The organism is Calidifontibacillus erzurumensis (genome assembly GCF_013303125.1).
GTDB classification, from domain to species: Bacteria; Bacillota; Bacilli; order Bacillales; family Bacillaceae_J; genus Calidifontibacillus; species Calidifontibacillus erzurumensis.
This window is the reverse complement of sequence record NZ_JABTTE010000008.1, coordinates 1-115,086: the sequence shown is the minus strand read 5'-3', so window position 1 is coordinate 115,086 and position 115,086 is coordinate 1. Positions and strand designations below refer to the sequence as shown.

Genomic DNA, 115,086 nt, shown 5'->3' with positions numbered 1-115,086 from the left:
TTCCGTCAAGCCCGATTCCTCCAAAAAAATGAATGGACTTTGGGTTCGTATCATTTATGTTTGGATTAAGCGGGCCCACCCATTGCCTCGGAGAATAATAAATGCTGATTAGCCCATTTTCTTTTGGAAGATCTCGCCGAGCTCTGCGAACGCTCCGTTCAAATTGGTCAATACCTGCCAAATAATACCATGGAATTTGAGTGACTGCTTCCACTTTACGATACAGAGCCATTCTTTCATCATTAATTGATGGAGTTTTAGTATTGGCGGAAGCTTCGTTAAGTCCAAAAATCTCTGTAAATAATAATAAGATCAGCGCAAGGACGGTTGCTGACTGCTTCACAACGTGACATTCCCCTTTCGAAAATAATTCGTATTTTTATTTTGCTAAGAAATTGAAAATTCATGTTGGAAAATGCCGTAAAAAATAGGAATTTGCATTAACAAATCACTCTGATCATAGTTGGAACAGTAGAAATAACAGCTATTAGTATGGTACATTGAAAGTACAGTTTAATTTTGTTTGGAGTGAATAACATGGCGACAAGAGAGCATCAATTTAAAAGAAAACCTGAATGGCTAAAAATAAAGTTAAATACAAATGAAAACTATACAGACATAAAAAAATTAATGCGCTCGAAAGAATTACATACGGTCTGTGAAGAAGCAAGATGTCCGAATATTCATGAATGTTGGGGACATAGAAGAACAGCAACTTTTATGATCTTAGGGGATGTTTGTACGAGGGCTTGCCGATTTTGTGCAGTAAAAACAGGCTTGCCGACTGAAACAGACTTAGAAGAACCAAAACGGGTTGCTGATTCAGTAAGGGCGATGAATTTAAAGCATGTTGTCATCACTGCGGTTGCCCGCGATGATTTGCTCGATGGTGGTGCATCCATCTTTGCCGCAACGATTAAAGAAATTCGGAAAGTATCTCCTTTCACGACGATCGAAGTGTTGCCGTCTGATTTAGGTGGCAATGAAGAAAGTTTAAAAATATTAATGGATGCAAAACCAGATATATTAAACCATAATATTGAAACGGTCCGTCGTTTGTCAGACCGTGTTCGTTCAAAAGCAAAATATGACCGTTCTTTGCAATTTCTAGCCAACGCGAAAAAATTTCAGCCTCAAATCCCGACGAAATCAAGCATGATGATTGGGTTAGGGGAAACCATTGATGAAATTATCGAGACGATGGATGATTTGCGTGCACATGATGTGGATATTTTAACAATCGGCCAATATTTACAGCCAACGAAAAAACATTTGCCAGTAGAAAAATATTATCATCCTGATGAATTTAAAGAATTAAAGAGAATTGCTATGGAAAAAGGCTTCAAGCATTGCGAATCAGGACCGCTCGTCCGATCCTCTTATCATGCGGATGAACAAGTAGAGGCTGCTAGTAACAGTGCTCAAAAAGAAGCATGATTGTGCTATCGAACTTGTGCTATAATTTGGGTAAAGAGGTGAAAGAATGATCATAAATGGCAATAAATATGAGTTAGTTGAAAATTACCGCAACGGCTTTAATGAAGAAGCATTTAAAGCGAGATACAGCGATATTTTAAATAAATATGATTTTATTGTAGGCGATTGGGGCTATAACCAATTAAGGCTTAAAGGTTTTTTTGATGATTCCAATCAAAAGGCTGCACCGGACGCCAAAATAAGCTCTTTAGCCGAATATTTATACGAGTATTGCAACTTCGGTTGTGCTTATTTCGTCTTGAAAAAAGTTAAGCGTTAACAAAAATCCCGAAAAAAAACAGCGAATTGAGATTACAGTTGGTTCTCCAATTCGCTGTTTTTCTTTATCTTAAAATTCGTGTGGAATTGCATTGCCACAATACTTTTTCCTTAAAGACTAAAAAGGATCAAAGAAAAGGGAATTGCCTAATTTTCCGCTAAACGTGGATAGATGCCAAGACTTACATCCACTAGGGTAGGGACAAAATTACATCCCAACGAGATCCTTTACATTCCTTTCATCCATCATGTTTCCTCAATCCCATCAAAAAGCAAGGCGTCCGTTCAACTTGATGGCATCAAGAGCAATCTGTCCAAAAATCAAAGCTACCTTTATTTGTGTAAAGGAAAGGCATTGTTACAAAAGTAATTTGAATGATGAGAGGCAAAAAGCGCAAGCTGAATCCTTCCAACGTAGTTTCAAATTTATGGCGACGTATATGGAAGTTCATGATTTGTATTTGGATCATCATGTGTAGGGTGTGCCCCTGGATACTTACGAGGTAAATCTTGATGCATGGACTTAAATTCATAGTTAAAATTGCTATATGTCCGCTGACCTTCTTCCCACGGTGTGCTTTTCAATTCGACTGGATCCTCTTTTCGAATAGGCGACCCGTAAGGTCCTTCAGGAAACTCTTCAAAAGTTAAAAAGTTCTTCATCGTTTCAACGGTTGAAAAATCTACATATTCTTCATTATTTTTCCTCTTGGCCAAAAAACCACCTCCTATAGATTAGGATGATCTATAAAAGGCGGTTTCATGTAGACAACTTCTATTCAAAAATATTTTACACAGAAGTAATTCCTCTAAGGAACGTACGAAGATCTTCTGCATCCTCTTCATCAAGCTGAAAAATATGTTCAAGATAACCAGGTTCGTCTAAATCATCATGGCCGATAATTGAAAAACGGTGGCTTTGCACATCAAGAATAATGTTTTTCCCATAATAGCGATCGGTTTTAATAATCGCTAAATCAAACCGTTGTTTTGTTCCCATAAAACTAATATACCGAATTTTTGTTTCTTCAGTGTCATCATAAAGATAAAAAAAGTCCGAAATAAAAATCCCTCCTAAAACTAGATCCTAATGTTCATGTTGTTTATTTTACACGAAGATTAAGACAAAAAACAAAAAATTAACGTTTGTGTTGAAAATACGAAAAAACTGTCGTATTTTTGGAAAAAAAATATGAGAAAAATGGCGCCTGTGCTAAAATATAATTACAATTTAATCAACTAGGTGCTACTACAATGAAAAAACCGTTTATATACTTTTACAATAAAGCAAAAAAAGTTCCAAAATTAGTCTATCCAGAAAAAAAATTGCGTTTCTTCCCATCGTCTTTTACTGTTCGCGACCCAAAAGCATCTCTTGTAAAAAAGGCATTTGAGGAAGGGCAAGAAGTCGTTTTCGTTTTATTTTATTTAAAAACGGCATATCCATATAATCGCTTTTTAAAACAAAAGGTTGTCAAAATTGTTCAGGAAAAAATCCCTGATGATATGATCATTTCTCTGTTTCACTATAATAGTGATGAAATTGCTTTACTCGTTAAAATTGGTAAAGAAATTCAAGCGCTAATTAAATTTGAACAATACATAGATGAAATTGCTTTATCATTAAATCAAGCAGCCGCTTTACAGTTTTCTGATTTTCAAATTGGTTATATGGTTGTTGAAAAAGATTGCGACAACGAAAATGACATAAAGGAAGCCATTCATCGCGCCTACTTGCAAATTTACGCTGAGGCTGAAAAGCATTTGCAGTCGACTTACAATGAGTTTCTTTATGACATACAAAATATTTTAATAAATAAAAATATAAAATTGCTTGCGCAGCCCATTATAGATCTTACAAGCGGAAATATTTATGCCTATGAGATGCTGACGAGGGGACCGGAACATACCGCCTATGAAAATCCGATTCATTTGTTTACTATTGCAAGGCAAACCGATATGTTGTACGATCTTGAACTATTAGTGATGGAAAAAGCGTTTAAACAAGTGCATGATTTAGGAGGCAGGCATCGAGTGTTTATCAACTTGACGCCGATTTCGCTCGGCAATTTGCAGTTTGTAGAAGATATTTCCAGCCTTCTTGAAAAATATCCGCTTGTGAACCCTGAACAAATTGTCATTGAACTGACCGAAAGAGAATCGATCGATGATGTTCAAGATATTTGTACACCAATCCGCTTGCTTAGGGAAAAAGGGTTTCGTATAGCCGTGGATGATACTGGCGCCGGTTATGCGAGTTTGCATACTATTTCAAAAGTCATGCCGGACATTATAAAAATTGACCGCTCTGTCATTCAAAATATCGATTCAGATCGAGTAAAAGAATCGATGCTAAAAGGGTTATTGCTCATTGCAAAGGAAACACGATCGCTCGTTGTTGCCGAAGGAATTGAAACGGAAGAAGAGGCGTCAGTGTTGTTGAAAAATAAAGTAGATCTTGCTCAAGGGTTTTTTTATGCTAAACCTTCAGATATGCAAATAAATGAGTTCCGATTATGACTTAAATTTTTTTTTGATAATTGTCAAAAGTGTGAGGAGGTTAACACATGTATTTTGTAGATCGTGATAAAATAGAGCAAACATTAAATATGATTGAAAATAATATAAAAAATATTAAAAAGCAAAAAAGTTGGAATGAACCAATTGAAAAGCTGGCTTTGGAACGAATCGCCCATCTTTTTATTGATTCGATTTTAGATGTTGGTAATGCTCTCATTGATGGTTTTATTATGAGGGATCCAGGCAGCTATGAGGATATTATCGATATTTTATTGGACGAAAAAGTAGTCGATGAAAAAGATGCACAATCATTGAAAGAAATCGTTGCCTTTCGAAAAGTGCTCGTCCAAAATTACTTGGAGATCAATCATGAAGAGTTACTGAAAGCACTAACTGAGCATTTGCCATCGCTCGAACTGTATCCAACAAAGGTTCGAACTTATTTAGAAAATGAGTTAGGACCAGTTAATGCTTTTAAATCATAAAATTGTAAAAAAATATTCAATATTTATTAATCACAGAAGTTTAGAAATGTCGAAATATGAAGTATAATGGGAGTCGGAAGGATGGTGATTTTAATGACTGGAAACGGTTCATCTACAAGAGATGAAATCTTAACAATGTTAAAATTGAATAAACGGATGACTGTTACCGAAATGGCCAATCAATTGCAAATTACTGAAATGGCTGTTCGGCGGCATTTAAATACGTTAGAAAAAGACCGCTATGTTGAAACAGTTCTAGTACGTCAAGCAATGGGAAGGCCTTTAAACATTTATCAACTTTCTGAGGCTGGAGAAGAGCTATTCCCACGCAACTATAAAAAGTTTGTTCTCGATTTCATTGCTGATATTGAAGAACTGTGCGGCAAAGAAATGGTGGAAACGCTTTTCGAAAGACGCAAAAACCGGATGAAAGAAGCGCTGCAGAAAAAGCTGAACGATAAGCCTTTTGAAGAAAGGGTTGAAGAGTTAGCCCGTATTCAAAAAGAGAACGGCTATATGGCTGAAATCGAAAAAAATGAAGATGGAAGCTTTCAGCTTTCTGAGCATAACTGTCCAATTGCCCTTGTAGCTAATAAATATAAAGCTGCCTGTCATCAAGAACTAGAATTATTTAAAGAAGTACTTGGCACTGACAATATTGAAAGATTTGCTTGTTTAAGCGATGGCGATGCAGCATGCCAATATCGTATTAAAAAGTAGTTTGTGAAAGGCTGTCTAAACGTGCAAAAGTATCGTGCATATTTAATTGATTTAGATGGGACGATGTACCGCGGTACAGAGCGAATCGAAGAGGCAGTAGATTTTGTAAAGGCTTTACATGAAAAAAAACTACCTTATTTGTTTGTTACAAATAATTCGTCTAGAACACCTGAACAAATTGCTGACAAATTACTGTCTTTCGATATTCCCGCAAAACCGGAACAAGTATTTACTTCTAGTCAAGCAGCTTCTAATTATATTGCTAGTGAAAATAAAGAAGCGCGTATTTATATGATTGGCGAAGAAGGCTTATATCATGCTTTACAAGAAAAGCAATTTACGTTTGTTGACGAAAATCCTGACTATGTCATCATCGGGATTGATCGGAATATCACGTACGAGAAATTGGCAAAAGGCTGTTTGGGAATTCGAAATGGCGCCAAATTCATTTCAACGAATGCTGATATTGCCATTCCAACGGAAAGAGGACTGTTGCCAGGCAATGGTGCGTTGACGTCTGTTTTATCAGTTTCTACCGGTGTGAAGCCAATTTTTATCGGCAAGCCGGAATCCATCATAATGGAGCAAGCTTTAAAGGTGATTGGAGCCAAAAAAGAAGAAACATTAATGATTGGCGATAATTATGAAACAGATATTACAGCAGGGATCCGTGCTGGAATTGATACTTTGCTTGTTCATACAGGGATAACAACGAAGGAAATGCTTGTCCGCTATAAAGTTCAACCGACATATTCTGTCCATTCATTGCTAGAATGGATAGACCGCATATAAAGATTCCCCAAAGTCAGATGAAAATTATTAAAAAAGAGGGTGCGGTTAGTTACAAGCTATCGCACCCTTCTCCAATTCATTTTCCATCTTGTTAAAAGTTATTCTACATTTTTGGCACGGTGGGCTAATCGGCTTGATGCTGCTGCAGCAATCGCCCCAACGATATCATCTAAAAACGTATTGCAAACGCCTTTTTTCTTTTCATTAATTTTTTCTAAAATACCAGGTTTTTGCTTATCGATATAGCCATAGTTCGTGAAACCGATCGATCCGTACACATTAATGATCGAAAGGGCAATAATTTCATCGACTCCATATAACCCTTCATCATTTAATAACGTTGTTAAAAGCGGTTCGGATAACAGACCTTTTTCAGCTAATATATCTAATTCAATACCTGTTATAATGGCATTTTGAACTTCCCGCTTCGATAAGACGCGGTTCACATTTTCAAGGCAATCTTCCATTCTTAAATTTTCATGATATTTGTTTTGTAAATAATAAACTAAATCAGCGATATCCTCTAATTCTACTCCTCGTTCTTTTAAAAGTTGTCTTGCTCTTTTTTCAATTGCATCCATATATTTTTCATCCTTCATATCTTATTTCACCTTTATTTATTATTTTATGTTCAACAATTATTAATGTTCTCCATAATTGTTACTTTTTCCGATAATAGGTAATTTATACTTTATGATTCTTAAACATACATATATGAATACAAAGATATCAGGGCTATTATTATATTCAGAAAGGGGACCGCCGATGATTGAAAGAGATTTATATGAACAGTACCGATTTACTCCGCAGCAATACACCACATATCGTACGTTTCACGCTTTTGTTGAAAATGGAGAATTTTATTGTATTGTTCCCGTACCTCATCAAGAAGATCTTGAAATATTAGAAATCAAACAAATGAGCGATTATATGAAATTTCACCAGGGTGAACAGTTTGCACAGATTATTCCAACGAATTCAAATAAGTTAGTCGGGAGTGTTGCAGGAGAACGAGTTGTTCTTTTAAAACTTCCAAGACGTTGGAACATTCGGCAGCACCTTAAGGTTCGTGAAGGCGAATTTTTAGCCCGTTTTCATAAACATGGTCTTTATTATCCATATCCTCCTCAACAAGCAACACGTTTAGGAATGTGGAGAGAGCTTTGGCAAAACCGCTTAGACCAGATGGAAATGTGGTGGAAAGAGAAAACAGAAGAACGGCCTGCGAATCGGTTTGAGGAGCTTTTTTTTGAAACTTTTCCATATTATCTAGGATTAACGGAAAATGCAATCCAATATTATGTCGATTGTATGTGGGATGACAAGCAGAATGAAGTTGCCCTGGGCACTATTTGTTTTTTGAAATATGGTGAAAACAGTTTAAACGATTTGAACAGCTCAGTGATTTTACCAACTGAACTTATTTACGATCACCCGTCACGTGATATTGCTGAATCGATTCGAACGAAATATTTGAAAAGCAAGATGATGGAAGAGATCACAGGTTTCCTACAAGATTATGAAAATATCATGCCTATTTCTTTTACCACTTGGAAGCTCATGTTTGCACGCCTTCTATTTCCACTACCATTTTTCGAAAATGTAGAAGGGTATTATTATGCAAATTCCGATGAAATGAGAACTATATATTCTAGCCAATTTATAGAATTTATAAAAAGGGCAGACGATTATGAACAGTTTTTGCAATCGTTTTTCCAATATTTAAGGATGAAAAGAGAGATAAAATTGCCGGAAATCGATTGGCTTTGTGTGGTGTGAAATAAGCTTTCATGCTAAAATGAAAAAATAATTATTGTTTTGTATTTTTTGTATTCTTTAATAAATCAGTGAAAATTACTTGTATAAAAAGCAATTTCCAACTATAATGTCCGTATGGTAAATACAATTGTACTTGTATTGTAGACATGTAGGAAGGGTGAATGGAATGGTTAAATCAATTTCTATCGGATTATTAGGACTAGGAACAGTTGGAAGCGGCGTTGTTCAAATTGTTGAGCGCCACCAAGATAAATTAATGCATCAAATTGGATGCCCAGTTGAAGTTACAAAAATCGTTGTCAAAAATTTAGATAAGAAGCGGGATATTGACATAGACCCTGCCAAATTAACAACTGATCCGAATGAGGTCATTGAAAATCCAAATATCGATATCGTTGTTGAAGTCATGGGCGGAATTGAAGAAACAAGAAACTATGTCATTAAAGCTTTACGTAATAAAAAGCATGTGGTTACGGCAAACAAAGATTTAATGGCCGTTTATGGTGCGGAGCTTTTACAGATCGCAGCAGAAAATGGCTGTGACTTGTTTTTTGAAGCGAGCGTCGCTGGTGGGATTCCTATTATTCGCAGTTTAGTAGAAGGACTTGCATCGGACCGAATCTTGAAATTAATGGGTATTGTCAACGGTACGACAAATTATATTTTGACAAAAATGACAGAAGAAGGCCGCGCTTATGAAGAAGTATTAAAAGAAGCGCAAGCTTTAGGGTATGCGGAAGCAGATCCAACTTCAGACGTAGAAGGTTTAGATGCTGCTAGAAAAATGGCTATTTTAGCGACATTAGGATTTTCAATGTTGATCGATTTGGACGATGTGAAAGTAACCGGCATTTCCAACATCACAGAAGAAGACTTAGAATATTGCAAACGCCTTGGTTATACGATGAAATTGATCGGTATTGCCAGCCGTGATGAACAAGATAAAGTTGAAGTAAGTGTTCAGCCAACATTGTTGCCGAATTCACATCCACTGGCATCTGTAAATGATGTTTTCAATGCTGTTTATGTATATGGGGAAGCTGTAGGCGAAACGATGTTTTATGGACCAGGTGCTGGACGGTTGCCAACTGCCACAGCTGTTGTTTCTGATGTCGTTGAAGTTATGAAAAATATGAGATTAGGTGTCAATGGCAATCGATTTGCTGCACCACAATTTACGAAGCAGTTAAAATCAGATGAAGAAATCTATTCTAAATATTTCTTGCGTATTCATGTGAAAGATCAAGCAGGTGCATTTGCTGCGATTACATCTTTATTTGCTGACTATAATGTTAGCTTTGAGAAAATTTTACAACTTCCATTAAAAGATAGTGATTTAGCAGAAATTGTAATTATCACTCACCAAGCTAGCAAAAAAGCTTATGATGAAATTATGAAAAAATTAAATTCTTTAGATGTTGTTTATGAAGTAAAAAGCAGCTACCGAGTCGAAGGAGAGGAAGTTTTATAATGTCAAAAAAATCTTTTCGAATAACTGTACCGGGCTCAACGGCCAATTTAGGGCCCGGATTCGACTCGGTAGGCATGGCTATTAATCGCTATTTAATTTTGGACGTTACTCCAAGTAATGAATGGTTGTTCGTACCAAAGGTGAGCGAACTTGCCGGCCTTCCGAAAGGAAAAGACAATTTAATTTACAAAGTAGCATCATCCGTTGCGAAGGATTATGGTATGGACTTGCTTCCGCATAGGGTGGAAGTATCAAGCGACATTCCTTTATCAAGAGGTCTTGGCAGCAGTGCTGCAGCAATTGTTGCCGGCATTGAACTTGCTAATCAATTGCTTGAGCTTCATTTATCATCAGAAGAAAAATTGAGGCGGGCAAGCAATATTGAAGGTCATTTAGATAATGTTGCTGCTTCTTTATATGGCGGCTTGATCATTGGAAGCCATCGTGAAGATGGTACAGATATGGTGCACGGTGGTTATCCTGACATTGACATCATTGTTTATATTCCAAATTATGAACTTGAAACGAAAGTCGCCCGCAGCGTGTTACCGGAACAAATGGAGTATAAACAAGCGGTTCTTGCTAGCGGCATTAGCAATGTCCTTGTTGCCGCCTTATTAACAGACAATTGGGAATTAGCGGGGAAAATGATGGCGAAAGATTTATTCCACCAGCCATACCGTGGAAAACTCGTGCCGGAATTGGAAATGGTGTATGCATTGGCAGATGAACTTGGAGCCTATGGTGTGGCATTGAGCGGTGCAGGACCTACAATTATTTGTTTTGCCCCGAAAGGAAAAGGTACAACCATTCAGAAAAAGCTTCAAGAAAGGTTTACGGAAGCGAGGATCGAAATATTAAAAGTTGATCATGAAGGCCTAGCTATCGAATCGAAATGTATGGTTGATATGTAAAAAAGCAGCCAGAAGGGACCTGTAAGGCTGGAAAGAATAACACGTCCCCTATCTAAAGGATTTCTTACAATGACCAAAAGTAATAAGATTGCCTATATTTAGCTATTGCTAAATATATGGCAATTTTTTTTTATGTTTTGGCAGCATGCAAATATCACTTCCTTAATTTTGTTATCCTCGGCACCGAAAGAAGTGAAATCTATGCAGCTCTTTTTTTTGTCTAAAAAACTATGTCATATTTTCTTACAAGGTATTTAACATTTTTTGAAAACACTGTTAGGATAGTGTTAAATCAATTGACAGAATATTTATTTTTTTTAGGGGGATTGGATCATGGCAACAAAAATTGAGGAAATCAAATCAAATGCAAGCTTTGAGGAAATATGGAAGAAAATAAAACATTACGGACGTGAAGGTTTGGGGGAAATTCCTGATGAAGATCTTCATTTATTGAGATTCTATGGTGTATTTTATAGAAAACCTACTCCAGGTTATTTTATGATTCGTGTCCGTGTTCCGGGAGGTATATTAGAAAGCGGCAAGTTTACCACTTCACAGTTAGAAGCACTTGCGAATATAACAGAAAAATATGGGCGAGATATTATAGACATTACTACCCGGCAACAAGTGCAATTGCGTTGGATTAAGATAGAAGATGTTCCACCCATCATTGAACAGTTAAATCGAGTGGGGTTAACAACGCTGCAAACAGGCCATGATAATATCCGCGGCGTAACGACTTGCCCAGTTGCTGGTTTAAGTGCTGATGAGGTAATGGATACACGTGAATTGGTTAAAGAAGTTAATGATGCGTTTGTTGGAAATTGGAAGTATACAAATCTCCCGCGGAAGTTAAACATTACAATTATCGGCTGCCATGATGATTGTACACATGCAGAAATTAATGATATTGCTTTTACACCTGCTGAAAGAAAGGGTGAAATTGGTTTCCATGTTTGGGTCGGTGGCGGATTAGGTCCATGGGGTACACAGCGTTCGTTATTTTTAGATGCCTTCGTTAGAAAAGAAGAAGTGAAAGAAGTTTGTTTACGTATTTTAGATCTATATACCGAATATGGAAATCGTGAAAAGAGAAATAGAGCCCGCTTAAAATTTATAATTGATGAATGGGGATTAGATAAATTCCGTGAAAAACTACAAAGTGTTCTTTCATTCAAATTGAAAAGAGGTGGCCTGGCACGTACTCATCCACATCGTCATAACGACCATATTGGGATCCATCCACAACATAATCCAAAATATGTGTATGCCGGATTAAATGTATTAACAGGTCGTCTATATTTATCACAAGTACGTGAACTAATAAGAATCGCAAAAGAGTATGGAACAGGTGAGATACGTTTAACAACGGATCAAAATGTGATTATCCCAAATATCCCTAAAGAGAGATTGCTAGAATTTAAGAGCGAACCATTGTTATCAGAACTATCCATCAATCCTAGTCCATTTACTAGAGGATTGATTGCTTGTACAGGAAAAACTTTTTGCCCGAATGCATTAATAGAAACGAAAGATCGTTCAAAGGAGTTGGCTGCTTATTTAGATGAACATGTTGGGGCTGAGGTAATGAAAGCAACAGGCGGTTTAACGATTCATGCTTCCGGTTGTCCAAATTCTTGCGGAAATCCTCATACTGGCCAAATTGGCATTATCGGTAAAAAAATTAAAGTTGACGGCAAATTTGTTGAGGCGGCAGATATTTACTTAGGAGCTGAATTCGGCTTATATGGTGGTTTTAATGAATTATGGAAGTCGCGTGTTCCATTCGAGGAAGCGGGTCCACTACTTGCGGAAGTTATTAAACGCTTTGTTTCACAAAAATATAAGTATGAGACATTTCGTGAATGGTGTATTCGTGTAGGAGAAATTAAAGGTTCTTTAAATGAATTTGCACCTATGATTCACGAACGATAGGTCAGACGATGGTAGGGAGATTATTATATTTTAAAATCATAGTAAACAGGGAGTGATCGTATGGATTATGTAAATCCGTCCGACGTTGTTGAAAGTATGGTTGAAGCAGGTGCGAAAAAAGCAAAATTACCTGTTCATCAATTATTGGTAAGAGGATTTTTAGGAGCTGCTTTATTAGGTTTTGCGACAACATTAGCTTTTACATTCGAGTTGCAAACGAAAATTGGAATGCTTGGGGCTATCATATTCCCTGTTGGTTTTGTAATGATTATTCTTCTTGGATTAGAATTGGTCACAGGCAGTTTTGCATTAATCCCACTTGCGGTTATGGAGAAAAAAGCAACCGTTTCAGAAATGTTACGCAACTTTTTTTGGGTTATTATTGGCCATATCATTGGTGGCATCATCTACGGTTTGATGATATACGTATCAATAACAAATTTTGGTCAAACATTTGAAAATCCTTTAACACAAAAAATTATAGCTGTTGCAGACGTTAAAACGAATGGGTATGCTACCATGGGGGCTGATGGTTTATTAATAGTATTTATTAAAGCGATGCTTTGTAACTGGATGGTAACATTGGGGGCCGTACTTGCAATGGTATCTAAAAGCACTGCTGGAAAAATCATTGCGATGTGGTTGCCTATAACGACTTTCTTCGGACAAGGTTTTGAACACGCTGTTGTTAATATGTTTGTAATTCCAACAGGAATCTTATTAGGTGCAGATGTAACGATCATCGATTGGTGGTTATGGAATCAGATCCCCGTAACTATCGGAAATTTAGTCAGCGGATTTTTATTTACAGGTTTAGCTCTATACTTCATTCATAAAATTTCAGCTAAGAAAAAAGAACAACCACAAGAGGTGCATGAAAGATTAAAGAAAGTGTCCTTCTAAGATTTAAATTAAGTAGAAAATGCTCGGCTGGGCATTTTTTTGTTTAAAAATCATTTTAGGAGGAATTATAGTGAACCATGTGAAGGAGAAAAGCATTAAAGAGATGGTTGCCCCAATGATCAACAATCCAGAGATTCCTTGTCAATATTTTGAATTAGGAAGCTTGTTAGTCAATGTTTTCAAAAGTTCCGATGGGTTGATGGAGTATAGTATTTTCAAAAAATGCGGTGCATATCAAATGTACAGCCGTGTTGAGTTATTAACGGTTGGCTTAATGAGTAAAGAAAAATTAACAAAATTTTTGCTTACATATCATTATTCTAAAATGGAGGAAATGGATTGAATTCATTGCTGTAAACCGAATTCGAAAAATCTAAAAGTTATAAAAAAAGAGCGAAATTAGAAAACGATCAGTTTTCCAATTCGCCCTTTTTTGGGATTTTGTAGCAAATTGCCACAATTCCGAATTTTAATTGGAACTTTTAAAGTTCACGAAAAAAATCAAGTGAATGTCAAATTTACATTAACATGATCGAACGTAATTTCTGCATCTATTTCACATATCCGATAAAGAGCTCCTTTTGTCATAAGATTTTTTGCGTAAATGAAGCGATGCAAAAGGGCTCTTTTGCTTTTCATTAAAATACTTGTTCTACTTCTACGATACCTGGTACTTCTTCGATAAGAGCACGTTCGATTCCTGCTTTTAACGTAATAGTCGAACTAGGGCAGCTGCCGCATGCTCCCATTAAACGCAACTTGACTACGCCGTCTTCAACATCTACAAGTTCACAATCGCCGCCGTCACGTTGCAAGAATGGACGAAGCTTATTAATTACTTCCTCAACTTGTTGAAATATATCTTTATTGCTCATTAATATCGCTCCTTTCTTACCTCCCTATTATAATTGGTAGCTTCATAAAAATCTATTCAAACAACTTGGATTTCAAATAATTTTCCAGTGAGCGAAAAATTTTTTTAAAATGACGTTCATGGTGTACAATTGTAACAAGCCTCCTAATTTAATTTGCTTATAAGGCGAAAATCAGTAAGGAGAGAAAAAAAAATGGATCAAAAAAAAGCCAACATCGTTGTTTATGGAAGCGATTATCCGTGCCCTAGCTGTGTACATTCTCCGTCATCGAAGGAAACTTATGAATGGCTAAAAGCAGCTTTGGAAAGAAAATATCCGAATCAGCCATTTACTATTGAATATATCGATATCGAAAAATGTTCTCATACAGATTCTTACATTGAATCCATTCGGGAAGGAAAGATTTTCTATCCGGCTGTCGTCATAAACGGTGATCTTGTCGGGGAAGGAAATCCACAGCTAAAAACAATTTTTAAGAGCATGGAAGAGCTCGGATATACACCAAGTTAAATGTAGAAAAGGAATGATGTAACATATATGATTAACCCACTTATTGAATTTTGTATTAGCAATTTAGCAAATGGTGCTCAAAAAGCAAGAGAAAAACTGGAAAAAGATCCGAATCTAGATATTATTGAATATGGCTGTTTAAGCTATTGTGGAAAATGTGCCCATACATTATTTGCTTTAGTTAATGGTGAATTTGTTTCAGGAAAAACACCTGATGAATTAGTAGAAAATATTTATAAATACTTGGATGAAAACCCAATGTTTTAAAAATTGCCGGCAATTATTGCCGGCTGTTTTATGCTTGCTTCATAGCATTCCTTGTTGCGTACCATTGCTCACGGGCAAAATTAATAATTTTTGTATCAAGCACCCTATTTTTCATGTCAACGACTTTTGCGAAAGTAGAGATTGCCTCTTCGTAATGCCCCAATCGTTTATGATATTCACCAATTAAATATAAAACGTGGATTTCAGTCAAATTAGAATTGCCATAATTAGCATCCGCATATGCGGCATTTAAATAATCCAATGCCAACATCATAAAACGTTTTTCTTCTTCACCATTGTTTATTTTTCGGTAAAGCCATGTAAGTCTAAGCAGTAAATTTGCGATGACAATAGCTCTCTCTTTCTTTAAGCTAGCACAGTATAGTGCTAGTTTATAGGTTTGAATCGCTTTGGGAATCGTTCTTTCTTCTCCGAAATTTTGTGGAACCCATTTTGCAGATACAGATTGTAGGAGAGTTTCTTTTGTACCTTCAGCAAAATAGGGAGAAAAATGATCTGTATAAGAGTATCCGCATGATGGACAAACTTTTACAAAGTAAAGGAGCGGGCTGATTGTTTCATCTTTATATGTAGGACAAAAGTCAGTATCTGTATGTTCAAGCTTTATAAAACGGGTGCGGATTTTTTTAGTAGTAAAAGCAGTTTGGCAAAGCGGGCATGTTTCCTTTTTATCATATAAAGGTGGTATTTTGACCTCCGTCATGTTGTTTCTCCCCTATTGATTAAAGTGAAATTGAGACTTATGTCTTAGTAATATTTTAATGGACGTTCAGCAAATAAAAAAGAGGGTATAAATGAAAAACATGGTAACTTTCTTAAATTTATTTTCATTTTTAATTCTTTAAAAAATGAGGAGAAATGAAAAACACTGCAAAAGACCGAATGAATGCCTTTGCAGTGTTTTCCAGTTAAAGAGAAACGGGGGATAAATATATTATCGGCAATCGTCCTGCTTTTTAAACATGTACGTTATTTTCTCATACATCATATAATCATATAAATTGAGATGATGATTAAGCAACTTATTTTGTAGTCATTGTTAAAAATTAGTATACTTAAAGCAAGCCAATACGATTAAGGAGGCAATACGATGAATTTGACGATTACGGAAGCTTGTGCTCAGCAAATTTTTCATATGATGAAAGAAGAAGGGAAAGAAAACAGTTATTTACGTATTGGGGTTACTGGCGGAGGTTGCAGCGGTTTATCTTATAGAATGGGTTTTGAAGAAGAAAAATCTGATAATGATTTGCTTATTGAAGAGCATCAAATAAAAATTTTAGTCAATAAAGATGACGCACCTCTATTAGATGGGGTAAAAATTGATTATATACAAAACATGATGGGCGGCGGTTTCACCATTGATAACCCGAATGCGATTGCCACTTGTGGCTGCGGATCTTCTTTCCGAACAGCTAAAAATGCGGGAACTCCTGAGGAATGCTGACCGATATATCAACGTTTTTAGCGATATTTTGACCGTGATATTATTTTCTGTTATCTAATCGTTAACTGGATGCGAGGGTTGCGGATAACGTGTAAAAATAGGGGCGGCCACAAGTACTGACGTGTATAATAACAACCTTAATTTTCGCTTATATGGATTGTTAATTACGACCTTTTTAGCGGTAAAAGTAAAATTTTATCGTTAAGGAGGTCGTTTTTGTTTTGGCCTTAAAAAAGCGAGTAAAACGAATAAGTCATCCAAAAAGTATTTACCCGAAGTTAACACTTAAACAGGCACTTGATTTAGTTATTGCCGGTAAAAAAGCAGAGGGAGTACGTGAAAGAACGTTAAAAGACTACGTTAAAATGTTTGGTTATTTTACGAAATGGCTAGAGGAAAATTACGAAGATATTGAAACTGTTGACCAACTAACAGCAGATGTATTTCGAAATTATATCCATTACATGAAATACGATAAGCGTAAATACGACGGTCATAAATACATCAAATACGAACAACAACCGATAGGTCTATCTGATACAACGATTAATATTAATCTTCGCTGCCTGCGGTCTATGTTTAATTACCTAGAACGCGAGGAATTCATTGAAGTAAACCCAATGGCGAAAATTAAACTAATACGCCAGGATATCGACTTGACAAATTGTTTAACGGACGACGAGATCAAAGAGATATTAAGACAACCCGATCAAAAGGATTATGTAGGGTATCGTGATTTTGTCGCTATAAATTTAATGTTAGATTCCGGCCTTCGAATTAATGAACTACTAAATTTACGTGTCGGAGATATAGACTTTCAAACGAGATTTATTACATTATCTGGGGAAGTAAATAAGAATCGTAAGCCTAGATTAGTGCCTATTTCTGCTTATGTAGTTAAATTGTTATTGCAATTAATCAACGAGAACCAGACACACTTTAAAACCGATCGAATATTCTTATCGTCTTACGGGGAACCTTTAGGCGCAAATCATTTTAATAAACGATTGAAATATTACGCAGAAAAAGCAGGGATTACCGGTAAGAAGGTAACTGCCCATGTATATAGGCATACATGGGCAAAAAATATGATACTTAACGGCTGCGATCCGTTCACGCTTCAAAAAATCGGAGGATGGGCGGATATACGCACTATGAGGCGGTATATACAAATGGATTTAAAAGAAATGCGAGAAAGTCACGATAATTATTCACCATTATTGAAATTGAGAAATAAACGTAGATAAAAAAGAAAAGGACGCCGACCGCGCCAATGGTCAAACGCCCACAAATCCCATAAGTAACTTTATAATATCGAAAAAAAGACGATTCGTCAATTTGTATTCGTCTATACATAAAATAGAACATATATTCGATATTATAACGGGCAACGGCGTTCTTCTAATCGGAGGAGAACGAAATGGCAAGGAGAAAAATCGAAATAATCGCAAGTGAGGAAACGTATCGCAATCTAGCGACATTCACCGATATTAATCAATTAAATAACGCCGTGCGTCATTATAAGCGCCAATATGCCGATCAATTAACGAATACAGCAGTAAAGGTATTAGACGTATTACATCGTTATTCAGCGAAGTATACCGGCGTGTCATTCCTAGCTAAGAATACAATAGCGGAAATAGTAGGAGTAAGCCGCCGTACTGTAATACGAGTATGTCAATTATTAGAATCGTTAGGTATCGTTAAGCAGTACGAAATGAAACGAAGCAGCGATATGAAACAAACGAGTAATGCTATCGTTATCCAGCCGATAGAAGAATTGCAGACGACGGAAACTGTCACACAAGAGGCCACCGATAATAGCGCAAATATGTCACACGAAAACAAATTCAATTCTATTAAAACAAATAATATAAATAAACGTATAGAGCGTGTGGATAACGATAATATCGAATCTATCAAGCTAGATAAATCGTTTACTAGCGATTATGTACCGGAGCCGTTTAAACAATTAGTAGGAGCGTTCTTTAACGATGCAGCTACAATCGAAGAATACTGGCGAATGGTTCGGATAAGTGCATATCATATTCGTGATATATACGAATTAACGGATAATGACGTATTAAATCTCGGTATGGAATCGTTTAGGCAAACTGTCGCCAAATGGAGGAAGAAACGTATAAAAACGAAACCAATCGCATATTTTTGGGGTGTTATCAATCGAAAAATAGACTATATGTTTTTCGAGTTTTTACGAGATAACGGCGGTCATTATTACGTCAGTTAATGTCGGTTATGACCGAGTATTAGCGGTTATTATCGGTTATTACGATATACTAACGTTATAAAGGCTAACGCCTTGTAGTCGGCATAGCCGCCTACTATCTTTATTATCAGTAAGTATCGTATAGAACGGTAGAAACGTTTGAGTATCGTCTAATAGCTGGAAATAACTGTATAACGATAGTTTACAATTAACGGTATTTCCAACGTTTAAAGACGTTATAACGGTATGTATCGAGTATTTATCGCATTGGTATCGTAATAGTATCGATTACATCTGCTGCAACGTCCAAGCGGACAGACGGCTTAAAAACTCTAGGGTTGGGCGTTAAATACGAATATAACTTTATGCAATTTTATTAACGAGGTAGTGATCGCATATAGCCGATAAACCGCGTCATATCAACGATGTATAAAAACGTGTATATTGACATTATTTTCGAACTAAATAAACCGCGGTATATCAACGTTTTTATTTTATATTAATTCGTAATAATAATATTTTACGTAATAATCTAGAATATTTATGCAAGGTGTATACAATCGGTTTTATAGAGAACGGCATACCCCCAAGCCGACCTTTAATACTCCCTCAACAGGTGTATTTAAAATTCGCGAATTGTTTTTCATACTCGGGGGTAAAAAATATACGCAATATTTTTTAACACTGGAGGGTTAGATTAGAACGGACTACATTTCGGAAACCAAGCTAAATCGTGATGATTTAACGAAAGGTCAAAAAGGTTGTATCGTCCTTAATCGCTATGAAGTAAGTGAGAGAATAAAAGCTAAAGAAAGGCAAGGTCAAAGAAATGACATTGTACCAAACTTGGTACAAAGTGATTCGGGTAGAATTAACGAGATATTAGCTAAAAACGAAGGTATTTCCGTTGGAACAGTACACAATGACCTAAAAGTTATTAAAAAGTTAGAAGAGCAAGAAGAAAAATAAGAACGTAATAAATACCGGTAGAAATAAAAAAGCGCTGGGAACGTATCCAAGCGCTTATTCCTCGTTATTTTCTTCAATAATAAATAAATCCTCGATACTTAATCCTAACGCACGACTAATGATTACTAAAGTTTCAATATCATATCTATTTTGTCGGTCAAATCTACTTATCGTTGCTTCTGTTGTACCTGCTTTAGCTGCAAGGTCTTTCTGTTTCCAACCGCGTTCTTCCAATATTTTATTAAGTCTAGGCGTTACTTTATAACGTGCCATTTCTCCAATCCCCTTCGTATTCCTTTTTCTTACATATTACACATTCGAAATTTTTTCGTCAAACTATATTGACTTACGAATTACAGTTATGTAATATGTAATTAAATAAATTACACATATGTAATTTGTAAGGAGGCATTAAAAATGAAAATCCACGTAAAACGTGACAACCTAAAAGGATATCAAAAAGCCTATATCGAGTTAGCAGACATCGAAGAATGGGCGACTATTCGAATGGCGTTACGACATTACAAGGAATGGATGGAAGAGCATAACTGGCATAAGGACGACAACGAAGGTATCCGCGACATGTACGAAAAAACGAAAATAGCGCTCGAAGAATTAGACCCGATCAATGAAGTCGCGTGGAATGGAGGTTGTTTGAAATGATTTACGGACGTTATATTCGCGGCCGTGCTTACGTTAAGATTCGCGGCAGCTATTATCCATTATCGATGTTTTTACGAAAGGAAGGTCGTAAATGAGTAAACCGCGCATAGTCACAATTATAAATAATTGTCGGAGTGATGATACAGGTAAACCGTTCGGCATCGAAGAAAAAGGGATATTATACGGCGACAATCGTTTATTATTAGCGGATGATAGCGGATTATCTGTGTGGGAATTAACACTAGGCAAATTGGAAGTGACGGACGAGACGCCTTGCATCGCTCAAATAAATTTACCGTGGTTAGACGACCCGTATACTAGCGTTGATTTATCGAAACTAATCGATATGTCGCTATTCGACTTCCTAGATTACGTTAGTTCGTTAGAATATCGAAATAAAAAGCGCTGGTAACGGCAATTACCAACGCAAAATAAAATACACATTTCGGAGGTATTATACAATGTTTGGCACGTTAAGTAAAGGTAGTTTAGTCGTTTATGATACGGATTTTGAAGGTTCTTATTTTGAATGGTACTTCGATATTTACTTTATTACCGATGAATTGGCGCTTGTAATCGATGAAGAATCGAAAACAGTATTTATGGATATCGTAGAGCCTAGCTGGTTATTTCCGGGATATTACGAAACAATAGAAGGCATGGCGGAGTTTTGTTACGACCGTTCACCGCAGGAAACATACAAAGAGATTAGCGCTTATTTAAACGAAATGGCGGAAGGATTACGTTTAGTTATCGATAGTATGTCGTTAGAAATCAGACAAGCTAGATGATCGGAATACCAACGGCGGCAAACGTTGGCGCGTATAATCGACCCGTGGCGGCAAACGCGGGTATGTAATCGGCTTCTTACTCTATAGGCGGGAGTGAGAGGCCAAAAATTTTTTAAAGGCGTAAAAGTCGCATGGTTCAAGGCGTCGGGGCACTTTTTACTGATGCGAACAAATGTTTTTGTACCAATTTGACCTTTTTATTTGGGTATTAAATATAGAACGGTAATTTTTCGGGATTTACGCACACTTGATTGTAATTAATACGCATAGAGTCGTATAGGCGAAAAAAGTTTCGTACAAAGTGTGTAGTTCGATGAAGAAAATTGTAATTAGTAGTAGAGGGTAAATTTACGTCAGATTGACGCTTGGCGATTAATAAAACAAATTTAACTAAGGGAGAGATTGAGAAAGTAACTCAAAAAACGGCAAGTTACATGGAAAAATTCCAGTTGAAATATTTGCCATCTTAATATTGGACAAGCCCGGCTATTCACGTTAGAGCAGTCGGGCGCTCCATTATATCAATTATTAATTTATCGAAAGGGTGATGGAATGAAAGGAAGCAGAATTGTATTTAACAAGTCGGAAAAGTTGGAGGATAGTTTCTTTATAAAATTACCATCGAATTTAAAATGGTATATCTATATCGATGGCTATAAGGCGGAAATGAATTATTTGTATGCGTTAATCGTCGATTACTACAACGCTGATGAAGGTTGTGCCTATCCGTCGATGTTACGGTTATCGCGTGAATACGGTAAAACAGAACCTACGACTAGAGCGCACTTACAAACGTTAAAAGACGTCGGGTTAATCGATTTTACCGATATTCGAGGAAAGAAGTATTATGTACCGTTTATTCCGCTAGATCAGGAAGAACTATTTCGCCAATTTCCGGAAGCCGAGGAAAAATATAAAATAGCGTTACAAAAGGAAGAACAGGAACGGAAGCGCAGCCTCCGTAATTGGGTTAGTAAATTCCATACCGTAAATAATTAACGGTATAATCGTAAAGTTTTAACGTTATGAATAGTGACGAATTTACGGTTAACTAGATTTAACTAACGAGATTTAAAGAACTAGATTTAAAAAGATTGTGGCGGTTATTAGCGATATAAAAGTTATACGGATATATTCGCTAACACTCATATATCCGGTAAGTCATTTTTCTTTGAAAAATAACTTACTACTATTAATAAGAATATATTTTCGATATTAAATACGTTAGTAATAAAGAACGGTATTAGACGTTATATTATACGAAGTATTAAACGGAGAATGTAAAACATTCAAACGTAATACTAAGGTAATATATTAATTCTTCGGCGTTCTTTTTAAATAAAAGAATAAATAATAGAAAAAGGACAAGATAAACGGCGCAGCCGGCGTCGTATTTTAGGAGGGAGTTAATGCTCGCATTATTAATGACTAAAAATATCGATAATTCTATCAAGGAATTAACCATAGAAGTTAATCGCAGGTTCAAAGAACACGCCGAAAGTTTACCGTTTAATGTATTAGTCAGTACGGTAAAGACTGATTTTCCTAATATGAAAAACTCCGATTATTTGATGCATAGTAACACGCCATTAGTCGAACGTATGCGAATAGCAGAAGAATTAGCGACTATTATTCGTGGACAAGCCTACAACGATAAAGCTGTGTCAGCTATCGATTTACTAACCGACTTTATTTTAGCGGAGGATCACGCAAGAGGGTTGATGTTGAAACGTTCGCCAAATAACGAGGAATCAGCGTTAGAGGAATTGCGGAAGGAATATCCACCATTAGGCGAAGGGGCGCAGGAATATATGAGGAATTATATCGAGCGACAATATATCGGAGTGCCGTTATCAATCGGAGAAAAGCGACAGTTAGCAAAGTTAACGGTTAAACGTTGTGAAATATGTGAATCGGAATTTATCGATAGAACAAAGAATGGAATCGCAAAAGTATGCGGTGATAGTTGTCGAAAGGAAAAAGAACGTCGACGTCAAAAACGATTGTACAACAATAACGTTTATAATATCGACGAGGCGCGTTATAAACGAGATTGGCAACGACAGCAATATGAATATCCGTTCTTCAGTCCGAAGGAACTATATGAATTACTTGTTTACGGTGAGATTGTGCTAAATGCTGATTCGTTTAACCGCGGTAAATTGTCAAAAAAAGCATATACAACAATCGATGGGGAAAGGTCGCCGCACGATTACGGCGGAAGAAAGAAACCAGTATTTAAAAGTTTAAACGAAATTGAAAACGATAAAAATTACGAAAAATTAAGTCAACGTTACGACCCACGTGGTAATGACCGCAGGGAATTAAATTGGAAGAATTTAAAAGACGAATACGATAGGAATTGTGGTGAGGTTATATCGTATCATATTACAGAATTAGACCGATCTAAAGACTTCTCGGTATCTAGGAAAATACACGAACGTTTACTCGAAATTTACGAAAATAGGGTAGTAGAAAAATGTATATAAGTGGGAAGAAAACTTCCCGTCATTCAACGTTTCCTTTGTTTTTCGTATTCATGCCGACTGCTACTCCTTTTTTCGTAGTTGGCTTAGTAATTTTTTGAAGTAATATTGAAGTTAATTGAAAGGAGTTGAAACAATATGAAACCTGAAACATTTAAAGCGATTAGATATGAAAAAAATAAAACGCAAGCAGAGTTCGCTAAAGAGTTAGGCATTAGTAAAAGTATGGTTGAGAAAATAGAATCGGGGTTTGTAAAGGTCACTCCTCGCGTTCGTATGAAAATTGCAAAAGTATTCGATATTACAGATGAATTTATCGAGAACTTAGAAAAAGCTGATAAACTATCTAAACTTTAATTTTTTTGGGCAAATTTTTAAAACAACAAAAAACCACAATTATATTATATAAGTCAATGTATATTCTGTCAACAGAAAAGGAGTTTGAAAAAATGTGTACCACAAATAACGAAGAAACACGTCAATGCCGCATATGTGGCCAAATTAAACCGTTAGATCAATTCGAGAAGGATAAGCGTCAACCTGGAGGAATAACAAATCGTTGCGCTGCCTGTAAATACAGTTATTACGAAACATTACGAGGTCGAGCGAATCGGGCGTACCATAACGCGAAAGAAAGAGCGGAAAAATTCGGCGTGAAAAACGATTTATCTTTTGAGCAAGTTATTAAGCTATTTGAGGTATTCGACGGTTGTTCGTATTGTGGCTGCCTAGAATCGGACGGAGAGCCAATTGAACTCGAACATATTGTAAGTATGAGCAGGGGCGGTGCTAATAGCCTTGATAACGTACTACGAGCATGTAGAAGGTGTAATACTCGAAAGTCCGATAAACCGTTAGTTACTTTCTTTTTGGAAAACGAAGAATTTACAGACGATCATATGGCTGGGATTATTTATTACCTGTCCATGATGCGAGGTGTTCCAAAGGAACAAGTAATCGCAGAATTAGTTGATGCACATGCTCATTATACAGCAGAGATGATGTTTAAACAGCTTGATAGAGAAATGAAGATCGCAAATGAGCAAGTCGGTTAGAAAAGTAGTTCAAATAATTACCGGCCAAGTGCTATCGGAGGTAATCGAATGTTAAGAGATTTTCATGTAATGATATGTTCTCCTGGTCTGTTATATCCGTCAGGTGACAAAAAACAGATCGCCCGTGTTACTTACGAAGGTAAAACCGTTGAGTATAAGTTTGGGGTGTGGGTATCGGTAGAGCGAATAATTGATTTAATATCTCAAACGTTGCTCGATAGAGATTTTCCGCAACGTAAGAAAAAGAAACAGCGATTACTAGAAAAAATGATAAGGGAGTTGGAAGAATGACTGAATTTAAAGTCGTAAAAGTACATCATTGGTATGGAAATGATAGCGCCTGCGATGATTACGAAGCGATTATTTGCGATGATGGAACGATAATTCCTTTAGAAGAATACGAGGATATGGAGTTGTTAGAACGTGGGTCGACGGAACTCAAATAAACAACACAGAAGAGATAAGCGAAATACAGAATCCTTACTGGTAGAAAAAGGTATAAAAGATGATTACTACCCCTATTATTTAAAGAAATTCATTAATGAAAATCCGGAGTTTGAACATTTGAAATTTCCTAAGCGTAAGAAACGGGGTGATAAATATAAACGAGATAAAAATCGTAGTTTTAACGAAAGCACTAGATCGCAAAGCAACGGAAATAATGGCTTGGGCAATCGTGGAAGAAACAGGAGAGGTAATAACAACTAAAGCAAAGATTACGGCAAGTATAGACCTACATCGAGAAATTGAAAAAATAGTGGAACAGGTTAAAGATGAGGTGATGCGGACACATGACGGATTACTCGTTTGATGAAGTCGTCTATATAGACCTTTGCGTCACGAAATTACCTGATAATAAATTTATTGCCGGCGCCGATTTTAAAAAGCGTGATGAAAACGGCAAACATCACACGTTTAAAGTGGCAAGTCTTTATATCGATAATGACGATATTGATAGTAATAATAAAGCGATTGTCCACGTGTTATTTATTCTGCTTGATGAAATACCACCAGGAACAAAACTTGTGAAAATAAAAGGAAATAATAGTGCATTTTATAAACGTAGGCAATTAGAAGGGAAAATTGTTAGAAAAATGGCTGAAAATGATTTCAAAGTAACTGTATGGCACAAACGTGATTTACTAAATAAAAATCATAACATTGCATTATTGGTCAATGACGCACTAAAACGCAAAAGTTCGGTAATAGCAGATGTTTAACGGAGGTGTAAATGATGATAACAAGCCATTATCTATTTCCGCGTGATATACCGTTAAATAATAAACCAATGCCACAGTCAGAAATAGTACAAAAACCAACGGTTACAGTAAGGCATAAAATTAATACGTCGTTTGGCTCGATCAATAGCGATTTAATACTAGAGGCTATTGATGTAAATACCGGTGAAGTAGTAAAAACGAAAACACATCGTATATGTAGTTTCGATGTGCGTAAGTCAAAAATAATTGTCTATAAGCATGAATTTGCAGAAGAACTAAGAAAAGATGGGTTGATAGTGGATGAATGAATTAGCAATCGCAAATATTGAATACATCGAATCGCAACCGTTTTTAGTCGTCATTTTGTACGGTAAAGACGGTTATTTTATCGATAACATTATCGTACCTTATGAAAATACGAAAATAGCGATTAGATGGTTAAAAGCGTTAAGAAATCGGCACGGAATAAAATCGCTCAATGTATGGACAAGTAACCAGGAGTTATACGGTGCAATGCTTGAAACGGTCGGAATCGCTGGCGAAATAAAGCATACAGACAATACGAGCGAGACAAAACGAATGATTGACGAGTATAAGAAGTTATTAGCGGAATTACACGAAATTAAACCGACTAAGCCGATACCGAAATTACCTAAATGGCGTTATCGGTTATTTATTATGCTTACAAAACTAACGAATTTAATCGGAGGGAACGGAAAATATGACATTGAAATTTGACTTATTAGAGAAATATCTCGAGCAAAAGCAGGCAATAGCAGACGCTATGCAGGAATTAATTGAACGAGAGGAAAAGGCAAAGGCAGAAGTTGAATTGCTAAAAGCAAAATACGAGGAAACATTAAAAGAATCAGTAACAAGTGGTAAGGATAAAACGGCCGAATTAGACAAACTAGCTGAACAAATCGAGGAAGCGAAGAAAATAGCACAACATCGAAGAGAAGAACGTTATATGTATTCGGCATTACGGCCGTTAGAAAAGATAAAAGGAGAGGATTTAGTCCATGCCTGGAATAATGAATTTATACCGTTGTTTAAGGAAAAACGCTTTAATGCCGTATTGGATAGGTTGTTAAAAGCTAAACGGGAATATGCCGAGGCGGAACTCGATTATTATAAAGCGGTAGATGAGTTTGAAAGTATATTAAGTGATGTTAGAAGTGAGGTTGGAAATGAATATTATTATAAATTTAAAAATGTTAAATTTAGTTCAACAACGCAAAGAGATAAATATTTGTTAACAAGTAGTGATCTTTATGATTTAGGGAAAAAAGAAATGCCGCGAAGTATTAGCTATGGAGGTAATGAATAATGGGTTTTATAAGTTTGAGTAAACTAGCAGAAATGAAATTAATGGCGAGAGGTAATCCACGAAAAATAGCGGAATATAATCTCAAAGAAAGAGAATATTACGATTTTATTAAACAGTATTTTGACGATGAACATAAATTCGTGGATTCTCCGAATGAGTTTTACATTAAGGAAGTAGAAGAAAAAGCAAAATCCGGCGATGAAATGGATGTAATGCGTTATAAAATACTAAAAGATCGTTTTGATTATTATCAATCTTTTAAAGGGAGTAAACGCATTGATAATGCAAGGGAAATTCGTAGCAAATTACAGGCTAAACTGCAAAACGGCGATAAAATTACTAAAGATGATTTAACAGCAGCCGAGAAGTTAGCGCGGACATATCCAGGGCCAGACAGTTTAGTCTTATATTCACGGATTAAACGTGAAATTGATAGTGCAGACGCTGAATAATTATCGGCGTCTTTTTTTAATTCAAATAGAAACTAGGAGGCTATTAAAAATGAAAATTTATAAAGATGAAAAAGGATTAATTGAGATTACTGGCGATGAGACAGTCGTTGTAAGAACGGAAGGGAAAGACGTATCAAGCGTTGATATTAGTAATGTAAGGATAACCGCCGATAATTTAGCGGATTTTTACAACGTTGCAGCGCAAAGAAAAGACGAGGAATCAGCGTTGAAATGCGTTGCATTAAAACAGAAATACCTAGAGACATTCGGAACGAACGTCGAGTAATCGGCGTTCTTTTTATTTTAATTTAGGAGGTGAAATGTATGAGTAACAAAGTAAACGACGCTAGAATTATGCGAATTCAGCGTGTGCTGAACGATATTCAAAAAGCCGTCAATCAAATACCACGTGGTAATATATCGCAAAGTGCTGTACGCAGAATTGACGATAACAAACTAGTTTTGCAGGTAATCGCAAGTAATGACGCAGAACTAGCGCCAGTCGCTAATAAAGTAAGTCAAGCAGTCGATGTATTTAAGTCGTTTGCTCGCAAATTCAACGCTGGTAATAATGCAGACGTTGAAGCGCGAGATTTTGAACGATTAATGAATGAAATTGCAGAAATGACCGTATAGAAAGGAGGTGTTACGTAATGGCTTATAACTTAACGGCAGTCTTACAATTAAAGGATAAATACAGTAAACCAATGCGCCAAGCTATTAAAGTTACTGAACAACTAAATAAAGCAACAAAGATTGCTCAAAAATCTACAGATACATGGCGTAATGCAAACGGTCGTCTCCGTGACAGTATGGGGCGTTTTATTAAAGACGGGAACTTAGCGACAAAAGTTTTTAGTGGTATAACCAAAGGTGCAGGCGGTGCATTATCTTCCGTTACGAAGTTGACTGGTGCGTTTGTTGCGTTAAGTGCTGCAATCGGAGGGTATAAACTATCAAAAGGCATTTTCGACAAAACAATCGGAGAAGCAGCGAAATACGAACAATCGTCAGTTACCGTTAAAACAATGTTTCAAGATGACGCCAAGTATCGTGAATTTGTTAAAATGGCGGAAAGAGTGGCGATTGAATCACCGTTACTTAATTCGCAAGATTTATTCGCTAATGCAAAATCGTTTGTAACGAAAACTTCCGATATTAAACAGCTCGAACGTATCTTTAAGATTATAGAGAAGTTAAACGTTATCGACCCTGTACAAGGTGTGCAAGGTGCTGCGTTATCGCTAAAGGAATTACTTTCAGGCGACATCGTATCGATGTATGAACGCTTTGAAATCTTTACACGCGATGAGTTAAACGCAATCAAAGACTTACCGTTAGGTAAACAGTTAGATGCGTTCGAAAAATTGCTCAAAAAGAAACGTATTACAGACGAAGTAGTAACGGAATTAGGTAATACAACGCTCGGTATTTGGAATCAAATAAAAGAGCAAACCGACGTAGTATTACGTACAATGGGCCAGCCTGCGCTAATGCGTATCCGCGACTTCTTGGCGAGAGTAAATAACGAAATGCAGAAGGGTGATAAAAGAGGTATTGAATCGTGGGGCGCTAAGGTACTTGATGGCATAGCAAAGACGTTCGTAACCGCAGCAGATAACGCCGGCAAGTGGATTAAAGGAATTATGGATAATCCAGAATTTAATAAACAAAAGACGCTAACCGCGAAAATTGAGTTTATTTTTGACGACTTGTATGCAAAATTTAAAAACTGGTACGATAGCGGTGGTCGCGATCAGTTTGTTAAGACAACTACAAAAATTACCGAGGTATTGGCGGAAGGTATTCACGGTGCTAGTACGACATTAACACCTATTGCTGCACAGTTAGGGGCATCTATCGGTAAAGGTATTGCTGACGGTCTTAAAAGTTATATGGAGAATCATCCGATAACAAAGGTTGTTTCACCTTATGCGAGTGACAGGGTGGATATGCTTAAAGGTAAAGTGCTTAATTGGGGAATTAGTAAGACGTTTGAAATACTAGGAGCAGAAAAGGTTCCTAAAGGCAGGTCTCATGCAAGCGGTTTATCGTATGTGCCTTATAACGGTTACACAGCGATTTTACACAAGGGCGAACGAGTATTAACACCGGAGGAAAACCGAGAGTATTCAAAAGGTGGCGGTGGTATTCATATCGCCAAACTAGCCGAACATATCGTAGTTCGGGAAGAAGCGGATATCGATAAAATCGCTTGGAAAATAACGAAGAATTTACAAAGGGCGGTAGAAGCAGGGGCTTAATTTTTCTTTGTGTCGAAGATAACGGCGCTCATTCCGTTATCTGAGCAAACCTCCTTAATGTCAGGTATTAATTTGGCCTAATTCTCGTTTTATTTAACGGCGTTCCTTCGGGAGCGCCTATTTTGCGAGGTGATGTAATGATTGACATTAACAAAATAAAAGAGGAAATCGACAAGTATGAACATTTAATTAGAGAAGATAGAATCGCACGAGGATTACCTCCAGAGCGACCAGAGAAATTCTTACCGGTTACAATATCGGTAATACTATGCGAAAAACTTGCGCATTTATATCCAATATTCGTAAAGTACACGAAATTAACGTATGATTCCCAGACGTTAATTCCATTCGATGTGTCTTATTTCGATAAGTATCGCGATATTATCGATTTATTATCGTTAACTGTGAATACGGAATGTTTGATTTATAACGCTGGAATAAAAGGCGCAATCAATACAATCGAAGAAGTAAACGAGGCACTATCAAAAGGTGACCTCGATAAAGACCCTATAAAAGTCGCGACAAAGTTATACCTATGTTTATCGATAATAGGTAGTAACCCGCCAACTATCGATTGTGCTTATGACTATAAGAGCGATATGAGTTTCTATGAACAGATTAAACCGTATAAGGAAGAATATGAACGATTAAAAACCGATGAAGCGTTGTTTAACGCTGAGGTTGAGAAGTACCGTAAAAGGTACGATGAAATAAAGCATTTATTATAAGGAGGTGTAACGTATGGCAACATTAGACGAATTAAAGATGAGGCTAAACGATTTACAAATTAGAGCTGCTCATTTATTAGTCGCAAATAGTTTCGCAAATAGAGAAGATCGCAAAACAAAACAGGAAATAGCGGATGAGTTAGGAATCTCGCGTCAATATTTATGGCGATGGGAAAATAATGACCGTGACTTTATCGCTTATAAAGCGGCTTTAAGTGATATGTTTCTCGAAAGTTACCGTGACCTAGCCGATGCTCAATTAATCAAACTGATTAAAGGAACGTCTAATAACGGTATTCCGTCAATTAAAGCGCTTGAACTGTATTATAAACTAAACGGTCGATTAGTTAATCGTAGTGAAGTCGATATTAATGAGAACATTAATCGACCGCGTTTAACGCAAGCGGAAATTCAACGTGGATTACAAGAGTTAGAAGAAATGTTAAAGCATTAATTTATCGATAATTACACCTCAATAATAGTCCTCCTAGTAATTAAAAATAATACCGTCCTTCATAGCGAGGGGCGGCCTCTTTTTTATGCCTTCATATGTTTTAAACGTGTTTGAGAATCGCCTTATAACGAAATTATCTTTAATATAACGAGTAATAGGTCGTCTAATTCACTTATAATTGCGAATATGTCACTTTACAATGTTTATCCGTTTGGGTAATATTATGTTAACGATATTTACCGCTATAAAGCGTGAATATTAACAATCATCAAAGCGAAAAACAATCCTCGTTAACTACATAAAACGTTGATATTATCGCATTTTATCTAACGGATAACTGACCGTATAATTCACCATTGATAACCCGAATGCGATTGCCACTTGTGGCTGCGGATCTTCTTTCCGAACAGCTAAAAATGCGGGAACTCCTGAGGAATGTTGATAGAAAAATTTGAAAAAAGTTTTATATTAAGAGCCAATTTACGGTGGCTCTTATTTTTTTGAAGAAAATTGCGATCCGGCTGCTTATTTGAATCAGTTGTATGTGAGCGGAGTAAGTGTTGGAGTGGGAAAAAGATTGCAGGCTAGACTTACTAAGTTTTGGTAGTTATCAATGTGTTGTTTTTTTCTAATTTTCAATAGACGGATCTCGATTTTTTGGTCTGAAAATTTAGAAATATCTTTTTTTAAACAAAGTAGTTGCTAAATGTTGAAAAAAAGAATATGATGTGACTATAAAATATAAATTTTTTGTTACAAAATAACGAAATTTTTGTGAACGAAACTCCTCTTTATTTTAAAAATTCTTTAGCTTTCTATACGTTGGTTTGTGAAATTTTTAACAAATGATTTGTGAAATGTGTAACAAATTATAAATTTATTACAGTTTACAAAACATAATGAACAAAAGGAAAAGGTGGATGTGATACTTTGAATACTTTGAAAAGACCAAATGTTGTCATCTTAGGTGCTGGATACGGTGGATTAATGACTGCTGTGAATTTGCAAAGGACATTAGGTGTTAACGAAGCGAACATTACGCTTGTGAATAAGCACGATTACCATTATCAATCTACATGGCTGCATGAAGGAGCTGCTGGAACGATCCATCATGATCAAATCCGCATTCCTATTAAAGATGTCATTCAGTCAAACAAAATAGATTTTGTTAAAGATACTGTCGTGGAAATTAACCCGAAAGAAAAAAAGGTTAAGTTGGAAAATGGTGAACTTTCATATGATTATCTAGTAATTGGACTAGGTTTTGAAGCTGAAACTTTCGGGATCAAAGGTTTAAAAGAGTATGCTTTTTCAATTGCTAACATTAATTCAGCGAGATTAATTCGTGAACATATTGATTATTGCTTTGCAAGATATAATAATGAACCTGAGGAAAAGCGGGATGAATTACTAACATTTGTTGTCGGTGGCGCAGGCTTTACTGGTATTGAATTTTTAGGAGAACTTGTCAATCGTATTCCGCAATTATGCCAAGAATTCGATATTGACCGTAAAAAAGTACGCCTCATTTGTGTGGAAGCAGCTCCAACTCCATTGCCTGGCTTTAATCAGCAGCTCGTTGAATATGCGATGGATTATTTGGAGCAAAGAGGTGTTGAATTTAAGTTAGGCACGATTATTAAAGAGTGCTCACCGGAAGGTATTATTGTTTCAAAAGATGATGAAGTAGAAGAAATTAAAGCTAAGACTGTCGTATGGGCAGCTGGTGTGCGCGGCAACTCAATCGTTGAAAAGAGTGGTTTTGAGACGATGCGTGGCCGTGTGAAAGTAGAGCCGGATTTAAGAGCTCCTGGTTATGAAGATGTATTTGTCGTCGGTGATTGTGCCCTATTAATTAACGAGGAAATTAATCGTCCTTATCCGCCGACAGCACAAATTGCAATCCAAATGGCAGACACATGCGCTGCGAATATTGCTGCGCTTGTTAGAGGAAAAGAAGAAGAAATACAGAAATTTGTTCCAAATATTCGGGGAACCGTCTGCTCTTTAGGACATGATGATGCAATGGGCATTATTTTTGGCAACCGTAAACTATACGGTACGCAAGCAGCAATTATGAAAAAAATCATTGATAACCGCTATTTATGGAAACTTGGCGGCTTGTCATTAGTATTGAAAAAAGGCAAGTTGAAATTCTTCTAATAACATTTTGAATAAAAGATTGCAAAAAGCTGTCTCAAAGAGGGGCAGCTTTTTCAATTGACTGGTCTTCTCCCTTCCAGTAAACTAACTATAGAAATTAGGGGAGGTATTTTCCGTGGGAATTCCACAATTGCTCGTTTCTATACTATTATTTATGGTACTTTTTCTTGGCATCGGTTTTATTTTGAATATGCTGCTCCGCAAAACTTGGGTGATGGCAGTCATTTACCCGATCATTGTTATTTTAATTGTCGATAAAATCAGTTTTTTTAAATATTTTACAGAACCAAGCGCTTCCTTTCAGTCATTGGCTAAACATCTCACATCATTGGGGAGTGCGGATGTTATCATTTTATCGAGTGGATTTGTCGGAGCCATTTTATCGGGAATCATTATAAAATTTTTACGGAAAAATGGTTATCAAATGTTTTAAATTGAATATGCAGTGGCAAAATATGAAAAGGGCTGACATTTGTCGGCCCTTTTTTCACTTTTCTCTGTATATTTATTTCTCATTTTGGAAATAAATAGTGCGAGAGAGGAGTGTATAAAGTGAAAATTTTGAAAAAAACAATGAAAAGAATGTTGATGACGTGTATGTTTATAGCCGCTTTGTTGACAACTTTTCAATCTATATCAGGAGTCGAAGCAAAAGATTTTTCTATATGGTCTTGGTATTACAACAAATTTCATAAACCTCAAGCTATTGAAAAAAACTATGATCATAAAATTAAAAAAATAGCATTGGGGAAAAAAGCATTGTCCCGCTATACAACTGGCCAAAAAGCAATTTCTAGCGAATCGGTTGAAATGCCTTTAAAACTTGAGGATGCTTTTGATTGGTCAAAATATCCTTCAAGAAAAGTCATTGCAACCGGCTATACAGCTGGGTATGAATCCACCGGAAAACATGAAGGTCATCCTGAATATGGAATCACTTATTCTGGTGTTCGCGTAAAGAGAGATTTATATTCAACTGTAGCAGCCGATTTGAGCGTTTTTCCGATTGGCACGATTTTGTTTATTCCTGACTACGGCTATGGAGTCGTTGCCGATAAGGGCGGGGCCATTAAAGGAAACAAAATTGATCTTTATTATGAAACAGTAGAAGACGTATACCGAGAATGGGGCAAAAGGGAAGTTGTCGTGTACGTTGTCAAAAAAGGCGATGGCTCTTTAACTGAAGAGGAATTAAAACGTCTGAATGAAGACAAGTCGATGCAAGTGTTTAGACAACAAATCATTAAAGGTTAAGAAAAAGAGCAGCTCTCCGATGATTGGGAGGGCTGCTTTTTTTCGATAATGAGCTAGTTTATTATATTTGTCAATCAATAAACAAAATAGTATAACAAAAGTGTAAGCACAATACCGGTAAGAGCACCAAAAAATACTTCTATTGGCTTATGGCCTAGCAATTCTTTCAGCTCTTTTCGTCTTTCAAACTGTTCTTTTTTCGGCAATGATTTTGCTTCGCTAATAAATTGCTGGAATTCAGCAACAAGCCAATTGAGTACGGTTGCTTGTTCGCCAGCGTGATAACGGATTCCCGTTGCATCGAACATGACGATCAATCCAAACACAACAGATATAGCAAATAACGGTGATTGTAAACCTTCTTCAAGGGCGATCGCTGTCGCAAGTGCAGTGACAGCACCGGAATGGGAACTAGGCATGCCGCCCGTACTCGTTAAAAGCGACCAATCAATTTTTTTGGTGGCAATTAATGAAATCGGTACTTTTATAAATTGTGCGAAAAATATAGATATAATTGAAGCCCAAAGTGGGAAATTATAGAAAATTTCCATAATATAGAACGTCCTTTCAATCAAAATAATAGTTGCAACAGTTATTTTCCATTATTTTATGTCAATTCCCCATTACTAAATACTTTTTCATCCCATTTGAAATGGGTGTTGAGTTTTTGTAGTAAAAGAAAACAACTATTTGTTTGTTTTGGAAAAGAATTCTCATAATTGTGTGGCGGTTTTACGGAGGGATGATTTCCTCTTCTGTAAACTGGAACCATTTAGACGGTTTTGTAAAAGGGCCTTCTCTTCTATAGCTTTATCGTCAAATAGTAGAACAGTTTTCTGTTTTTATGGTTAGGTTTATCATAACAGATAGAAGGGGCAACGTGGAAGTTTCAAACCTTTTTATTATAAAAATTTAAAAATTTTTTGAACAATTGATCGTATTCGGCAAATTCCTCTCCGCTGATCGTCAAGGTAACACTTTTCACCAGAAAAAAGGTGGGACTGGAATGTCGGGTGTGGCTTCTAGTAGACACATTGAGTAACAACCTACAGACGATTTTTGTTGTCCTATCAAATTATTAATGGAAGGTTCATACGTTTGTTTTTAGTGTATATTTTATTATGACCACTTATTACAAATTAATCTAAAAGATGGAGATGTTTTGTATGTTAAAAGTTATTGAAAACTTTTCTTTAAACGACAAAGGTGAAGCTTTCGTCATCGGTTTATTTGATGAACATAAACAAAATGATCTTTTTCAACAATTGGATGAAATTTTTGAGGGAGAGCTTGGTGAACTGCTACGTGATGGAGAGATCAAAGGGAAAGAAAAAGCGATAAGCAAAATACATACTTTAGGAAAAATCGGTTTTAAAAAAATTTATTTCGTAGGGCTTGGTAAACAAGATCAATATAAATTTTCACGTTTGCGGGAAGCCTTTGGACGCCTCGTTAAACAAGTGAAGAAAGATCGTTTAACTGAGCTTACCATTGCGCTAGATACATTTGTTTGTGGCGATATCACAACTATTGATGCAACCCATGCTCTTGGGGAAGCTGTTTCTTTGGCAGGCTATAGTTTTTCGGGTTTTAAGAAAAAGCCAAATATTCCTGATAAGGATATTGAAACTGTTATCGTTTATACAACAGAGGAAAAAAGAGAAATTCAAGCAGCCTTTACCGTTGGCTATATTTATGGGAAAGGGACAAATACAGCCCGCCATTTAGTAAATATGCCGCCGAATTTGATGAAAGCATCGGATTTAGCTGAATTTGCCGTTGATCTTGCAGAAAAATATAATTTGTCTTACGAAGTACTTGAAAAAGAAGATATGGAAAAACTCGGCATGGGGGCGTTATTAGCGGTTAATAAAGGATCAGCGGAGCCTCCAAAAATGATTGTATTGAAATACGAAGGCGATGAAAAATGGGAAAATGTTTTAGCCTTTGTTGGAAAAGGAATTACCTATGATACAGGTGGGTATAGCCTGAAACCTAGAGAAAGCATGGTCGGCATGAAAACGGATATGGCAGGAGCAGCGGCTGTCTTAGGAGCGATGGAGATTATCGGTGAATTAAAGCCGAATGTAAATGTTATAGCGGTTATCCCAGCCACTGATAATATGATTAGTTCTACAGCATATAAACCTGATGAAGTGATTACATCCATGAGCGGAAAAACGATTGAAGTCTTTAATACAGATGCGGAAGGACGATTGGCTCTTTGTGATGCCATTACATATGCAAAGTTCTATGGGGCAAATTATATTGTAGACGTTGCTACACTAACCGGCGGTGTGATTGTTGCCTTAGGTGATCAAGTGACCGGGGCAATGACGAATAATGAACAATTTTTTCAAGAAGTGTTAGAGTCTTCTAATGAAACGGGAGAACTGATTTGGCAATTGCCTTATTTCGATCTATATAAAGAAAAAGTCCGGAATCACAGTAAAATCGCCGATTTAAGCAATTCTCCAGGGAGAGAAGCGCATGCCATTATGGCAGGGGCGTTTTTAGGAGAATTTGCCGAGGAAACACCATGGGTTCATTTAGATATAGCAGGAACAGCTACAACAAAGGAAGAGCATGATCTCGGTCCTGCAGGAGCAACTGGTGTTATGGTGCGCACGTTGGCGACATTGGCTGAGAGAATGGCAGAACAATAAACATTAAGGGGCCGACATAAATAGGCCCCTTTTCTATACCACATTTTTAATTGAAAAATTCTTTATATCCATGTTGTTCTTTTTGCGCTTTTGAAAAATCGCTTGTAAATTCCGTTGTATCTACATTTGTTTTTAATCCATCATTCATCGGTTTTTCTGGTGTTTTTGATTTTACTCCCTTTCCGCGATGTTTGGACATATTAATCACCTCAAATGTGTAATATTTTTTAAATAATTGTTGTTCTTTTATTTTGTGAATTTGGATCAAGTTTATACTTTATAAAAGTTTAAGGGAATGTGTGTTACTAGCCTAAACGATTGTTTTTTTAGCACATACATTAGGAGTATACGATAAAAAATAAGGAGGTACTCTGATGGTTGGTGGAGTTAACGGGATTGATCACCGTTATGGAAGAAGGCCGTTTATAGGTCGCCCATATTGGGGTCGTCCACATTGGGGCAGGCCATTTTTTGGCGGTCCATTCCTGGGAGGATTTTTAGGTGGAGTTTTAGGAAGTGCATTGTTCAATCCGTTATTCTATGGCGGTAATTATGGCTACCCATTCTATGGTTATCCATTCTATGGTTATCCATTCTATGGCTATCCGTATTATGGAGGTTATTGGTGGTAGAATTCTTTTTCCACAATTGAGAGTAAAAAAGTGCCTGGTTCTTTCAAAGGAACCAGACACTTTATTGATCCTTTCAAGCAGATTGTATATGGTAAAGGTTTTGGTCTAAACGATTTAAAAGCAAATCAAGTTCTTGACTGCATTTAATCGTTAATTGGCTGTTAATTCCGTAATTTGCGGCATATTCGAACAATTGTTTTCTTTTTATCTCTATTTGTTGCCGCAGAATTTTGTTTACATTTCTTGTCCCATTTTGCATTTCGTTCTTCTCCCCACTATCATCTATATACTTATATATTATGAAATGTAAAGAATATTGAATGTTTGTTAAACTTTCATGAAATCTATTATGGCATATTTTAAAAAAATATTGTATAGCTTCGACAAAACTAGTCATAATCTCTCATAAATATATACATAGTAGCAATTCGATTTAAAAGCTTTTATAATAATCATAGCATTTGTTGTAAAACTTGTTAGTTTTTAGGGCAAAGTGGACAAGTATTAAAATAAGGAGGGACTATAGAATGAATAAATATGCAACAAAAGAACGGAATTATACACCGATCATAGTATTGTTAACGATTATCATTAATGCACTTGTCGCAATTTTGTATTTTATGCCGAAATATGAAACGGTGAGCGATGTCGATTTAACAATTCTTCCATTTTTAAATGCTGTATTTAATAGTTTTACATTCATATTTTTACTAGCAGCGTTGATTACTGTTAAGCAGAAAAAAGTGAATCTACATAAAAAGTTTATTTTCGCTGCATTTACGACAACGGCTTTATTTTTAATATCTTATGTCATTTATCATTCAATGGCAGAATCTACTCCGTTTGGCGGTGAAGGTCCAATCCGCTATATCTATTATTTTATTTTGTTAACTCATATCGTTTTTTCAGCACTGATTGTTCCGCTTGCTTTAGTAACCCTAGCTAGAGGGATGACTGGGAAAGTAGAAAAACATCGCAAAATTGCGCGGTGGACCATGCCGCTATGGCTTTATGTCAGCTTAACCGGTGTTCTTGTATATATTATGATTTCCCCTTATTATTAATCATTTATAGTAAAAAGCTGTAAGACGATCATCTTACAGCTTTTACAATGTTTCAGTATTTTTTTGAGCAAGAAAAAATAAAAGCAGCATGTTCGAGCTGCTAGATTCTACCGGCGCGTGACATTTCAACAATGGCAAATACGATGTTAATCATTAAAATCGCAATTAAAACTGGAATAAAATTAAGTAAGTTTGTTTTGCTGAATTTGGCAGATATATATCCAACCGCATATCCGCAAACAAGCAAAGCGATCAAAGTTGCAAACATCATGATTGTGTAAGTTGCAGTCATTTTACACTCCCCTTTTAAGCCTTCATAAAAATACCCTGTTAAGTACATTATAAAGGAAAAAACCAAAAAGAAATTTGTCAAAATTGTGAACGGTTATCATTAATGGTCCTCTTTTCCCCGATATAATAAGTTTTCAACAAAGATAATAAAAAATTTAAAAATGTTTCAAAAGGGGAGTTCTAAGTATAAAAAAATAATAAAAGTTTGTATCAAATGAAGATAAAAGGCATATAACTATAAATTTATTATTTTATTAATTTATAAAGAAATTTGGGAATCACTTCAGACAATTTGGAAAATCATAATTAGGATATAAAAATAAAAGTTTCCATGTCATCTAAATAATTTGCTAGGAAAATGGGAGTATAAATCTGAAATGAAAAAACTGATCCCACTAAAAGAATGGATGAACTTATATTTATGTATGAACTGAATGATTCGACAAATACTCCTCAGCAACGTCTAGGAAATTTAGAACAGGTTTTGATTTCTCATTCTTCCTCCAAACTAAGCAAGTCTTAAGCTCTGTTTCGGGTACAAGTTCTTTAAAGACGATCCTCTTGTTAGGGGATTGTTTTGCCGTTAATTTTGAAACAATCGAGATCCCCATTTCTGCAGCTACACATGAGATAATAGTTGGCAACCCTAGTGCTTCGTGGGATACTTTTGGCTCAAACCCTGCCTGGTTACAAATTGCTTTTATATGGTAAAAATAAATAGAGTTTTGGGGAGAGGTAATGAAATTTTCTTCCTCAAGCTCTTTAATATGTATGGGAGTTGTCCTGTCTGCAAAGCGATGTGTGATCGGTAAAATTACTCCATAAGGTGAGCTTGAAATTGTTTTAAAATTTAAGGAATCATTTTTAAAAGGGGCCAACACTCCAATGTGAATTTTCTCTTTTTCTAATTCCTTTATTATTTTTGTAGAAATAGAATGGTGCAAAGAAATCTTAACTTCAGGGTATTTGTTATGGAACAAGGTGACAATTTTCATTAACGTTTCATTTGTTGCACTGGCATAGCTGATGAAAATAGACCCCAACTTTCCTTCTGCTACTTTAACGGTATCTTTGCAAGCTCGATCAATTTTATCGAGTATTTCATAAGCATGTTCTAAGAAAACTTTTCCCGCTTCCGTTAACTCCATTTTTTGCTTCGTTCTATTAATAAGTTGGGCACCGATTTCATCTTCTAATTGTTTAATCTGACGGCTAAGAGGGGGCTGTGAAATATTTAACCGCTGAGCTGCTCTGCCAAAATTTAATTCTTCCGCAACAGCAATAAAGTATTTTATATGACGTATTTCCATCAAAATCATCTCCATAAATTGATGAAAAATTATAGAAAATTTAAAATATTCTTACCTAAAAGGTATTAAACCAAATGAAACAGGTATTGGAAAATTCTTTCCTTACGCTTTACTATTATATCATAAGATTTTAAAAAATCTGAATAATGAAACCGCTTGCATTTAACTTGCTTATTACCTAGTTAGAAACTGTTATAGATTAAATCACTGAGGTTTTGGTTATCTAAATTTTATTATCATATGCTTAGAATGGAGGTTGGCACTATTTGAATCATGTAAAAAACAGACCATGGCTTCAATATTACCAAGATACAAAGCCACTTGAAATTCCAAAGATATCTATCTATCACTTATTAGAAAATACTGCCGAGAAATATGGGAATAAAATAGCAATCATTTATGAAAATGAGTTGATTACTTATCGTCAACTTAAGAGTCATGTAGATCGGCTAGCTGGTGCATGGAAGCAAATGGGGTTTCAAAAAGGAGCTCGAATTGGTTTAATGCTAGCTAACCATCCACATTACATCATTTGCTATTATGCAGCCATGGCACTTGGTCTTACTGTTGTTCAAATAAACCCAATGTATACACCAAGAGAACTTTATCAGATTGCTATTCATTCACAATTATCTTGTATTGTTGGAGATCCAATAGCAGTCAATACCATTATGAAAGTACATGAACTATACAGCTTTAAGTCGATCATATTATCCAACGCCTGCACCAGTCAGAGAGAATTTCAAATATTAGAAGAATTGCTAAACTATCCTTCACCTCTTGAAAGTCCGGTTGAAGTGGATGTACATGAAGATGTAGCAGTCATTCAGTATACTGGGGGAACGACTGGAGATATCAAAGGAGCCATGTTAACCCATTTTAATATTATCGCAAATGTGATTCAAAGTTATTTGTTGTATGGTGAAAAAATGGAATTTGGCAAAGAAGTCATGTTAACCGCTATCCCTTTGTATCATGTTTACGGGATGACGAGCGCTATGAATCTTCCAGTTTATATAGGTGGAACGATCCTATTGATTAGGAAATTCGAAGTAAATGATGTACTTTCTATGATTCAAAAATACAGGCCGACTTTTTTTCCAGGTGTACCGAAAATGTATTTGGCATTTGTAAATCATCCGGATATCTCACAATATGATTTGACATGTTTCAAATTCTGTTCATGCGGTTCAGCGCCCCTTCCAGTAAAAGTCTTGAAACGTTTTGAGGAATTAACAGGTGCTGTGATTGGAGAAGGATTCGGTTTAACGGAAGCTTCGCCTTCCACCCATCGTAATCCGCCATTTGCAAAGCGGAAAACGGGCAGTGTGGGCATCCCATTACCGGGAACTGATTGTAAGATAGTGGATGATCATGGAATGGAACTTCCACCGCATGCTATAGGAGAATTGTTAATTAAAGGACCTCAGGTGATGAAAGGCTATTGGAGGAACAAGGAAGCAACAAATGCCGCGCTTGTCAATGGGTGGCTGCATACAGGGGATTTGGCGACCATGGATGAAGAAGGCTATTTTTACATTGTCGGTCGAAAGAAGGAAATGATTATCGTTGGTGGATTTAACATTTATCCAAAGGAAATTGAAGAGGTTCTTTATGAACATCCTGATATTTTAGAAGCAGCTGTAGTAGGGATCCCACATGAAAATGAAGGGGAAATTGTAAAGGCATATATCGTTGAGAAAGAGGGCAGAAAGGTTAATCTAGCAGAGTTGAAGAATTATTGCCAAACAAAGTTAACCCGATACAAAGTTCCAAAATGTTTTGAAGTTCGTGATGCTTTACCAAGAAATACGGTTGGTAAATTGTTAAAAAGGCTACTAGTTGAAGAAGAACTCAAGAAAGCCGATGCTAGAAAAAACCACAATAAAAGTTGATTAAATATATATGTTTAATCAGAAAAAATTATTTTATAAATTAGGAGGTACCAGAATGAATCGATTTAAAGGAAGAACAGCACTTGTTACAGGAGGAAGCAGAGGAATTGGGAAAGCAATTGTTGAACGCTTTGCTGAGGAGGGAGCAAAAGTTGCCATCATTGATATTAATGAACAGGCTTTGAGTGAAACAGCAGCAGAACTGCGGGAAAAAGGGTATACCATTTATACGAAAGTTGCAAGCGTGACAGACAGAGAACAAGTTGAACAAGCAGTAAAGGAAATTGTTGAGACTTTTGGTTCGCTTGATATCTTAGTGAATAATGCTGGTGTGATCCGTGATAATTTGCTGTTTAAAATGACGGATGATGATTGGATAACTGTAATGGATGTTCATTTAAAAGGGGCCTTTTATGCCACACGTGCTGCTCAGCAATATATGGTAAAAAATCAATATGGGAGAATTATTAATATCTCATCCACATCTGCCTTAGGAAATAGAGGCCAGGCCAATTATTCAGCAGCTAAAGCGGGTCTACAAGGCTTCACCAAAACACTTGCTATTGAACTTGGAAAATTTGGGATTACAGCGAATGTCGTGGCACCCGGTTTTATCGAGACAGAAATGACAAAAGCCACTGCAGAAAGAATGGGTATACCTTTTGAGAACTTCGTAAAAGATCGTATTAACAAAATTCCTGTTGGAAGAAGCGGTAAACCGGAGGATATTGCTAATGCCGTTGCCTTTTTTGCAGATGAACGTTCAGGTTTTGTGAGTGGTCAAGTCATATACGTAGCTGGTGGTCCAAAAAATTAATTAAACGTGAGTATTAGTAAGTGATAAATAATAATCGCATATAAAAATGAAAAGGCTTACATTTTAAGGTTCACCATAACTCTCAACATATTATTTAATTGACAGGTGGGGAAAAGATATGCACGTAAAGGAATTGTTTGATTTAAAGGATCAAGTTGCCCTCATAACAGGTGGAGGACGAGGGCTAGGGAAACAGATCGCTGAAGCCTATGCCGAAATGGGGTGTCATCTGGCTTTATGTTCTAGGAAAAAAGAAGTTTGTGAAGAAACAGCTGAAATATTTAGAAACAAATATAATGTGATAGCCAAAAGTTATGAATTGGATGTAACAAATGAGTCAATGGTTGAAGACGTAGTGAACCAAGTTCTAGAGGATTTCGGGAAAATAGACATTTTAGTTAATAACAGTGGTGCCACATGGGGGGCTCCTGTTGAAGAAATGCCTCTAGAGGCGTGGAATAAAGTTCTGAATGTAAATGTAACTGGAACCTTTTTAATGAGCCGAGCTGTTGGACGGCATATGATTGAAAGAAAATCCGGGAAAATTATTAACATTGCATCTGCTGCAGGGTTGACTGTTAGACCACCGGAAATAACAAACACGATTGGTTATACGACAAGTAAGGCGGCAGTCATCCATTTTACAAAGGATTTAGCTATCAAATGGGCTAGGCATAATATTCATGTAAATGCTATTGCGCCAGGCATGTTTCGAACCAAAATGACAAAAGGCACCCTTGAGCAGAAGGAAAAGGAAATTCTCGAAAGGATTCCATTGAGAAAGATTGGTGATGAAAATATGTTGAAAGGTGCTGCCTTATATTTAGCAACGAAAGCTAGTGATTTTGTGACTGGGACCGTGTTAAGTGTAGACGGCGGCAGCACCCTATAGGGTAATAAAAAACGGTTTAGAGCAAAACATAGATTATTAGATTTTTTAATAGGGAAAAATATAACTTGAAAAAGGAGAGATCATTTATGTTTTTACGTTTAACAGATGAACAAAAAATGGTACAAAAAACAATCCGTAAGTTTGTAGAACAAGAATTAATGCCATTAGAAAGTGAAGTTCTACGCAATGAAAGAGAAGGTAAGCCAGGTATATCAGCGGAAAAACTGCGGGAATTACAATTAAAGGCCAAAAAGGCAGGATTTTGGGGAATTAATACACCGGCAGAGTATGGGGGAGCTGATTTGGGTCATCTGATGCAGGCTATTGTGACGATCGAAGTGTCTAAAACATTCGTTCCTTTTAAATTTGGCGGATCAGCCGATAATATTCTCTATTATGCAAATGAGGAACAAAAGAAAAGATATTTAATTCCTACCATTAATGGAGAGAAAAAATCGTGCTTTGCGATGACAGAGCCGGGAGCAGGTTCTGATACTAGAAATATCAAAATGACAGCAGTAAAGGATGGTAATGAATGGGTATTAAATGGAGAAAAGACTTTCATTACCGGTGGGAATGAAGCTGATTTTGTCATGGTCATTGCGATTACGGATAAGGAAATGCACCAACGATCAAAAGGAAGAGAAGGTGTTACATGCTTTATTGTTGATCGGGATATGGGATGGAGATCAGAATTTATTCATACGATGGGAGAATGGGGACCTGCTAGTTTAATTTTTGAGAATGTGAGAGTTCCTGAAGAAAATATTTTAGGAGAATTGCATAAAGGCTATCAGCTTGGCCTTGAATGGATTGGATTCGCAAGATGGATGGTAGGCGCACGAGCTGTAGGAACAGCAGAACGGCTTCTGCAAATGGCAATCGAATATGCAAAGCAAAGGGTAACTTTTGGAAAACCAATCGCAGAAAGACAGGCCATTCAGTGGCAAATTGCAGACTCAGCAGTTGAAATTGAAGCGGCAAAATGGCTGGTGCTGAATGCAGCTTTTACCCTTGATCAGGGAGAAGATAACAGGCACTTGGCGTCGATGGCTAAATTATTCGGAGCCAATATGGGCAACCGGGTTGTTGATCGCGTGATGCAAATTCATGGTGGAATGGGTTATACTCGTGAATTACCGATTGAACGCTGGTACCGTGAAGCAAGATTGTGGCGCATTTATGATGGAACAGATGAAATTCAACGTTTAATCATTTCGCGTAATCTCATTAAAGGAAATGTAAAGATCGGCCAGTACGTCTAAGAATATTGAAAAAACCGATATCAAGCACTGTTAACTAAAAACCGTTTTCAGAACGAGGTGGATAGATGTATCGGGGAGTAATTGGAAACAAGTCAAAAAAGGTAAAAAATGTGGTGGAAAGGACACTTGTAAAACGTTTTGCTGAAGCGATTGGCGATTTACATCCAATCTATACGGATGAAGAATACGGTAAACGATCAAGATACGGGAGAAATATTGCTCCGCCAACATTTCCAAGGGTGTTAGACTACGGAGTGGTTGAAGGATTAAAACTTCCAACAAAAGGTTTGATTCATGGAGAACAAATCTATCATTATGAACGCCCGTTATTGGTGGGGGAGGAACTTTATTGCCACGCAGAAATCATGGATTATTATGAAAAGGAAGGCCGTAATGGGTTGATGGGATTTTTAGCTGTAAAAAGATACGGTGAAGATTTACAAGGTCATTTAATATTTACGGAGGAATCGAAAACGATTATTACTGAAGCTGTAAGAAAGGCGATGAAGTTATGAAAAGCTTAATGCAACTGAATATTGGCGAGGCGTTAGATGAGATCACGCTGGATCCGGTATCTCGCATGGATTTAATTAAGTATTCAGGTGCTTCCGGCGATTTTAATCCGATTCATACGATTGATGATGAGGCTCATAAAGCAGGATTGCCAGGAATTATTGCTCATGGCATGTGGACTATGGGGAATTTGGCTAAACTCTTCACACCTTATTATGAAGAGGGTTATATCGAAGATTATCAGATTCGCTTCACAGGAATGGTGTTTTTAAATGATGTAATAACACTAAAAGCGGAGCTAACTGACAAAAAGGATGAAGCCCTGTACTTTGATGTAAAAGCACTCAACCAAAATGATAAAGAGGTCATCAAAGGAAAGGTAAAGTTTCTAATATACTAATCTATCATGAATATCTCGTTAAATAGTCTAAACAGAAAACTTTTTCATAAACTTATAAAATGATTAGAGGCTATAGTTAATAGTTTGAATATTCGGCAAATATAACTATTAGTAAGTTAAAAGAGAAATTAGTATTTTGGTCGACAAAATATCAATTGCGAAGAATTAACAATTGAAAAAAGGAGCGGGGAAGATGAAAAGAGATGCAGTGATTGTATCAGCTGTTAGAACAGCAATTGGCAAGCAAGGGGGAGCATTGGCTCCCGTCCCTGCCCATGTATTTGCTGCAGAAGTAATCAAAGAGGCAGTAAAACGGGCAAATGTTGAAGCTCATATGATTGATGATGTAATTATGGGAAATGTGCTAAGTGGAGGTGGAAATATCGCCAGATTAGCTGCACTCCAGACTGGACTATCCATCGAAATACCTGGATTAACCGTTGACCGACAATGCGGGTCAGGAATTAATGCGGTTGTGTTAGCTGCAAATGCTGTTCAAGCAGGGGCTGGGGATATTTATGTAGCAGGTGGCATTGAAAGTATGAGCCGGGCTCCTTATTTAATGGATCGTCCTGAAAAAGCCTATAGTCCACAATTACCAAGGTTTCGCAAGTCTCAATTAGCACCGGAGGAAATAGGTAATCCGCCGATGGGGATAACGGCTGAAAATTTGGCAAAGAAATACAATATTTCACGCGAGGAACAGGACCAATATGCGTTAGAAAGTCAAAAACGAATGGCAAGGGCAATGGAAGAGGGCAGGTTTGATGAGCAGATTGTGCCAATTTCAATTCCAGTCCCGAAAGGCGAGCATATCATCTTCTTCAAAGATGAACATCCGCGCCCGCAAACAACTTTAGAAGCGCTTAGTAAATTAGAGCCAGTCTTTCTAAAAGACGGTACGGTTACCGCTGGAAACAGTTCAGGTTTGAACGATGCGGCAGCAGCCCTAGTGGTTATGTCAAGAGAAAAAGCTGAACAGTTAGGAGTTAAGCCAATGGCCGTGATCCGTGAAACAGCCGTTGCTGGTGTGGATCCTAATATAATGGGAATTGGCCCTGTTCCAGCAACAAAGAAAGTCCTTGCCAAAGCTGGTATGGAACTGAAAGACATCGACATCATTGAATTAAATGAGGCTTTTGCTGCTCAGGTGCTAGCTTGTAATCGAGAATTAGATATCGATCCGAATAAACTGAATGTGAATGGCGGAGCGATTTCACATGGGCATCCTCTTGGTGCAACAGGTGCTATTTTGTTTACAAAAGCCGTTTACGAATTACAACGTATTCAAGGAAAATACGCTCTTATTACGGCTTGTATTGGGGGAGGCCAAGGGATAGCAACGATTATTGAACGAGAATAACACAAACTATGGAAAGAGATTTTTATTTAGTAGAAAGACGTCGCTAACGTACAGAGTAGATGTTAGAAAACCAATGATTCACTCATTCTAGTAAATTGGAATAAGAAGGAGGCTTCATGTGGAAACCTTAGTTCAACAACTTTTCAACGGGCTGACAATAGGCAGTGTTTATGCTTTAGTTGCATTGGGATTAACCTTAGTCTATGGGATATTACACGTTCCTAATTTTGCCCATGGCGCCATTTATATGATTGGTGGATATGTGACCTTATCGATGATGATTTATTTAGGTCTGCCTTACTGGTTGGCTATTATAGTATCAGTTGTTGTTGCTGGCTTTGTTTCAGTCCTAATGGAACGACTAGTCTTCCATCCTTTAAGAAAAAGCCTTTCGATTAACAGTATGATCGCTGCCATTGGGTTGTTGCTATTTTTGGAAGCGCTTGCTCAATTGTTATGGGGCCCGGATTTCAGACAAATGCCTACCCCTTATAACCAAGTTGTTAATATCGCCGGATTAACCTTTACAGTTCAGCGAATTTTAATCATTGTTGCTGCTATTGTCGTTATGATTTTGCTTTATATTTTCCTTAAGAAAACATTTATAGGAAGATCAATCATTGCAATGTCGCAAAATCGGGAAGGAGCCTTTTTAGTTGGAATTAACTCAAATAAGGTTGCTATGCTCACCTTCTTTATTGCTGGGATGCTGGCTGCTATAGCAGCATCTTTAACATCCCCAATCAATCTCGTATTTCCGGGAATGGGTCATCTTGTTATATTAAAAGCCTTTGTGATCATCATATTAGGTGGGATGGGCAGTATCCCTGGAGCAATTGTTGGCGGCTATATTATCGGGTTTAGTGAAAGTATTGGTGCAACTTATATCTCCAGCGATTATAAAGACATTATCGCATTTGTCTTACTGATTATCATCCTGACTATTAAACCAAACGGAATTTTTGCCAAGGGGGAACGTTAATTGATTGCAAAACCAACACAGAAATATATTATATTCGCCTTAATATTGGTGGCAGTTCTTTTTCCTCTTATAAGCCAAAATAATTATTTTATCCATATTTTAACACTGTCGTATATTTGGATGATTGCAGTCTATGGATTAAATATTGTTGCTGGATATACGGGTTATTTATCTTTTTCTCATGCGGGTTTTTTTGCTATTGGTGCCTATGCGCAAGGATTATTAACGGTCAAAGCGGGAATAGCATTTTGGATTGCATTCGCTCTAGCCTTAATCATAACAACGTCTCTTGGCTTTTTAGTCGGGTTGATTTCTTTACGGACGAAGGAACACTTTTTTGCGATTTATACCCTCTGTGTCGGTTACGTTATTTATTTATTGATTGACAAATGGGATAGCTTAACAGAAGGAGTAAGGGGATTAATGGGAATTCCAAATCCGGGAAATATAGGTCCTCTTTCCTTTACAAGTGCCACGGCCAAATATTATTTGATACTAGCATTTTTGCTATTGACTATTTTGGTCAATTATCGAATTGTCAACTCTTTAATTGGTAGAACTTTTATTGCCATTCGTAACAGCGAACAACTGGCACTTTCATTGGGAATCTCTACAACAAGAAATAAATTATTAGCTTTTGTCCTTTCAGCCTTTTTCGCAGGACTGGCAGGAGCTTTGTATGCAGGCTTTATTCGTTTTCTAGGGCCGGAAATTGGTTCTATAACGATCACTTTTGATTTATTAATATATTTAATTGTCGGTGGGATTGGTACACTTTCAGGGCCTATCGTAGGTACGCTTTTAATTGTTCTACTCTCACAAAATTTACAATTTCTTGAAGAATATCGGATGTTAATTTTTGGACCAATCTTGGTTTTATTAATACTTTTCTCTCCTCGTGGACTTGTTGGCTTTATTTCAGATTGGAAACTGAAAATACGTGAAGGGAAAAGTGTGTCTACAGAAAGACCGGCGAAAATAGAAAAAGGGGCTTAGGGAGGATCAAAATGTATTTAGTTGTGGAGAAACTATCAAAACAGTTTGGTGGAATACTTGCAGTGCAGAATGTAGATTTTACCATTGAAAAAGGAAAAATTAACGCTATTATTGGTCCAAATGGTGCAGGAAAATCTACTTTCTTTAATTTAATCAGCGGAGTGTATAAGCCCACTTCTGGCCGGATCCTATTTAAAGGGAAGGATATTACGAGACTGCCTGCTAATAAAATTGCTGAGTTAGGAGTGGCACGTACGTTCCAAACAACCCATTTATTTGAAAACTCGTCAGTATTTGAAAATGTAGTAGTTGGGCATAGGCTTCGGACAAAATCTAATCTTTTTGATGCGATCTTTCGTACCAAACGGGAAATCATGGAAGAGGAACAAGCAAAGGAAAAAGCACTGGAAGTTCTTCAATTTGTTGGTCTTACCAGGCTCGCGGATAGGAAAGTTGCGAATATCTCCCAGGAAGAGAAAAAGCGGGTTGCGTTTGCACTTGCACTAGCCACCGAACCGGAAATTGTGTTCCTTGATGAACCAACAGCAGGGATAAATCCTGATGAAACAGAAGGATTGTCTGAATTAATTATAAAGATGGCTAGACAAGGAATCACCATTTGTCTGATTGAACACAAAATAAAAATGATCATGAGCCTGGCGGATAAGATTATGGTTTTAAATTATGGGGAAAAAATCGCTGAAGGGACACCAGAAGAAATCAACCGGAATGAGAAAGTCATAAAAGCCTACTTAGGAGGGAGTGCCAGTGCTTGAGCTAAGGAATGTAACGGTGAAATATGGACATTATGCTGCAGTAAACCAAGTAAATATTCAAGTATTTAAAGGTGAGATTGCCGTCTTATTAGGGTCAAATGGTGCTGGAAAAAGTACATTATTTCGCACGATTAGTGGATTAATGAAACCTGCTAGAGGTGAAATTATTTTTGAAGGAGAGCAGATTAGTGGAAAATCTCCTGAAAGGGTTGTAGAGGACGGAATTGTCCAATGTGCAGAGGATCGTAAATTGTTTCCACAAATGTCTGTTCAGGAGAACTTGATGATGGGAGCTTATATACACCGGAAAAATAAAAAAATAATTAAGGAATCATTGGAAGAAGTCTACAATTTATTTCCTATTTTATACTCGAAACGGAATGAAGCGGCTGGATCACTCAGTGGGGGACAACAGCAAATGGTGGCAATCGGCAGAGCCCTAATGGCAAAACCGAAATTAATGTTACTTGACGAACCCTCCATAGGTCTAGCGCCATTAATTGTTGAGAAGATGTTCGAAAGTATTCAGCAGATCAATCGAGAAGGTATGACCATTTTATTAGCTGAACAAAACGCCTATGCAGCACTCAACATCGCAGATAAAGGCTATGTGTTTGAAAATGGAAATATTGTTGTTCAAGGTACTTCTAAAGAGTTGTTCTCTAATGAAGAGGTCCGGAAAGCATATATCGGTGCTTAGAAGAGTAAACAGTTTTATCAAATAATATCTGAATATTCGTAATTTTAATATTTTATTGAATGGGGGGTATGTCTATGAAGATTCAAAAATTAGGGGTATTATTTTGTCTTTTAGCAGGTATTCTATTAACCTTAACAGCTTGTTTGGACAGTACATCACAACCATCGACATCAGAAGGGAAAACTGAAACGGAAAATAGTGCTGATTTGGGAGAAAATGTTGTTAATATTGGATTTAGTGGGCCTTTAAGCGGTTCAGCAGCTTATTATGGGGAAAAAATTTTAAATGGTATGGAGCTAGCCATTGAAGAAATCAATCAGGAAGGTTTCGAGGTAAATGGGAAAACATATAAATTAAATCTAGTTGCGCTAGATGATAAATATTTGCCTAATGAAACGGCAGCGAATGCCAAACGATTAGTAGAGCAATATCATACACCAATTATTTTTACTCCACATAGCGGAGGAGTCTATGCTCTACAGGTTTTTAATGAACAAGATAAATTTTTGATTGGTGCCTATACGAGTGAACCTTCTGTCACAGAAAAAGGAAATTCGTTGACAATACGTATTCCTCCAAGTTATCACGGGTATTTAGAACCTTTCACAACATATGCAATGGAGAAATTTGGGACTAAGCTTGCTGCTATACCACCAGTAACTCAATATGGGCAGGATTGGGCAAAAGCTTTAATTCCATTCTGGGAAGAAAAAGGTGGAGAAGTAGTCTATGAATCTTCTGTTGATTTTGCTAAAGATACAGACTTTTTTACAATTTTAACAAATGCTTTGAAAAAGAACCCTGATGTCTTATTCATTGGCGGACCTTCGGAACCAACAGCCAAAGTAGCAAAACAGGCAAGGGAATTAGGATTTAAAGGCGGATTTATCGTTATGGATCAGGCTAAGTTAGATGAAATGCAACGATTGACAGGTTCCTATGAATTCCTAGAAGGATCTATTGGTACGATGCCAATCATCTATGCAGACTATCCAGGTGTAGCTGAATTCGTGGATAAATATCGTAAAAAATACGGCAAAGATCCAGGTTCAGAGTCTGGTTATCATTATTTGACGATGTATGTTCTCGTAGAAGCAATGAAAGCGGCTGAAAATGTTGAAGATGCGGAAGCCATCCGCAAGCATATTCAAGACGGATTAGACGCTATTCCAGAAGAGAAAAAGGTATATGTGATTCCACGCGTCGATGAAAACGGTGCTTTTAAAACAAATGTTCGCGTTGGTGCGGTTGAGAATGGAGAAATAATAGGGATTAAGGTGAACTAATATGTAGATCGATTAATAAGAAATCGGTTCTTCTATTTCCGATTTCTTATTTTTCATTTGGCAGCGTATTTAAAGTTTCAAATAATGGGTTCTAATAACAAAACAAGGAGGTTAGAAATGTGTGAAAGTACCTGAAATAGATATATACGTGAGGTATTGTGAGACAGATGCGTCAGGTCATGTCAGTAATATTTCTTATTTTATTTATTTGGAGGAGGCAAGAACAAAGTTTTTCAATGAAATTGGTTTTTCCAAGGAAAAACGAGGAGACATCAGTTTTGTGGTAGCTTCTGCCAAATGTGATTTTATCGCTCAAGCCTATAGTTTTCAGACATTAACTGTTACTACCCGGGTTTCCCGGATCGGTACTAAAAGTTTTACATTGGAGCACACAATAAAAGAGGCTAAAACTAGAAAAATAATTGCTTCAGGAAGTGTTGTAATCGTTTGTTTTAACTTTCAAACCCAGCGGGCAGAAAATATTCCTCCTTCATTACGAGCAGCACTTGAAAAGGTTATGGTAAACAGCTAAAGTGCTGTCATTACTGTTCTTCGGTTTGTAAGTGTTGTTCGAATTTTCTATTTCAATTTTTTATGATGGAAAATGCAATTTGAAAACTAGAATGCCTCCCAATTGTTAAACATGTTCTAACAATTGGAGGGGCATTTTTTATGGCTAAAAGCAGCTTTTGAAAAATCCTATACATTTTAAATAGCACAGTTTAAAATAGGTGTATTAAACTTATGCTGAAAATGGTGTCTCTTTCGAAGTTGCAGTGATCTTTTTTCGAAGTTGCAGTGATCTTTTGTTATTATCCTTTTTTCCAATTATGCTAGGCATGTGTACAGGTAGGCTGCTTGGACCTTGCTAAAGAAATAAATTGTTGATTGTGATATAATAATAAGTTGTCTATTTTTTATTAAAACCGCTTAATCATAAAGGAGTGAAGATATAAATGGGTGAAAATTATTATTTGCCACGGTCCGGTCCGATGCCGAGGCCAAAAAGTGTTGATGAAGCTCGTGAAGTTTTAAAAAATGAAGCTTTCCCAGCCCCAAATGTTCAAGAAATTACATTTAAGGCGTTGGAGTTTACAGCCGTTTGTCCAAAAACAGGACAACCTGATTTCGGCCGTGTTGAAATTACTTATATTCCTAATGAAAAGTGCATTGAATCGAAATCACTGAAATTTTATTTATGGTCTTACCGTGACCACGGTGCTTATTGCGAATCATTAGCTGCCAATATTGCTGATGATATTGTTTATGCAATTAATCCAAAACGGGTTTCTGTGACAGTTTATCAAACAGCTCGCGGCGGTATTGAATTGCAAGCGAATGCGATCCGCGAAAGTTAAACGATTTTCTATATTGGATTTTCAAAAAAATAATAGGGGCGTTCCAATGAAACGCCCCTTCGTTATTTCTATTCAAATTGCTTCATTAAGTTAGCCATTTCAATTGCGCTAATAGCAGCATCCCAACCTTTATTGCCTGCTTTCGTTCCTGCGCGTTCGATGGCTTGTTCAATTGTTTCGGTTGTAACTACACCGAAAATGACAGGAATGCCTGTTGTCATGCTAGCTTGGGCAATTCCTTTTGCCGCTTCATTGCAAACATAATCATAATGGGTTGTTGCACCGCGGATAACTGTCCCTAGAGCGATCACAGCATCATAATTGCCGCTGTCCGCCATCCTTTTTGCAACAAGTGGAAGCTCAAATGCTCCTGGCACCCATGCAACGTCAATGTTTTCTTCGTCTACACCATGTCTGTAGAGGGCATCTTGAGCACCGCTGAGCAATTTTCCTGTAATAAATTCGTTAAAACGGGAAACAACAATCCCGATTTTAAGTCCAGTTCCTACTAAACGTCCTTCAAATATTTTTCCCATATATAATCCTCCTACATCGTGAACAATTTTTAAAGATTTAACATATGTCCCAGTTTTTCATATTTTGTTTTTAAATAGTTGGCATTTTCTTTTTTAGCCGGCATCTGTATTGGTACACGCTCAACGATCGTAAGCTCGTACCCTTCTAAACCAGCAATTTTACGCGGATTATTTGTGAGAAGCCGCATTTTTTTAACACCTAAATCTTTTAATATTTGTGCGCCGATACCGTAGTCGCGAAGGTCTGGGGCAAAGCCAAGTTTTTCGTTGGCTTCAACAGTATCATAGCCTTCTTCTTGCAATTTATAGGCACGCAATTTGTTTAATAGACCGATGCCGCGTCCTTCTTGGCGCATGTACAAAAGAATACCTTTTCCTTCTTTTTCAATTTGAGCTAAAGCAGCATGGAGCTGTGGACCACAATCGCAGCGGCAAGAACCGAATACATCACCTGTTAAGCATTCCGAATGAACGCGGACGAGTACAGGTTCATCGCCGTTAATTTCTCCTTTCACAAGAGCGATATGCTCTTTTGAGTCAATAATATTGGAATAGCCAACGGCTTTAAATTCACCAAATTCAGTTGGCAGTTTAACTTCAATTTCACGTGTTACTAACTTTTCATTTCGGTTCCGATATTGGATTAAATCTTTAATGGTGATCATTTTTAAATTAAATTCATCAGCAATTTTTCGCAAATCAGGCACTCGTGCCATTGTTCCGTCTTCTTTAATAATTTCGCATATGACACCTGCAGGAACTTCTCCGCAAAGTTTGGCCAAATCGACAGCTGCTTCGGTATGTCCGGCTCTACGCAAGACTCCTCCTTCTTTAGCGATTAGTGGAAAAATATGGCCTGGTCGTTTAAAGTCAGCTGCTTTAGACTCTGGATTAATAATTTCCTGGACTGTTTTTGCTCTCTCATAAGCGCTAATACCTGTTGTTGATGTTTTGTGGTCAACGCTGATTGTAAAAGCTGTTCCGTGTGGATCTGTATTGTGATTAACCATAGGTACTAAATCAAGGTTTTGAGCAATTTCTTCTGTAATAGGCATGCAAACGAGACCGCGTCCATGGGTAATCATAAAGTTAATAACATCCGGTGTTGTTTTTGAAGCTAATGCTACAAAATCTCCTTCATTTTCCCTGTCTTCATCATCACAGACGATAACGATGTTACCTTGTTTTAGTTCATGAAGGGCTTCTTCGATTGTGTCGAACATATATATCCGCCTCCAAATATTATTTAAATCCGTTTTCTTCTAAAAAGGCTTCCGTAATGGATTGTTTTCCGCGAGTGTTTTCTTTCATGTTTGTTATAAATTTTTCTATATATTTTCCTAAAATATCGCACTCAATATTAACGATATCTCCTGGTCCTTTCTCGCCAAGAATTGTTTCCGATAATGTGTGTGGGATGAGCGAAATTGTAAAGGATGTCTCGCTTAATCCGAAAATGGTTAAACTTGTGCCGTCAACGGTTACGGAACCTTTTAAAAGCATGTAATGCAATAAATCTTTGCTTACTTCGATTTCATAATACACGGCATTAGCAACTGGCTTTTTTTTCACGATTTTGCCAACGCCATCGACGTGGCCGGTAACAAAGTGTCCTCCAAACCGTCCGTTTGCTGCCATTGCCCGTTCGAGATTGACTTTCGATCCGACTTTTAAGTCGCGTAAAGATGTCGCTTTCACTGTTTCTGGCATTACATCAACCGAAAACGATTCTTTGTCAAAAGTAGTAACGGTTAAACAAACACCGTTAACGGCAATACTGTCTCCGATATGGACATCTTCCAATATTTTTGATGCGTGGATGGACATTTGAATGGCATCTTTTCCTTTGTTGATCGATTGAATCGTTCCTTTTTCTTCAACAATTCCAGTAAACATTTGTACCCATTCCTCCTATTGGGTGCTCTTTCTTTTTGCAACAATTTTAAGATCCGGGCCGATTTTTTCGACCGACTTTATTTCCAGCTCCAACGCTTCGCTTAATTTTTCGATGCCTTCGCCACCGAACGAGGTTGGGGCGCTTTCGCCACCTATAATTTTTGGAGCGATATATGTGATAACTTGCTGAACAGCTTTTGCTTTTATAAAGCTGCCGTTGACTTGAGCACCGCCTTCCACGAATAAAGAAGTAATTCCTTTTTCTGCAAGAATTTTGAGTAAAGTAGGAATATCGATCTTTTCCGTTGGCATTTGAATAATTTCCACTTGTTTTTCTTCCATTGCTGCCACTTTTTCTCGTTCTGCATTGCACCCGACAACAATCCAAGTTGGGGCGGCTTTGTCATTGACTACATTTGCAGAAAGCGGTGTTCTTAAAGATGTATCAAGAATGATCCGGATTGGATTTTTCCCGCCCTGCGGCAATCTTGTTGTAAGCTCTGGGTCATCTTTCAAAATAGTATTTACACCAACTAATATGGCGTCATGCTGATGCCGATAAGTATGTGCATCCAACCTTGCTTCTTGGCTCGTAATCCATTTGCTTTCCAAAGTCGCGGTGGCGATTTTTCCATCAAGGCTTGTTGCTGTCTTTATTGTTACATAAGGCAATCCGGTCGACATATAATGAAAGAATACTTCGTTTAGCTCGTCCGCTTCTTTTTGTAAAAGGCCAACTTCTACATCAATTCCAGCTTCCTTCAGTTTGGCAATCCCTTTTCCTGCGACAAGCGGATTCGGGTCGGTCGACGCAATGACCACCCGCTTCACACCACTTTTAATCAAAAGGTCGGCACATGGTGGTGTTTTTCCAAAATGACTGCAAGGCTCAAGAGTTACATAAACGGTTGCCCCTTTGGCTTTTTCCCCAGCCATGTTGATTGCATGGACTTCAGCATGGGCCTGACCAGCCTTTAGGTGAGCACCGATGCCAACAATTTGATTGTCTTTCACAACGACGGCTCCGACAAGAGGGTTGGGACTTGTTTGACCTTTCGTGTTTGCTGCTAGTTCAATGGCTAGTTTCATGTACTTTTCGTCTGTCATTTCCATCACCCATTTCATGTTGTATCGCCCTGTTGTAAGAGCTTTTCGGGGAAAAGGAGATGAATTTGATAAATAAAAAAACCCCGTTTGCCTACGGGGTTTTTATTATCAAATATATAATGAAAGAATTGAAGTCTGACAAATAAAATGTAAAGTCAAGAGAAAACTTATTGGTGTATGAAGAGCCTAAAACTTATCTGATTACAAGAGTTTGCTCATATACATACGAGTAGTGTCTGAAACAATCGTCTATTTGGTGTAATTTTCCATTACAAAACAATAGACGATTTGAGCATAGAACGATGCTCATCTTTTGTCAGCTCATTTTTCTTCTCCCATCCAGACTTTCACTGTCGGCGCTGGATTCTCACCAGCTCCTGCCATAAAGGCTCGCGGGCTTATTAGATTACCTACATCACCGCCGATTGGGACTTCCACCCGACCCCGAAGAAAAATAAAAAATATTTAATTTCTTTTACTATATATTAATTTTCCCTAAGTTGACAAGTAATTTTATTCAAAGTGGAGTTCTCTGGCCTCTAATAGCATTTTTTCGATGGAAACTGACCTTTTTTTCAAAAATTTTTCTCCTAGGAAAAATTACTGTTCTTTATTGTCTAAATAATACGATGAAATAGGGGTGTTCAGCCCATTGTTTTGTATGAATAATTAGTATAGTACGAAGTCATAAGAGAAGGGAGTAATTCCATTGTCGATTCAAACACTTGTCTGGGATGAAAATATATCATTAAAAAATATTGACAAGTTTAAGCGTTGCATTGATCAAATACTTTTGTCAAAAAAGACCGGACTTATTTTAGATCTTGAAAAAGTTGCTTATATGAACGAATTGGCTTTAGGAATTATCGCAAATGCAGTTAAAGAAGCAATGAAGATGAAAAAGGAAATCGTTATTATAAATAATCAAAAAACTTTAAAGACTATTTTTGAAATTGTCAGCTTCTATTCTTTAGTAAAAGTGTTTTCAAATAGACAACAAGCGTTGCATTACTTTCAAAAAAATATTTTTCGTCCTTCGAAAAAGAAAGTAGCAAATGGATAAATTTAAAAGAATTGAATTTTAAAAGGTATGTATATTTTGTGAAACTATTGAAGTAGAGCAGGTTTTTCTGTTCTGCTTCTAAAAAAATATACATAATAGCAAGTAAATAATAAACTCGGTCGGGAGAGTTGATCAATGAAAATCCAAGACGGGAAGCGATACTTGCTAGTAAAAGATGAAGATGATATTTTACGGGCAATGGACATTACAACGGAAGTGGCTCAAGAGATTGGTTTTCCGGATAATGGTGTTTTGTTTTTAAAATTAGTGACAGAAGAAGCTTGTACAAATGCTTATGAATATTGCAGCCATTCTGGCCAAGCTGGATTTTTGATTAAGTGGGATCCGCATATTCGAGAATCATTAACAATTTTTATTAAACATAAAGGAAAAAAATATAAGATTACGAAGGAAAATAAAGTGAATTTCGGACAAAGAGGCAGAGGTTTACAATTGATTACTAGTTTAATGGATTATGTTGAAGTGAATGAAATGGGCGGATACATTGAGACGGTTATGCAAAAAGATGTAAGCCCACCATTGTAGCGGGAAGGGAGGAGCTTTCATGTTAAAAACAGTTGATCAACAAGTAGACGTCTTAACGTGGGTTGATGATATAACGATAAAAAATTTAGCTCATTTTCGGGTGGCAGTGGCAGAATTGCTCAGCTCCAATTATTCTAAATTGCTCTTGAATTTACAAGGCGTCCAATATCTCAATAGCGGAGCGCTTGGCGTGATCGCTGATGGAGTCCTTACGGCTTTGAGAAATAAGAAGGAATTAGTGATTGTCACAACCGAACAATCTGTGCAAGAAATATTCCATATTGTAAAGTTTGGTTCTATTATGAAAATATTTGATTCAAAAGAAGCGGGCTTACAATATTATCAGTGTGATGTACATGTCTAATCTCCCCCACAGTTTAGAACAGCAATTACAACTAGCAGCTAATGTATTTACATATTCGATCGAAGGCATTTTTGTAACAGATTTAAATGGATGTATCCAAATAGTTAACCGGTCATTTGAAAAGATTACAGGTTATTCAGCCCAAGAAGCAGTTGGGCAAAATCCTAGAATTTTAAAATCAGGAAAACATCCACTCTCGTTCTATCAAGCAATATGGAAATCACTTGAGCAAAAGGGAGAGTGGCAAGGCGAATTTATTAACCGTCGAAAAAATGGAGAGCTTTATTACCAAAGGACGACGATTGCCACCATTAAAGATGCATACGGTGTACCAACGAGTTATTGCGCTATTTTCAGTGATGTTACGAAAATGAAAGAGGCAGAACGGAAGCTCGCAGCTGACTTGGCATTGGCTAGGCAATTGCAAAAAAGTGTTTTAAGTAAACCTATTCAAAACGAACTAGTTCATATTGATGGCGTCTATATTCCTTCCGCTGAATTGGCGGGGGATATGTATGCTTGGTACGAAATTAATGAACATCAATATGGTGTGATTTTATTTGATATGGTTGGCCATGGTGTGGCATCCTCATTAGTCAGCATGTCGATCCGCTCTTTGCTTCGCGGCATTATTACGACTATGAAAAAGCCTAAACCTGTATTCACTGAATTAAATGAACATATGCGTTTGTTGTATCGGAATAATGGCACAGATCATTCTTATTTTTTTACAGCTATTTATCTTTTCATCGATGTTAAAGAAAGAGTGATTGAATACGCATCGGCCGGCCATCCTCCAAGTTTTTTTATTCAAAAAGATGGACAAGTCCGCTATTTAGATGTAGGGTGCCCACCTGTTGGTTTACTGCCGGACCTTAACATAGAAACAGAAGTTATTCCGTTCCAAGGAAGAACACAACTTTTTCTATATACGGATGGGATTATGGATTCGTTAGGCAAAAATACAAGGGAAAATATAGAGAGGCTTGAAAATCTCGTAAAAAGTTTAAGAGAGAAAGATAGTACACAATTATTGGAATCGGTATTGAGACATGTTTCAAATGGAGAGCATCTATTTGACGATGATGTGACAATGGTCGCAATTACGATGAATGGATAATTAGGGCTGTCCCTAAGGAAAACACTTGGGTCAGTCCTTTTTCATTGAATTTTTGACAGAACGTTTGAAAAAAATTTATCATATAGAAAGTGAAATGAAAAATGGAAGGTAGTGGTTCTATGAAAAAAATATTTTTTTATACGATTCTAATTTTAATAATTGCCATCATGAGTGCATGTGGCGCTAGTGACCAAGATCGGAACCAAAATGCGGAAAATGAAACGGTTGAAAAGAATGGGAACCAGACTGATGAAAGTGATGAGGAAATACAGAATGAAATTTCAACATTGCCTCAGTTCGACCCAGTATCTGAAGGACAGCCGGTTGTGACAGTAAAAACATCAATGGGTGATATTGTTATTAAACTATTCCCGGAACAGGCTCCAAAAGCGGTTGAAAACTTTTTAACGCATAGCCAAAACGGATATTATAATGGACTAACTTTCCACCGGGTCATGAATGATTTTATGATTCAAGGCGGGGACCCAAATGGTGACGGAACTGGTGGAGAAAGCATTTGGGGAGAGCCGTTTGAAGATGAGTTTTCACCGGAATTGGCCCATTTCCGTGGGGCATTATCAATGGCAAACAGTGGTCCTGATACGAACGGAAGCCAATTTTTTATCGTGCAAGCAAAAACTGTAGATGAAGAATTAATAGAGCAAATGAAACAACTTAATTTCCCGGAAATTATTATTAATAAATATAAAGAAGTTGGCGGAACCCCTTGGCTTGACAATCGACATACTGTTTTTGGACAAGTGATCAAAGGAATGGATGTTGTTGACAAAATTGCCGCTGTAGAAGTAAACTCTACAACAAATGCACCAATAGAACCAGTTATTATTAATCAGATCATTGTCAATGAGAAATAAATTGGTAGAAAAAAGATGGGCTATGTCTATTGATAGCCCATCTAGCAAATCATATAATGTTCACATACATATCTAAATATTGTCGCAAATCTGTAAGAAAACAGGTACGTCCTCTTTAAAAGATTTGCGTAAAATAATAATAAAGGATGCACGATCTAAAAAATGTAAAGGTGGTATCGATGGAAGGGTCAAAATTGTTAAATGATAAAATAAGAGAGACCATAAATAACTGGGACCCTTTAGGACTTGGACCAGGGGCATATGATGTTGAAGCAATTGATATTATTCAAGCTGTCCATGAAATAGATGATTGCAAATATCTAGCGAAAAGGATTCAGTTTATTTATGAGTTTTCTTTCGAACAATCAATTCCTTTGGGTGAGTGTCAGAAAATTGCGAAAAAGATGTTGTTGTTAAAAGAAACGTGTCCATATGTCATTTAAAAAGAACGTTCCTTCCTAATAGAGGGGCGTTCTTTTTGCTTTTATTCGATAATTATTCATATATTTTTTTCTGTTTTTTCACAATTAACATCTATGATAAAAATAGCATAAGTCGAGGCAGGTGGACGATTCTTGGTGAGAAAATTCTTTTTTTTCTTATTTGCAATCATAAATTTATATTTTTTTTCCAATGATGTAGCAAGTGCTGAAAAAATAACTGTAGATCCTCATTCTAATCTTCAATCGATCATTGATAATGCTGAAGAAGGGGATGTAGTTGTCGTAAAAAAAGGACATTATCATGGCAATTTGGTTATTGATAAGCCGGTTGAATTAATCGGTGAACAAGGAGCGGTTATTGTTGGTGAAGGAACAGGGAATGTCATTGAAATAGCAGCTCCTAATGTTACAATTTCTAATTTCATCATAAAAAACAGTGGGAAAAAGGATGATAACAGCGGGATTTTTATTCGTTCATCTAATAATGTAATAAAAAATAATACATTAAAAAACGTTCACTTTGGCATTTATATTCAAAAAGGGCATCATAACGAAATAGTTGATAATAGTATAACAGGTTACAATGGTCATTTTTCGCAAAAAGGAAACGGTATTCATTTATTTTATGCTGAAGGAACAAAATTAATTGGCAATAAAATTAACAGCGTCCAAGATGGCGTTTATTTCGATTTTGCCATTGATACATTATTACAAAAAAACTATGTGGAAGGTTCTAGATACGCCTATCACGTCATGTATGCCAAAAATGGGGTTATCAATGAAAATATTGCAATGAAAAATATTACAGGCCTCATGATTATGGGTGCGAAAGATTTTGAGGTGCAGAATAATGTCGTTACTGAAAACTTAGATTTTCGCGGGCACGGCATCCTTATTTTTGATTCAGATCGAATTCAAGTTTTAAACAATTATGTTACTTTCAACAATACCGGTATAAGTATGCAAGATGCACGCTCTTGTACGATTGAAGGGAATGTTTTTGCCGGGAACTATATTGGATTGGATTTAAAAAATAAAAATGAAGGAAACACAATGATTAAAAATAATTTTGTCGGAAATATTATGCAAACAAAAATATTTACGAAAGTGGAACCGATGGATGCGGATGGTCAAGGAAATTATTGGGATGACTATACAGGGATTGATTTTGATGGAGACGGCATCGGCGAAATTCCGTATGAGTCTGGAAAGTTATTTGACAAGTTAGTAGAAAAAAATCCAATGTTGCAATTCTTTTTTGAAAGTCCAGCGATAAAACTTTGGGCTTCCATTGAAAAGATTTTTCCTGCTTTTTCAGGAGATAAAGGTATGGACCGTTTTCCATATGTTCATCCTGTAAAACATATCGGAGAAAACGACTTGGATGTTCAATTAGAGGGAAAGGTTTGGGCGCTATTTGCAGGATTGATCATGATTAGTATTGGATCAGTAATTTTTTACCGCGGGAGGGCTTTAAAATGAAAAATCGTATAAGAAGTTTTCTAATAATGGGAAGTTTAATCACTCTATTATTTTTAGCAACTGCCTGTGGCAATGAGCAAAGTTATGAGCCGCGTGACGTAAATCCGGATATAGATGCTTGTGAAGTATGTAATATGTCGGTTGCTCATGTTGATTTTGCTACTCAAATTATTGAAAAAGATGGAACGGTGCATATGTATGATGATATTGGTTGTATGGTGAAGTATTTAAATAGTGAAGGAAAAAATATAGATATTGCGGCAACGTATGTGAGAGACTATGAAACTTTGGAATGGGTTGAGTATGAAAAAGCTTACTATGCTTACCATCCAGAATTTTGGACACCGATGGCATATGGAGTAGTATCTTTTGCTGAAAAAGAAAGAGCGGAAGCATTTGTCGCAAATGAAGGCAAAGGCGAAGTACTGGAGTTTGAAGGGCTTCAAAAACTTGATTGGACGATGCATAACCACTAATTGATTCGGGTTGTCCTTGATGTGTAGGAACGGGGATTTTTTTGGTGGATCGGCGTTTGAGAATAGAGTTTTTTAAAGGATGTGCAATTTGATGAAAATGTTATTAATAGCGAAGCATGAACTGAAAATCATTTCAAGGAGTAAATGGGTTTTAAGCTTCACGATCCTTTATACTGCGCTTGCAATTACAATTGTTTTATTTGGCGGCAGTGCTGAAGAAGCTGGATTTAACGGGTTTAATCGGATGGCGGCTAGCCTATTAAATCTATCGTTATTTCTAGTGCCGCTTTTGACATTATTAATTGGCAGTACATCGCTTGCTGGAGATAAAGAAGACGGCAGTTTGTCACTCATTACAACGTACCCAATACATGCTTGGGAAATCATCCTAGGAAAATTTGCCGGGCTTTTTGTTTCATTATTTGCAATCATTACATTTGGTTATGGTACAGCTGGACTCATTCTATTTTTCAGCAAAGCGAATGTTTCTCTTCAATTTTTCCTAATATTTTATGGATTTACGATGCTTTTAATGGTTATGTTTCTAGGTTTATCGATGCTCATTGGAAGTATCTCTACGACGCGTTTTCAAGCATTAGGGTTCAGTTTAATTTTATGGGCAGTATCTGTTTTGTTTTATGAATTTATCGTGATTGGACTTGCAATGGTTATTAATAAACAAGCGATATTAGGGATGTTTACAGCATCAATTTTAATGAATCCAGTCGAATTAATCCGCGTTTGGACAATTATTTCTATGGATAGCGGCTCTATTTTTGGACCACATTTATATGATTTAACAATTTGGAGCGAGGGAATGATTGGTCAACTTGTTTTTGCATTGACTGCACTTGTATGGGTTGCTCTTCCTCTCATATTTACAAATCAATTGCTTAAACGGGGGCTACGTCATGGAACGTAAAGTGATGGTAGAAGTGAATAATGTAAGTAAAATCTATAATGATACAAATCGGATTGAACATATTAGTTTTGAAATTTATGAAGGAGAGTGCTTTGCCCTTTGCGGCGGCAATGGCGCTGGTAAAAGTACGGTTATACAAATGATTATCGGCAATATTAAACCTACTTCAGGAATGATCAAGATTAATGGGAAAACGTTGAATGAAAATAAAGAGCTCTATAAATCTTTGTTTTCCTATATGCCTGATGCGATGGCTTTTCCAAAAGTGCTTACAGGTTATGAAGTTTTAAGTTTTTTTGCAGATTTGTCAAATGTTCCAAAGGAAAGAGTAGAGATGCTGCTTGACCGCGTCGGACTTTTGAATGATAAAGATAAAAAAGTGCGCGAGTATTCAAAAGGGATGCAGCAGCGATTAGCTTTGGCGCAATGTTTGCTTCCTGAGGCACCAGTCATCATTTTAGATGAGCCTACAAACGGTTTGGATCCGTACTGGGTGCGGGAATTTAAAAACATCATTAAACAAGAAATAGAAAAAGGAACGACCGTTTTATTTTCATCTCATATTTTAGCGGATGTACAAGAGTTAGCTGACCGCGTTGCTTTTATGAACAAAGGCAAGCTCCTTGTGACGGATACAATAGAGGCATTGACAAAAGCTGGTCATGCTAATGTAACGTTAGAAGATGTGTTCTTTAGACTTGTAAAAGCGGAGAAGGAAATAGAAATAGGAGCTTAAATCTAATATGAAAAAATGTTTTGGCTAGCAAAAATCCTTCATTGTTTTTGGCAATGAAGGATTTTTTTAGAGTTTTTTATGTTTGGAAAACAAACGTTAGATGATGTTGCTAGATCATATGAAATGGTTCGTTCATAAAGGAACGAAAAAAACAGAGAATAGAGAAAACAGTGAGTTCTCTTATTCGCTGTTTTTCTAATTTCTTAAAATTATTTGACGGTTTTCTGCCGATTTCAGGAGATTGTAGGGCTTCCCAAAAGGAAAGCCCTACCCGTTCAACTTTTTGTTTTTTTTCATTGGATTGTTGTATTGAAAAGCCCCAGTTTCTGCTTGGTTTTTCCCAATCCCCGATTATCCTGCCGTCCTAAATTACGAAGGTCATCATTCAAGAAAAATGTTTTATTTTATTTGTACTAACCTATGGCTTAATTACTGATTCATATTTCCGTGCATTTCGTTATTCATTTCATTTTTCGTATCTTTCATTTCACTATTGTTTTGGTTCGCTGCTTTTTCTTGGGCTTCTTTCATTTTTGCTAATTTTGCTTTACGGCGTTCTAAAGCTATTTTATCGACTTCCTTCATTGTAGTAATTACAGGAGATAACATTGGGTTTTGTGTTGCAAAATTGTTAGCAGCTTCTTCTGTGCCAAATAATGCAAATCCCATTTTCATTGGTGTTTCAATGCTTGCCCTTACAGGAATCGCTTGTTCCACAGGAATCCATTCAAGCGTATCATAATCGCGCACCCATGCGCCTTGTGGTTTCTCTTCAAGAATTCGGATTTGGTTCAATAAACAACCAAGATCATCGGTATAAAGATGCTGGCCGTCTGCTGTTACGACTTGTCCAGTAAATTTACCCATTTCATGATTTTTTAGATAAACTTCCATATTGCACATTGAACAGGTTGTACCTTCTTCAGGTTCTGCAGGGTGAGCATGGTTATGTTCATTTTCTGTTGCGTTCGATTCATGAGCTGTTTCGTCCTCCGGTTGTTGAACATCTACCTGTTCGACGTTTGCATCTTGCGCTGTATCTCGTTGACTTTCAGTTGTGCCCGTACCGCAGCCTGCCATAATTCCTACCATGAAAATAAGTGCTAATAAAAATGTGAAAAATTTGTTCATAAATGATAAATACCTCCATAAGTGCGATATAGTAGTATTTGAACATTTATAGTGTAATAGCCCTTTTTGATGAAATTGTGAGAAAACTTTATAATTATAGAAAAGTTTTGTTAAAGTTTTTAATAAATATATTTCATCTTTTTATCACATGTTGTTGTTATATTTTTAAGAAAGCATTGATATTGGAGGTTTTCTTTATGATAAAGGGAAAAAGGCTTCCCATTTTTATCATTCTCCTTTTCGGATTGACAAGCTGCCAAATAGAAAAATATGAACCAATTGATTCAAAAGCATCCCATATAATCGCTGTCAATTTGCTTGAGAAAAGCCTGTCTTTCTTTGATGAAAAAACTAGAAAAGAAGTGGCAAAATGGGAAATGCCATTTACATTTACAGGAGCAGAGCTATTGCCTGATCAAAAGACCCTTCTTTTATATGGTAAGCATTTAAAAAATATTTATTTGTACGATTTAACAACGGGCCGCAAGGTGGATCAATGGAAAATAGGAAAAGGAATTGCAAAAATCAAAACATCAAACGATCAGTCCAAACTCTATTTAGCTAATCAAGAAAAAAATACGATTGAAGTCAGAACGCTTGAAGGAGAAAAATTAAAGGAAATCAAGGTTGGTCATAGTCCTTTGACGATTCTGGAAAATGACAAGCGAAATGAACTATATATAATGAACTTCCATGATCCATACATGACGGTTATTGATTTAAATAATCTTGAAAAAATAAAAGAATTGCCTGCCAAAACAGCAGCTGTTGGTGCCGTCGTCATTGAATCATTAGATGAATTATGGACGGGAGGGCATGGAAGTCATCAAGCAGAAAATGAAGTGACTGTGTATTCATTAGAAACAGGAAATATAAAGCAACTCATACCGGCACCGATTATGCCTGTTGATTTAGAACAATTAGGAAATTATATTTATGTCATCAGCCACGGTTCGAATGAACTTCGGAAAATTGACATCATGACGAAAGAAGTCGTTCAAACGATTGAAATTGGTGCTAATCCATTTGAAATTTCTATCATCAATAATCTTCTTTATATTGCCAGCTATGATAGTAATGAGATTATCATTAACGACCCCGTGACTCTGGAGGTTATCGAAACGCTAAAAGCTGGAAAAGGACCTTTTCAAATTTTATATAAAAATGGTGGTGTGAAACATGGATAAAGGAAAAGGAATCGTGCTTATTGTTGATGATGAAGCAGATATGAGACAGCTCGTACGCATGTATTTAGAAAAAGAAGGCTTTCTATGCCTGGAAGCAGAAGACGGAGAAGAAGCGCTTAATCTCGTAAAAGCACATACAATCGATCTTATTATTTTAGATGTGATGATGCCAAAAGTGGATGGATTAACGTTCTGTATGAAAGTAAGAGAGCAATCATCAGTTCCGATTATCTTTTTAACAGCAAGAGGCGATGAATGGGATCGTGTCTACGGTTTAAAACTTGGTGCAGACGACTATATCGTCAAGCCATTTAGCCCTAACGAATTGGTGGCAAGGGTGGATGCTGTTTTGCGCAGAGCGAATCCAGCTGTACGCAATAAAGAGGACCATATATCTTATGGGCCGATTGAAATTAATTTGAAAGGGCGCCAAGCTTTTTTAAATGGGGAATTGTTAAATTTAACGTTAAAAGAATATGAGATTTTGTTATTTTTCTGCCGTCATCATGGTCAAGCCTTAAGCCGGGAACAATTATTGGAAAATGTATGGGGTTTTGATTATGTAGGCGGTGTCCGGACGGTTGACACCCATATTAAAACATTGCGTTTAAAATTAAAAGAATATGGCAACTTGATTCAAACGGTTTGGGGCATTGGCTATAAATTCGAGGTTCCACAATGAAAAAGCATTCGTTTTCTTTAGCACAAAAACTTTGGATTCTCGTAAGTATCGTGATGGTCGTCGTTTTATCTGTTTCTTATGGAATGACGCAATATCTATATAAAAAAATTTATGTAGAAGATGTGGAGGAATCGCTCATTCAAGAAGGATTGCGCCTTGCCGATGAGTATAAAGGCGGTGAGCTGACGAATGAGCTTAAAGAAAAAGTTAGCTGGTACAACGAAATATCAGAATCCGAAGTTATTTTAGTGAACGATCCGAAAGAGTTGAGCGCCTGCCTTCCTTTTGAAGTGACCCATGAATCGTTAATTGGGGCAAAAGAACGGGAACAATTGATTAATGGGGAAATCATTACGAAAATCGGCTATGAGAAACAGTTTGATAGAAATATTATGGGGGTAATTGTACCTCTTTTAGATGAAAAAAGATTAAAAGGAATTTTATATCTTTATATTCCACTCGCCTCTGTTCAAGAAGTATTTAAGGAAGCAAATTTAATCATTACTTTCGTAAGCTTAGCGGTTGGAGCTTCTGCCATCCTTTTTGGTCAAAGAATTGTAAAAAAATTAACGACTCCATTAAATGAGATGGAACGTGTTGCTTATCAAATGTCAAAAGGAAATTTCAGCGAAAAAGTCAATGTTCAATCGAATGATGAAATTGGCCGTCTCGGTGTTGCGTTTAATCAAATGTCGGAAGCGTTAAAAGAGGAAGATGAACGAAGAAAAGAATTTCTAGGAAATGTTTCTCATGAATTGCGAACCCCAATTAGTTATATAAAAGGGTACAGCGAAGCGATATTAGATGGAACAGTTTCAAATCAAGAAGATGCAGAAAAGTATTTGCGCCTCATTCATCGTGAAGCAGGCCGAATGCAGCGTCTAGTTCGTGACTTACTAGATTTGGCTCAGCTCGAAGGAAAATCACTTCCAATGGATTTACAACCGTTGGCACTCGCACAATTGATAGAAGAAGCATTGGCCAAATTTGAACCATTTTTACAAGAAAAAAAGCTATCATTCAAAAAAAATCTTGATCCCGACATTATTATCATGGGAGATCAAGACCGTATCGAACAAGTGATTCAAAATATTGTAGAAAACGCCATTCGATATTCACCTGAACATGGTGAAATATCCGTTTCTTTAATAAAATCCAAAGGGGATACTTGTACGATTGCAATTCAAGATAAAGGAATAGGCATACCGAAAAAAGATTTGCATCGCATCGGTGAGCGATTTTTCAGAATCGATAAAGCCCGTACCCGCCAACATGGGGGAACAGGTTTGGGAATCGCCATTGTTCAAAAAATTGTTCAGCTTCATAAAGGCGATTTTTCGATTGAAAGTGAAGAAGGAAAAGGAACAACTGTTTATATTAAATTGCCGGTAGTTAAATAAAGAAGATATTTTAAATAAAAAAATATAAAATGTGTGATAAAATTCATTTTTCATAATTTTCAATGATAGTATCCTAAAAGCACCGAATAGTTTGATAAGGAGCTGGTGCTAGTGGATGAACGAAAAGAAAAACGGTTCAGTCAGCCGCTTTATCAATTGAAAAATACACATGAATTGCTGCTAGGTCAAATAGGAAAAATTTCACAATTGGTTAGTGAACTCCAACAAACTTCTTTAGGTCAAGAGGTGGATGAAAAATGGTACCGTTTGTATAAACTTGCTGTTTTGTTTTTGGCACAATTAAAAATTCAATTATTTAAAGAGGAAGAGTTTCTTTTTCCGTTAATGGAACAATACTGTAATGATGATGACAATATTTTATTGGTGATGGATTATGAGCATAAGACGGTCCATCAAAAAGTCTCCCAGTTTATTGAAACATTTGAAAAACGGAAAAAACCATTGAATCCGATAGAAGCTTATTCGCTCTTATCTTGTTTGGAGTTAGCTCATACTACCATTGTGGACCATATCCAAAAAGAAGAGAAACTATTGTTTCCTGTTATTGAAAAATATTTAGTTGAAAATGAAAAGGTTCAATTGACCGAGAAATTGGCAGTTTTTGAATAAAGATCTTTTGGCTTGCCTTTATTATTGAAATAATGGCAGGCTTTTTTCTATGAAAATGTTGACGGAGATTATTTTCATTCTGGGTTTGTGGTCGAAAGATCATGGTAGGTTTCTGTTTAAATACGATGGTGGGAAATTATTTTCATTCGGAGTTGTGGCCGAAAGACCATGAATGTTTTTATAGAACCTACAATGGTCTTTAAAAATTTATTTAGAATTTTCGTTAGTTTTTGATATAATTGGATTCAGATTTAAAATTTATATATAAATCTAGGGAGTGTCACCCATGAATCAAAAGGAAATTGATATTCTAGAGATTCTTGAAAAAAATGGCCGCATTGCAACTGAAGATCTCGCCAAAATGGTCGACCTTTCTGTTGAAGAAACAGAGGAAATTATTAAGAATCTCGAAAAAAACCAAGTTATACTTAAATATTTAACAGTGATTGACTGGCAAAAAGTTGAGGATCGTGATCCGGGTGTTACAGCAATGATCGACGTAAAAGTAACACCTAAACGTGATCGAGGTTTTGATGATATTGCGGAAAGAATTTACCGATTTCCGGAAGTGCAGTCTGTTTATTTAATGTCAGGAGCTTATGATTTATCGGTTGTTATTGAAGGAAAAACGTTGCATGATGTATCTCGTTTCGTTTCCGAAAAGCTTTCTGCTTTAGATTCAGTCGTTTCCACGACAACGCATTTTATCATGAAAAAATATAAGCATGATGGAACAATTTTTGGTAATGATGAAGAAGACCGACGGATCGTGGTGGCACCATGATAGACCAACAACGCTATTTATCAGAAAAAGTAATTAACCTAAAGCCATCTGGAATTCGACGTTTTTTTGACCTTGCTTCTGGAATGGAAGGGGTTATTTCTTTAGGTGTAGGAGAACCAGATTTTGTCACATCATGGGCTATTCGTGAAGCAAGCATTTTGTCGTTGGAACAAGGCTATACAGCTTATACCGCCAACGCTGGGCTAATTGAACTAAGGCGAGAGATTTCCAATTATATGAACAATCGCTTTGGCGTTCAATATTCACCTGATAATGAAATAATTGTAACGGTTGGGGCAAGCCAAGCATTAGATTTAGCTATTAGAGCAATTGTAAACCCTGGCGATGAAGTTATTATTGTTGAACCTTGTTTCGTTGCTTACGAATCAATTGTTTCATTATCAGGAGGCGTTCCTGTTCCAGTACAAACAACAGTTGAAAACCAATTTAAATTGCAGCCTGAACAAATTGAAGCTGTTATCACACCTAGAACGAAAGCACTTTTAATTTGTTCGCCTAATAACCCAACTGGGACACTTTTAGTAAAAGAAGAACTTGAAAAAATTGCACATATTGTTAAGAAACACGATTTAGTCGTTTTATCTGATGAAATTTATTCTGAATTAAGCTATGAGGACGGCTATGCAAGCTTTGCATCGATTGACGGCATGAGAGAACGGACGATTGTCATAAACGGTTTTTCAAAAGGTTTTGCGATGACCGGTTGGCGTCTCGGTTTTGCTGTTGGTCCAAGCATGTTCATTCAAGCGATGTTGAAAATTCATCAACATACGATGATGTGTGCACCTACAATGGCTCAGCACGGTGCGATTGAAGCATTGCGCAACGGAATGGAAGACGTTGCGATCATGAAAAAGAGCTATCATCAACGCCGTAATTATTTCGTTAAATCATTAAACGAAATCGGCCTTGATTGTCATATGCCGGGAGGAGCTTTTTATGCGTTCCCATCGATTAAAAGAACAGGACTAACATCTGAAGAGTTTGCTGAAAGATTGCTTCTAGAAGAAAAAGTTGCCGTAGTTCCTGGTGATGTCTTCGGTAAAAGCGGGGCAGGACATATTCGTTGTTCTTATGCAACATCAATGGATCAACTGAAAGAAGCTATTAAACGGATGAAGCGATTCGTTGAAAAACTGTCCGTTACTGTTTAAAAAAAGAAAATATAAGAAGGGGGATATTATGCCCATTTTTGGGGCATATATCCTCTTTTTTTGTACATATCAAATCATTATGTGTTGTAGGGTCCATAATTAGGGGCTTTTGTTTGTTTGGGAAGAGCCAGCCGCTAAAATGTATAGTGTTTTTTAATAGAGGATGTAACAAAAATTTCAAAAGGAATAGGGGATATCGGAAGAAAGGAAAAGGAGCAGTTTTCATTGGAATAAATTAAGAGGGGAATGATAATGAAGAAGTTTCAAATTGGAATTATATTTTTTCTCTTTTCATATTTGTTGGTAGGTTGTCAGCAGACATTAACAACGCAGAATGAACTTGATACAAATGATCATGTAGAAGGTTTTGTTGAACCTGAACCATCTGATTGGGTGGAATATTCAAAACCTGTAAGAGAGTATATGTATTATAGAACTCAAGCAGTCATAAAAAATGATATCAATATCCTTTGGAAAAGGTATCCAGAATTAAAAAAGACTATTAACGTTGAAGAAGGAATAAATTTAGAGAAAAACGAAGTTGAAACTTTAAACAACGGTTTTAAAGTGTTGGATGCTAATTATGATATTGAAAATTATGAAAGAATAAAAGTTAAAAAAATAGATGAAAATGAAATGATCGTGCTTGTTCATGGGAGTCTTCTTTATTTGTTGGATGATTTTGAGGAAACAGGCGGGGAATATTTAATGAAGGTTTTCTTAAAGCGAAATGGTGAACAATGGGATGTTGTGAAAACTGATGAATACACTTTACTTGAATATAAGAAATGGATAAAACAAAAAAATGAATAATGTGTGATTAACTAAGAAGTCAGGGGTATACACATATAAGTATTTCTAATATGTGTCCCCTTTTTAATTTTATTAGGTCTGGCTAGTTAGACAGTTGGACCGTTTTTATTGTACCATGGTAACTGAATTCCTTGGCTGAAATACTTAATTTAGTTGGTTTGATCGGAAAGTTTTAGTTTTAGTTATAATATATGAAAATGGAAATAATAATACCGGAATCCCAATGATGTATGAATAATTTTTCTTTTATTTTAGCTGTATTGCAATGTTCAATTTTGAAAATGAGCTTATTTATTGATATAATTTTTAAATACGTTAGAATTTTGTACAAATTAGGAGTGTTTCCATGTCAGAAAAATATAAAGTTGGCGAAGAACGAATAGGAAAAGTAACAGGAATCCAGCCTTATGGAGCATTTGTTGCACTGGATGAAACGACGCAAGGTTTAGTTCATATTTCTGAGATTACTCATGGCTATGTCAAAGATATTCGTGATTATTTAACAATAGGGGAAAACGTGAAAGTCAAAATTCTCTCCATTGATGAACAATCTGGAAAGATTAGCCTCTCAATTAAAGCTTTGGAAAAAGCACCTGAACAAATAGAAACGAAACCACGACCGAAAAAAGTGCGTAAACAAAACCCGCAAGTGATCGATTCTCAACCCGAAAACGAAAGCGACCCTTCAGGTTTTAACACACTAAGAGATAAACTTGAAGAATGGATTAGACAATCAACGGTTCAAGAAAATTTAATAAAAAAATAAATTTTTTATTAATTTGAAGGCCCTTTTTTAAGGTTTGAGTTTAATCGGGACCCTTATTTCTTGTCTAATCCGAAACAATTTAATGCTACAGTAGGAATAAAAACGCACAGATCATCATTTCTGTGCGTTTTTTTCTGAAATTATTTCCCCTAATTGTTCGAACACTTTAAATTCATTAAGTGACCTCCCTTGTATGTCAATTACTTCTCGATCTTCAGATAATCCTCTGACGATTGTGGGTCCTTTAACTATATTGATATAATAACGTTTCCTCGTTTATAATCATTTCAGCTTCTTCAAATGATTTTTCATCTACTGTCTTCGTTTCTATTGTTACAATTTATTTCACCAAATATAATATAAGATTCGTGCAGTATGCTACCTTTTTGGTCATATTCACGAAAAGCCTCTTGATACCCCGTCATATAGTCGTTTATGTAATGCGTCCATCCATGAAAACCAATGTTCTCCCCACCTTCTTGAACGTTTCCTATGAAATAAAGTTAATTCAAGTGTTTCGCATTTTTTATTTATTATTAGGATTTGTCGTATACAATAACGATTGATACATTGTCATATTTTTCAGTGTGAATTATATTATTAACTTTATATGGAATACTTTTTCAATTGCTTCTTAGAAAACATCATATTTTCTAAATTCAAAATCCGAAAAAACAAACAAAAAATAAATGATGCTGATACGAAAAAAATTAATACTATACTTAATAATTTTTTCATGAATTTCCCCTCCCACCCTTGATAAACATTAACGGAAATTCCAAAGATCTTATATGTTTGATAATGAATCTTTTAACATCTGAAACAGAGTAGGTATAACTTTTCAAACGTAGTTAAGATTTTTTAAAAAGGCCGTTTACATATCCTTTTTTAAATATTGATTAAGTATGCGTTTTGCTTTAACTTATTTTTCTTTTCCGACTCCAATTCTGTTCAAAAGAAGGGCTTAAATTTTTTGGAATAAAAAAGGATTTGGTAATATATGTCGTATAATAATAAGCATGTACTATTTATTGGGTGGTGCTTAATTTGCAAAATTTCGTCTATCATAATCCAACGAAATTAATTTTTGGAAGAGACCAACTGGAACATTTGAAAAATGAATTGCCACAGTATGGAAATAGAATTTTATTTGTGTACGGTTGCGGAAGCATAAAAAAGATAGGTCTCTATGATCAAGTAATCGGTTTACTGAAAGAAATGAATGTACATACATTTGAACTTTCAGGTGTGGAACCGAATCCACGATTAACGACCGTCTATAAAGGAATAGACATTTGCAAACAAAACGATATTCAATTTATTTTAGCAGTTGGCGGCGGCAGCGTGATTGACTGTGCGAAAGCTATTGCAGCAGGTACAAAATATGATGGAGATGTGTGGGATCTTGTTACGAAGAAAAAAGAGGCAGAGGATGCCTTGCCAATTGGTGTGGTTTTAACACTAGCTGCAACAGGTTCAGAAATGAATTCAAATTCTGTTATAACGAGATGGGAAACGAACGAAAAATATGTATGGAAAAGCCCGCATGTATATCCGAAATTTTCAATCCTTGATCCGGCATATACGATATATGTTCCGAAAGAGCAAACCGTTTATGGCATCGTCGATATGATGTCCCATGTGCTCGAGCAATATTTTCACACGCCTACGAATGCGCCCGTGCAAGAACGGATGTGTGAAGCTGTATTGCAAACAATCATTGGAACAGCGCCACTTCTAGTCGAGGATTTGGAAAATTACGATTTGCGGGAGACGATCCTTTTTGCTGGAACAATTGCATTAAACGGCACGTTATCGATGGGAGTCCAATCAGATTGGGGTACTCATCACATTGAACATGCATTATCGGCTGTTTATGATATTCCACATGGTGGCGGATTAGCGATCATCCAGCCAAATTGGATGAAATATGTAGTTGATGAAAATGTAGAAAAATTTAAGCAGTTGGCCATTCGGGTATTTGATGTTGATCCTACCGGAAAGGATGAGCGGGAAATCGCTTTGGAAGGAATAAAAAAATTACGCCAATTTTGGACTTCAATCGGGGCTCCTGAGAGACTTTCAGATTATCAAATTGATGATTCAAACCTTGAACTTTTGGCAGATAAAGTAATGGACGGCGGTGAAATAGGCAATTTTAAAAAATTAAATCGTGACGATGTTTTAGAGATTCTTAAAATGTCACTATAATGATGCTGGAGGTTATTCAATGAATAAATTAACATTTGATTATTCAAAAGCATTACCATTTTTTCAAGAGCATGAACTTCAAAATTTATCGGATTTTGTAAAATGCGCCCACCATTCACTTCATGAAAAAACTGGACAAGGAAACGAATTTTTAGGTTGGATTGACTTGCCTGTGAACTACGACAAAAATGAGTTTTCACGAATTCAGAGTGCAGCTAAAAAGATTCAGGAAGACTCCGATGTTCTTTTAGTGATCGGCATTGGAGGCTCATATTTAGGAGCACGTGCAGCAATTCAGATGCTGACACATTCTTTTCATAATGAGCTTCCGAAATCAAAGAGAAGTGGAGTACAAGTATATTTTGTCGGTAATCATATTAGTTCTACTTATGTGCAAGAGCTTTTTGATGTTTTAGAAGGCAAAGATATTTCGATCAATGTCATTTCAAAATCAGGGACAACAACAGAACCGGCAATAGCTTTTCGTATTTTTAAAAATTATTTAGAAGAAAAATATGGAAAGGAAGAAGCTCGAAAACGCATTTATGCAACAACAGATAAAGAAAAAGGTGCCCTAAAAACATTAGCTGATGAAGAGGGGTATGAAACTTTTGTTGTTCCGGATGATATCGGCGGGCGCTATTCTGTGTTAACGGCTGTTGGGCTTTTACCTATTGCGGCAAGTGGAATAGATATTGTATCAATGATGGAAGGTGCACGAGCAGCTAGAGAAGATTTTGGCAATTCAGAATTGGCACACAATCCTGCCTATCAGTATGCAGCAGTTCGAAACATCCTTTACAATAAAGGAAAAACAATTGAACTACTCGTCAATTATGAGCCAAGTTTACAATATTTTTCTGAATGGTGGAAACAGTTGTTTGGAGAAAGTGAAGGAAAAGATCAGAAAGGTATTTTTCCAGCATCTGCAAACTTTTCAACAGATTTGCACTCATTAGGACAATATATTCAAGAGGGCAGGAGAGATCTGTTTGAAACAGTTTTATACATAAATAAGCCTCGCCATGAAATAAAGATTGAAAAAGAAGCCAATGATTTAGATGATTTGAATTATTTGGCGGGCAAAACGATGGATTTTGTTAATAAAAAAGCATTTGAAGGAACACTTTTAGCACATACAGATGGGAATGTGCCGAATTTAATTGTTACGATTCCGGAAATAAATGCTTTTCATTTTGGGTATCTCGTTTATTTTTTTGAAAAAGCTTGTGCACTCAGCGGTTACTTGTTGGGTGTCAATCCATTTGATCAACCGGGTGTTGAGGCATATAAGAAAAATATGTTTGCTTTATTAGGAAAGCCAGGTTATGAAAAAGAAAAGGCTGAATTGGAAAAGCGATTAAAATAAAGGTGTGTATGAAATGAAAAGAAAAGAAGGCTTCTGTCCCTCAAACGGATGGAAGCCTTTCTTTGATGGTCGTATTGCATATTCATTTTAATAAAAAGGAAGCAGGGAAAATTTCCTTCTTCCACTTTGAATGTATTGTAGTTACTGTTCGGTTTGCTCTACTTCCCCTTTAACGATTACTAATAATTCATCGTTTTTTTCAATTTGTAAGGCTTGTGAAGGGTGTATTAAATATTTTTCACCTTTCTTGATACCGATCGCTAGCATCTCTTTTTCAATCAATAATTGAACAGCTTGAGCAAAAGGATGCTGAATGAGTTCATCAGGAGCTTTTACGGTAGCCAAACGGTTTTCTTTTGTTAAATGTAAGAGAGAAAGAATTGGTTTGGACAGTCCGGGGGCATGAATATTTGTAGTCATAATGATGCTTGATAAGAAAGAAGTTTCAACGAGCTCATCAGCGCCTGCCCGCAGTGCATTATTCACTTGTTCTTGTGTCAATAGTTCAACAATACAATACACAAGCGGGTTCAGCCCTTTTACTGCCAAGAGTGTCAAAATAGATTGCATATCCGCTTCATTTTCGCTTTTCTGTTGATCAGCTGTAATTAACACTGTATCTGCTTTTTCTATATTAGCCCGTTTAAGTGTTTCGTCGGTTGTCGGATTCCCTTTTACAAAATAAACATTTTTATTAGTCAAAGGATGATCTTGTAAAGTTTCATCAATAAGCACGATTTGCCTAAGTGGATTCATTTTATGGATTTGGCGAATTACATTTTTTGTTTTTTCATTCCATCCAATAATGATAATATGTTCCGTTCCATTATAAGCAGCACTTCCTTCATTTAGCGCATTTAGGGTGTTGAAAATTGTTGTCGCAACCGTCACCATGTAATAGGCGACAAACGCTGCCCCTGATAATATGAGAACCATTGCGCACGCCCTTCCAATGGTTGTCTCAGGAACATAATCACCATATCCGATTGTCGTAGTTGTAATAAGGACCCACCAAATCCCGTCAAAAATTGTTGGGAAGGTGATTGGTTCAATAAAATGCATAGCTGTACCAAATATGAGATGAAAGACTACTATGATGATGATTAGACGAACGATAATATGTAATTGCCGAAATTTATTAAACAAATATAACAAGATCAAGAACACCTCTTTGCTGTTTGAAGCACGTATTTATTCCTATTATTAGCAACATCCTTGATTCATATATGAAAAATTAAAGCTTTTGATGCGGAATTTGCTATTGACCATGTTTATTTTCGTGTTATATAATAAAGTTACAAACAACACAGCTGTTATAATACAAAATAAAATGAAAGGGGAAATAACTTATGGAAAAGTATCAAATGGCTTATAATAACTATCTAAAAAATTGTGAAAAACATGGTATTGAAAGAATTATTGATTTCAAACAGTTTATTGAGTGGCTAACAATAGAACAAATTGAAATGATGATTAGCGAAGCGAGATAAGGAGTGGAAAAATGGAAATTGAGGTTAACGTCGAATTAAATATTGAGCGCACTTAAAATCGTCTGATCCGATACGAAAGGAAACAGACGATTTTTTATTTGCCTCGGAGATTCAGTTGTTAGGTAAATCCGCAATTTTAATTCATCATATTCTATCCTCTATGATAGTGAAGGTGTTCCAATTTGAGGACGATCGATTTCATTTTATTGGAGAACATACCGTTTATTTACCTACAAAAAAAGAAAGTGCGTTTTATTTTCAAAATGCACAATATTTATAATTACAGTATGGATGGTTTTAACTTTGAAAAAAGATATGAGAAGGTTGTTGAAGTTCAGATGAAAATTAGTTATAAACATTTCATTATTGAAAGACATACCTTCGAATAGCTGAACACCTGTAAATAAACAAACAAGCGGGTATGGATTTCCATTAAATTTTTATATTTTCAACCATGCAGTCCATTAATTAAAACAACTTACTTTCCAATATTGTTGTATACGAAAATATTCAAAGCAACAGAACCAGAAAAAGCTAGTAAAAAGAAGGCAACTCCTGTCCAAGTTGTAGGTAATAAATATTCAAAGAATCCCATTTTCCATACCACCTTTTATAAAAAGTATATAAATTATTGTTACTATTATTGTAACATAAATTTTAAAATTTTGTCACAAAATGTTCACAAATTAATTGAAATTTTTTATCTCCTTTACGGTGCCAGACCCCTCTGCTGCACCTTCTCCAGCACCGTCTGCGGCACCATCTGCGGTGCGGTTCCTGACCCCTCTGGTGAACCTTCTGGTGTGCCGCCTGTCTCATTTTTGTTGCTGATAGCCAACCTTGTGAAACGTTAAGATAATTTGTCACATTATATTCAAATAATATGTGAAAAACCTCACAACATCATTTTGGACTTTTTAATAACCTAATGATTGAAAACGTAAGTTGCATGCAATACGTAATTTAATCATTGGGGGTTAACAGTGATGGCTAGAATCAACAGTTGGAATCCTGAAGATGTTCATTTTTGGGAATCCGAAGGGAAAAGACATGCAAAACGAAACCTCTGGATTTCAGTTTTAGCTTTAATGCTTGCCTTTGTTGTTTGGCAAATTTGGTCAGTCACCGCGGTCCGATTAAACGATGTAGGTTTTAATTATACTAAAGAGGAATTATTCACATTGGCGGCTCTGCCAGGTTTATCTGGGGCAACGATGCGCATCTTTTTTACATTCATGCCTGGTATTGTCGGTGGCCGAAATTGGACAGTCATTAGTACTGGTTTATTATTAGTTCCAGCAATTGGCATTGGTATTGCTGTACAAAATCCTGATACACCATTTATGACAATGGCAATTCTTGCTGTATTATGTGGTATTGGCGGCGGGAATTTCTCTTCTTCCATGGCCAATATTAGCAATTTCTTTCCAAAAAAAGAAAAAGGAACAGCGAATGGGATTAATGGCGGTTTAGGGAATTTAGGTGTAAGCCTTGTTCAGTTCGTAACGCCTGTTATTATTACAGTCCCTTGGCTTGGTATGTTAACGGGAACTTCGCAAAAACTGCCAGACGGCACAGAAATTTTTATTCAAAATGCTGCCTTTGTTTGGGTCCTTCCAATTTTACTTGTAACAATTTTAGCGTTCTTCGGAATGGATAACTTGCCAAATACAAAACAATCATTCAAAGAACAATCGGCTATTTTTAAAGAAAAACATATGTGGATTATGGCTTGGCTTTATACAATGTGCTTTGGTTCCTTTATTGGCTATGCAGCTGCTTTTCCATTATTGATCAATGCTTCCTTCCCAGAGGCAGGTGCAGCTGGGTTGGCATTTTTAGGACCGCTCATTGGCGCTGCAGCAAGACCGATCGGCGGTTGGATTTCTGATAAAATCGAAAGCGGTGCAAAAGTAACATTTTATTCGACAATATTAATGATCGTTGCAACAATAGGGGTTATTTTCTTCCTACAAACGCATTCATTTATCGGCTTTTTACTTATGTTTATTACGTTGTTTTTAGCATCAGGTATTGCAAATGGTTCAACGTTTCAAATGGTTCCGTTTATATTTACAGGTACTAAGGCGAAGCTCGCTTCACCGGTTATCGGCTTTATCGCTGCGATCGCTGCTTACGGTGCGTTTATTATTCCGAAAATTTTTGGATGGTCGCTTGAATCAACAGGCAGCGCCAATGCGGCTCTATACTTGTTCTTAGTTTATTATGCTATCAGTTTAGTCATTTGCTGGTATTTTTATTATCGTAAAAATGCTGAAGTAAAATGCTAATTAGGGAATTTTGCACGTAATCAAATAATGACAAAGAGACAGACTTCTCTACCAATAGCTTCCTTTGTCTTCTTTCAAAAATGATATTACAAGCTTATGAACAGTATTTACCAAGCAGTCTATTCTAAGGAATACTTTCCACCAGCTGTTTTCACACGCGCTTGTATTGGACACTTGTTTAACATCAGCGTGAAGGAATAGCCATCAAATCCGGACCGGTGCTCTAAAAAAGTAAATAAATGTTATAATAAAAATTTAAATGATAAAAAATTGGTGTTCTAACGTCAAAAATGCAGCGTTCTGGATACCCCCTTAATGATTTTCGATACAAATAGATAAAAATAAAATTTAGACAATCAATAGAGTGTTTTCGTTAAGTGGATAGGGGTAAAAGCACGTGAAAATGGGATTGTGGCAATTGACCACACTCTCCTAAAAATTGTCAGGCAAACGCCAAACTAATTTCTAGAAAAAGAAAAACAGCGAATTGGAGAACTCACGGTTTTCTCCATTCGCTGTTTTTTCGTTACTTTTTGAACCAGCTTTATCCAATTTTTTGATAGATTGAAAGTTTATTTTATGAATCTATGAAAATTAGTCAATTTCAACTTTCCCGTCATCTGAGCCGTCTGCGTAGAAAGTATCTAAACGTTTTCCGTTATCATCATCTTTTACGATACCATAAATTTCTGCACGTTTGTATTCATATAAAATATCGTCAACGATGTCTTGAAGGAAATTTAGTTTTTGCTTATCTGTTAACGCTTCCCAGTCATCGCCTTCAACTTCAATAGTCAAATCGATTTCATCTTCATCCCCATCTAGAGAAATTTCTACATCATCAAGATCGCTGTAGTAATCAAAATACCAGTCATTTAATTCATCTTCTAGGTCAGAAAAATCTGTTTTCTTTTTATCAAGTTTCACATTATCTTTTGAGTCTAGACTAAACGAATCTAGTAATTTTCCATTTTTTGCATCTTTGACCGTGCCTTGAATATCTGCATCTTTAAGCTTAGCTAAAATATCATCTACGATGTCTTGAAGAAAACTTAGTTTTTTGCTTTCTTTTACCTTATTCCAATCATTTCCATTAACATCAATGCGAACGTCGATCTTCTTTTCATTTCCACTTAAGAGAATTTCGATATCGTCTACATCTCTACCAAAATAATCATAGTAATCATCATTTAAATCGTCTTCCAAATCATCGAGATCCACTTTTTTAGCAGCTGCTTTTAATTTCTCAATTTCTGCTTCAAGCTCTGCTATTTTAGCATCTTTAGCTTTTATTTGTGCATTAAGAGCATCGACTGTTGCTTGGCTGATTGGAGGTGTCTGATCTTTAATAATAATCGTACTCGTTGGTGCGCTCCATTGCACCGTTTTATTATACAATTCACCCATCATTCGTAAAGGAATGTATGTAACCCCGTTAAGAATAAATGGTTCAGTCTTAGGGTCTATTTCTATAGTTACTCCATTATTAATAATTTTAATATCTTTATAATGTACATCTACTTTTTTTGTCGCTTGACTAGCCTCGACTGATGAAGTAAATAATGCTCCGGCTAAAAGCATGCTGGCAGATAAGACACCTGTTGTTTTTTTCCAGTTTCCCATTGATTCTCCTCCTTTTAATAAAAATATCATCAATTATTGACGAAAAAATATAAGGATTGGTTACACTTTCCAACAAATTTTTTATTTAAGATTTTTAATTTCCATTAAATTGTAAATCATCACAAGTGCTTCTGCATTTGTCAGTTTTGCTTTTGGATTCAATAAGCCACGATTCGGAGAGATTAATTTTTCATTTGTTGCTTCTAATACTGCTTTTAGAGCCCAGTCTGATATTTGATTGGCATCTTTATAAATTTTTTTAAGTTCAGTTTTAGGATCTTGTTGGGTTGTAGTTCCTTTTTTCTTTTTCACAAATTTTGATGAAGTAGATTTTGCACCAGAATCTGAACTAAGGGTCATTCCTCTTGCTAAAAAAGCGACTGCTTCTTCACGTGTCAATGGTTTTGTTGGCTCCATGACCATATATCCAGGAATATTGGATTGTTTTCCATATACAAGACCATTCATAACACCGGCCATTAAATAGCCTAATTCATTTTGGCTGTAAGCCCCATCAGAGACATCGGAAAAGACGCCTGTATAATTTAATGGCTGGAAGCCAAGCGCTCTTGAAAGAAGTACGGTAAATGTGAATCGGTCAATTGGTTTGTCCAGCTTTGATAATAAGGCAAGGTCTTTTTGATTTATTTCAGGTTGTAAAACCCCCTTGTAGGCAAGCCCTAACACCTCTTTTTTAGCCCAATGCTCTTTTAATCCATAATCTTTATAAACTAAACCAATAGCATATGTTCCAAAATCATCAAAAACAGCAGTAACAGTTTTCTTTTCCGTATCAACAATGCCGCCAATTGGCACCCACTTGCCATAATTATTTTTTAAAATGGCTAAATTATAGCCTTCCATTGCTTTAGGTACGACACCATCATAAGCAAGCGTAATATCTCCCCAAGTACTCGGTTTAGCAAATAAGCTTCGGCCTGCATCATCGATCGTAAATTGTTGGCTTAAAAAAATATAATCATCGGTAGGCTGTGGTTTTTCACGGACATTTATAACAAGTCTTTGATCTATTAATACAGGCTTTGATAAACTGCTATCAGATATGTAGCTGTTTTTTGGAAACCGGAGGATTAATTTATCACCAAACATTTTCATATCTGTACCGGCTTTAAAATCTGTATAAAATCTAGCATTTGCATGGTCGACATGGTAATAGTTTAACTCAATGTCAATTTTTCCGCTTTCCCCTTTGAAATTACTGTAAGATTTGTCAGAAGGATCATAGTTTTTGATTTCAATTGGAATTTTGAAGCCTTGTTTCGTTTGTGTAAGTTGTGTATCTAAGTTGTGAATAGTGTAAACATGGTGGTATTTTTCTTTTGTAATTTTTAAATGTTTTGCTTTTGTACTAATATCAAACACACCGTAGGCAATTCCGTTATAACCAAAATTTGGTTTGCTGTTTTCTTTGTCATACCAAAGAACAGTAAATGTTAGCTCGTCAATGATATTTGTACTAATATTGATTTGCCGAGGGTTATCTAAGCGTATATAAAATCCGCTTGAAGGATCAAAAAAATAGTGATAACCATTTTCTTCATTATATACATGCTCAGCATGAGCGATTGCCGGAATTAGTAAAATCGCCGTACAAAATAGCAGAAATATTTTTTTAAACATTGATCTTCATCTCTCCTTTCTAGTATTCTATGAATATTGTAATATAATTTGGAAAGTTTTTCTTTAAAAATATAAATATAGATAAAAATTAGGAAGCAGCTTTACTCTTGAACTGCTTCTAATACAACATCAACTAATGCAACTCTAGAAGCGGAGCCGTCAGCTTTAATATTTTTAACTTCTAGTTTTTCAATATTGGAAATATCAATTTCAAATACTACTGGTTCATCACGTTTTGTTCCTGTTGTAATAGTTGCAATTTCTTTGTTATCGCCATAAAATTTAATGATTCCTTTTTCGCTATCGCTCGGGTTGGAGTCATCGACGCCTGCAAGACCGCGAATTAAGTAATATTTATGATCATGCAATTGGAAACCTATAGAACTACCATTAAGAAAAGCGATTGCATTGATCGTGCTAAAATTTTGTCTATATAATGTTATTTTTCCTCCTTTTTCAGCAGGTTGAAGGAGATCTTTCCCACCATAGCCGACTTGGAAATAAGTCTCTCCATATAAAGGTTTCAGTTGATAAATTCCTGTTGAAGGACGATAGGCATTCTTATTTGCACCGATAAAAATACTGTTATTTACACCATCCCAATCGATTTTTTTTCCTAGAGCCTCCCCTATATCGCGGAGCGGCAAATAAACTTTTCCTTCGATGTTAAGCGGCTCGGATTGTAAGTTTAGCGGTTTACCATCGGCAAATATTTTTACAGAAGAAACAAAAGCTTTAATATTTTTATAATAAGGCTCTAGGGCGCTTGCAGAAGATAGGGCAGAAACAAATAAGACTGTTCCGGTTATTCCGGCCAGCAACCCTTTTATGAATGATTTTCGGTTCATTTTTTTACTCCTTTCAATCGATATTTGTAACGGATATTAAAATATTTTTCTTTTTATTATTTTCTCTATAAAAATAGTATATCCTTTTCAAAACAAAAAGCTGCCATAATGGTCCATTGCGGACGCATTATTGACAGCTTCTGTTAGTTTCTCCAACGGAGGAGATAGTTTTCAAGCTTATTAAATACAGTCATGATAATGGTAACAATGAAACCGATGAAAATAATTCCGGTAATTACTTTTGCATAGTTGCCGTAGTCGGTTGCCAGTTTCACATAATAGCCGATCCCTGCAGATGAACCGATCATTTCTGCAGCTGTTAGCAAAATGAATGATAAGATTAGCCCGACCTGGATACCTGTAAAGATAGAAGGGAGAGATGCAGGGAAGATGATTTTTCGAATCATTGTCCATGGTTTTAATCCAAGTGTTTGGGCTGATTTAATATATCTTTGATCGATATTGGTCACGCCGTTTAACGTGTTAATAAAAATAGGCCAGAAAGCACCGATAAAGATGATGAAAGTTGATGAAGCTTGAAAAGATGGCAAGATCGCAACTGCATATGGAATCCAAACAATTGGCGGTATCGGTGATAAGACATTTGCGATCGGCCGTAATACAAATTCAAGCCGTTTATTCATTGCTGCATAGATTCCCAACGGAATACCTAAGATGATTGCTAAAAAAACGCCACTTGCAAGCAACTTGATTGAAGCAGAAAGATGAATGAATAGTTCAATTCCATCTGCTTTAAATTGTTCAATGACCGCGTGTAAAGATGGATACAGAAATGTTGATAAAACGCCGAGTTTTTGTGTTAAGAGTTCCCATAAAACTAAAAGCAAAAATATGATAATTGTAATATCTGATGTGGCACGTTTTTTTACATAATCGTTTTTATATAGAATTGTAAAATATAAATAACCGATTAATAGCGCGCTGAAAAATAGTTTAGTAGATAATCCGCTATCTGTTTCTTGCGAAGGAAAAAAAGTTATCAACGCAATTGAAATTATTCCGAAAAAGATCGTTGTTATACTATATCTGTCAATCACATTTTTCATTGTGAAATCTCTCCTATTCAAGATGCTTTAAGAAGTTCAGTTGTATTCCCCTGAAACTGCTTTTAAAAGGTCATGGCGAATTTTTGTATAAGCTTCCTCTTGGTCAATTTTGAAACGGTCTCTCGGCCGTTTAAATGGAATTAAAATGTCTTGTTGGATCTGGCCATCGCGAAGCACGACGACACGATCTGATAGAAAAATGGCTTCGTCAATGTTGTGAGTAACAACAAGTACAGTTTTCTTTGTTTCTCCTTCCTCCCACAGTTTCAGCAATAAATCTTGAAGCTGGTTTCTTGTAATTTCATCGACGGCGCTAAATGGTTCATCCATTAAAAAGACTGGTGCGTCAAGGACGAACATACGGGCAATTGCCACCCTCTGCTGCATTCCGCCTGAAAGCTGGGAAGGAAACGACTTTTGCACTTTTTCATTTAATCCAACTTTTTTAAGAATCTCAGCTGCTTTTTTTGTTATAATTTCTTTTCGCTCTTTTTCTTTTTGTTGCAAAGCAAATGTAATATTTTCTAAAACGGTCATCCAAGGAAATAAAGAATAGCTTTGGAATACGACACCCCGATCAAGCCCGGGGCCGGTAATTTCTTGGCCATTGATTTTGACATGGCCGGATGTTGGTTTCAAAAGTCCGGAAGCCAAATTGAGAGTCGTTGATTTTCCGCAGCCGGAGGGGCCAATCAAAGAAACGATTTGCCCCGATTGAATTTCTAAATTTAAGTTTTTCAAAGCATAGTGTTCTGTTTTCTCATAGACGACATTTATGTCTTCAAATGTTATCGTACTCATTGCAATTACCTCATCCCTATTCGTTGTTATCGTTAGGGCGCATCCCTCTGCGCTTTTTACAGATTGTTTTCTTCAAAACGTTTTAGAAGGCTTTGATAGAATGGATCATTAGGTTCTTCATTTAACAATTGATCCAATGCTTCTTTATAAGCTTCTGTACGAATGGAAGGAGAAATGTCTTTATCATCTTTCAAATAACCGATGTCAACCATTGTATCTCTCATTTGAAGAATAGCTTTTTTATTTGGATCAGCACTTTGGTCTACATAGCCGCCATAAATATCTTTTTCGATAATTTGAGGGTCAACATCAACATATTTCTTAATATCTGCAATTACTTTTTCTTTATTTTTCTCATCTTTTTCAAATCTTTCAGCCTTAATGATAGCTTTTAAGAATTTTACATAGTTTGTATAGTTTTCATCAAATCTTGTTTCATCAGCAATAATACGGCAGCAAACGTGGTTTTCATAATACTCTTGAGAGTACTTGACGATTTCAAGCCCTTCTTGTTTTGCTTTCTCCACAAACGGTGCCCAAACAACGCCGGCATCTACTTCACCTTTTTTAACTGCAACAATAACATCAGCAGGTGAATTCATCTCAATAATTTTTAAGTCTTTTTCATAATCGATACCTGCGTCATATAAAGCTCCACGCAATACGACATCTCCTGTTGCGAGTTTTACAGTGGCTATTTTTTTGCCTTTAAAATTTTGAATATCTCTTAAGTCTTCTGCCAAATCCGGTTTTGATACTACGCCTGCACCTGTACCCATTTGGCCGCCAAGGAATACAATTTTTGCTCCTTTTTCTTCAAATGTTAATGGTGCTGGTGTACCAAATGTTCCAACATCTAATTTACCTGCGGTTACAGCAGTAATTCCTTCACCACTATTGGAAAATGGATGGAAAATGGCGTTTAATCCTTCTTCTTCAAAAAATCCTTCTTCTTTCGCGATGTAATACAAGCTGTGACCAGTTGTTGGCAAATGGCCGATCGCGAAATCGACTAATGTTTGTTCATTATTTTCTGTTTGTTGCTGACTTTCGGCTTGGTTTGATGTACTAGTTGTTTCAGTCGCGCTTTGACCACAACCAACTAGTCCTACAGTTAGTGATAATGCTGTTCCTAGTACGACAAGTTTCTTTTTCATAATGTTCATTCGTCCTTCCTTTTTTAATTTTTTTTTTAATTTATTAAAACGAAAAACCTCTTCCAAATAAGGAAGAGGTTATGATTGACATCTCTTCCTTATCTTCAAACAAAGCCGGTGAAAAATCACTCGACTTGTTTCTGGAATTAGCACCTTTTGCAATATTGCAAGGTTGCTGAAGGATCATTGAGCCAGTCTCTCCCCTTCTCTTGATAAGGTTTTTGTTTTGAATATTTTGTTTTTTGTTATGTTTGTGATTTTACGTCCTTAAAGCATACTTTGTCAATAAGATTTATATGAAAAATTATAATTTTTTATTTTTTTCAAAAAACTAGTTGCCAAAGGAAAGCAAAGGTGGTAAAGTTAGTTCCATAATTTAAAAATGAATATTTGCTTGATTGCTTATCCAGAGTGGAGGAGGGAAAGGCCCAATGAATCCACGGCAACCCCAATCTTCTTTATAAAAAGATGGAAGGTGCCAATTCCTGCTGTATCAGTAAACAGCAAGATAAGTGAAAGGCTTTTAACGAGTGAGTGGTCTTTCCTTATCTATAAGTTAGGAAAGGCCACTTTTGATTTATCTGAGAACAGACCCTCTCCCCCAATAGTGCTGCTATAGGGGTCAGACACTGGCCCCTAGCAGTGCGACCAAAGAGGTCTTGGCACCCATACAAAGATCGTGCCGGAGACGGTACCATAGAGGGGTCAGGCACCGCACGGGAGATGGTGCCGGAGACGGTGCCATAGAGGGGTCAGGCACCCGCCCGCAGATGGTACACCAGAGGGGTCTGGCACCTACAGGTTTAAATGTGATCACAGGGGTTAGTCGCCCTTTTAAACTAACTAAACTAATTTGAAAGGTATGATTACTATGAGTTTAATTTTGTATGAAGAAAATGGAAAAATCGGAACTGTTACATTAAATAATGATAAGGAGCGCAATGCGTTATCGTTAAAACTCATTCGAGAATTAGATGGTTTATTAAAACGGATTGCCGAAGAGCGAAAAGTGAATGTCATCATTATCCAAGCTCTTGGAAAGGTATTCAGTTCCGGCCATAACTTACGGGAGATTGATGGCGCACCAGAGGAAGAAGTTCAACAAATATTTAATGAGTGCCAAGTATTAATGAAAACTATTAGAGAGATTCCTCAAGTTGTCATTGCGAAAGTCCATGACATTGCAACGGCAGCAGGAGCCCAATTAGTTGCAGCCGCTGACTTAGCCATTGCAAGCGAGCAGGCTAAATTTGCAACACCTGGTCCATTCATTGGACTATTTTGCCATACACCAGCTGTATTTGTTAGCAGAAATTTAGATCGGAAAAAAGCAGCGGAACTTTTGTTTACAGGAGATTTTATTTCTGCGGAAGAAGCAAAAATTCATGGACTAATCAACCGCGTTGTTCCGCATGAAAAATTAGATGAAGAAACATTAAAATTTGCTAATTCAGTTGCACGCCATAGCCTTTACGTTTTAGAAGCGGGCAAAAAACAATTATATAGACAACTGGAAATAAACAATGATTTTGAAGCTTTATCTTATAGCACAGAAATTATGGTGAAAAACAGCCAAAAACCAGATGCGGTTGAAGGAATTCGTGCGTTTTTAGAAAAAAGGCAGCCGGTATGGTCAGACCGCTAAGAAATTCCCAGTAATCTAGGTGAAAGGAGAAAACTGTAAGATGAGTGAAAATGCAAATGCTGAAAACCTTTATTTATATGGCTGGGCACCAACCGATGAAATAAGAGAATACCGTCGTCAACATAAATCAGCAAAAAAATATGATAAAAGAACGGAATTAAAAGAAGCAATAAAAAATTACGTCAATCAAGGTGATTACATCGTTTTTAGCGGACTAGGATCTGTTCGCAATCCAATGGCTGCTGTTTACGAAATTATTCGCCAAAACATCGGGGATTTGACAGTTGCTGCTAAAGGTTCACAACATGATTGGCAGCTGTTGGCCGCTGCAGGCTTAATTACAAAAGCGGAAATCGCATACGGATTCGGTGATGAAGTGCGCGGATTGTGTCCAGCTTCAAGACGCGCCGTAAAAAATGGTTCTTTAAAAATTTTATCAGAAATGACAAATGCAGGTTTCCAATGGCGCTTCTCAGCGGCTGCAAGAGGAATTTCATTCTTTCCTACAAGAACAGCGCTAGGCACAGATACCCTTCATTATAGCGGTGCAAAAGTGATTGAGGATCCATTTTCTGGTGAAAAAATAAATCTTTTGCCAGCTTGCTATCCTGATATAGCCATCATCCATGTCCACCGTGCGGACAAGTATGGTAACTGCCAAATCGATGGAAATATTACTCTTGATGTCGATCTTGCACATGCAGCTAAAAAAGTAATCGTTACTGCTGAAAAAATTGTGCCGGAGGAAGAAATTCAAAAACGTCCGGACTTAACTAAAATTCCATTTTTCGTAGTCGATGCCGTTGTTGAAGTTCCATATGGTTCCCATCCAAATCAAGTTCCATATTTATATTCATTCGATGAAGAACATTGGATGAAATGGTTAAAAGCTTCAGCAAGTGATGAAGGCGTCCAACAATATTTAGATGAATTTATACGTTCAACAAAAGATCATTATGAATACTTAGAAAAAATTGGAGGAATCGCAAAATTAAGAGAGCTTGAAAATATTGAAAACAGAACGATTCCACATCCAACAGTTTCTACGAGAGGTGCGTTAAAATGACAACAGCCATTGAGAAAGATTATAAAGTTACAGCTGCCGATAGAATGATTATTGCAGCTGCAAAAGTTCTTGAAGATGATAAAAGTGTGTTTGTTGGTACAGGAATGCCTCTTTTAGCAGCGGTTTTTGCCCAAAAAACACATGCTAAAGGTTTATTAACAATCTATGAGGGCGGCGGAATCGGCGGCCAACCGACTGAGCGTTTGCCTATTCAAGTTAGTGAATCAATGACTTATGAAAATGGTGTAATCGTTGGTTCCATGGATTATGTCATGAGTTTAGCTCAAGCTGGCTTTATTGAATATGGATTTTTAGGGGGCGCTCAAATTGATGTATATGGAAATTTAAACTCTACATTAATCGGAACATGGGAAGATACGAAAGTGCGTCTGCCAGGTTCCGGCGGCGGTGCTGATATCGCTTCGTTTTGCTGGCGGAATATTATTTTAATGAGCCAAGATAAACGTAAATTTGTTGAAAAGCTAGATTTCTTTACAAGTCCAGGCTATTTCTCAGGCCCGGGAGAACGTGAAAAACATGGATTGCCAAAAAATACGGGTCCATACCGTGTCATTACTCAACTTGGAATCTATGGATTTTCAGAAGAAACAAAGCGGATGAAGCTCCTACATCTATACGAAGGTGTTACATTAGACGATGTTAAAGAAAATAGTAGTTTCGAAATTGAAATTGACCCGAATTGGAGCTATTTCCCAGAACCAACGAGTGAAGAAATAGAGATTTTACATCAATTAGATAAAACTGGCATCGTATTAGGAAAAAATGATAAATAGTCTTTTCACCAAAATAGTAGAGAGGCAAGCGATAGGAATTTTTCACTTCCTTCCCTTGCCTCTTTTCACTTGTCTAAAGAGAACAAAGCTGTTTTCTCTCGATTTGTAAAATTTTATTTTAATAGATAACTTTCACAATTTACTCAAATAATCTTCTATCATTTTGATATAATATGTAAAGTGTAAAAATAAATGAAAGTTGAGGGAAAAAGAATAAATGAAGAAAAAAAGATGGCGCTTCAAAGCGATGGTATTTGCAATGATTTTTTCTTTATTAGCTTTATCGTCTTGCGGCAAGCCAAAGTTTGAAGCAACTTACGATTGGCCGATGAAAGATTTTTCGTATATTAATCAAGACGAAAAGCAAGTAAGTCTTGCGGATTTAAAAGGAAAAGTCTGGCTTGCCAATTTTATTTTTACGAATTGCGATACCGCATGTCCACCGATGACAGCCAATATGGCAAGAGTGCAACAAAAAATGGCTGAAGAAAAAATTGATGCACAAATCGTATCGTTCAGTGTCGATCCTTCAAGGGATACACCAGAAACGCTGAAAGAATTTGCTGGTAAATTCCAAGCAGACTTTTCAAATTGGCATTTCCTTACAGGATATACCGAAGAGGAAATAAAAGATTTGGCAAAAGCTTTCAAAGCGCCTGCCGAAGCAGATCCGGGAAGCGACCAATTTTTACACAGTACGAAAATCTATTTAATAAATCAAGATGGCATCATAGTGAAAGGCTATAATGGCTTAGATGTTCCGTATGACGAAATTATTTCAGATTTAAAAGCTTTGACAAAATAAAATTAAATTTTTCATTAGGCAACCTTGTCCAAAAAAACAGCGGATTGAGAAACTAGTGAGGTCTCCAATTCGCTGTTTTTTATATGAAAAAAAGGAGGATTGTCAGCAAAAGCCCATGGTTGTTTACTGTGAAAATACAGCAATGACAACAGATTTTCATGCTCGAATTGTGGTTAAAAGCTCATGGAAGTTTTTTCTCGAAATTAATGTACAACTTACCCACTAATTTCATTAGTTTCCATTAGGAAGCTAATTTTTTTTATTTTAAATACACTTTTTTGTCATTGTGAACATCTTGTGAAGTAATTGTGAAAGAGTTTTGACATTTAATCAAAGCGTGATGGATATCACGCGTGTTTTTGTTTTTAAAGATTAAGATTGGAAATGTATCACACCTACGATGATCTGAAAGGAGGGGACAGTGTGAAAAATGCAATCATTATCTTTTTAGTATTCGCTCTTATAGGTTTTGGTGGAGGTTACTTAGTTAGTCAAACAATGAAAGGAACGGATGACGTGGCAGCTCCAACTCCAGCTGAAACTGAAGAAGCAAATAATGCTGGAAATGAGCCAGCTACAAATGAATCGGAGGGATCTAATTCTGGAGGAGCAACAGCAGTTTCTGCTGAAGGAGAGATCATTAGCCAAAAAGGTTGTCTTGCTTGTCACTCTGTTGAAAAACTTGGCCTAACAGGCGGCACAACAGGCCCAGACTTATCCCAAGCATATGCTAACGTTCAAGACAAACATGGCAAACCAATCAATGAATTTTTGAAAGAGCCAACAACAGCCGTTATGTCTTCAGTTATGGGCGGCAATCCATTAACAGACGATGAAATTAATCAAATTGTAGAAGCGTTAAAAATTGCTAGTGAAAAATAATAGGAGGTGCATTTTATGAAAAAAGGAATTATTCCTGCAGTCACCGGTTTAGTTGCTGGTGTATTAGCTTCAACGGTCTTTTTTGCATCAACAGATGTTGGACCGAGATCGGATGCAAACACATCCTCAACGACAAAAACAAATGCTGAAAAGGTCTATGTACCATTTGGCGAACAAGATGAATACTATTTATTCGCATCAGGTGGACACTCTGGCCAAATGTTTATTTATGGTGTTCCATCCATGCGTCATATTCGGACTGTTCCAGTATTCTCTCAAGATTCAGCAACGGGCTGGGGCTGGTCTAAAGAATCTTTAGAATTATTGGGCGACTATACTTGGGGCGACCTTCACCACCCAGCATTTTCTGAAACAAACGGCGATTATGATGGAAAATGGATGTTTGCTACTGACGTAGCTAATAGCCGTGCAGCCGTCATGGATTTAAAAACGTTTACAGTTAAAGATATTATTGAAGTGCCCAACACAAGTGGCCCGCACTGTGCAATGTTCGTAACTGAAAATACAGAGTACATGTTCTTGCCAACACGTTTCTCTGTACCTTTGGGCAGTGCTTATGCATCTTTGGATGAGTATAGCTCTAAATATTATGGTGTAATGAGTGCCGTACAATTTGACGAAGAAAAAGAAAAGCTTAGCATAGCATGGCAAGTTGCTCTTCCACCTTGGAGCTATGACCTATCAGATGCTGGTAAAGGACCTTCTCATGGTTGGGCAGTCGTCACTACTTATAATACAGAAGAAGCAACAACAAATCTAGAGATAAATGCATCTCAAGCTGACCGTGACTTTATCGTTCTCTTTAACTGGAAAGAGCTAGAAAAAATGGTAGCTGAAGGCCAATATGAAGAAGTAAATGGCCAAAAAATTATTTTCCCTAGTAAACATAAGGGCGGTATTTATTTAGTACCGGTTGCTAAATCACCACACGGTGTAGACGTAACGCCAGATGGTACAAGATTTATCGCTTCAGGAAAACTTGCGCCAGCATTGACAGTATTCTCTTTTGAAAAAGCATTTAAAGCCATTGAAAATCAAGAATTCTCTGGTGAAAAATATGGAATTCCAATCTTAAATTATGAATCTGTAATGGAACGTGAAGTGAACCCAGAAAACGCCCTTGGCCCTCTTCATACCCAATTCGATGATAAAGGAATGGCTTATACAACAATGTTCATTTCTTCAGAAATTGTGAAGTGGGATCCAAATACTGGTGAAACATTAGACCGTGTTCCAGTTCAATATTCACCAGGTCACTCAGTTGCAGCGGAAGGTGACACTGTATCACCTGATGGCAAATATATTGTTGCTCTAAACAAAATTGCTAAAGACTCTTATTTATCTGTCGGTCCTTCACATCCAGAATCTATGCAGTTGATTGACTTATCAGGACCAAAAATGGAAGTTATTCAATCAGCACCTGTAAATCCAGAGCCGCACTATGCACAAATGATTAAAGCTGACAAGATTAAAACGATTGAAGTATATGATAAAGATCCAAACAATCCATACGCCGTTTATAGTCAAGACCAAACTCGCATTGAACGTAAAGGCAATGAAGTACATGTATACGGTATCGCAATGCGTTCAAAATTTATCTTTGATGCGAAGGCAAAACGCCCAGATGTCATTGAAGTTAATGAAGGCGATAAAGTATTTGTACACTTAACAAACATTGACTTTGATGAAGATATTACACACGGTTTCGCCATCAACCAATACAACTTGAACATTGAAGTACAGCCAGGTCAAACAAGCACAGTTGAGTTCACAGCAAATAAAGCAGGAACATATCCGTTATATTGTACAAACTTCTGTTCTGCATTACACCAAGAAATGAGCGGATATTTGTTAGTTAAACCAAAAAATTAATGAAATAGAGGGAGTACTGAAAAAGTACTCCCCTCTTTCTAAAAATTGTGAGGGATTGAGATGTCAAAAAAACTTTCAGTACCTTCAATGGTATTATTAATTGTTGCTGCGGGGTTATTATTTCTCTCTATTTTCTTTCCTTGGTGGGGAATGAAGTTTTATGCACCGCAGTATCCGGAAGGGTTAGATATTATTGTATACCCGTATAAATTGGAAAATGAAAATGATGTAGCAATTATTAATGGATTAAACCATTATATCGGCATGAAAGAATTTAGTGAAGAAAATTTTCCTGAATTGAACTACTTGCCATATTTGATCGGTGGATTTGCTATCATTACCCTTGTTGTTGGAATTGTCCGCAATAAAAAATTGTTGTATGGGTTACTTGGATTATTTGTCATCGGCGGTATTTTGGGAGTTTATGATATTCACCGCTGGCTAAAAAGTTATGGAACAAACTTGGACCCTAGTGCTCCGATCGATGTAGATCCTTTTGTTCCTCCTGTTTTAGGTCATAATACGATTGCTAATTTTGTTACAAATAGCTATTTTACAACAGGTACTTTTATTATTGGCCTTGCCTTTATTTTAATGATCATACCTCTTTGGAAGGACCGAGCACAATGAGGAAGTTTTTATATTTTTTTATTATTTCTTTTGCGTTGTTTTCAGCAAATGGCATTACTTTTGCTGAAACAACGTTGCAACATTTAATAGATCAAACGCCGGAAAATGGAGTTTTAAAGCTGGAAGGAAAAACATATGAAGGCAACATCGTTATTTCATCTCCAATTACGATCATTGGCACGGAAAAAACCATTATTAAAGGGGAAGGAAAAGGTAATGTCATTACTGTGAACGCTTCCAACGTAACATTGAAAAACTTAACGGTTACAAATAGCGGCAAAGACCGAAATTCAGGAGAAGAATATGCAGCGATTAAGCTTATGGAAGGGGGTAATACCGTAGAAAATATAAAAATTACCGATTGTTTTCACGGTGTATATTTAAGCCAAGCTCATAATAATAAAATCCAAAATGTAACGGTTATCGGAATGAAAAATGGTGAGATCGGTGGACAAGGAAACGGCTTGCATTTGTATTATTCAAATAAAAATGAACTGATTAACAATTATGTTGAAGGTACAAGAGATGGGATTTATTTTGACTATTCCAATGAAAACATTGCAAAAGGAAACAATATTAAACATACAAGATACGGCTTACATTACATGTACTCTCATCATAACGAATTTTATGATAATGTGTTTAGCTACAATATTGGTGGCGCAGCAATTATGGAATCGCAAGGAACCATTTTGGAAAACAATCAATTTACATTAAATCAAGGGACACGATCGTACGGCCTATTAATGCAATCAAGTGATGATACGGTAATTAAAAATAATTTCTTTTTTCAAAATCAACGTGGAATATTTTTTGATCAGTCACAAAATTCAATCGTAAAAGATAACGAATTTTTACAAAATCAAATTGGTATCGAAATTTGGTCTTCTTCCGCAGGACAAATTTTTAGCGGCAATAAATTTACAAATAATATTGCAGCTGTTCTCACTTTAGGCGGAAAAGACAAAAATCAATGGTTTGAACATGAACGTGGAAATGATTGGGGCAATACAATTCCGGTGCTTGATTTAGATCAAAATGGAATTGGCGATGATCCTGTTGAATATAGATCTTCGTTATATCAATTAGTCGAAGAAAATGAATTGGCTTATTTATTTTTAAAAAGCCCTGCGATTAAAATTTATGAAAAAATGAATGAAGTTTTAAATAAAAAACAAGTGATGGTTACCGATCCTTATCCAGTTGTACACAAGGATCGACCATCGGGAATGAATGTTTCTTACTTGAGCTTTGCATTATTACTATCAGCTGGATGCTTGGTTTACTGGAAAATCATAAGGAGAAGAGCACAATGAATTACATTTGGAAAGAATGGAAGGAACAGTCACGCGGGAAAGGAATTTGGCTAGCGCTTTCGATGATTGTTTTATTATCGTTTTTTATATTGCTTGAAGGCCGCTCATTGCCAACCGAACATGGCTTTACCGTTTTTCTTTTATCATTATTTGAAATGAATATGTTTATTTTACCTTTATTAAGCATATTTATCGCTTCATTTTCAATTATTCAAGAAAAAGAATTAAAAACTTTAATGATATTAACGACAAAGAAAGAGTCTTTTCAAAGTTTTTTATATAAGAAAAGCTTGGCTGTTCAAGCTGTTGTTTTAGGAGTTTTTGCTCTCTGGTATTTCGTTTTTGCAATTTTTATGACAATTTTCTTCCATTTTAATGTTCATTATTTTATTTCTTTCTTATTATCAATTGTATTTTTGCTCATTATTTTCAATCAGATTGGTATTTTTTTAGGAAGCATCTGTAATACAAGGATGCAGTTGATCGGTGCAAATATTTTTACATGGTTTTTCTTCGTTTATTTAGTAGATTTGTTATTTTTATATTTATTGCCAACGGTGTCTTACGAAAATGTTCAATTATTTTCAATCTTTTATTTTTTAGACCCGATTCATACGATTCCATTTTATTTAGAAACATCTTTAGGAGTTTTTTCGCTCGATCATATGTCACGCCTGATGGAGAAAATGGTTTGGGCGTCGCCGGTTTTATTTTTAGTCATTGATTGTTTGTTTTGGGTGGCACTTTCATTCGGTTTGAGCGTCCTACTGAAAAGGAAAGGGTGAAAAAATTTGATTATAATACGCGACTTGTCGCATTCTTACGGCAAAAAAAAGGTGCTTGATTCAGTTAATCTTCATATTGAGAAAAACGAAATATGTGCGCTAGTCGGCAAGAATGGTGCTGGAAAATCAACATTGATCCATCTAATGATAGATTTGTTGCCGCTAAAAACAGGATCTATTTATTTAAACGGCATTCCGGTACAAAAAAAAGGATGGAAAAAAACGGTTTCCTATTTGCCTGAAAAATTTCAGTTATATCCCCATTTGACAGGGGAAGAAAATTTACGATTTTTCGCATCACTAGAAACCGGAACGATTGATGAAGCAAAAATTGAAGAAAAATTAAAGCTTGTTCGTCTTTGGGAAGATCGAAATGAACAAGTGGTTGGCTACTCTAAAGGGATGTTGCAGAGGCTGGGACTATGTGTGATGCTTTATTTCGATACCCCGATTTTAATTTTGGATGAACCTACAAGCGGGTTGGATCCGATTGGCAGAATTGAAATTTTATCGATTTTAAAAGACTTGCAAAATAAGACGGTATTGTTGTCGTCGCACCATCTTGATGAAATTAAACAAGTATGCACCCATGTTGCTTATTTAAAAGATGGAAAAATTGAAAAATTTACCGTTGGAGATTTTGAAAGAAAAATTTTAAAAGAAGGAGTATTAGCATGAAAAAGATTTTAGCTTTTTTAATGGGATTATTTGTCCTTTCCGGTTGTGGTGGATCTTCTTATGATGTTGAAATTGCCGATGTACCAACGTTTATTCCTGAGAAAGCTTCGAAAATATCATTCAAAATAACGAAAGGAAACAAACCGCAAACAGGCCTTGAAGTGGAAGCTAGTTTTGAAATGGAAAAAATGGATCACGGCACGATTGAAATTCCTTTAAAAGAACAACAAGAAGGCGTATATTCGGGTGAAGTGACACTGCCAATGGAAGGGGATTGGCAGGCACTATTATTAATTTCAAATGGAACTGATACAGAAGAGAAACTAGTAACTTTTACTGTAAATAAAGGAGAAGCTTCTGCTGCAGAATTCCCGGAAGGTGTTGTAGCAATAATTAATGGCGATGAAATAACAACTGAGGATCTTGAGTTTTATGAATTTATCAACAATATTCAAATAGCGATGTACCGTGAAGCAGACAAAGCGAAGTATAAAGGAAAAGAATTAGAAGAAGCCATGAAATATTGGGATGCACAAGAAAAAGCTGCAAAAAATAAAAGTACTTTGCTAACACAAATTATAAGACTTCGGGCTATGGCTTTGCTTGCTGAAGAAAAAGGACATACAGCTTCAGAGGGAGAAATACTTGCAAAACTGAATGAGACAAAAAATATGTACAAAACGAGCCCTGTTGCCCAACAGATGATAAAAGAATTCGGTGAAGAAAAGTTTTGGGCTATTCAAGAAAAGCAACATAAAGCGATCGTTTTAGTTTCAAAAGTTCAACAAGATATGATCGATAATGTGAAAAAAGCAAATCCTAAAGCAGAATCAAAGGAAATAAATATGCTAGCTCAAAAGAAATATGAGGAGCTGCTAGTATCCCAAGTTAGTTCATTGGACATTAAAATTAATCAACTTTAATAGAGCTGTAAGGAAAGAGACAGGCATCCCTTTTTTTTGTAAGATGCCTGTCTCCAATGTTTTCCAATTTGTTAATTTTACTTGATAAACGTGATTTTATACTCACAATTTTTATCGCCATTTACATTGCATTTTACCTCTTGAACATGGATTTTCCCATCATATATGTTAGCTAATGCTCCTTCTAGTATGGCTCCTTCCAAATCGCAAACCATGTTTCCTACATGAACGGGAAGGCCTTCGCAAAAACAATCCTCAACCGCAATATGGATTTCATTTTCATTTTGCTCAATAATATGTGGAATGCCAATTTTTAATTGCTCAAAAAGCCCGAGTACTTCTTCTAGTGATGAAGCATTCATACTTTCTCCGATTTTACGGCCAACGGTAATTGTTGTATTTTTTCCACGCATTGGAAGCCCCTGGTACATACCAATTAACCTTATTGAACGAAAAAGTTCTAAAGGTACGAAATTGCCTAACGTATTGCGGTTAATTTTTTTCATATCTTCAAAAGTGAACAAATTCATGAATGATACACTCCCTTAATCTCTTCTACTGGTGAAGAGGACATCACATTTATTATGGGAAATTTGAAAAATAAAAACCTTGATATATATCAATGACTACCTTTTGTTGGAATTGTATGATGAAGCCACAGGAAAGCGGAGGTGAGGCATTTGGTCGTTGAGAAATTGGAAGAGAGGAATGAAGCACCGAGCAATTTATATAAAGAAGCTCTTCAACATTTGAATGATGGCGTGTTGATCATAAGCAGCAATGGAGAAATTCGATTTGCCAATACGACGTTTCTAAAAATGAGTGGGTTTCTTAAAAAAAGAGTAGTAGGAAAGAACTTCAATAAATTATTAAATCTTTGCGCAAAACCGACTGAAAACTGGCAAGGTGTAGTTGATATAAATGGGGAAACCTTCGTAGTTCTAATAAATCCTATTAAAAACAATTTCGGCAAGGTTACAAATGCAATCGTTACTTTTTCCAGTTTTCATAAAAATGGGCTAGATCCGTTGACAAAGCTCCCTAATCGATATTTATTGCAAAAGAAGTTAAAAGAAATTCTTCATATATCTAAAAAAAATGATAAACGATTTGCTGTGCTTTATATCGACCTTGACCGCTTCAAATTTGTCAATGATACGTTAGGTCATTCCTACGGAGATTTATTATTGCAACAAGCTTCCCAAAGGTTGAAAAAACAGATTGCAAACGAGCATATCCTTGCTAGAATGGGCGGGGATGAATTTGTCTGCATTCTGCAAGATCTTCAAAATGAAACAGAAGCTGAACATATAGCCCAAATGATTATCTCTGATTTTTCCAAACCATTTGTATTATGTGAAATTGAAATCCATATTTCAGCGAGCATCGGCATTAGCCTTTTTCCGTTTGATGGAGATGACGAGGAAGTATTGTTGACAAATGCAGATTCCGCCATGTACAGAGCAAAGAAAAAAGGAAGAAATCAGTATGAAAAAGCAAAAGTTGAAGTGAATGCAGGAGCTTTTGAACGGCTAAGTATTGAAAATTATTTGCGAAAGGCTTTAGAAAATGATGAATTCTCATTACATTTTCAGCCGCAATTAGACATAAAAAGTGAAAAAATTATCGGATTTGAAGCATTGCTCAGGTGGTATCATCCTGATTTAGGCAATATCCCACCTTCAGATTTCATTCCGATTGCTGAAGATACCGGACTCATATTGCCGATTGGAGATTGGGTATTAAGACAAGCTTGTTTGCAAGTTAAAGAATGGGAAAAAGTAGGCTTTCATTCTTTGCGCGTTGCTGTAAACTTATCGGCTCAGCAATTTTTGCAAAGAAATATGGTAGAAAAAATTAAAGAAGTTATTAAAGAAACATCAATTCGTCCGCAAAACTTGGAACTTGAAATTACAGAAAGAGTTGTCATTCATGATATTGATTCAGCTCTTTCTGTACTTAAACAGTTAAAAGACATTGGTGTGCATATTTCCATTGATGATTTTGGGACCGGTTATTCTTCGTTAAATTATTTAAAAAGGCTGCCCATTCATACATTGAAAATCGACCGATCCTTTATTTTTGATATTGATACGAACCCGAGTAGCAAAGCGCTGACATCAGCGATAACTTCCATGGCCCATGATCTTAATCTAAATGTCATTGCTGAAGGGGTAGAAACATACGACCAACTTTCATATGTAAAAAAATCAGCCTGTGACGCGATCCAAGGCTTTTATTTCAGCAAGCCGCTTCAAGCTAATGCAGTGATTGAATTTTTACTGAATAATAAAAAGAAAAAATAGGAGGTTTTAAAAATGCTTAACGTTAAAATGGAAGGGAATAAAGCGATTATCGATGTACGTGAAAATATTTTAAGAGGCGAACATCCTCGGGGAGAAATTATTGAATATGTAAAAAACGCCCCTAATGGGACGATTTTTGAAATTCATGTCCCGCTTCGGGCCCAACCATTAATAAATGCTTTAAATGCACTTGGAATGAATGCGATTATCAATGAATTAGGGCCGCAGCATTTTAGAATTATGGCAGTAAAAATCAATGAATAAATATCCCTGTTGAATCAAAACTTCCATATCTAAATAAATATTACTGAATTGATGAAGAAAGCTTAATAGCCCCCTGCTAATTGTTTCAACTGATCTACATTTAATACCTGAATAACTCTGTGCCGCTTTACTGTGATTACCTTCTTTTTTGCAAATGACAGTAATTTTCGGCTCAGAGTTTCAGGTGTTGTTCCTATTAACGAAGCTAAATCCTTTCTGGTCAGTGGCAAAGTAAATTCGTTGCTATTGCTATTGTCTTTTTCAAAAAATAGCAAAATGACACGCGCCAACCTCTTTTCAACCTCCATAAGACTTAACAAACTGATCCATTCATCAGCCCTAGACAAACGATTATTCAATTCGTTAATAAAATGCAGCGCCATCATAGGGTTTTTCCCAAGTTTTTTAATAAATGCTATTTTATCTATTAAACAAACAGTTGTTTTTTCAACAGCTTCTGCATTCGCATAATGGTTGCTATTTTGCAGCAGAGCAAATTGTCCAAAAAAGTCTCCTGGAAACAAAAGACGAATAATTTGTTCTTTTCCTTCTTCATTCAGTTTCGATAACTTAATTAACCCTTGATGAACAATGAAAAGGGTATCAGAACTTTCGCCTTCTTGAAAAATAAGTTCCCCTTTTTTATAGCAACGGCTTATTGTTACTTTCTGCAATTTTTGAATCTCATCATCTGTCATTCCTTGAAAAATAGGGACAAGACGCAAACAGGATTGATAATGATTGATAGTTCCGGAGCAGCACATGATAATCACTTCCTGTGAGAAATTTAACAATTTAAATGTAACTTGATCATTAATATGAATGGTGTGATTTTTATCACAAAATCTTATAAATTTATTAATAAATTCTTTTTTAAATGTTGAATAAATGTTCTCTTCCTAATATTTATTGCGCTATCAATTTAGAAAACGTTCAGCAAAATCTTTGGCTTCATAAAAATATGATGAATGAAGCGAAAAATCAACTTCAAAGAACCGTGAAGTTGATTTTTGCTATCATTATTTCAATAATTTGTATTCAGTATCTTCTTTTCTTTCAGTTCTTAAAATAAAGAATCAGTTTTTGGCACTCGTATTTTGTCTCTGATTTTCGGTACGAATTCTAAATCCCTTCATCCATTAAATCTACCTTTAAAATGGTTGAAAATAAGAATAAATCAATTTAGCACCCAACGTTTTCCAAAGATTTTCTCATTTTGTCATAATCATTTCTTACATATTATCTGAATTATATTACAATAAATATAAAGATTATAGAGAAAGTGTGAGCAGCATTGGATGATAAAAAAATTGTATATATTGTTTCTGATTCGGTCGGAGAAACGGCAGAATTTGTAGTAAAAGCAGTGGCTACACAATTTAATGGAGGTTCTTTTGAAACTTCAAGATACCCTTATGTAAATTGTTTAGAAGATGTTGATCATTTAATGGCAATGATTGACCCGAGTTCCAGCATTATAGCTTATACCATTGTTATCCCTTCGCTTAAAGCATATTTGGACAGAAGAGCACAAGAAGAAGGCGTTGTAGCAATAGATTTGTTAAGTCCGCTCATGGAAGCATTTATGAAAAAATTTAATACGGAACCGAGATATGAACCGAAACTCATGAGAAAGCTAGATGACGATTATTTTCGAAGAATTGAAGCAGTTGAATTTGCTGTAAAATATGACGATGGACGCGATCCGCGGGGACTTTTGAAAGCTGACATCGTGCTGATTGGCGTATCCCGAACTTCGAAAACGCCGCTTTCGATGTATCTCGCTCATAAACGTTATAAAGTAGCTAATGTTCCATTAGTCCCTGAAATAAATCCACCGGAAGAATTATTTCAAATTTCTCGTCATAAATGTGTCGGTTTAGTTATTTCTCCAGACAAACTAAATTTAATTCGGAAAGATCGATTGAAAAATCTTGGCTTAAGAACCGATGCAAATTATGCAAGTATGGAGCGGATTCTCCAAGAATTAGACTATGCGGAGAAAATCATGAAGCGAATTGGTTGTCCGATCATCAATGTTTCTAATAAAGCGATCGAAGAAACAGCTGATGCTATATTGGATATTTTAAAAAAAGGGAGGAGCTCTTTATGATGAAAAAGTATGTTTACTTATTTCATGAAGGAAATGCTGGGATGAAAAAACTGCTCGGCGGTAAAGGAGCCAACTTGGCAGAAATGACTAACATCGGTTTGCCTGTGCCTTTAGGATTTACGATTACAACCGAAGCTTGCAATGCTTATTATAATGAAGGAAAAACAATTTCTAGTGATGTTAGGGTACAAGTTTTGCAGGCATTACGAAAGCTTGAAGAACAAACAGGCAAACAATTTGGCGATTCTTCAAATCCTCTCTTAGTTTCCGTCCGCTCCGGTGCAATGTTTTCGATGCCAGGCATGATGGATACGATTCTGAATTTAGGTTTAAATGAAAAAACGGTTGCTGGAATGGCAACTTTAACAAATAATCCCCGCTTTGCATATGATTCTTACCGCCGTTTTATTCAAATGTTTTCAGATGTCGTTCTCGGTGTTGACGTTTACTTTTTTGAACAATTGCTAGAAGAGTTTAGGAAAAAGAAAGGCTATACATCCGACCCTGAATTAACAGCGGAAGATTGGCAGGAAGTTATTAAAGGATATAAAGAGATTGTTAGAAAGAGAACAAAAAAAGAGTTTCCTGAAGATCCAATAGAGCAGCTCTTTTTATCCATACAAGCGGTATTTGAATCATGGAATAATCAGCGCGCCATCGTTTATCGGAGGCTAAATAAAATACCGGACCATCTCGGAACAGCTGTAAACATTCAAATGATGGTGTTTGGGAATATGGGTGATGACTCTGGTACTGGTGTCGCTTTTACTCGCAATCCGTCAACGGGTGAACGAGTGTTGTACGGTGAATATTTAATAAATGCACAAGGGGAGGATGTTGTTGCTGGTATTCGCACGCCAAAACCAATTTTAGCTTTAAAAGAAGAAATGCCGGATGTTTATAATCAATTTTCTAAAATATGCGATCTTCTTGAACAGCATTACCTTGATATGCAAGACATTGAATTTACGGTCGAACGTGGAAAATTGTTTATTTTGCAAACTCGGACAGGAAAAAGAACGGCGCAAGCGGCTATTCGCATTGCAGTAGATATGGTGGAGGAAGGGATTATTGATAAAAAAACTGCTCTGCTCCGTATCGACCCGGATCAATTAACACAGCTTTTGCATCGCCGTCTTGATGATACGGTGGAACGTATTTTGCTTGCCAAAGGCTTACCTGCATCACCTGGAGCAGCTACAGGACAAGTCGTATTCGATGCCGATGAAGCAGAAGTATTAGGCAATGAAGGCAAAAAAGTAATTCTCGTCCGTCCTGAAACAACACCAGATGATATTCATGGCATTCTAGCAGCACAAGGTGTAGTCACAAGCCGGGGTGGAATGACAAGCCATGCTGCTGTTGTTGCCAGAGGAATGGGTAAACCTTGTATTTGCGGATGTGAACAAATAAAAATTGATTTAGATAAACGACAATTTACTGTAGGCGAGCAAACTGTAAACCAAGGTGATATTATCACAATCGATGGTAGTACAGGAGAAATAATGCTCGGAGAAATTCCAATGATCGACCCGACTTTTTCTGATGAATTCAAACTTCTTTTAGAGTGGGCCGATGAAGTGCGAAAACTTGGAGTACGCGCCAATGCTGATAATCCAGTAGATGCGAAAAAAGCATTTGAACTTGGTGCAAACGGAATTGGTTTATGTCGGACTGAGCATATGTTTATGGATGCAAATCGCGTTCCTATCGTACAAAAAATGATCCTAGCAGAAACCGATGAAGAGAGGAAAGAGGCGTTAGATCAGCTTTTACCAATGCAACAAGGGGATTTTGAAGGCATTTTCGAAGCGATGCAAGGTTTGCCGGTAACGATTCGTTTATTAGACCCGCCACTACATGAGTTTTTGCCTGACAAAGAAGAGCTTTTAGTTGATGTAACCAGACTGAAACTTACTGCCCCAGACAGCAATGAATTGGTGGAGAAGGAAAAGCTGCTAAAAAAAGTAAATCAGCTTGCTGAGTTTAACCCAATGCTTGGTCTGCGTGGCTGCCGCCTCGGCATCATACATCCGGAAATATATGAAATGCAAGTGAAAGCAATCTTTTATGCCACTCTGACATTGATGAAAAAAGGTGTTGATGTAAAACCGGAAATCATGATACCGCTCGTTGGCCATGTTAATGAGCTAAAAGAGATGCGTCAACTTGTTGAAAAAGTTGAAATGCAAATCCAAGAAGAAACTGGATTTGAATTTAACTATTTAATCGGTACGATGATTGAAATTCCTAGAGCAGCCCTTACTGCTGATCAAATTGCAGAAGAAGCTGATTTCTTCTCATTCGGTACGAACGATTTAACCCAAACAACATTTGGCTTTAGCCGTGATGATGCTGAAGGGAAATTTTTGCAAATGTATTTGACTCAAAAATTACTTCCTGAAAATCCGTTCATCGTCCTTGATCAAGAAGGTGTAGGAAAACTCGTTGAAACCGGTGTTCGATTAGGACGGCAAACAAAGCCAAACTTAAAAACAGGTATTTGTGGCGAACATGGTGGAGAAAAACACTCGATTGAATTCTGCTACAATGTTGGGTTGGATTACGTCAGTTGCTCACCATACCGGGTGCCGGTAGCACGTCTTGCGGCAGCCCAAGCAACCATTCGCAAGGAAGAAAATGTTGGGGAAGAAGCGCTTGAGGCGCTGAAATAAAAATTTGATAGTTAAATATAGTTTAAGTTGGTCGGGATTAAGGTGCGCCCACCTTGATTCCAACCAACTTAAAGTTTATTTACCAGTTTTATGATTACTCTATCATGTCAATTATATTTTGATAACCTTTAACAACCGAACTGAATTCCTTAAACAACGACCTCACTGGATGGACTAGTAAATTTTATAGTTTAATGTTACGAACAGTTTTATTCTTAAAAAACACGTTATACTATTTCGACTGATCCATTTTTTTTCTTATATTTCTCCAAATGTAGGCTCCAATTAGTAATATAACACCTATTAAAGCCCCAATGATTTGGTCCAATAGAAGCTCCCCTGTTTTAAAATATCGAATAGTAAAAATGCCACCAAAAATAACTATTATTGTGACTGCAAATCGAATAAGGTATGAATTAATTTCCGATGAGCTCCCCCCTAAATAACAAAATCTTACCATAAATATCCAATTATCTGTTAAACTTTTAAAATTGTAAATTTTTACATATGGTTTAAATGCAGTTTAACATTTTCAGACTTGTCGACTTTTCCATTATTTTATAAAAATAGCATTTTATTTTGAAAATTAAAACATATTATAAACGGTAAAAATAATTAAAATTGCTGTAGTTTTATTTAATTAAAATAGTATAATGATATTGAAAAGGTTTTCATATTTTAATATAGTTTTATTGATCTTATTATAAAAAAAGGAGAGGCTTTTTAATGAGCACGAATGTACAGTTTCGCATTGAAAGAGATTTTCTTGGTGAAAAGGAAATTCCCAAAAATGCTTATTATGGGATACAAACAATGCGAGCAGTTGAAAATTTTCCAATTACCGGTTATCGGATAGATGAAGCGTTAATTCAAGCAATGGCCATTGTTAAAAAAAGTGCTGCCCTTGCTAATCTAGAAATCGGTCAATTAGATTATAAAATTGCGATGGCTATTGTCCAAGCTGCCGATGAAATTATTGCTGGGAAATGGCATGATCAATTTATTGTAGATCCAATTCAGGGTGGAGCAGGAACGTCAATAAATATGAATACGAATGAAGTAATCGCTAATCGCGCATTGGAAATCATCGGTGAACAAAAAGGGAATTATAAAGTAATTAGTCCAAATTCCCATGTAAATATGTCACAGTCAACAAATGATGCATTTCCTACGGCAATTCATTTGGCTCTATTAACGACATTGAATAAACTAATTGAAGTATTGGAAGAGCTTCATAGTGAATTTTTGTTAAAAGCTAAAGAATTTGATGATGTTATTAAAATGGGAAGAACTCATTTGCAAGATGCTGTGCCGATTCGATTGGGACAAGAATTTGCAGCTTATGCAAGAGTGTTACAGCGAGATATTGCACGCATCAAAAGAACACGCGAGTCCTTGTATGAAGTGAATATGGGGGCAACAGCAGTTGGAACTGGCTTAAATGCAGATCCTGATTATATTGACAAAGTGGTTCGTTTTATTGCAGAGTTTAGCGGCCAGCCTATTAAAGGTACGGAAAACTTAGTTGACGGTACGCAAAATACGGATTGTTATTTGGAAGTTTCAGCAGCGTTGAAGACTTGCATGTTGAACATGTCAAAAGTTGCAAACGATTTGCGGATGATGGCATCCGGACCGCGTTGTGGTTTTAACGAAATTAATTTACCTGCACGTCAACCTGGTTCTTCAATTATGCCAGGTAAAGTAAATCCGGTAATGGCTGAAGTTGTTAATCAATGCGCCTTCCAAGTTGCTGGTAATGACTTAACAATCAGCATGGCTTGTGAAGCAGGCCAATTTGAATTAAATGTCATGGAGCCAGTGATTGTTTTCAATTTGCTTCAATCGATCAAAATTATGGCAAACGTGTTCACAGTCTTCCGCAAGTATTGTTTAAGCGGCATTACTGCCAATAGAGAAAAATTACGAGAATATGTTGAGCATAGCGTTGGTATCATTACGGCGATTAATCCGCATGTCGGTTATGAAACAGCTGCATCAATTGCCAAAGAGGCAATTGATACAAAGCGGCCAGTTAGGGACATTGTTCTTGAGCGTGGTGTTCTAACAGCGGAAGAACTGAATGTCATTTTGCAGCCCCATGAAATGACAAAACCAGGCATCGCAGGCAAAGAACTTTTAATGAAAAAACAAAAAGACCAAGAAGATAAATATTTGCAGTCTGTTTAATAATAGTATTGAGTTACTCCACTGGCGTTAAAACAAATATTTAATGCCTGTTTTTCTATCTAGAGCTAAAAAGCATCCTTTTTACTTATAGTCAAGTACAATCATCTCAGTCCGAATCCGTTCTAGATTCGGACTGAAACCTTTGTAAGCTATCATTAAAATGCAGGAGTATGAATACGTCGAGCTTTCTGTAATGCTTGATCTAGGTCTCGAATTAAATCATCAACATGTTCAAGGCCGACGGAAAGACGTAGCAGCCCATCGGTAATCCCTCTTCTTTCTCTTTCTTCTTTTGGCATAGCTGCATGGGACATTGTTGTTGGATAAGAAAGAATTGATTCAACAGCACCAAGGCTGACGGCAAAAACAGGAATCCGTACATGTTCGACGAATGCTTTTGCAGCTTCCCTGTTAGGCAAACGGAACGACAACACTGCCCCAAATCCCCTCGCTTGTTTTTGATGAATGTCACGTCCAGGGTGAAAAGGCAATCCTGGATAAAAAACTTCTTCAACAAAAGGATGATTATTTAAATAGTTGGCAATAAGCTGTGCTGAATCAGAGGACTGTTTTAGTCGGATTCCTAATGTTTTGATTCCTTGAATTAATTGATAAGAGTCTTGAACACCTAATATTGCCCCGAAAGAATTTTGAATATATCCCAATCTTTCACCAAGTTCCTCATCTTTTGTTACTGCAAGACCAGCAAGAATGTCGCTGTGACCTGACAAAAATTTTGTTGCACTATGCAATACAACATCCACACCTAGTTCCAAAGGATTTTGGAAAAAAGGAGTCATAAACGTGTTATCAAGAAAAGTTAAGCAATTGTTTGCTTTAGAGAGTTTTACAACTGTTTCTATATCAGTAATTCGCAAACAAGGGTTGGATGGTGTTTCCATATATATGACTTTTGTATTTGGGCGAATAGCCTGTTCAATAGCATTTAGATCAGTCATGTCGACAAATGTATGCTCAATTCCAAATTTTGTTAATATGTTTGTGATAAAACGGTAAGTTCCTCCGTACACATCTTCGGTAATGAGCACATGATCACCTGTAGAAAGAAGCATAAATGCTGATGAAATGGCTGCCATTCCTGAAGAGAAGGCAAATCCTTTCGTACCTCTTTCCAATTCTGCGATTTTTTGTTCTAATACTTGCCGGGTTGGATTGCCAGACCGACTATAGTCGAATGGACCGAATTCATCAAAACTAGATTGGTGGAATGTTGATGAAAGATAAATCGGTACATTGACAGCACCTGTTTTCAACTCACCATCACTAATTTGACGGTGGATTAATTTCGTTTCAATTTGATCGTTATATTGATTCATCGGCGCAAGCCTCCTATACTAATGTTTTGAAAACTTGTTCTAAATCAGCGATTAAATCTTCAGCGTTTTCAATTCCAACAGAAAAGCGTAAGAGCCTGTCACAAATGCCTCGTCGATTTCGTTCTTCTTGCGGAATGTCTGCGTGTGTCTGAGTAGCTGGATAAGTAATGAAACTTTCAACTCCGCCTAAGCTTTCTGCAAACGAAATAAGTTTTAAATTTTCTAAAAATGGAGCCACCCATTGGCTGTCTTTCAACCTAAAGGAGAGCATGCCGCCTTTTCCAGGGTATAAAACATCTGTAACGAATGGACTTTGTTCTAAGTAGGATGCGATTTTTTTCGCATTTTCTTCATGCTGCTTCATCCGTAAATGAAGTGTTTTTAGTCCTCTAATAAGCAACCATGAATCAAAAGGAGATAAAACTGCTCCAATTGCATTATGGTAAAATTCCAGTTTTTCGCAGATTTCTTTCCCTTTTGCAACGACTAGACCGGCAAGCACGTCATTATGTCCACCGATATATTTCGTGGCGCTATGTACGACGATATCTGCACCAAGATTTAGCGGCTGCTGAAAATAAGGAGTGTAAAATGTATTGTCAACAATTAGTAATAAGCTGTGCTTTTTAGCAAAAGCTGCAAGTTTCTCGATATCGATTTCTTGCATTAGCGGATTTGTTGGTGTTTCTATAAAGATTGCTTTTGTATTTTCATTTATTAATGTTTCCGTTTTTTGTTCATCAACAAAATTTGTGTAGGTTGCTTTTAAGTGATAAAGCTTTTTGTAACTTTCAAATAACCGATAAGTCCCCCCATAAACGTCATCGGAAACTAGCAATTCATCACCGGCGCTGAATAGAGAAAGAACGAGTTGGATCGCACTCATTCCTGAACTACAGGCAAAACCACGTTCACCGTTTTCTAAACGCGCAATTCCTTCTTCCAAAATCGATCTAGTCGGATTTTTTGTACGGGTGTAGTCATAACCAGTTGATTGGCCAAGACCGCTATGCTGATATGCAGTTGACAAATAGATCGGTGGATTGACAGCCCCAGTCTTTTGATCAGCTTTATTCCCTAATTGTACTAATATCGTTTCTAAATGATTTTTTTGCATATTCTTCAGCCCTTTCATAAATAAATCAGGGTAAAAAAGGAGCCTTCATAAGAAGAAGGCTCCCTTTGTATGAAAACTTTCTTCTTATCTTCAAGGCTTAAACTACCTATTGGAATTAGCACCGTGTCTGCTTCGACCGGTTGCTGAGACTTCATTGGGCCAATCCCTCCATCTCTCTGGATAAGAAAATAAGTATGAAATTTTCGGAAAATATAATAATGACCTTATTTTAGTACATATTGAATGGTATGACAAGAGAAATTAAAAAAACTTGTTTGATTGAAAATTTGTAAAATTTCCCCTGATTTTGTGATTGAAGGAATTGAATATTGGAAAATATTAGGATATTCTTAAAGATAAATTGGAATAGTTGGATATTTTCCATAAATTTATCAATTTAGAATAAAGGCCCATTTATTGTATTTTTCGTCAATATTCTACAAATTTTCCTATAGATTTCTTTGTTTTAATAGTTTTTAATTTAAGAGGTTACTAAAATCTATAAAAGATAATAATAAATTGTTTGAATATTTTTATAATATACAATTTAGTATCCAAATGAGGTAAAATATCTATTAAAAATGGCGCTGTGCAAAAGGAGCAAAAACAATGAGTACAACATTAGCCTTGGAGAAATTAATCGAGGAAGATCGTTTCTATCACTATTCACAAGCCTTATACAATACTAAAGATTGGTCAAAAATTGGTGCCGAAATTTACTTGCGCTCAGAATTTGGGGAAGCGGACATGATATTTCGGCAGGCAAAAATTGTGAATAAACTTTTTGAATTAGAAACGAAATCGATTTCAAAAGTGCTGCAAACGTTTTTTAATGAAGAAATCTTAATTACATACTTTTTGTTTATTAATATATTTCCATCAACGATATTGCATCAAAGTTTTCCTAGTTTTATAAATAAGATGAGTAAGCAGTTTAACAGCAAAAGGCAAATGATTGTTTTTGAAATTGTCAATACGGATTATGTTGAGAATTTTTTGCTACTAAAAGAAAGGATAAATCTACTTAAAGACCTTGGGTATCTGATTGCTATAGATGAGATTGGTAAAGGATGGTCATCATTAGATATGATTATTGAATTAGAACCAAATTTTATTAAACTTGATCAATTTTTTTCAAGAAATTTGTCAAGCTCAGATAAAAAACAACAGATGATTAAATCGCTTATTCAATACGCTCACCACGTAGGTATAAAAGTGATTCTAACAGGTATTGAACATGAAACAGATTTATCTATTGCAAAATTGTTAGGAGTAGATATCTGTCAAGGCTACCTTTTAGCTCAACCGAAGCCTCTTCTTAAATAATATAAATCTTTAAATATGGTTTAATGTTTTTTTTTTTTATTTTCATGGAAATAAAAGGAATTCATTCCAAAAATATTGACTGAACTAGATACATGTAATAAGTAATCTTATACAATATTTTGTATCATTTTTGGGATGAATGAGGAAACAAACTATTTTCTAGGTATGTTGTATATTTTTGATTTATGCTGTCAATTTATACAAAGTTTTTTAATAATATTTTCGTCATAAATTGCCCTTCAAGACCTGAAACAATGCAATGAAAAAATAAAAAAGACCACCTTTCCTTTTAGAAAGGCGGTCTAAGATGTTCAATCACGTTACCATTTAAGATAATGGAGACAATCGGGCTCGAACCGACGACCTCTTGCATGCCATGCAAGCGCTCTCCCAACTGAGCTATGCCCCCATAAATTTAGTTAAATCCTATTCACTAAACACATTAAACATTTTAATATCTAAAAATGAAATTGTAAAGCACTAAAGTTAAGGGTTTAAATCTGGCTAAACAACTTCCAATTGCTGTTATTTTTCTATAAATAATTTAGGTCATAAAAGGTATCTTATATATGGATAAACGATCATTATTATTAATTTGGTAAAGGAATTTTAAAATGACAGTAAGGTAAAATAACACTAAACACTGTTCATAAAGGAGTGTGTAGTTAAATGAAGTCATTTCTTTCATTATTATTGGCTTTGGCGATATTTTGCATATTTTCCTTTGAATTTTCAGCAAGTAATGATGAAAAAAATGTTTTAAATCCGAAAGTGATCGATATTAAAACAAGTCCAGTACCGATGGTTAATCAATGGGTGACATTACGACAACATTCAAATGGTGAATTACTTATAGAAGTAGAAGCAATTAATACGAAGGAAGTCAGATTTTGGACTGTACCCGTCAAAAATAAATCATGGCAAGATTCGTGGGAACATAGAAAACTGATTAGTATAGATCGAGATAAAAGTGATGGATGGTCTACAACCTTCTTTTATGGGAAAGAGAATCTCCTGCAATTTATTGTAGTGGAGGCAATTGGTCAAAACGGTCAATCTGATAAGAGACCATTTTATGTTATATATAGAAAATAATATGAATAACAAGTTTTTTAATCAAAAAAATATAAGGAAAGGCTGGTCAAAAAATATTTTCTTAAGGAAATACCAGCCTTCCTTATTCTAATGAATTTTCTGGTTCATCTTTCGTAGGTGCAACATTTTTATCCAGAAAATAGAAAGTAAACATTAAACCTAATAAACCTGCGAACGGGATTACATAACTTATTATATTTCTAATCATTTTTCATTCGCTCCTTTATATTACTTTCTAAATAAAAAAGTTTAATAAATGTATATTATGATTATAACATTTTATTCCAGGTTTTTGAAAGCGTTACCAATAAAAAATCGGAATTTTTAGAAATAATTAATCTGATTAACTAATTGAATAGGAGAAATATAAAGAATTTAATGGTGCTCTGTTGCTCTTTATAGGCATTTCTTTGTTATATTTTCCATATTTGCCTTTCTTCGCTAATATGGACGAAACTTTTTAAATTCATTCTTTTTAGAAAATAAGAGTTCCACTAAGTTTCCGCTTTTTAGATTTTGGATTAAGCAAATTAATTGAAAGTTTGCTTTAAAGGAAATTTGATCTATGTAATTTTGAGTGAATGCTATCCTGACAGTTGTTCCAAGGTGTCATGAAGAAATGTTCTGCGTCGATTATCGTGCATTAAAAAGGGAATTAGGCGGCAAATTGAAATTGTATACATTTTCCTTGTTGAAATAAAACTATATATTTTATTGTTGATTTGTATTTTGAATCATGATATATTATTAAGGTCGCTATTGAGACAACAGAAAAATAAGATTTAATTAATGATAAAAAGTGTTGACTTCTGTGAAGAGGCATAGTAATATATAAGTGTCGCAAACAATGACCATATCATTTAGATGATCTTTGAAAACTAAACAAAATGTCAAGCGTGCGGCAATGTTGAATGTTTCATTCAACGGCCAAGTCAATTTTTGAGTAAGGATTTTCAAT

The 115,086-nt window shown here is 36.3% G+C and carries 126 protein-coding genes, 1 tRNA gene, 1 pseudogene and 4 riboswitches (1 of these 132 only partly in view); of the genes and pseudogenes, 98 read left to right on the top strand and 30 right to left on the bottom strand.

The genetic code is table 11. The features are described from left to right. Positions 1 to 343, bottom strand: partial view of a M23 family metallopeptidase gene (locus HR057_RS08150; protein ID WP_374724422.1) — the 5' portion only. It extends 653 nt beyond the left edge of the window; only the first 343 of its 996 coding nucleotides appear in the window; its start codon is at positions 341 to 343; its stop codon lies beyond the left edge, outside the window. A 194-nt stretch (positions 344 to 537) separates the two neighbouring features. On the opposite strand from HR057_RS08150, the gene lipA reads away from it, so the two are divergent. Together lipA and HR057_RS08140 are read left to right on the top strand one after the other, a co-directional pair. Beyond that, positions 538 to 1,437 carry a lipoyl synthase gene (lipA, locus tag HR057_RS08145; RefSeq protein ID WP_173730939.1) on the top strand — a complete coding sequence of 300 codons (900 nt, stop codon included), beginning with the start codon at positions 538 to 540 and terminating at the stop codon, positions 1,435 to 1,437. 46 nt (positions 1,438 to 1,483) lie between these two features. Beyond that, positions 1,484 to 1,756 carry a YutD family protein gene (locus HR057_RS08140; protein WP_173730938.1) on the top strand — a complete coding sequence of 91 codons (273 nt, stop codon included), beginning with the start codon at positions 1,484 to 1,486 and terminating at the stop codon, positions 1,754 to 1,756. Positions 1,757 to 2,181: 425 nt separating this feature from the next. Here the strand turns inward: HR057_RS08140 and HR057_RS08135 are convergent, their stop codons facing one another. Further along, the gene (locus HR057_RS08135; protein WP_173730952.1) at positions 2,182 to 2,418 is read right to left on the bottom strand and encodes a cytosolic protein; all 237 of its coding nucleotides are present in this window, start codon (positions 2,416 to 2,418) and stop codon (positions 2,182 to 2,184) included. Between the two features lie 127 nt (positions 2,419 to 2,545). After that, a complete protein-coding gene (locus HR057_RS08130; RefSeq protein WP_173730951.1) occupies positions 2,546 to 2,818 on the bottom strand; it encodes a DUF3055 domain-containing protein in 273 nt (90 codons plus the stop codon). Between the two features lie 191 nt (positions 2,819 to 3,009). On the opposite strand from HR057_RS08130, the gene HR057_RS08125 reads away from it, so the two are divergent. The 4 genes from HR057_RS08125 to HR057_RS08110 all read left to right on the top strand — a co-directional run bounded on the left by HR057_RS08125 (position 3,010) and on the right by HR057_RS08110 (position 6,272). Continuing rightward, a complete protein-coding gene (locus tag HR057_RS08125; protein ID WP_173730937.1) occupies positions 3,010 to 4,275 on the top strand; it encodes an EAL domain-containing protein in 1,266 nt (421 codons plus the stop codon). A gap of 47 nt (positions 4,276 to 4,322) precedes the next feature. Then, positions 4,323 to 4,760 (top strand): type VII toxin-antitoxin system HepT family RNase toxin, encoded by a 438-nt coding sequence (gene hepT, locus HR057_RS08120; protein ID WP_173730936.1) that lies wholly within the window; start codon positions 4,323 to 4,325, stop codon positions 4,758 to 4,760. Between the two features lie 81 nt (positions 4,761 to 4,841). Beyond that, positions 4,842 to 5,480, top strand: a complete 639-nt coding sequence (locus HR057_RS08115; RefSeq protein ID WP_230474391.1) for a helix-turn-helix transcriptional regulator — start codon at positions 4,842 to 4,844, stop codon at positions 5,478 to 5,480. A 21-nt stretch (positions 5,481 to 5,501) separates the two neighbouring features. Next, positions 5,502 to 6,272 (top strand): TIGR01457 family HAD-type hydrolase, encoded by a 771-nt coding sequence (locus HR057_RS08110; protein WP_173730935.1) that lies wholly within the window; start codon positions 5,502 to 5,504, stop codon positions 6,270 to 6,272. Between the two features lie 98 nt (positions 6,273 to 6,370). On the opposite strand, the gene HR057_RS08105 is transcribed toward HR057_RS08110, so the two are convergent. After that, a complete protein-coding gene (locus HR057_RS08105) occupies positions 6,371 to 6,871 on the bottom strand; it encodes a phosphatidylglycerophosphatase A family protein (RefSeq protein WP_173730934.1) in 501 nt (166 codons plus the stop codon). Positions 6,872 to 7,037: 166 nt separating this feature from the next. Here HR057_RS08105 and yutH point away from each other — a divergent pair, with 166 nt between their 5' ends. The 6 genes from yutH to HR057_RS08075 all read left to right on the top strand — a co-directional run bounded on the left by yutH (position 7,038) and on the right by HR057_RS08075 (position 13,617). Beyond that, entirely contained in the window at positions 7,038 to 8,051 is a 1,014-nt protein-coding gene (gene yutH, locus HR057_RS08100) for a spore coat putative kinase YutH (protein ID WP_173730933.1), read from the top strand. A 166-nt stretch (positions 8,052 to 8,217) separates the two neighbouring features. Further along, the gene (locus HR057_RS08095) at positions 8,218 to 9,522 is read left to right on the top strand and encodes a homoserine dehydrogenase (protein ID WP_173730932.1); all 1,305 of its coding nucleotides are present in this window, start codon (positions 8,218 to 8,220) and stop codon (positions 9,520 to 9,522) included. Continuing rightward, positions 9,522 to 10,436 carry a homoserine kinase gene (thrB, locus tag HR057_RS08090; RefSeq protein ID WP_173730931.1) on the top strand — a complete coding sequence of 305 codons (915 nt, stop codon included), beginning with the start codon at positions 9,522 to 9,524 and terminating at the stop codon, positions 10,434 to 10,436. Before HR057_RS08095 ends, thrB begins: the two co-directional genes overlap by 1 nt. Before the next feature lie 333 nt (positions 10,437 to 10,769). Beyond that, positions 10,770 to 12,371 (top strand): nitrite/sulfite reductase, encoded by a 1,602-nt coding sequence (locus tag HR057_RS08085; RefSeq protein ID WP_173730930.1) that lies wholly within the window; start codon positions 10,770 to 10,772, stop codon positions 12,369 to 12,371. A 60-nt stretch (positions 12,372 to 12,431) separates the two neighbouring features. Continuing rightward, the gene (locus tag HR057_RS08080; protein ID WP_173730929.1) at positions 12,432 to 13,274 is read left to right on the top strand and encodes a formate/nitrite transporter family protein; all 843 of its coding nucleotides are present in this window, start codon (positions 12,432 to 12,434) and stop codon (positions 13,272 to 13,274) included. A gap of 70 nt (positions 13,275 to 13,344) precedes the next feature. After that, a complete protein-coding gene (locus HR057_RS08075; RefSeq protein WP_173730928.1) occupies positions 13,345 to 13,617 on the top strand; it encodes a hypothetical protein in 273 nt (90 codons plus the stop codon). A 295-nt stretch (positions 13,618 to 13,912) separates the two neighbouring features. Here the strand turns inward: HR057_RS08075 and HR057_RS08070 are convergent, their stop codons facing one another. Further along, on the bottom strand, positions 13,913 to 14,149 hold the full coding sequence (locus HR057_RS08070; protein ID WP_173730927.1) for a NifU family protein: 237 nt from the start codon (positions 14,147 to 14,149) through the stop codon (positions 13,913 to 13,915). A 192-nt stretch (positions 14,150 to 14,341) separates the two neighbouring features. Here HR057_RS08070 and HR057_RS08065 point away from each other — a divergent pair, with 192 nt between their 5' ends. Both HR057_RS08065 and HR057_RS08060 read left to right on the top strand, forming a co-directional pair. Beyond that, positions 14,342 to 14,659 (top strand): YuzD family protein, encoded by a 318-nt coding sequence (locus tag HR057_RS08065; protein ID WP_173730926.1) that lies wholly within the window; start codon positions 14,342 to 14,344, stop codon positions 14,657 to 14,659. A gap of 27 nt (positions 14,660 to 14,686) precedes the next feature. Next, entirely contained in the window at positions 14,687 to 14,926 is a 240-nt protein-coding gene (locus tag HR057_RS08060; protein WP_173730925.1) for a YuzB family protein, read from the top strand. Between the two features lie 28 nt (positions 14,927 to 14,954). Here the strand turns inward: HR057_RS08060 and HR057_RS08055 are convergent, their stop codons facing one another. Further along, positions 14,955 to 15,650 carry a DUF2225 domain-containing protein gene (locus HR057_RS08055; RefSeq protein ID WP_173730924.1) on the bottom strand — a complete coding sequence of 232 codons (696 nt, stop codon included), beginning with the start codon at positions 15,648 to 15,650 and terminating at the stop codon, positions 14,955 to 14,957. A 387-nt stretch (positions 15,651 to 16,037) separates the two neighbouring features. Here HR057_RS08055 and HR057_RS08050 point away from each other — a divergent pair, with 387 nt between their 5' ends. The 3 genes from HR057_RS08050 to HR057_RS08040 all read left to right on the top strand — a co-directional run bounded on the left by HR057_RS08050 (position 16,038) and on the right by HR057_RS08040 (position 18,642). After that, a complete protein-coding gene (locus HR057_RS08050) occupies positions 16,038 to 16,394 on the top strand; it encodes a HesB/IscA family protein (protein WP_173730923.1) in 357 nt (118 codons plus the stop codon). Between the two features lie 221 nt (positions 16,395 to 16,615). Next, the gene (locus HR057_RS08045) at positions 16,616 to 17,641 is read left to right on the top strand and encodes a tyrosine-type recombinase/integrase (protein ID WP_173730922.1); all 1,026 of its coding nucleotides are present in this window, start codon (positions 16,616 to 16,618) and stop codon (positions 17,639 to 17,641) included. A 263-nt stretch (positions 17,642 to 17,904) separates the two neighbouring features. Continuing rightward, on the top strand, positions 17,905 to 18,642 hold the full coding sequence (locus HR057_RS08040) for a helix-turn-helix domain-containing protein (RefSeq protein WP_329955852.1): 738 nt from the start codon (positions 17,905 to 17,907) through the stop codon (positions 18,640 to 18,642). A 1,002-nt stretch (positions 18,643 to 19,644) separates the two neighbouring features. Here HR057_RS08040 and HR057_RS08035 read toward each other — a convergent pair. Next, a complete protein-coding gene (locus HR057_RS08035) occupies positions 19,645 to 19,863 on the bottom strand; it encodes a helix-turn-helix domain-containing protein (RefSeq protein WP_173730920.1) in 219 nt (72 codons plus the stop codon). A gap of 144 nt (positions 19,864 to 20,007) precedes the next feature. On the opposite strand from HR057_RS08035, the gene HR057_RS08030 reads away from it, so the two are divergent. From HR057_RS08030 to HR057_RS07915, 24 genes and pseudogenes are all read left to right on the top strand, one after another. Further along, positions 20,008 to 20,253, top strand: a complete 246-nt coding sequence (locus HR057_RS08030) for a hypothetical protein (protein WP_173730919.1) — start codon at positions 20,008 to 20,010, stop codon at positions 20,251 to 20,253. 91 nt (positions 20,254 to 20,344) lie between these two features. After that, positions 20,345 to 20,665 (top strand): hypothetical protein, encoded by a 321-nt coding sequence (locus tag HR057_RS08025; RefSeq protein ID WP_173730918.1) that lies wholly within the window; start codon positions 20,345 to 20,347, stop codon positions 20,663 to 20,665. Between the two features lie 49 nt (positions 20,666 to 20,714). Continuing rightward, a complete protein-coding gene (locus HR057_RS08020; protein ID WP_173730917.1) occupies positions 20,715 to 21,044 on the top strand; it encodes a hypothetical protein in 330 nt (109 codons plus the stop codon). A gap of 552 nt (positions 21,045 to 21,596) precedes the next feature. After that, positions 21,597 to 22,043 carry a helix-turn-helix domain-containing protein gene (locus tag HR057_RS08015; protein WP_173730916.1) on the top strand — a complete coding sequence of 149 codons (447 nt, stop codon included), beginning with the start codon at positions 21,597 to 21,599 and terminating at the stop codon, positions 22,041 to 22,043. A 410-nt stretch (positions 22,044 to 22,453) separates the two neighbouring features. Beyond that, the gene (locus tag HR057_RS08010; protein ID WP_173730915.1) at positions 22,454 to 23,533 is read left to right on the top strand and encodes a hypothetical protein; all 1,080 of its coding nucleotides are present in this window, start codon (positions 22,454 to 22,456) and stop codon (positions 23,531 to 23,533) included. Between the two features lie 135 nt (positions 23,534 to 23,668). Beyond that, complete coding sequence (locus tag HR057_RS08005) at positions 23,669 to 23,887, top strand: helix-turn-helix domain-containing protein (protein ID WP_173730914.1); 219 nt, start codon at positions 23,669 to 23,671, stop codon at positions 23,885 to 23,887. A gap of 92 nt (positions 23,888 to 23,979) precedes the next feature. Then, positions 23,980 to 24,585, top strand: a complete 606-nt coding sequence (locus HR057_RS08000) for an HNH endonuclease (RefSeq protein WP_173730913.1) — start codon at positions 23,980 to 23,982, stop codon at positions 24,583 to 24,585. Positions 24,586 to 24,633: 48 nt separating this feature from the next. Further along, on the top strand, positions 24,634 to 24,876 hold the full coding sequence (locus HR057_RS07995; RefSeq protein WP_173730912.1) for a hypothetical protein: 243 nt from the start codon (positions 24,634 to 24,636) through the stop codon (positions 24,874 to 24,876). Continuing rightward, the gene (locus HR057_RS07990; protein WP_173730911.1) at positions 24,873 to 25,031 is read left to right on the top strand and encodes a hypothetical protein; all 159 of its coding nucleotides are present in this window, start codon (positions 24,873 to 24,875) and stop codon (positions 25,029 to 25,031) included. The genes HR057_RS07995 and HR057_RS07990 overlap by 4 nt, the downstream gene beginning before the upstream one ends. A 146-nt stretch (positions 25,032 to 25,177) precedes the next feature. Beyond that, positions 25,178 to 25,396 carry a hypothetical protein gene (locus HR057_RS07985; RefSeq protein ID WP_173730910.1) on the top strand — a complete coding sequence of 73 codons (219 nt, stop codon included), beginning with the start codon at positions 25,178 to 25,180 and terminating at the stop codon, positions 25,394 to 25,396. After that, a complete protein-coding gene (locus HR057_RS07980) occupies positions 25,377 to 25,805 on the top strand; it encodes a hypothetical protein (protein WP_173730909.1) in 429 nt (142 codons plus the stop codon). Before HR057_RS07985 ends, HR057_RS07980 begins: the two co-directional genes overlap by 20 nt. 14 nt (positions 25,806 to 25,819) lie before the next feature. Further along, on the top strand, positions 25,820 to 26,113 hold the full coding sequence (locus HR057_RS07975) for a hypothetical protein (RefSeq protein WP_173730908.1): 294 nt from the start codon (positions 25,820 to 25,822) through the stop codon (positions 26,111 to 26,113). Beyond that, positions 26,106 to 26,543, top strand: coding sequence for a hypothetical protein (locus HR057_RS07970; RefSeq protein WP_173730907.1), 438 nt, complete (start codon positions 26,106 to 26,108; stop codon positions 26,541 to 26,543). Before HR057_RS07975 ends, HR057_RS07970 begins: the two co-directional genes overlap by 8 nt. Continuing rightward, positions 26,527 to 27,135: a hypothetical protein gene (locus HR057_RS07965; protein ID WP_173730906.1), complete on the top strand. Its 609-nt coding sequence runs from the start codon at positions 26,527 to 26,529 to the stop codon at positions 27,133 to 27,135. The genes HR057_RS07970 and HR057_RS07965 overlap by 17 nt, the downstream gene beginning before the upstream one ends. Before the next feature lie 14 nt (positions 27,136 to 27,149). Continuing rightward, positions 27,150 to 27,587: a hypothetical protein gene (locus HR057_RS07960; RefSeq protein WP_173730905.1), complete on the top strand. Its 438-nt coding sequence runs from the start codon at positions 27,150 to 27,152 to the stop codon at positions 27,585 to 27,587. A 49-nt stretch (positions 27,588 to 27,636) separates the two neighbouring features. Then, a complete protein-coding gene (locus HR057_RS07955; RefSeq protein ID WP_173730904.1) occupies positions 27,637 to 27,873 on the top strand; it encodes a hypothetical protein in 237 nt (78 codons plus the stop codon). 38 nt (positions 27,874 to 27,911) lie between these two features. Continuing rightward, complete coding sequence (locus HR057_RS07950) at positions 27,912 to 28,223, top strand: hypothetical protein (RefSeq protein ID WP_173730903.1); 312 nt, start codon at positions 27,912 to 27,914, stop codon at positions 28,221 to 28,223. A gap of 17 nt (positions 28,224 to 28,240) precedes the next feature. Then, complete coding sequence (locus tag HR057_RS07945) at positions 28,241 to 29,851, top strand: hypothetical protein (RefSeq protein ID WP_173730828.1); 1,611 nt, start codon at positions 28,241 to 28,243, stop codon at positions 29,849 to 29,851. A gap of 122 nt (positions 29,852 to 29,973) precedes the next feature. After that, entirely contained in the window at positions 29,974 to 30,579 is a 606-nt protein-coding gene (locus HR057_RS07940; RefSeq protein ID WP_173730902.1) for a hypothetical protein, read from the top strand. Positions 30,580 to 30,592: 13 nt separating this feature from the next. After that, on the top strand, positions 30,593 to 31,033 hold the full coding sequence (locus HR057_RS07935; RefSeq protein WP_173730901.1) for a phBC6A51 family helix-turn-helix protein: 441 nt from the start codon (positions 30,593 to 30,595) through the stop codon (positions 31,031 to 31,033). A gap of 349 nt (positions 31,034 to 31,382) precedes the next feature. After that, positions 31,383 to 31,475 (top strand): annotated as a pseudogene (locus HR057_RS07930) (iron-sulfur cluster assembly accessory protein); the annotation flags it as partial. 488 nt (positions 31,476 to 31,963) lie between these two features. Next, on the top strand, positions 31,964 to 33,196 hold the full coding sequence (locus HR057_RS07925; protein ID WP_173730900.1) for an NAD(P)/FAD-dependent oxidoreductase: 1,233 nt from the start codon (positions 31,964 to 31,966) through the stop codon (positions 33,194 to 33,196). Between the two features lie 115 nt (positions 33,197 to 33,311). Beyond that, a complete protein-coding gene (locus tag HR057_RS07920) occupies positions 33,312 to 33,629 on the top strand; it encodes a YuiB family protein (protein ID WP_173730899.1) in 318 nt (105 codons plus the stop codon). Positions 33,630 to 33,748: 119 nt separating this feature from the next. Continuing rightward, complete coding sequence (locus HR057_RS07915) at positions 33,749 to 34,450, top strand: 3D domain-containing protein (RefSeq protein WP_329955851.1); 702 nt, start codon at positions 33,749 to 33,751, stop codon at positions 34,448 to 34,450. 74 nt (positions 34,451 to 34,524) lie between these two features. Here the strand turns inward: HR057_RS07915 and HR057_RS07910 are convergent, their stop codons facing one another. Next, complete coding sequence (locus HR057_RS07910) at positions 34,525 to 35,001, bottom strand: divergent PAP2 family protein (RefSeq protein WP_173730898.1); 477 nt, start codon at positions 34,999 to 35,001, stop codon at positions 34,525 to 34,527. Positions 35,002 to 35,616: 615 nt separating this feature from the next. On the opposite strand from HR057_RS07910, the gene HR057_RS07905 reads away from it, so the two are divergent. Then, a complete protein-coding gene (locus HR057_RS07905) occupies positions 35,617 to 37,116 on the top strand; it encodes a leucyl aminopeptidase (RefSeq protein ID WP_173730897.1) in 1,500 nt (499 codons plus the stop codon). A gap of 46 nt (positions 37,117 to 37,162) precedes the next feature. Here the strand turns inward: HR057_RS07905 and HR057_RS07900 are convergent, their stop codons facing one another. Next, positions 37,163 to 37,315, bottom strand: coding sequence for a hypothetical protein (locus HR057_RS07900; RefSeq protein WP_173730896.1), 153 nt, complete (start codon positions 37,313 to 37,315; stop codon positions 37,163 to 37,165). A gap of 175 nt (positions 37,316 to 37,490) precedes the next feature. Here HR057_RS07900 and HR057_RS07895 point away from each other — a divergent pair, with 175 nt between their 5' ends. Beyond that, the gene (locus HR057_RS07895; RefSeq protein WP_173730895.1) at positions 37,491 to 37,748 is read left to right on the top strand and encodes a hypothetical protein; all 258 of its coding nucleotides are present in this window, start codon (positions 37,491 to 37,493) and stop codon (positions 37,746 to 37,748) included. A gap of 73 nt (positions 37,749 to 37,821) precedes the next feature. Here HR057_RS07895 and HR057_RS07890 read toward each other — a convergent pair whose 3' ends face one another. Next, entirely contained in the window at positions 37,822 to 38,007 is a 186-nt protein-coding gene (locus HR057_RS07890; RefSeq protein ID WP_230474390.1) for an aspartyl-phosphate phosphatase Spo0E family protein, read from the bottom strand. 268 nt (positions 38,008 to 38,275) lie between these two features. Here HR057_RS07890 and HR057_RS07885 point away from each other — a divergent pair, with 268 nt between their 5' ends. Further along, positions 38,276 to 38,812, top strand: a complete 537-nt coding sequence (locus tag HR057_RS07885; protein ID WP_173730894.1) for a DUF420 domain-containing protein — start codon at positions 38,276 to 38,278, stop codon at positions 38,810 to 38,812. A gap of 100 nt (positions 38,813 to 38,912) precedes the next feature. Here the strand turns inward: HR057_RS07885 and HR057_RS07880 are convergent, their stop codons facing one another. After that, entirely contained in the window at positions 38,913 to 39,104 is a 192-nt protein-coding gene (locus tag HR057_RS07880) for a hypothetical protein (protein ID WP_173730893.1), read from the bottom strand. 418 nt (positions 39,105 to 39,522) lie between these two features. Then, on the bottom strand, positions 39,523 to 40,413 hold the full coding sequence (locus HR057_RS07875; protein WP_173730892.1) for a LysR family transcriptional regulator: 891 nt from the start codon (positions 40,411 to 40,413) through the stop codon (positions 39,523 to 39,525). Positions 40,414 to 40,679: 266 nt separating this feature from the next. Between HR057_RS07875 and HR057_RS07870 the strand changes: the two genes are divergently transcribed. The 14 genes from HR057_RS07870 to queF all read left to right on the top strand — a co-directional run bounded on the left by HR057_RS07870 (position 40,680) and on the right by queF (position 53,656). Continuing rightward, positions 40,680 to 42,308: a long-chain-fatty-acid--CoA ligase gene (locus HR057_RS07870; RefSeq protein WP_173730891.1), complete on the top strand. Its 1,629-nt coding sequence runs from the start codon at positions 40,680 to 40,682 to the stop codon at positions 42,306 to 42,308. A gap of 55 nt (positions 42,309 to 42,363) precedes the next feature. Then, a complete protein-coding gene (locus tag HR057_RS07865) occupies positions 42,364 to 43,125 on the top strand; it encodes an SDR family oxidoreductase (RefSeq protein ID WP_173730890.1) in 762 nt (253 codons plus the stop codon). Positions 43,126 to 43,243: 118 nt separating this feature from the next. Beyond that, positions 43,244 to 44,017, top strand: coding sequence for an SDR family oxidoreductase (locus HR057_RS07860; protein WP_173730889.1), 774 nt, complete (start codon positions 43,244 to 43,246; stop codon positions 44,015 to 44,017). Positions 44,018 to 44,103: 86 nt separating this feature from the next. After that, a complete protein-coding gene (locus tag HR057_RS07855) occupies positions 44,104 to 45,282 on the top strand; it encodes an acyl-CoA dehydrogenase family protein (RefSeq protein WP_173730888.1) in 1,179 nt (392 codons plus the stop codon). Positions 45,283 to 45,347: 65 nt separating this feature from the next. Further along, positions 45,348 to 45,797, top strand: coding sequence for a MaoC family dehydratase N-terminal domain-containing protein (locus HR057_RS07850; protein ID WP_173730887.1), 450 nt, complete (start codon positions 45,348 to 45,350; stop codon positions 45,795 to 45,797). After that, on the top strand, positions 45,794 to 46,195 hold the full coding sequence (locus HR057_RS07845; RefSeq protein WP_173730886.1) for a MaoC/PaaZ C-terminal domain-containing protein: 402 nt from the start codon (positions 45,794 to 45,796) through the stop codon (positions 46,193 to 46,195). The genes HR057_RS07850 and HR057_RS07845 overlap by 4 nt, the downstream gene beginning before the upstream one ends. A gap of 193 nt (positions 46,196 to 46,388) precedes the next feature. After that, entirely contained in the window at positions 46,389 to 47,558 is a 1,170-nt protein-coding gene (locus HR057_RS07840) for a thiolase family protein (RefSeq protein ID WP_173730885.1), read from the top strand. Between the two features lie 118 nt (positions 47,559 to 47,676). Continuing rightward, a complete protein-coding gene (locus HR057_RS07835; protein ID WP_173730884.1) occupies positions 47,677 to 48,540 on the top strand; it encodes a branched-chain amino acid ABC transporter permease in 864 nt (287 codons plus the stop codon). Next, entirely contained in the window at positions 48,541 to 49,536 is a 996-nt protein-coding gene (locus tag HR057_RS07830; RefSeq protein ID WP_173730883.1) for a branched-chain amino acid ABC transporter permease, read from the top strand. It begins immediately after the preceding gene. A gap of 11 nt (positions 49,537 to 49,547) precedes the next feature. After that, positions 49,548 to 50,312, top strand: coding sequence for an ABC transporter ATP-binding protein (locus tag HR057_RS07825; RefSeq protein WP_173730882.1), 765 nt, complete (start codon positions 49,548 to 49,550; stop codon positions 50,310 to 50,312). After that, positions 50,305 to 51,012, top strand: coding sequence for an ABC transporter ATP-binding protein (locus HR057_RS07820; RefSeq protein ID WP_173730881.1), 708 nt, complete (start codon positions 50,305 to 50,307; stop codon positions 51,010 to 51,012). The genes HR057_RS07825 and HR057_RS07820 overlap by 8 nt, the downstream gene beginning before the upstream one ends. A gap of 74 nt (positions 51,013 to 51,086) precedes the next feature. Beyond that, positions 51,087 to 52,298 carry an ABC transporter substrate-binding protein gene (locus HR057_RS07815; protein ID WP_173730880.1) on the top strand — a complete coding sequence of 404 codons (1,212 nt, stop codon included), beginning with the start codon at positions 51,087 to 51,089 and terminating at the stop codon, positions 52,296 to 52,298. A 121-nt stretch (positions 52,299 to 52,419) separates the two neighbouring features. Beyond that, positions 52,420 to 52,830: an acyl-CoA thioesterase gene (locus HR057_RS07810; protein ID WP_173730879.1), complete on the top strand. Its 411-nt coding sequence runs from the start codon at positions 52,420 to 52,422 to the stop codon at positions 52,828 to 52,830. A gap of 424 nt (positions 52,831 to 53,254) precedes the next feature. Further along, entirely contained in the window at positions 53,255 to 53,656 is a 402-nt protein-coding gene (gene queF / locus HR057_RS07805) for a preQ(1) synthase (RefSeq protein ID WP_173730878.1), read from the top strand. A gap of 68 nt (positions 53,657 to 53,724) precedes the next feature. On the opposite strand, the gene ribH is transcribed toward queF, so the two are convergent. Genes ribH through ribD form a run of 4 tightly spaced genes read right to left on the bottom strand, consistent with a single transcriptional unit; the run spans position 53,725 to position 57,195 of the window. Next, positions 53,725 to 54,192: a 6,7-dimethyl-8-ribityllumazine synthase gene (gene ribH / locus HR057_RS07800; RefSeq protein ID WP_173730877.1), complete on the bottom strand. Its 468-nt coding sequence runs from the start codon at positions 54,190 to 54,192 to the stop codon at positions 53,725 to 53,727. 29 nt (positions 54,193 to 54,221) lie between these two features. Then, positions 54,222 to 55,415, bottom strand: coding sequence for a bifunctional 3,4-dihydroxy-2-butanone-4-phosphate synthase/GTP cyclohydrolase II (locus HR057_RS07795; RefSeq protein ID WP_173730876.1), 1,194 nt, complete (start codon positions 55,413 to 55,415; stop codon positions 54,222 to 54,224). A gap of 19 nt (positions 55,416 to 55,434) precedes the next feature. Further along, a complete protein-coding gene (ribE, locus tag HR057_RS07790; protein WP_173730875.1) occupies positions 55,435 to 56,088 on the bottom strand; it encodes a riboflavin synthase in 654 nt (217 codons plus the stop codon). A 15-nt stretch (positions 56,089 to 56,103) separates the two neighbouring features. Next, positions 56,104 to 57,195, bottom strand: coding sequence for a bifunctional diaminohydroxyphosphoribosylaminopyrimidine deaminase/5-amino-6-(5-phosphoribosylamino)uracil reductase RibD (gene ribD / locus HR057_RS07785; protein WP_173730947.1), 1,092 nt, complete (start codon positions 57,193 to 57,195; stop codon positions 56,104 to 56,106). A gap of 323 nt (positions 57,196 to 57,518) precedes the next feature. After that, positions 57,519 to 57,651: riboswitch (FMN riboswitch) on the bottom strand. 253 nt (positions 57,652 to 57,904) lie between these two features. Here ribD and HR057_RS07780 point away from each other — a divergent pair. From HR057_RS07780 to HR057_RS07735, 10 genes are all read left to right on the top strand, one after another. After that, positions 57,905 to 58,258, top strand: coding sequence for an STAS domain-containing protein (locus HR057_RS07780; RefSeq protein WP_196237888.1), 354 nt, complete (start codon positions 57,905 to 57,907; stop codon positions 58,256 to 58,258). Positions 58,259 to 58,393: 135 nt separating this feature from the next. After that, positions 58,394 to 58,804 carry an ATP-binding protein gene (locus HR057_RS07775; RefSeq protein ID WP_173730874.1) on the top strand — a complete coding sequence of 137 codons (411 nt, stop codon included), beginning with the start codon at positions 58,394 to 58,396 and terminating at the stop codon, positions 58,802 to 58,804. A 19-nt stretch (positions 58,805 to 58,823) separates the two neighbouring features. Continuing rightward, the gene (locus tag HR057_RS07770; protein WP_173730873.1) at positions 58,824 to 59,168 is read left to right on the top strand and encodes an STAS domain-containing protein; all 345 of its coding nucleotides are present in this window, start codon (positions 58,824 to 58,826) and stop codon (positions 59,166 to 59,168) included. Further along, positions 59,161 to 60,288: a SpoIIE family protein phosphatase gene (locus HR057_RS07765; protein ID WP_173730872.1), complete on the top strand. Its 1,128-nt coding sequence runs from the start codon at positions 59,161 to 59,163 to the stop codon at positions 60,286 to 60,288. Before HR057_RS07770 ends, HR057_RS07765 begins: the two co-directional genes overlap by 8 nt. A gap of 119 nt (positions 60,289 to 60,407) precedes the next feature. Then, entirely contained in the window at positions 60,408 to 61,163 is a 756-nt protein-coding gene (locus tag HR057_RS07760) for a peptidylprolyl isomerase (RefSeq protein ID WP_173730871.1), read from the top strand. 179 nt (positions 61,164 to 61,342) lie between these two features. Beyond that, complete coding sequence (locus HR057_RS07755) at positions 61,343 to 61,606, top strand: DUF1871 family protein (RefSeq protein WP_173730870.1); 264 nt, start codon at positions 61,343 to 61,345, stop codon at positions 61,604 to 61,606. A 135-nt stretch (positions 61,607 to 61,741) separates the two neighbouring features. Beyond that, the gene (gene nosD / locus HR057_RS07750; protein ID WP_173730869.1) at positions 61,742 to 63,088 is read left to right on the top strand and encodes a nitrous oxide reductase family maturation protein NosD; all 1,347 of its coding nucleotides are present in this window, start codon (positions 61,742 to 61,744) and stop codon (positions 63,086 to 63,088) included. After that, positions 63,085 to 63,564 carry a nitrous oxide reductase accessory protein NosL gene (locus HR057_RS07745; protein ID WP_230474389.1) on the top strand — a complete coding sequence of 160 codons (480 nt, stop codon included), beginning with the start codon at positions 63,085 to 63,087 and terminating at the stop codon, positions 63,562 to 63,564. Before nosD (HR057_RS07750) ends, HR057_RS07745 begins: the two co-directional genes overlap by 4 nt. A 91-nt stretch (positions 63,565 to 63,655) precedes the next feature. Continuing rightward, positions 63,656 to 64,486, top strand: coding sequence for an ABC transporter permease (locus tag HR057_RS07740; RefSeq protein WP_173730868.1), 831 nt, complete (start codon positions 63,656 to 63,658; stop codon positions 64,484 to 64,486). Then, positions 64,476 to 65,222: an ABC transporter ATP-binding protein gene (locus HR057_RS07735; RefSeq protein ID WP_230474388.1), complete on the top strand. Its 747-nt coding sequence runs from the start codon at positions 64,476 to 64,478 to the stop codon at positions 65,220 to 65,222. The genes HR057_RS07740 and HR057_RS07735 overlap by 11 nt, the downstream gene beginning before the upstream one ends. 429 nt (positions 65,223 to 65,651) lie before the next feature. Here HR057_RS07735 and HR057_RS07730 read toward each other — a convergent pair whose 3' ends face one another. Beyond that, positions 65,652 to 66,353 (bottom strand): nitrous oxide reductase accessory protein NosL, encoded by a 702-nt coding sequence (locus HR057_RS07730; RefSeq protein WP_230474387.1) that lies wholly within the window; start codon positions 66,351 to 66,353, stop codon positions 65,652 to 65,654. A 197-nt stretch (positions 66,354 to 66,550) separates the two neighbouring features. Here HR057_RS07730 and HR057_RS07725 point away from each other — a divergent pair, with 197 nt between their 5' ends. From HR057_RS07725 to HR057_RS07680, 10 genes are all read left to right on the top strand, one after another. After that, complete coding sequence (locus HR057_RS07725) at positions 66,551 to 67,540, top strand: YncE family protein (RefSeq protein ID WP_173730867.1); 990 nt, start codon at positions 66,551 to 66,553, stop codon at positions 67,538 to 67,540. Then, positions 67,533 to 68,222: a response regulator transcription factor gene (locus tag HR057_RS07720; protein ID WP_173730866.1), complete on the top strand. Its 690-nt coding sequence runs from the start codon at positions 67,533 to 67,535 to the stop codon at positions 68,220 to 68,222. The genes HR057_RS07725 and HR057_RS07720 overlap by 8 nt, the downstream gene beginning before the upstream one ends. Further along, positions 68,219 to 69,622, top strand: a complete 1,404-nt coding sequence (locus HR057_RS07715) for a sensor histidine kinase (RefSeq protein WP_173730865.1) — start codon at positions 68,219 to 68,221, stop codon at positions 69,620 to 69,622. Before HR057_RS07720 ends, HR057_RS07715 begins: the two co-directional genes overlap by 4 nt. A gap of 111 nt (positions 69,623 to 69,733) precedes the next feature. Then, positions 69,734 to 70,252: a hemerythrin domain-containing protein gene (locus tag HR057_RS07710; RefSeq protein ID WP_173730864.1), complete on the top strand. Its 519-nt coding sequence runs from the start codon at positions 69,734 to 69,736 to the stop codon at positions 70,250 to 70,252. A 286-nt stretch (positions 70,253 to 70,538) separates the two neighbouring features. Then, complete coding sequence (locus HR057_RS07705) at positions 70,539 to 71,036, top strand: Lrp/AsnC family transcriptional regulator (protein WP_173730863.1); 498 nt, start codon at positions 70,539 to 70,541, stop codon at positions 71,034 to 71,036. Further along, complete coding sequence (locus HR057_RS07700; RefSeq protein WP_173730862.1) at positions 71,033 to 72,211, top strand: aminotransferase; 1,179 nt, start codon at positions 71,033 to 71,035, stop codon at positions 72,209 to 72,211. The genes HR057_RS07705 and HR057_RS07700 overlap by 4 nt, the downstream gene beginning before the upstream one ends. A gap of 252 nt (positions 72,212 to 72,463) precedes the next feature. Further along, complete coding sequence (locus tag HR057_RS07695; protein ID WP_173730861.1) at positions 72,464 to 73,024, top strand: hypothetical protein; 561 nt, start codon at positions 72,464 to 72,466, stop codon at positions 73,022 to 73,024. A 346-nt stretch (positions 73,025 to 73,370) separates the two neighbouring features. Next, positions 73,371 to 73,790, top strand: a complete 420-nt coding sequence (yugI, locus tag HR057_RS07690; protein ID WP_173730860.1) for a S1 domain-containing post-transcriptional regulator GSP13 — start codon at positions 73,371 to 73,373, stop codon at positions 73,788 to 73,790. 1,047 nt (positions 73,791 to 74,837) lie between these two features. After that, complete coding sequence (locus tag HR057_RS07685; protein ID WP_173730859.1) at positions 74,838 to 76,001, top strand: iron-containing alcohol dehydrogenase; 1,164 nt, start codon at positions 74,838 to 74,840, stop codon at positions 75,999 to 76,001. Positions 76,002 to 76,020: 19 nt separating this feature from the next. Next, positions 76,021 to 77,370 carry a glucose-6-phosphate isomerase gene (locus tag HR057_RS07680; RefSeq protein WP_173730858.1) on the top strand — a complete coding sequence of 450 codons (1,350 nt, stop codon included), beginning with the start codon at positions 76,021 to 76,023 and terminating at the stop codon, positions 77,368 to 77,370. 141 nt (positions 77,371 to 77,511) lie between these two features. Here HR057_RS07680 and HR057_RS07675 read toward each other — a convergent pair whose 3' ends face one another. Then, positions 77,512 to 78,525: a potassium channel family protein gene (locus tag HR057_RS07675; RefSeq protein ID WP_173730857.1), complete on the bottom strand. Its 1,014-nt coding sequence runs from the start codon at positions 78,523 to 78,525 to the stop codon at positions 77,512 to 77,514. Between the two features lie 194 nt (positions 78,526 to 78,719). On the opposite strand from HR057_RS07675, the gene HR057_RS07670 reads away from it, so the two are divergent. Further along, complete coding sequence (locus HR057_RS07670; RefSeq protein ID WP_173730856.1) at positions 78,720 to 78,860, top strand: hypothetical protein; 141 nt, start codon at positions 78,720 to 78,722, stop codon at positions 78,858 to 78,860. Positions 78,861 to 79,846: 986 nt separating this feature from the next. Continuing rightward, positions 79,847 to 81,151, top strand: coding sequence for an MFS transporter (locus HR057_RS07665; protein ID WP_173730855.1), 1,305 nt, complete (start codon positions 79,847 to 79,849; stop codon positions 81,149 to 81,151). Positions 81,152 to 81,745: 594 nt separating this feature from the next. Here HR057_RS07665 and HR057_RS07660 read toward each other — a convergent pair. The 6 genes from HR057_RS07660 to HR057_RS07635 form a co-directional block, all read right to left on the bottom strand. Next, positions 81,746 to 82,774: a stalk domain-containing protein gene (locus tag HR057_RS07660; RefSeq protein ID WP_173730854.1), complete on the bottom strand. Its 1,029-nt coding sequence runs from the start codon at positions 82,772 to 82,774 to the stop codon at positions 81,746 to 81,748. 81 nt (positions 82,775 to 82,855) lie between these two features. Then, the gene (locus tag HR057_RS07655; RefSeq protein WP_173730853.1) at positions 82,856 to 84,415 is read right to left on the bottom strand and encodes an S-layer homology domain-containing protein; all 1,560 of its coding nucleotides are present in this window, start codon (positions 84,413 to 84,415) and stop codon (positions 82,856 to 82,858) included. Positions 84,416 to 84,516: 101 nt separating this feature from the next. Next, positions 84,517 to 85,263: a stalk domain-containing protein gene (locus tag HR057_RS07650; RefSeq protein WP_173730852.1), complete on the bottom strand. Its 747-nt coding sequence runs from the start codon at positions 85,261 to 85,263 to the stop codon at positions 84,517 to 84,519. Between the two features lie 143 nt (positions 85,264 to 85,406). Next, positions 85,407 to 86,330, bottom strand: coding sequence for an ABC transporter permease (locus HR057_RS07645; RefSeq protein WP_173730851.1), 924 nt, complete (start codon positions 86,328 to 86,330; stop codon positions 85,407 to 85,409). 36 nt (positions 86,331 to 86,366) lie between these two features. Then, positions 86,367 to 87,131, bottom strand: coding sequence for an ABC transporter ATP-binding protein (locus HR057_RS07640; RefSeq protein WP_173730850.1), 765 nt, complete (start codon positions 87,129 to 87,131; stop codon positions 86,367 to 86,369). 56 nt (positions 87,132 to 87,187) lie between these two features. Beyond that, positions 87,188 to 88,288, bottom strand: coding sequence for an ABC transporter substrate-binding protein (locus HR057_RS07635; RefSeq protein WP_173730849.1), 1,101 nt, complete (start codon positions 88,286 to 88,288; stop codon positions 87,188 to 87,190). Between the two features lie 95 nt (positions 88,289 to 88,383). Next, positions 88,384 to 88,507: riboswitch (SAM riboswitch) on the bottom strand. Between the two features lie 180 nt (positions 88,508 to 88,687). After that, positions 88,688 to 88,803, top strand: a riboswitch (SAM riboswitch). A 356-nt stretch (positions 88,804 to 89,159) separates the two neighbouring features. On the opposite strand from HR057_RS07635, the gene HR057_RS07630 reads away from it, so the two are divergent. The 11 genes from HR057_RS07630 (at position 89,160) to HR057_RS07580 (ending at position 99,705) form a co-directional block, all read left to right on the top strand. Then, on the top strand, positions 89,160 to 89,933 hold the full coding sequence (locus HR057_RS07630) for an enoyl-CoA hydratase-related protein (RefSeq protein ID WP_173730848.1): 774 nt from the start codon (positions 89,160 to 89,162) through the stop codon (positions 89,931 to 89,933). A gap of 40 nt (positions 89,934 to 89,973) precedes the next feature. Further along, positions 89,974 to 90,999 (top strand): CoA transferase subunit A, encoded by a 1,026-nt coding sequence (locus HR057_RS07625; protein ID WP_173730847.1) that lies wholly within the window; start codon positions 89,974 to 89,976, stop codon positions 90,997 to 90,999. Next, complete coding sequence (locus tag HR057_RS07620) at positions 90,996 to 91,793, top strand: CoA-transferase subunit beta (RefSeq protein WP_173730846.1); 798 nt, start codon at positions 90,996 to 90,998, stop codon at positions 91,791 to 91,793. The genes HR057_RS07625 and HR057_RS07620 overlap by 4 nt, the downstream gene beginning before the upstream one ends. A 217-nt stretch (positions 91,794 to 92,010) precedes the next feature. Continuing rightward, positions 92,011 to 92,598: an SCO family protein gene (locus HR057_RS07615; RefSeq protein WP_173730845.1), complete on the top strand. Its 588-nt coding sequence runs from the start codon at positions 92,011 to 92,013 to the stop codon at positions 92,596 to 92,598. 423 nt (positions 92,599 to 93,021) lie between these two features. Further along, on the top strand, positions 93,022 to 93,480 hold the full coding sequence (locus HR057_RS07610) for a c-type cytochrome (RefSeq protein WP_173730844.1): 459 nt from the start codon (positions 93,022 to 93,024) through the stop codon (positions 93,478 to 93,480). A gap of 15 nt (positions 93,481 to 93,495) precedes the next feature. Continuing rightward, positions 93,496 to 95,373 carry a Sec-dependent nitrous-oxide reductase gene (gene nosZ, locus HR057_RS07605; protein ID WP_173730843.1) on the top strand — a complete coding sequence of 626 codons (1,878 nt, stop codon included), beginning with the start codon at positions 93,496 to 93,498 and terminating at the stop codon, positions 95,371 to 95,373. A gap of 60 nt (positions 95,374 to 95,433) precedes the next feature. Continuing rightward, entirely contained in the window at positions 95,434 to 96,003 is a 570-nt protein-coding gene (locus tag HR057_RS07600) for a hypothetical protein (RefSeq protein ID WP_173730842.1), read from the top strand. Then, complete coding sequence (gene nosD / locus HR057_RS07595) at positions 96,000 to 97,319, top strand: nitrous oxide reductase family maturation protein NosD (RefSeq protein WP_173730841.1); 1,320 nt, start codon at positions 96,000 to 96,002, stop codon at positions 97,317 to 97,319. The genes HR057_RS07600 and nosD (HR057_RS07595) overlap by 4 nt, the downstream gene beginning before the upstream one ends. Further along, complete coding sequence (locus tag HR057_RS07590) at positions 97,316 to 98,104, top strand: copper ABC transporter permease (RefSeq protein ID WP_173730840.1); 789 nt, start codon at positions 97,316 to 97,318, stop codon at positions 98,102 to 98,104. Before nosD (HR057_RS07595) ends, HR057_RS07590 begins: the two co-directional genes overlap by 4 nt. A gap of 6 nt (positions 98,105 to 98,110) precedes the next feature. Further along, the gene (locus HR057_RS07585) at positions 98,111 to 98,782 is read left to right on the top strand and encodes an ABC transporter ATP-binding protein (protein WP_173730839.1); all 672 of its coding nucleotides are present in this window, start codon (positions 98,111 to 98,113) and stop codon (positions 98,780 to 98,782) included. After that, positions 98,779 to 99,705 carry a FixH family protein gene (locus HR057_RS07580; protein WP_173730838.1) on the top strand — a complete coding sequence of 309 codons (927 nt, stop codon included), beginning with the start codon at positions 98,779 to 98,781 and terminating at the stop codon, positions 99,703 to 99,705. Before HR057_RS07585 ends, HR057_RS07580 begins: the two co-directional genes overlap by 4 nt. Before the next feature lie 77 nt (positions 99,706 to 99,782). Here HR057_RS07580 and HR057_RS07575 read toward each other — a convergent pair whose 3' ends face one another. After that, positions 99,783 to 100,235: a V4R domain-containing protein gene (locus HR057_RS07575; RefSeq protein ID WP_173730837.1), complete on the bottom strand. Its 453-nt coding sequence runs from the start codon at positions 100,233 to 100,235 to the stop codon at positions 99,783 to 99,785. A gap of 150 nt (positions 100,236 to 100,385) precedes the next feature. Between HR057_RS07575 and HR057_RS07570 the strand changes: the two genes are divergently transcribed. Further along, positions 100,386 to 102,011, top strand: a complete 1,626-nt coding sequence (locus tag HR057_RS07570) for an EAL domain-containing protein (RefSeq protein WP_230474386.1) — start codon at positions 100,386 to 100,388, stop codon at positions 102,009 to 102,011. A gap of 12 nt (positions 102,012 to 102,023) precedes the next feature. Then, entirely contained in the window at positions 102,024 to 102,275 is a 252-nt protein-coding gene (locus HR057_RS07565) for an amino acid decarboxylase (RefSeq protein WP_173730836.1), read from the top strand. A 62-nt stretch (positions 102,276 to 102,337) separates the two neighbouring features. On the opposite strand, the gene HR057_RS07560 is transcribed toward HR057_RS07565, so the two are convergent. Beyond that, positions 102,338 to 103,039 carry a Crp/Fnr family transcriptional regulator gene (locus tag HR057_RS07560; protein WP_173730835.1) on the bottom strand — a complete coding sequence of 234 codons (702 nt, stop codon included), beginning with the start codon at positions 103,037 to 103,039 and terminating at the stop codon, positions 102,338 to 102,340. A gap of 530 nt (positions 103,040 to 103,569) precedes the next feature. Between HR057_RS07560 and HR057_RS07555 the strand changes: the two genes are divergently transcribed. The 3 genes from HR057_RS07555 to aspA all read left to right on the top strand — a co-directional run bounded on the left by HR057_RS07555 (position 103,570) and on the right by aspA (position 109,253). Continuing rightward, on the top strand, positions 103,570 to 104,388 hold the full coding sequence (locus tag HR057_RS07555) for a pyruvate, water dikinase regulatory protein (RefSeq protein ID WP_173730834.1): 819 nt from the start codon (positions 103,570 to 103,572) through the stop codon (positions 104,386 to 104,388). Continuing rightward, on the top strand, positions 104,388 to 107,063 hold the full coding sequence (ppdK, locus tag HR057_RS07550; RefSeq protein WP_173730833.1) for a pyruvate, phosphate dikinase: 2,676 nt from the start codon (positions 104,388 to 104,390) through the stop codon (positions 107,061 to 107,063). The genes HR057_RS07555 and ppdK overlap by 1 nt, the downstream gene beginning before the upstream one ends. Before the next feature lie 726 nt (positions 107,064 to 107,789). Continuing rightward, entirely contained in the window at positions 107,790 to 109,253 is a 1,464-nt protein-coding gene (gene aspA / locus HR057_RS07545; protein ID WP_173730832.1) for an aspartate ammonia-lyase, read from the top strand. A gap of 155 nt (positions 109,254 to 109,408) precedes the next feature. Here the strand turns inward: aspA and metC are convergent, their stop codons facing one another. Continuing rightward, the gene (gene metC / locus HR057_RS07540; protein ID WP_173730831.1) at positions 109,409 to 110,590 is read right to left on the bottom strand and encodes a cystathionine beta-lyase; all 1,182 of its coding nucleotides are present in this window, start codon (positions 110,588 to 110,590) and stop codon (positions 109,409 to 109,411) included. 13 nt (positions 110,591 to 110,603) lie between these two features. Beyond that, complete coding sequence (locus HR057_RS07535; RefSeq protein WP_173730830.1) at positions 110,604 to 111,707, bottom strand: methionine biosynthesis PLP-dependent protein; 1,104 nt, start codon at positions 111,705 to 111,707, stop codon at positions 110,604 to 110,606. An 81-nt stretch (positions 111,708 to 111,788) separates the two neighbouring features. After that, positions 111,789 to 111,894, bottom strand: a riboswitch (SAM riboswitch). Positions 111,895 to 112,316: 422 nt separating this feature from the next. Here HR057_RS07535 and HR057_RS07530 point away from each other — a divergent pair. Beyond that, entirely contained in the window at positions 112,317 to 113,033 is a 717-nt protein-coding gene (locus tag HR057_RS07530; protein WP_173730829.1) for an EAL domain-containing protein, read from the top strand. Between the two features lie 336 nt (positions 113,034 to 113,369). Here HR057_RS07530 and HR057_RS07525 read toward each other — a convergent pair. Further along, positions 113,370 to 113,442 (bottom strand) — tRNA-Ala (locus HR057_RS07525). A gap of 260 nt (positions 113,443 to 113,702) precedes the next feature. On the opposite strand from HR057_RS07525, the gene HR057_RS07520 reads away from it, so the two are divergent. After that, the gene (locus HR057_RS07520; RefSeq protein WP_230474385.1) at positions 113,703 to 114,128 is read left to right on the top strand and encodes a hypothetical protein; all 426 of its coding nucleotides are present in this window, start codon (positions 113,703 to 113,705) and stop codon (positions 114,126 to 114,128) included. Between the two features lie 82 nt (positions 114,129 to 114,210). Here the strand turns inward: HR057_RS07520 and HR057_RS17215 are convergent, their stop codons facing one another. Continuing rightward, positions 114,211 to 114,336, bottom strand: coding sequence for a hypothetical protein (locus HR057_RS17215; protein WP_268990197.1), 126 nt, complete (start codon positions 114,334 to 114,336; stop codon positions 114,211 to 114,213). Between the last annotated feature and the right edge of the window lie 750 nt (positions 114,337 to 115,086).

Bases quoted from the DNA above. Each gene is read 5' to 3' on its own strand.
- HR057_RS07845 (WP_173730886.1), top strand. From the start codon at position 45,794: ATGAAAAGCTTAATGCAACTGAATATTGGCGAGGCGTTAGATGAGATC.
- HR057_RS07625 (WP_173730847.1), top strand. From the start codon at position 89,974: ATGAGTGAAAATGCAAATGCTGAAAACCTTTATTTATATGGCTGGGCA.
- HR057_RS07860 (WP_173730889.1), top strand. From the start codon at position 43,244: ATGCACGTAAAGGAATTGTTTGATTTAAAGGATCAAGTTGCCCTCATA.
- HR057_RS07945 (WP_173730828.1), top strand. From the start codon at position 28,241: ATGGCTTATAACTTAACGGCAGTCTTACAATTAAAGGATAAATACAGT.
- HR057_RS07850 (WP_173730887.1), top strand. From the start codon at position 45,348: ATGTATCGGGGAGTAATTGGAAACAAGTCAAAAAAGGTAAAAAATGTG.
- HR057_RS07560 (WP_173730835.1), bottom strand. From the start codon at position 103,039: ATGTGCTGCTCCGGAACTATCAATCATTATCAATCCTGTTTGCGTCTT.
- HR057_RS07530 (WP_173730829.1), top strand. From the start codon at position 112,317: ATGAGTACAACATTAGCCTTGGAGAAATTAATCGAGGAAGATCGTTTC.
- HR057_RS07660 (WP_173730854.1), bottom strand. From the start codon at position 82,774: ATGGGAAACTGGAAAAAAACAACAGGTGTCTTATCTGCCAGCATGCTT.
- HR057_RS07695 (WP_173730861.1), top strand. From the start codon at position 72,464: ATGAAGAAGTTTCAAATTGGAATTATATTTTTTCTCTTTTCATATTTG.
- HR057_RS07615 (WP_173730845.1), top strand. From the start codon at position 92,011: ATGAAGAAAAAAAGATGGCGCTTCAAAGCGATGGTATTTGCAATGATT.
- HR057_RS08115 (WP_230474391.1), top strand. From the start codon at position 4,842: ATGGTGATTTTAATGACTGGAAACGGTTCATCTACAAGAGATGAAATC.
- HR057_RS07875 (WP_173730892.1), bottom strand. From the start codon at position 40,413: ATGGAAATACGTCATATAAAATACTTTATTGCTGTTGCGGAAGAATTA.
- HR057_RS07575 (WP_173730837.1), bottom strand. From the start codon at position 100,235: ATGAATTTGTTCACTTTTGAAGATATGAAAAAAATTAACCGCAATACG.
- HR057_RS07765 (WP_173730872.1), top strand. From the start codon at position 59,161: ATGTCTAATCTCCCCCACAGTTTAGAACAGCAATTACAACTAGCAGCT.
- nosD (WP_173730841.1), top strand. From the start codon at position 96,000: ATGAGGAAGTTTTTATATTTTTTTATTATTTCTTTTGCGTTGTTTTCA.
- HR057_RS07640 (WP_173730850.1), bottom strand. From the start codon at position 87,131: ATGAGTACGATAACATTTGAAGACATAAATGTCGTCTATGAGAAAACA.
- HR057_RS07905 (WP_173730897.1), top strand. From the start codon at position 35,617: ATGTTAAAAGTTATTGAAAACTTTTCTTTAAACGACAAAGGTGAAGCT.
- HR057_RS07775 (WP_173730874.1), top strand. From the start codon at position 58,394: ATGAAAATCCAAGACGGGAAGCGATACTTGCTAGTAAAAGATGAAGAT.
- HR057_RS07725 (WP_173730867.1), top strand. From the start codon at position 66,551: ATGATAAAGGGAAAAAGGCTTCCCATTTTTATCATTCTCCTTTTCGGA.
- HR057_RS07665 (WP_173730855.1), top strand. From the start codon at position 79,847: ATGGCTAGAATCAACAGTTGGAATCCTGAAGATGTTCATTTTTGGGAA.
- HR057_RS07880 (WP_173730893.1), bottom strand. From the start codon at position 39,104: ATGACTGCAACTTACACAATCATGATGTTTGCAACTTTGATCGCTTTG.
- HR057_RS08085 (WP_173730930.1), top strand. From the start codon at position 10,770: ATGGCAACAAAAATTGAGGAAATCAAATCAAATGCAAGCTTTGAGGAA.
- HR057_RS07520 (WP_230474385.1), top strand. From the start codon at position 113,703: ATGAAGTCATTTCTTTCATTATTATTGGCTTTGGCGATATTTTGCATA.
- ribH (WP_173730877.1), bottom strand. From the start codon at position 54,192: ATGGGAAAAATATTTGAAGGACGTTTAGTAGGAACTGGACTTAAAATC.
- HR057_RS08010 (WP_173730915.1), top strand. From the start codon at position 22,454: ATGCTCGCATTATTAATGACTAAAAATATCGATAATTCTATCAAGGAA.
- HR057_RS08065 (WP_173730926.1), top strand. From the start codon at position 14,342: ATGGATCAAAAAAAAGCCAACATCGTTGTTTATGGAAGCGATTATCCG.
- ribD (WP_173730947.1), bottom strand. From the start codon at position 57,195: ATGACAGACGAAAAGTACATGAAACTAGCCATTGAACTAGCAGCAAAC.
- HR057_RS07720 (WP_173730866.1), top strand. From the start codon at position 67,533: ATGGATAAAGGAAAAGGAATCGTGCTTATTGTTGATGATGAAGCAGAT.
- HR057_RS07755 (WP_173730870.1), top strand. From the start codon at position 61,343: ATGGAAGGGTCAAAATTGTTAAATGATAAAATAAGAGAGACCATAAAT.
- HR057_RS07855 (WP_173730888.1), top strand. From the start codon at position 44,104: ATGTTTTTACGTTTAACAGATGAACAAAAAATGGTACAAAAAACAATC.
- ribE (WP_173730875.1), bottom strand. From the start codon at position 56,088: ATGTTTACTGGAATTGTTGAAGAAAAAGGAACGATTCAATCGATCAAC.
- HR057_RS07760 (WP_173730871.1), top strand. From the start codon at position 60,408: ATGAAAAAAATATTTTTTTATACGATTCTAATTTTAATAATTGCCATC.
- HR057_RS07630 (WP_173730848.1), top strand. From the start codon at position 89,160: ATGAGTTTAATTTTGTATGAAGAAAATGGAAAAATCGGAACTGTTACA.
- HR057_RS07730 (WP_230474387.1), bottom strand. From the start codon at position 66,353: ATGAACAAATTTTTCACATTTTTATTAGCACTTATTTTCATGGTAGGA.
- HR057_RS08035 (WP_173730920.1), bottom strand. From the start codon at position 19,863: ATGGCACGTTATAAAGTAACGCCTAGACTTAATAAAATATTGGAAGAA.
- HR057_RS08105 (WP_173730934.1), bottom strand. From the start codon at position 6,871: ATGAAGGATGAAAAATATATGGATGCAATTGAAAAAAGAGCAAGACAA.
- HR057_RS08015 (WP_173730916.1), top strand. From the start codon at position 21,597: ATGAAAGGAAGCAGAATTGTATTTAACAAGTCGGAAAAGTTGGAGGAT.
- HR057_RS07900 (WP_173730896.1), bottom strand. From the start codon at position 37,315: ATGTCCAAACATCGCGGAAAGGGAGTAAAATCAAAAACACCAGAAAAA.
- HR057_RS08025 (WP_173730918.1), top strand. From the start codon at position 20,345: ATGAGTAAACCGCGCATAGTCACAATTATAAATAATTGTCGGAGTGAT.
- aspA (WP_173730832.1), top strand. From the start codon at position 107,790: ATGAGCACGAATGTACAGTTTCGCATTGAAAGAGATTTTCTTGGTGAA.
- HR057_RS08030 (WP_173730919.1), top strand. From the start codon at position 20,008: ATGAAAATCCACGTAAAACGTGACAACCTAAAAGGATATCAAAAAGCC.
- HR057_RS07895 (WP_173730895.1), top strand. From the start codon at position 37,491: ATGGTTGGTGGAGTTAACGGGATTGATCACCGTTATGGAAGAAGGCCG.
- HR057_RS07995 (WP_173730912.1), top strand. From the start codon at position 24,634: ATGTTAAGAGATTTTCATGTAATGATATGTTCTCCTGGTCTGTTATAT.
- yutH (WP_173730933.1), top strand. From the start codon at position 7,038: ATGATTGAAAGAGATTTATATGAACAGTACCGATTTACTCCGCAGCAA.
- HR057_RS07715 (WP_173730865.1), top strand. From the start codon at position 68,219: ATGAAAAAGCATTCGTTTTCTTTAGCACAAAAACTTTGGATTCTCGTA.
- HR057_RS07770 (WP_173730873.1), top strand. From the start codon at position 58,824: ATGTTAAAAACAGTTGATCAACAAGTAGACGTCTTAACGTGGGTTGAT.
- HR057_RS08050 (WP_173730923.1), top strand. From the start codon at position 16,038: ATGAATTTGACGATTACGGAAGCTTGTGCTCAGCAAATTTTTCATATG.
- HR057_RS07735 (WP_230474388.1), top strand. From the start codon at position 64,476: ATGGAACGTAAAGTGATGGTAGAAGTGAATAATGTAAGTAAAATCTAT.
- HR057_RS07580 (WP_173730838.1), top strand. From the start codon at position 98,779: ATGAAAAAGATTTTAGCTTTTTTAATGGGATTATTTGTCCTTTCCGGT.
- HR057_RS07990 (WP_173730911.1), top strand. From the start codon at position 24,873: ATGACTGAATTTAAAGTCGTAAAAGTACATCATTGGTATGGAAATGAT.
- HR057_RS07590 (WP_173730840.1), top strand. From the start codon at position 97,316: ATGAATTACATTTGGAAAGAATGGAAGGAACAGTCACGCGGGAAAGGA.
- HR057_RS07950 (WP_173730903.1), top strand. From the start codon at position 27,912: ATGAGTAACAAAGTAAACGACGCTAGAATTATGCGAATTCAGCGTGTG.
- HR057_RS07535 (WP_173730830.1), bottom strand. From the start codon at position 111,707: ATGCAAAAAAATCATTTAGAAACGATATTAGTACAATTAGGGAATAAA.
- HR057_RS08135 (WP_173730952.1), bottom strand. From the start codon at position 2,418: ATGAAGAACTTTTTAACTTTTGAAGAGTTTCCTGAAGGACCTTACGGG.
- HR057_RS07815 (WP_173730880.1), top strand. From the start codon at position 51,087: ATGAAGATTCAAAAATTAGGGGTATTATTTTGTCTTTTAGCAGGTATT.
- thrB (WP_173730931.1), top strand. From the start codon at position 9,522: ATGTCAAAAAAATCTTTTCGAATAACTGTACCGGGCTCAACGGCCAAT.
- HR057_RS08140 (WP_173730938.1), top strand. From the start codon at position 1,484: ATGATCATAAATGGCAATAAATATGAGTTAGTTGAAAATTACCGCAAC.
- HR057_RS07635 (WP_173730849.1), bottom strand. From the start codon at position 88,288: ATGAAAAAGAAACTTGTCGTACTAGGAACAGCATTATCACTAACTGTA.
- HR057_RS07970 (WP_173730907.1), top strand. From the start codon at position 26,106: ATGAATGAATTAGCAATCGCAAATATTGAATACATCGAATCGCAACCG.
- HR057_RS08060 (WP_173730925.1), top strand. From the start codon at position 14,687: ATGATTAACCCACTTATTGAATTTTGTATTAGCAATTTAGCAAATGGT.
- HR057_RS08080 (WP_173730929.1), top strand. From the start codon at position 12,432: ATGGATTATGTAAATCCGTCCGACGTTGTTGAAAGTATGGTTGAAGCA.
- HR057_RS07795 (WP_173730876.1), bottom strand. From the start codon at position 55,415: ATGTTCGACACAATCGAAGAAGCCCTTCATGAACTAAAACAAGGTAAC.
- HR057_RS07655 (WP_173730853.1), bottom strand. From the start codon at position 84,415: ATGTTTAAAAAAATATTTCTGCTATTTTGTACGGCGATTTTACTAATT.
- HR057_RS17215 (WP_268990197.1), bottom strand. From the start codon at position 114,336: ATGATTAGAAATATAATAAGTTATGTAATCCCGTTCGCAGGTTTATTA.
- HR057_RS08055 (WP_173730924.1), bottom strand. From the start codon at position 15,650: ATGACGGAGGTCAAAATACCACCTTTATATGATAAAAAGGAAACATGC.
- HR057_RS07745 (WP_230474389.1), top strand. From the start codon at position 63,085: ATGAAAAATCGTATAAGAAGTTTTCTAATAATGGGAAGTTTAATCACT.
- HR057_RS07740 (WP_173730868.1), top strand. From the start codon at position 63,656: ATGAAAATGTTATTAATAGCGAAGCATGAACTGAAAATCATTTCAAGG.
- HR057_RS08095 (WP_173730932.1), top strand. From the start codon at position 8,218: ATGGTTAAATCAATTTCTATCGGATTATTAGGACTAGGAACAGTTGGA.
- HR057_RS07980 (WP_173730909.1), top strand. From the start codon at position 25,377: ATGACGGATTACTCGTTTGATGAAGTCGTCTATATAGACCTTTGCGTC.
- HR057_RS07650 (WP_173730852.1), bottom strand. From the start codon at position 85,263: ATGAACCGAAAATCATTCATAAAAGGGTTGCTGGCCGGAATAACCGGA.
- lipA (WP_173730939.1), top strand. From the start codon at position 538: ATGGCGACAAGAGAGCATCAATTTAAAAGAAAACCTGAATGGCTAAAA.
- HR057_RS08125 (WP_173730937.1), top strand. From the start codon at position 3,010: ATGAAAAAACCGTTTATATACTTTTACAATAAAGCAAAAAAAGTTCCA.
- ppdK (WP_173730833.1), top strand. From the start codon at position 104,388: ATGAAAAAGTATGTTTACTTATTTCATGAAGGAAATGCTGGGATGAAA.
- HR057_RS07910 (WP_173730898.1), bottom strand. From the start codon at position 35,001: ATGGAAATTTTCTATAATTTCCCACTTTGGGCTTCAATTATATCTATA.
- HR057_RS08020 (WP_173730917.1), top strand. From the start codon at position 20,715: ATGTTTGGCACGTTAAGTAAAGGTAGTTTAGTCGTTTATGATACGGAT.
- nosZ (WP_173730843.1), top strand. From the start codon at position 93,496: ATGAAAAAAGGAATTATTCCTGCAGTCACCGGTTTAGTTGCTGGTGTA.
- HR057_RS07955 (WP_173730904.1), top strand. From the start codon at position 27,637: ATGAAAATTTATAAAGATGAAAAAGGATTAATTGAGATTACTGGCGAT.
- HR057_RS07565 (WP_173730836.1), top strand. From the start codon at position 102,024: ATGCTTAACGTTAAAATGGAAGGGAATAAAGCGATTATCGATGTACGT.
- HR057_RS07670 (WP_173730856.1), top strand. From the start codon at position 78,720: ATGGAAAAGTATCAAATGGCTTATAATAACTATCTAAAAAATTGTGAA.
- HR057_RS07620 (WP_173730846.1), top strand. From the start codon at position 90,996: ATGACAACAGCCATTGAGAAAGATTATAAAGTTACAGCTGCCGATAGA.
- hepT (WP_173730936.1), top strand. From the start codon at position 4,323: ATGTATTTTGTAGATCGTGATAAAATAGAGCAAACATTAAATATGATT.
- metC (WP_173730831.1), bottom strand. From the start codon at position 110,590: ATGAATCAATATAACGATCAAATTGAAACGAAATTAATCCACCGTCAA.
- HR057_RS07975 (WP_173730908.1), top strand. From the start codon at position 25,820: ATGATAACAAGCCATTATCTATTTCCGCGTGATATACCGTTAAATAAT.
- HR057_RS07825 (WP_173730882.1), top strand. From the start codon at position 49,548: ATGTATTTAGTTGTGGAGAAACTATCAAAACAGTTTGGTGGAATACTT.
- HR057_RS08005 (WP_173730914.1), top strand. From the start codon at position 23,669: ATGAAACCTGAAACATTTAAAGCGATTAGATATGAAAAAAATAAAACG.
- yugI (WP_173730860.1), top strand. From the start codon at position 73,371: ATGTCAGAAAAATATAAAGTTGGCGAAGAACGAATAGGAAAAGTAACA.
- HR057_RS07680 (WP_173730858.1), top strand. From the start codon at position 76,021: ATGAATAAATTAACATTTGATTATTCAAAAGCATTACCATTTTTTCAA.
- queF (WP_173730878.1), top strand. From the start codon at position 53,255: ATGGGTGAAAATTATTATTTGCCACGGTCCGGTCCGATGCCGAGGCCA.
- HR057_RS07645 (WP_173730851.1), bottom strand. From the start codon at position 86,330: ATGAAAAATGTGATTGACAGATATAGTATAACAACGATCTTTTTCGGA.
- HR057_RS07965 (WP_173730906.1), top strand. From the start codon at position 26,527: ATGACATTGAAATTTGACTTATTAGAGAAATATCTCGAGCAAAAGCAG.
- HR057_RS07600 (WP_173730842.1), top strand. From the start codon at position 95,434: ATGTCAAAAAAACTTTCAGTACCTTCAATGGTATTATTAATTGTTGCT.
- HR057_RS08000 (WP_173730913.1), top strand. From the start codon at position 23,980: ATGTGTACCACAAATAACGAAGAAACACGTCAATGCCGCATATGTGGC.
- HR057_RS07705 (WP_173730863.1), top strand. From the start codon at position 70,539: ATGAATCAAAAGGAAATTGATATTCTAGAGATTCTTGAAAAAAATGGC.
- HR057_RS07840 (WP_173730885.1), top strand. From the start codon at position 46,389: ATGAAAAGAGATGCAGTGATTGTATCAGCTGTTAGAACAGCAATTGGC.
- HR057_RS07885 (WP_173730894.1), top strand. From the start codon at position 38,276: ATGAATAAATATGCAACAAAAGAACGGAATTATACACCGATCATAGTA.
- HR057_RS07890 (WP_230474390.1), bottom strand. From the start codon at position 38,007: ATGCAAAATGGGACAAGAAATGTAAACAAAATTCTGCGGCAACAAATA.
- HR057_RS08070 (WP_173730927.1), bottom strand. From the start codon at position 14,149: ATGAGCAATAAAGATATATTTCAACAAGTTGAGGAAGTAATTAATAAG.
- HR057_RS07700 (WP_173730862.1), top strand. From the start codon at position 71,033: ATGATAGACCAACAACGCTATTTATCAGAAAAAGTAATTAACCTAAAG.
- HR057_RS07935 (WP_173730901.1), top strand. From the start codon at position 30,593: ATGGCAACATTAGACGAATTAAAGATGAGGCTAAACGATTTACAAATT.
- HR057_RS07865 (WP_173730890.1), top strand. From the start codon at position 42,364: ATGAATCGATTTAAAGGAAGAACAGCACTTGTTACAGGAGGAAGCAGA.